Raw genomic sequence first — 115,343 nt, 5'->3', positions numbered from 1 at the left:
ATGATGTGTTGAACCATCCGAAGGTGCCGGCTGCGAAGAAAAAAGAGCTGATTCAAAATGCATTTGGCTCTTTGTCACAGCCCGTGCTTAATACGATTTTTCTTTTGATTGACCGCCATCGTGCCGCGATTGTGCCTGAGCTCACAGATGAGTTTATCAAACTCGCAAACGAGGCCCGTCAAACAGAAGACGCAATCGTATATTCAGTGAAACCGCTGACGGATGCGGAAATTTTACCATTATCACAAGTGTTTGCAAAAAAAGCCGGAGTCGCTTCGCTGAGAATCAGAAATGAAGTGCAGACGGATTTAATAGGCGGCATTAAAGTCCGCATTGGAAACCGGATTTATGACGGCAGCGTAAGCGGGAAGCTTCAGCGCATTGAACGTCAATTAGCCGGGGAAAATCGATAGAAGGGGTGAAACCTAAGTGAGCATCAAAGCTGAAGAGATTAGCACGCTGATAAAACAGCAAATACAAAATTATCAATCTGATATTGAAGTTCAAGACGTAGGTACAGTCATCCAAGTCGGTGACGGTATTGCACGTGTGCACGGCCTTGACAACTGTATGGCCGGTGAACTTGTCGAATTTTCAAACGGTGTTTTGGGTATGGCTCAAAACCTTGAAGAATCAAACGTAGGTATCGTCATCTTAGGACCTTTCAGTGAGATCCGTGAGGGAGACGAAGTAAAAAGAACAGGCCGCATCATGGAGGTTCCTGTTGGTGAAGAGTTAATCGGCCGTATTGTAAATCCGTTAGGCCAGCCGGTAGACGGACTTGGCCCGATCCTTACAAGCAAAACTCGCCCGATTGAAAGCCCTGCACCAGGCGTTATGGACCGTAAATCCGTTCATGAACCGCTTCAAACCGGTATCAAAGCAATTGATGCACTGATTCCAATCGGCCGCGGCCAGCGTGAGCTGATCATCGGTGACCGTCAAACAGGTAAAACATCTGTTGCGATCGATGCGATCCTGAACCAAAAAGACCAAGACATGATCTGCGTATATGTTGCGATCGGTCAAAAAGAATCAACAGTCCGCGGCGTAGTAGAAACATTGCGTAAACACGGCGCGCTTGATTATACAATTGTTGTAACGGCGTCTGCGTCACAGCCGGCACCGCTTCTGTACCTGGCACCGTATGCTGGGGTTACAATGGCAGAAGAATTTATGTACAGCGGCAAGCACGTTCTTGTTGTATACGATGATCTTTCTAAACAAGCGGCTGCTTACCGTGAGCTGTCCTTGCTTCTTCGCCGTCCGCCAGGCCGTGAAGCGTTCCCTGGGGATGTATTCTATCTTCATTCCCGTCTGCTTGAGCGTGCAGCAAAGCTTAGCGACGCGAAAGGCGCAGGATCAATTACAGCTCTGCCGTTCGTAGAAACACAAGCCGGAGATATCTCTGCTTATATTCCGACGAACGTCATTTCCATCACTGACGGACAGATCTTCCTGCAATCTGATTTGTTCTTCTCAGGCGTACGTCCAGCGATCAACGCCGGATTGTCTGTATCCCGTGTCGGCGGCTCAGCGCAAATCAAAGCGATGAAAAAAGTATCAGGTACTTTGCGTCTTGACCTTGCGTCATACCGTGAGCTGGAAGCATTCGCTCAATTCGGTTCTGACCTCGACCAAGCGACTCAGGCAAAACTGAACCGCGGTGCGCGTACAGTTGAAGTGCTGAAGCAGGATCTGAACAAGCCGCTTCCGGTTGAAAAGCAAGTAGCCATTCTTTATGCGCTGACAAAAGGATATCTCGATGATATTCCTGTGGCGGATATCAGACGTTTTGAAGAAGAGTACTACATGTACCTTGACCAAAACCATAAAGACCTGCTTGACGGAATTGCGAAAACAGGAAACCTTCCTGCTGATGAAGACTTCAAAGCTGCACTCGAAGGCTTCAAACGCACATTTGCACCAAGCAACTAACTCGAATGCTGATGAGAGAAAAAGGTTCTCTTTTTCTCTCTTTTTACGCAGATGAAGAGAAAAGGTGGTGAAATCTTTGGCCTCATTACGCGATATTAAGTCAAGGATCACGTCAACGAAAAAAACAAGTCAGATTACAAAAGCCATGCAGATGGTATCTGCGGCTAAGCTGAATCGTGCTGAAAACAATGCAAAATCATTTGTGCCATATATGGATAAAATCCAAGAGGTTGTGTCAAACGTCGGAAGAGTTTCCGGCAACGTGAAGCACCCGATGCTTCTCAGCAGAGAAGTGAAAAAAACGGCATACCTTGTCATTACGTCTGACCGCGGTCTTGCCGGCGCTTTTAACAGTTCGGTTTTACGGAGTGCTTATCAGGCCATGCAAGAACGCCATCAGTCTAAGGATGAGTATGCGGTGATTGCCATCGGAAGAGTGGGCCGTGATTTCTTTAAGAAACGTGAGATTCCCATCATTTCCGAGTTAACAGGACTTGGGGATGAAGTAACGTTTACAGAAATTAAAGATCTTGCCCGTCAAACGATCCAAATGTTTATAGACGGTGCGTTTGATGAATTGCACCTTGTTTATAACCATTTTGTCAGCGCCATAACTCAAGAAGTAACGGAGAAAAAACTTCTGCCGTTATCTGATTTGGGCAGCGGCGGCGGAAAAAGAACGGCGTCTTATGAATTTGAACCATCTGAAGAGGAGGTTCTGGAGGTTTTGCTTCCTCAATATGCAGAAAGCTTAATCTTCGGTGCGCTTCTTGACAGTAAAGCAAGCGAGCACGCTGCAAGAATGACGGCGATGAAAAATGCGACAGACAACGCGAAGGAACTTATCGATTCACTTTCGCTTTCTTACAACCGCGCTCGCCAAGCAGCCATCACACAAGAAATTACGGAAATTGTCGGCGGAGCAGCCGCTTTAGAATAGAAAGATTTTGTCAGGAGGGATAGCGATGAAGAAAGGACGCGTTAGCCAGGTATTAGGACCGGTCGTCGACGTGCGTTTTGAAGACGGTCACTTGCCTGAAATTTATAATGCGATTAAAATTTCACAGCCAGCTGCAAGTGAAAACGAAGTAGGTATTGATTTGACGCTTGAGGTCGCTCTTCATTTAGGTGATGATACAGTCCGTACAATCGCAATGGCATCTACGGATGGTGTTCAGCGCGGTATGGAAGCTGTAGATACAGGAGCGCCAATCTCAGTACCGGTTGGTGATGTAACACTTGGACGTGTATTTAACGTTCTCGGAGAAAATATTGATTTGAATGAGCCGGTTCCTGCGGATGCGAAAAAGGATCCGATTCACAGACAGGCGCCTTCATTCGATCAGCTTTCAACAGAAGTTGAAATTCTTGAAACAGGTATTAAAGTTGTTGATTTGCTTGCTCCTTACATTAAGGGCGGTAAAATCGGATTGTTCGGTGGTGCCGGTGTAGGTAAAACCGTATTGATCCAGGAATTAATCAACAACATCGCGCAAGAGCACGGCGGTATCTCTGTATTCGCCGGCGTAGGAGAGCGTACTCGTGAAGGGAACGACCTTTTCTACGAAATGAGTGACTCTGGTGTAATCAACAAAACAGCCATGGTATTCGGACAAATGAACGAGCCGCCGGGCGCACGTATGCGTGTTGCTTTGACAGGCCTTACAATGGCTGAGCACTTCCGTGATGTACAAGGACAGGACGTACTGTTCTTCATCGATAACATTTTCCGTTTCACACAAGCGGGTTCAGAGGTTTCAGCCCTTCTTGGCCGTATGCCTTCAGCGGTTGGTTATCAGCCGACGCTTGCAACTGAGATGGGTCAGCTCCAAGAGCGTATCACGTCTACGAACGTTGGATCAGTTACATCTATCCAGGCGATCTACGTGCCTGCCGATGACTACACTGACCCGGCGCCGGCGACAACGTTCGCTCACTTGGATGCGACAACAAACCTTGAGCGTAAATTAACTGAAATGGGTATTTACCCTGCGGTTGATCCGTTGGCATCTACATCACGCGCCCTTGCTCCTGAAATTGTCGGAGAAGAGCATTATGCGGTTGCACGTGAAGTACAGTCAACGCTTCAGCGTTACAAAGAGCTTCAAGATATCATTGCGATTCTCGGTATGGATGAATTAGGCGAGGAAGACAAACTTGTCGTTCACCGCGCACGCCGTATCCAGTTCTTCCTTTCTCAGAACTTCCACGTGGCTGAACAGTTCACTGGACAAAAAGGTTCTTACGTGCCTGTAAAAGAGACGGTACAAGGCTTCAAAGAAATCTTAGCCGGTAAATACGACCATCTTCCAGAAGATGCGTTCCGTCTTGTAGGCCGTATCGAAGAAGTTGTTGAGAAAGCAAAAGAAATGGGTGTAGAAGTTTAATCTGGTCCTAGGAGGGTAAAAGCATGAAGACCGTTAAAGTCAATATCGTTACTCCCGACGGCCCAGTATACGATGCGGATATCGAAATGGTGAGTGTGAGAGCCGAAAGCGGCGATCTCGGTATTTTGCCAGGCCATATTCCAACCGTGGCTCCTCTTAAAATCGGCGCTGTCCGTCTGAAAAAAGACGGGCAGACTGAAATGGTTGCCGTCAGCGGCGGATTTGTCGAAGTCCGTCCTGATCATGTCACCATCCTTGCCCAGGCTGCCGAGACAGCAGAAGGCATCGATAAAGAGCGCGCTGAAGCTGCACGCCAGCGGGCGCAGGAGCGTTTGAATACTCAATCAGATGATACTGACATTCGTCGGGCTGAGCTTGCGTTACAGCGGGCTTTGAACAGATTGGATGTAGCAGGGAAATAAGAAAAAATCCTTCTCTTTATGAGAAGGATTTTTTTTATGAACGCACAAGAGAATCAAACAGCGACAACAGCGGGCGATCCTCTTTTTGGCGCAGGTATAAACCATCACAGGTATTCATTGTATGCCACGATTTGCGATGTCTTCTAAAGCCAAGTGTATAAGCGCCGTCTTTATAGGGATAAGGTTTTACAACCCATTCAGCATCTTCATGGCGGGCAATCACGCAATCTATAAGATAAACACTGATCATTTTCTCGAATTCTTCAATAGGAAGATTCCAATCAGCAAGCAAAAGCTCTTGTATACTTTGAAAATAAAGGTTTTCAAGCTCTTCAAGGCTTTCTCTCGTATAGGTAAGAGAAATGTTAAAAAACTGACACAATTCATTCAGTTCTTCAATCTGTGACTGTCTATAATCATAATAGAATGCAATTGCTTCCCATTCCTGATCAAAAATTGGCAGGTCCTCACCATATTGCTTTTCAGGCTGAAAAAAAAGAATGATTCACATTTGCCAGCTCCTTTCCAATAAAGTATACCATGTAAAAGAATCGCACTTTAAGCGGGGATTAGCCCTAGATTTGGGTGATTATTCCGTTCTGTATAAAATGTATCATCTTTATCTGTGCTTCTTATATAATAAGAAAGGGTATGAACGCAGAGAAAGGAGTGTAATAGATGAGTGTATTGGGACAGCAGGCTGCAATCGGCATTGTCGTTCACCTGATTTTTATAGCAGTGACTTGGTGGGCGTTGCAAGCCGTCAATATAGATCCGTTAATCAAAAAAGGCAAAGTCGTGCAGGCAAGACTCCTGATGATTTTGCTGACAATTGCCATTGGAACGGCCGTTGCCAATTTCTTTTTAGATTATCTCAATTATTCACAGCAGCTTCCCTATCTATTTTAATAGGTTTTGAACATTATTATCATTAAATGGTTGGGAGAAGCGGGTTGAAGCGAATAGCTCGAGTTTTGACGAAGATTTTTACGTATGGCGCCTCTTGCCTCCGGTAAAACTGGGGATAAGGGGGAGAGATGAACATGAAGAAAAAACAAGTAAGCCACGCTATTATCATTTCCGTCATGTTAAGCTTCGTCATTGCTGTTTTCCATACCATTCATGCGAGTGAATTAACGCCGTTAGCACAAATGGCAGAGGGGATGGAACGCCAAGATGTGTCAATAGATAAGTGGACATTGCATGCAAAACAAAACATGTCACTGACCGAAAAAGAATTTTATCAAAAAGTGCAACGTTTAAAATCAGAGTATCGTCAATATGATTGGGTGATTGCACGGGAAGATAAAATGATAAAGGCAATTGGCACATATACTGACAAAAAAAATCGTACTTCTTTTAGACTGCAGCTTGTCACAACCCTCAAAAAACACAATCCAACTTCGTATTTATTATATGAGCAAATGAGTCTAGAGACACCGGATAGCTGGAATGATACATATGAACAGTTTGAACGGGAGACACTTGGGATATTCCAAGAAAAAGTAGTTATTTTTACTTGTCTAAATGGTCACTTAGATGATAATATGAATATTGTTTTGCAAAAAAAAGCAAATCAGTTATTAAATGAATTTCAAGCAAGATCAGTAGAACATGTAGTTGAGCCAAATTTCGTTTCTATTTCTGCGTTTACAGATGAGTGGGAAGAGTACATTATGACCTCGAAACATAAAATGAATTTGCAAATTGCACTTAGAAGTGCAGGAATGGGCGGAAAACATACCGTTACGGTTGGCACACCAATCGTTACGACTGAATATTAATATAGAGAATTTAGGGACGCGGAGGGGAATACCTTGGAAAAAATCATCGTCCGCGGCGGTCAGAAGTTAAACGGCACAGTCAAAGTTGAAGGCGCTAAAAATGCCGTTTTACCTGTTATCGCTGCATCTTTATTAGCAAGTGAAGAAAAAAGCGTAATTTGTGATGTACCTACGCTCTCCGATGTATATACAATTAACGAAGTGTTGCGTCATTTAGGAGCAGATGTGCATTTTGAAAATAATGAAGTGACTGTAAATGCTTCATACGCTTTGCAAACTGAAGCACCTTTTGAATATGTTCGTAAAATGCGTGCGTCTGTGCTTGTCATGGGGCCGCTTCTTGCGCGTACAGGTCATGCAAGAGTTGCACTTCCGGGCGGATGCGCAATTGGTTCCAGACCGATTGATCAGCATTTAAAAGGTTTTGAAGCAATGGGCGCAGAAATCAAAGTCGGTAATGGCTTCATTGAAGCTGAAGTAAAAGGCCGACTGCAAGGCGCAAAAATTTATCTGGACTTCCCAAGTGTAGGAGCTACAGAGAACCTGATTATGGCAGCCGCTCTAGCTGAAGGAACAACAACGCTGGAAAACGTGGCAAAAGAACCCGAAATCGTTGATTTAGCAAACTATATCAACGGCATGGGCGGAAAAATCCGCGGAGCTGGCACCGGCACCATCAAAATTGAAGGAGTCGAAAAGCTTCACGGCGTAAAACACCATATTATTCCTGATCGCATTGAAGCGGGCACATTTATGGTTGCTGCTGCAATCACTGAAGGAAACGTATTAGTAAAAGGAGCGGTTCCTGAACACCTCACCTCTTTAATTGCAAAAATGGAAGAGATGGGTGTAACGATTAAGGATGAAGGTGAAGGTCTGCGTGTCATCGGCCCGAAAGAACTTAAACCGATTGACATCAAAACAATGCCTCACCCGGGCTTCCCGACTGATATGCAATCACAAATGATGGCGCTTCTGCTTCGTGCAAGCGGCACAAGCATGATTACAGAAACCGTTTTTGAAAACCGTTTTATGCATGCGGAAGAATTCCGCCGTATGAATGGTGATATCAAGATTGAAGGACGTTCTGTCATCATTAACGGTCCTGTACAGCTTCAGGGAGCTGAAGTTGCAGCGACTGATTTGCGTGCAGGTGCAGCGCTGATTCTTGCGGGGTTAGTGGCTGAAGGTCACACACGTGTTACTGAATTGAAGCACTTAGACCGCGGTTACGTTGATTTCCATCAGAAGCTTGCAGCTCTGGGCGCAGACATCGAACGTGTAAATGATGAGTCTGCTTCTGAGCAAGAGAATAAAGAAGTCGTTTCTGACTTAAATGCATAAACTTACTTGAAAATCAGTATGTCACTCTGGCATACTGGTTTTTTATTTTTTGTGTATTATCATCATTATGCGCAAAATAGCAAAAAAGAATACGTAAATGACAAATAAAGTTTCTGTCCAAAACGAGAGTCATATTAGCTTGTCCCTGCCCATAGACTAGACTAGAGTCGAATCCCGAGCAGGAGGCAGCTGAATATGAAACAATTCGCAATCACACTATCCGTACTATGTGCATTGATTCTCTTGGTTCCCACACTCTTGGTTATACCATTCCAGCATAATAAGGAAGCGGGGGCCAGCGTAGAATCAGAAAAGACAGCAGTCAGCACGAAACCAGCATCGAAAGGAGCAGAAACATTGAAAGCATCACCTGTTTCTATTCCCGTCTATCGAACCGCAAATCAATCCGTAGAAGACATTCCGCTTGAAGAGTATGTGATTGGAGTCGTCGCCTCCGAAATGCCGGCAACCTTTGAATCTGAAGCACTGAAAGCCCAGGCCCTCGCCGCCAGAACATTTATTGTCAGACTGATGGTATCGAATTCAGCGGTTGAGGCTCCTAAAGGCTCATTGGTGGATGATACACAGATGTTCCAGGTGTATAAAAACAAAGCGGAGCTGAAAAAACAGTGGGGCACAAGCTATGAGACAAAACTGAAGAAAATCACAGCTGCGGTAGCCAGTACGCAAGGCAAAATCTTAACGTACAACAACCAGCCGATTGAAGCCTCCTTTTTCTCCACAAGCAACGGCTACACAGAGAATGCAGAAGCTTATTGGACAAGTGCTATCCCATATTTAAAAAGCGTCAAAAGCCCTTGGGATAAAAAGTCTCCGAAATATATGGCAACGAAAACCTTTACAGCGGCAGAATTTCAGCAAAAGCTTGGCGTCAAGCTGGATGGATCTAGCGCAGTAGGGAAGATTACCGGCGAGACACCGGGCCACCAGGTCGCAACTGCCGTCATTAACGGCAAGACGCTGAAAGGAAGAGACATACGTGAAAAGCTGGGTCTCAACTCCGCCGATTTTGAATGGAAGCGGAATGGAGACACAATTACAGTCACGACGAGAGGATTTGGCCACGGTGTGGGGATGAGCCAATACGGAGCGAATTTTATGGCCAAAGAAGGCAAAACGGTTGATGACATTGTAAAGTACTATTACCAAGGCACACAAATTTCTGAGGCAGATGCGTTTTTGAATAAATATATGGCGAAAAAGTAGAAAAAGACGCTCATTGGGCGTCTTTTTCTGTTCCTGAATATCTTTTATCTAAGAGCAGCTGAAACGGTTTAGAGGAGCTTCTGACCGTCTTTAAGGATCAGTCCTTTTTTCCTGATTTCAGGCTTTGAGATTGTGGTAAAGTCATCCACATTTGTCGACAGACTTCGACAGACTCATATAACGAAAGCCGAAAGGCGGACAATCTTCTCTTTTCATAGGGGCGTTAGGTGGAAATCACTAATAAAAACATAGGTTTCTATGCAAAAGTAAACAACAGCAATGGGGAAGCCCGCCCTATTTATTTCTCGGTTTTTGTTGATTACGATAGATTATGTTCAGCGTTGAACATCTGCACGCAGAAACAAATTGGTAAAGGGGTACGAACATGAAGAAAAGATTTTCACTGATCATGATGACAGGATTGCTTTTTGGATTAACTTCACCTGCTTTTGCAGCTGAAAAGACAGAAACGGAGGCTAAAGCGCCGGCGAACGTGGCGGTCTTGCTTGATGCCAGCGGAAGTATGGCGAAAAGAATAGACGGTGTATCTAAATTTAATTCAGCCAAAAAAGAAATTTCAAAGTTTGCGAGCTCACTGCCAGAAGGAACTCAGGTGAAAATGAGCGTGTTTGGCTCTGAAGGAAACAATAAAAATTCCGGAAAAGTTCAGTCATGTGAAGCCATTCGCAACGTATACGGCTTCCAAAGCTTTAACGAGCAAAGCTTCCTCAATTCTCTCAATACAATTGGGCCGACTGGCTGGACGCCAATTGCCAAAGCGCTGAACGAGGCGAAATCTTCTTTTGACCAGCTTGATGCAAAAGGGGAAAAAGTGGTGTATCTGTTGACAGACGGTGAGGAAACGTGCGGAGGAAACCCGATTAAAACAGCAAAGGAACTGCAAAAAGACAATATCACTGTTAATGTGATCGGCTTTGATTATAAAGAGGGATACAAAGGCCAGCTGAACGCAATTGCGAAAGTAGGCGGCGGTGAATACTTCCCGGCTTATACCCAAAAAGATGTTGAGAAAATTTTCACTCAGCAATCACTAATGTTATCTAAATAAGAAAAAAGAGGCTGGTGATGGTCAGCCTCTTTTTGTATGTAACAAAAACTTCAAAACTAATTAGCTGTCTGCCTGTAGCATAGTAGCAGATTTCCGTTTTTCTGTCATAATCAAGGCGAAAAAAGAATGAATGTTCACACAATCTGTTTATGCTTTCTGGGTGGAAATGGCTAAAAATGAACGGCATTTCAAGCGATTTTGGACAGATCGTGAAAGCAGCACAAAAGGCAGCATGTCCTATATCTTTTTGCATTTTCGTATTCTAGCATAAAGAAGAATCCAACATATAGTTGGAAAATATGAAAAAGAAAGGAAGTAATCATATGAAAAAGTTGCTGGCTGCCGGTATCATTGGATTGTTGACTGTTTCCATTGCCTCCCCGTCTTTTGCCGCTGAGAAACAGGCTGATACAAATGTAGCTGTTTTGTTTGACGGAAGCGGAAGCATGGTTCAAAAAACAGGAGGAGAGCGCAAAATAGACATTGCCAAAAAATCAGTAAAATCTTTTGCCGAACTTCTTCCGAAGGATACAAATCTTATGCTTCGCGTTTTCGGGCATGCAGGGAACAATAAACTGTCCGGTAAAGCCCTTTCGTGCAGTACGACGGAAACCATTTACGGCCTTCATCCATATGAAGGGTCTCTGTTTGACAATTCATTGAGTGAGCTCAAGCCGACTGGATGGACACCGATTGCCAAAGCACTTGCAGACACAAGAAAAGAATTTGAAGCATTTGACGCAGACGGGAAAAACGTGGTGTATTTAATCACTGACGGTGAAGAAACGTGCGGCGGAGACCCTGCGGCAGAAATCGAAAAGCTCCGTGCATCAAATGTGGATACGATTGTAAACATCATTGGCTTCAACTTTGATGTCAAGGGTAATGAAGAGATGAAACAAGCAGCTGTCGCTGGCGGCGGAGAATATATTTCAGCGAACAGTGCGGATGAGTTCGAACAGGCTTGGGAAAAAGAAGCACAAAAATTTACTGAGTAAGGAACCTAAAGATCAGGCGCTCCCCCAGGCGCCTTTTTTTATTGGTTTAAAAACAGTTTGGGCGGGAATGATACCCTAAAAAGGGGTTGAACATATGAAATTATTCGGAATGATTTTTCTTATAGCCACCGTTGCATTCATATTGCTTGGTGTTCTTCTAAAACTGGCAGCCTTCTTTTTTGTCAGCATTCTCACCTTGATCGCAGCTATTGTGCTGTTTACGGTTCTGAAAAAGAATCAGCATAATCAAACATAGAGTCCTTTATACAGAGGTGTCTCAGCGTGTCGACAAACCCCGCGTTCGTTGTCAATGCACATTGGTGCTCACGTGTTATAAAAGGAACGGCGGCTAAATGCTTAGGCGCCCTGCCTAAACACCGCCGTCATCACATCCTGTGAAAGCCCTTTATATAGAGGGCTCTTTTTGTGTCTCAGAATTCGACAAAATCCGAGGAGTGTGAAAAAATATAAAGGCAGGAACATTGCGGAGGGGAAGAGACATTGAACGATAAAGTAACTGCGGTCAGGGATGTATGGCGCTATGAACAAGGGGAAATAAGCAAAGTAGAAGACCGGATGGTGACGGAATTCCCTTTGACAGTGATACTGAATGGCAGTGAATTTGTGACGCTCGTTTGTACGCCTGAGCATATCGAAGAGCTTGTCATCGGATTTCTCGCATCAGAGGGTGTTATACGATTTCAAAAAGAAATTAAAAGGTTTACAATAGATGAAAGTCTCGGTTTTGTATATGTCGACCTCGTTCACCCTGAGACATTGGATCAAAAGGATTATACGAAACGGGTGATCGGCTCATGTTGCGGAAAGGGCCGTCATTTTTATTTTCAGCAGGATGTCAAAACAGCCAAGACGGCTGTCAGCCAAATCAAGATATCGCCTGAGGCATGTTTGGCGCTTATGAAAGACATGCAGCAAGGGAGCGGGACGTTTCAGGATACGGGAGGCGTCCATAATGCGGCGCTTTGCGACACAGAGAAGCTTCTGTTGATGCGCACAGATATCGGTCGGCACAACGCACTTGATAAACTATACGGACACTGCCTTCTAAACGGGATGTCCGTACGTGACAAACTGATTGTGTTCAGCGGCAGAATCTCATCAGAGGTCCTGTTAAAAGCGGCCAAAATCGGCGTGTCGATTGTCATTTCCAAATCGGCCCCGACGGAGCTTGCGGTTCAAATGGCTGAAGAATTGAATATCACAGCGATTGGATTTGTCAGAAACGGATCATTTAATGTATATACACACCCTGAGAGAATCAGGGGATAGGAAGGGGCTGTAGCTATGATTACAGAGTCGCGTCAGATGTTGGATAAAAGAAACAGACCGCTGAGAGACCTTCGCATTTCTGTTACAGACCGCTGCAACTTCCGATGCACGTACTGTATGCCCGCCGAATTATTCGGTCCGGATTATCCTTTTTTAAAGAAAGAGGAGCTGCTTTCATTTGAGGAGCTGGAACGGCTTGCGACATTGTTTGTCACAAGATTTGGCGTTGAAAAAATCCGCCTGACCGGCGGAGAGCCCCTCATGAGAAAGGATATGCCGGAGTTAATCAAAAAACTGGCCCGCATACCGGGTATTCGTGACATCGCGATGACGACAAACGGATCACTGCTGCCTGTTTATGCAAAGAGGCTCAAGGAGGCTGGGCTGAAAAGGGTTACGATCAGCCTTGATTCTTTAGAAGACGAGCGTTTTAAGAAGATAAACGGGCGCGGTGTTTCTGTCAGCAAGGTGCTGGAAGGCATTGAAGCGGCGAAGCAAGCGGGGCTCGGTGTTAAAATCAATATGGTCGTTCAAAAGGGCGTCAATGAAAAAGATATACTGCCTATGGCCCGTTATTTTAAAGAAAAAGGGCATATCCTGAGATTCATAGAATTTATGGACGTAGGCAACACCAACCAATGGGAAAAGAAAGACGTCATGACAAAGGCGGAAATCATAGATTTGATCAATGAACACATGCCGGTTGAGCCGATAGCGCCTAATTATATAGGCGAAGTGGCTTCCAGATTCCGCTACTTGGACGGCTCCGGAGAAATCGGCGTCATATCATCTGTATCTGATGCGTTCTGCGGATCTTGCAACAGAGCCCGTCTTTCTGCGAGAGGAGAGCTGTTTACCTGCTTATTCGCTTCAAGCGGATTTGACCTCAGAGCTCCGGTTCGCCAGGAATTAAGTGATGACGAACTATCAGAAATGATCGGGACAGTATGGAAAAATCGGATCGATCAGTATTCAGTCGATCGTACGCTATCAAAAGCATCTGGCAAAAAGAAAGTGGAAATGTCTTATATTGGCGGTTAATTTGAAGTCAAAAGCTTATCGGCACTGTCCGATAAGCTTTTTTTATTAGAATCCGAGTGCAAAAAATACGTATAAAAACCGAAATATATAAGGATAGGCATAAAGAAGGAATCATTGTAAGAAAATTTAATTCCAAAGCCATACATTATGATAAAATATAACCAATTAGAAAATAGAAAGGGTTGGAGGGGCATGGCCGCGTACGAGATCCCGTCATCTCAAGTAGGAGTGAAAATCAATAAGTGGTATAAGCACATTTTAGCATTTCAAGTGGCTGATGCCGTAAAGCTGAAAGAAGAAATTGATCTAGATATCGAACAGATGGAAGAGGATCAGCTGCTTCTCCTGTATTATCAGCTGATCAGCTACCGGCACCAAATTATGCTGGATTATGTAAAGCCTGACCTGCACGAGGAATCTCAGCTTCAATATCGTGAATTGATCAAAACGCTGGAAAGCAATCAGGACAGCATCTCCGGATTATCTGAGTATTATTTTCACTTGTTTAGAGGAATGTACGAATTTGAACAGAACAATTACATCTCGGCTATATCCTTTTATCGGAAAGCTGAGAAGATGCTTGCGTTTGTAGAAGATGAAATTGAAAGAGCGGAATTTCATTTTAAAGTGGCGGAAGTCTTTTATATTATGAAGCAGACGCACTTTTCCATGAACCACGCCGTACAGGCGCTGGAGACGTATAAGGCTAATGATTTTTACAGAGTCAGAAGAATTCAATGTCATTTTGTCATATCAGGAAACTACATTGACTACAGAAATTATGAAAAAGCGCTTGAACATTTAGATGACGCGTATCGCCTTGCTTTATTGGAAGGACAGCCCCGTTTGATCGGATCAGCCCTTTATAATATTGGGAATTGCTATGATGACAAGGGGGAGCTGGATCAGGCCGCCGAATCCTTTGAAAAAGCGCTTCCTGTCTTCGAGGATTATCAGCTGGAACAGCTTCCAAAAGCGCTCTTCAGCCTGACTCGCGTTCTTTTCAAAAAACAAGATAGCGAAGCCGCGATGCGGTACTATGAAAAAGGGATTGCCATTGCCCAAAAACGAAACGACTTCTTCAGTCTGGCAAAATATAAATTTCTGCAGGCTTTATATGTGGAATCTGTCAATTTGGATATGATTCAAGAAGTATTTAATTATATGGAAGAAAAGGGCCTGTACGTATATATTGAAGAATTTGCTTTAGATGCTGCCTCCTATTTCAGTCATCGCGAACAATATAAAGAAGCGGTGTATTTTTATGAAAAAGCGGTCAGCATGAGAGAGATGATTCAAAGGAACGATTGCTTATATGAAGTATGAGACAAAACCATCTGCTGGCAGATGGTTTTTTTTATGCAAAAAAAGGGGAGCATCGGAACGTTTATTTCCGGGGAGAACAGGAAAAATCGCTACAGCACTGTTTTTTGAACAAAAGCCGTTTTGGGATGCAGATCTGCACGTGAGGGGGAATTCAATGTTTGGTTTTAATGATATGGTGAAGTTTCTGTGGTCTTTCCTCATTGTTCTGCCGCTTGTACAGATTATACATGTTTCAGGGCACAGCTTTATGGCTTTTATTTTTGGCGGAAAAGGATCGTTGGATATAGGCATGGGAAAAACGCTGCTTAAAATTGGACCCATACGGTTCAGAACGATTTATTTTATCGATTCTTTTTGCCGGTACGGGGAGTTGAAAATTGACAATCGATTCTCACATGCACTCGTGTATGCAGGGGGCTGCTTGTTTAACCTCATCACGATTTTTGCAATCAATCTGCTGATTATACACAGTGTATTAAAGCCGAATGTGTTTTTCTATCAGTTTGTCTATTTTTCTACGTATTATGTGTTTTTTGCCCTGCTGCCGGTCCGATATTCGGAGAAAAAGTCATCAGACGGGCTGGCGATATACAAGGTGCTCCGTTACGGAGAGCGCTACGAAATCGATAAATAACATTAGAATGTTTATTGCCTCTCAGATCGGGAAGGTAACAAGTACACACATAATTGAGAGGGGAGAATTAACATGGGTAACGATAGTGTAAAAGACAAAATGAAGGGCGGCTTCAATAAAGCCAAAGGAGAAGTGAAGGATAAAGTCGGAGATATGGCTGACAGAACGGACATGCAGGCTGAAGGCAAAAAAGATAAGGCGAAAGGCGAAATCCAAAAGGATATCGGGAAAGCCAAGGATAAATTTTCAGATAAAGATTAATCGTACGGAAGAGGCAGGAAACGAAATGTTTCTTGTCTTTTTTTGTTCGCTTTTTCTGATGTGAATAAATATAACAAAAAAAGAAACTGATTTGGTCAAGGTAACTAAATTTTTTAAATATTCTTTGAATTAATAGGCCTCTTCTATATAATAATGACATAAGTTGTAAAGTTTTATAACATCATTTGGAGAAATCAAACAAAGGGGTTTTGATGACGGAATGTACTGCACCGAAGAAAGTGTCGGAAGCCAGCGGGAGTGCGAAAAAACAGTTAATATCGACACAAGCGGGATTCAGTGAAGGTCGGGATTCTTCACTCGTTAAGCCGAACGGTGGCGATCAGCGAAGTGACCGTCTATGCTGCGGAGTAAATGGCAATAGTCGGGTTCTCGGTATCGTGGAGGACGGCGCCTCAGACTGGCCTCCATGCCATGCTTCCGGTTGCGGAGCAAAACAACGGGCTGCCATCAGGAATGTAACGTCTGGTTATGATCAATCGATGGTTTAGCACAGCCTCAGCATGGAGGTTCACCCGGGGCAGATTGTCGCTGTATTAGGCCGAAATGGAGTCGGCCAATCCACTTCATAGGCCTGCTTCCGGCTAAACAGGGGGGCTATTTGTTTTAATCAAACGTTTGTTCAAAACGAAAAGGCGGTCAACAGCAGCAGCTTGCAATCGCCAGAGCGCTGATGGTAAATCCGAAAAATATTTTACTTGATTAACCATTGGAAGGAATTTAGATTTTAATTGTCGAACTAGTCAGACAAGTTATTATAGAAATTCCCAGAAAAAAAGACATTTCTGTTATCTTAGTCGAGCGCAGTCTGGAAAACACGTTAATCTGTGCTCACTATCTTTCCGTGATCGACAGGGGAACGGTTGTTGACCATGGCAAGGCTGATGAAGAAACGGCATGCCGCTTTGAAAGGCATCTTACCGTATGACCCCCATTCTCGAAGAAAGGGAGGTGATGTCCCGCCTGACTGTTCCGCAAATTCGTAGTAACCGCATCTGCTTTATATGACAAAAGAAGGAGGACTACAGATGAAACTGACACCGGTTGAACAAGAAAAATTGCTCATTTTTGCAGCGGGGGAATTAGCCAAACAGCGAAAGGCGCGGGGCGTTCTGCTGAACTATCCTGAGGCTGCTGCTTATATCACCTGCTTTATTATGGAAGGCGCACGTGATGGGAAGGGAGTAGCAGAGCTGATGGAAGCCGGCCGCCATGTATTAACGGAAAAAGATGTGATGGAGGGTGTGCCTGAGATGCTGGACAGCATTCAGGTGGAGGCCACATTTCCGGATGGAGTAAAGCTTGTTACGGTACATCAGCCAATTTCTGCGGAGGTGAAGTCATGAAGCCGGGAGCATTTCAAATTGCTGAGGGAACCATTACGATTAATGAAGGCCGTGAGATACGGGAGGTAACGGTAAAAAACACCGGATCACGCTCCATTCAAGTCGGCTCGCATTTTCATTTTGCGGAGGCCAACGGGGCTTTATTATTTGACCGTGAGCTGGCGATCGGCATGCGTCTTGATGTTCCATCAGGCACGTCGGTCCGTTTTGAGCCGGGTGAGCAGAAAACGGTCTCACTAGTGGAAATCAGAGGGCGCAAGACAATTAGAGGGCTGAACGGAATGGCCGACACGTTTATCGATGAACGCGGCAAAGAAAAAACGTTGGCCAACTTAAAACAAGCCGGCTGGATGGAGGGTGTAATCCGATGAAAATGTCACGGGAGGAATATGCGGAACTGTTTGGCCCGACAACGGGCGATAAAATCAGATTGGGCGACACGGATTTATGGATCGAAGTCGAAAAGGATTTCACAGTATATGGTGAAGAAATGATCTTTGGCGGCGGAAAAACAATCCGCGACGGCATGGGCCAAAACGGCAGAATCACAGGGAAGGACGGCGCTTTGGATTTGGTTATCACCAACGTCGTGCTATTGGATTACACAGGCATTGTCAAAGCGGATATCGGTGTGAAAGACGGCCGGATTGTCGGTGTCGGAAAAAGCGGAAATCCTGATATCATGGATGGAGTCGATCCGCACATGGTCATCGGAGCGGGGACAGAGGTGATTTCCGGTGAAGGCAAAATTTTAACAGCTGGGGGAGTGGACACGCACATTCATTTTATTTGTCCTCAGCAGATGGAAGTTGCGCTTTCTTCAGGTGTGACGACCCTTTTGGGAGGCGGAACAGGACCCGCTACAGGAAGCAAAGCGACAACATGTACGTCCGGGGCGTGGTATATGGCGAGGATGCTGGAAGCGGCCGAGGAGTTTCCGATCAATGTCGGCTTCTTAGGAAAAGGGAATGCATCCGATAAAGCGCCGCTGATCGAGCAGGTGGAAGCGGGCGCCATCGGCCTTAAGCTTCATGAAGACTGGGGCACGACGCCAAGCGCCATTAAAACGTGTATGGAAGTTGTGGACGAGGCTGATATTCAAGTTGCCATCCATACCGATACGATTAACGAAGCGGGCTTTTTGGAAAACACGCTCGACGCGATCGGGGACCGGGTCATTCATACTTATCACATAGAAGGGGCAGGCGGCGGCCATGCCCCGGATATTATGAAGCTCGCCTCTTACGCGAACATTCTGCCGTCATCTACAACGCCAACCATTCCTTATACCGTTAATACGATGGATGAGCATCTTGACATGATGATGGTCTGCCACCATTTAGATGCGAAAGTGCCTGAAGATGTGGCGTTCAGCCATTCCAGAATCAGGGCGGCGACGATTGCCGCGGAGGATATTCTCCATGATATCGGTGCGATCAGCATGACATCATCGGATTCCCAAGCGATGGGGCGGGTCGGAGAAGTGATCATCCGAACATGGCAGGTAGCCGATAAAATGAAAAAACAGCGCGGCGCTCTTGCCGGCGAAAACGGGAATGACAATGTGCGCGCAAAACGGTACATTGCCAAATACACGATTAATCCGGCAATTACGCACGGGCTCAGCCATGAGGTCGGCTCGGTGGAAAAAGGGAAGCTTGCTGATCTCGTTCTGTGGGACCCGGTATTTTTCGGCGTAAAACCGGAACTGGTCTTAAAGGGCGGCATGATTGCACGTGCGCAAATGGGAGATCCGAACGCGTCCATCCCGACTCCTGAACCGGTTTTCATGCGCCAAATGTATGCGTCTTACGGAAAAGCCAACCGCTCAACATCGATTACATTTATGTCTCAGGCAAGCATAGAGCGTGGTGTAGCGGAAAGCTTAGGGCTGGAAAAAAGGATTTCTCCAGTCAAAAATATCAGAAAGCTGAGCAAGCTGGATATGAAGCTGAACTCGGCTTTGCCGAAGATTGAGATTGATCCAAAAACCTATCAGGTCTTTGCTGACGGGGAGGAGTTGTCTTGCCAGCCTGTCGATTATGTCCCCCTTGGACAAAGATATTTCTTATTCTGATAAGACGCGGCCGGAGTGCATCCGGCCGATCTATTGACTAAAAACGGTGCACAAAACCCGTGTATTTAGTGTATATTAGATGTTGACAAACGAATCAAATGTAACTATTATAGTTACAACGGTGGTGAAAAAACATGATTAACAGCCGTCTTGCTGTTGCCATTCATATTTTATCCCTCATCTCGATGGATGAAAAAACATCTTCAGAAATCATTGCTGACAGTGTCAACACAAATCCGGTAGTTGTGCGAAGAATGATCAGCCTGCTGAAAAAAGCTGATATTCTCACATCACGCGCCGGGGTGCCGGGTGCAAGCCTCAAAAAAGATCCTGCTGATATTTCTCTTTTAGAAGTGTATCGGGCTGTCCAAAAGCAAGAAGAACTCTTTGCGGTTCATGAAAACCCGAATCCGAAATGTCCGGTAGGGAAAAAAATTCAGAACGCTCTGGATGAAACGTTTGAAAGTGTGCAAAGAGCGATGGAAAATGAACTGGCGAGCAAGTCATTAAAAGATGTTATGAATCATCTCTTTTAATCAAAAGGGATGACTTCTCACCGTTAACATGTAACTAAAATTGTTACAAATGAGGAGGAAATGAAAAATGAAAATTGGTATTATAGGCGCAAGCGGGAAAGCGGGAAACGAGATTTTGAAAGAAGCGAAAACAAGAGGCCATGAAGTGACAGCCATCGTCAGAAACGCTTCAAAAGTGCAGGAGCAGGACGTAGCGGTTTTGGAAAAAGATGTGTTTGAACTGACTGCGGAAGACATCAAGCCTTTCGACGCAGTCGTAAACGCTTTTGGAGCAGCACCCGGCCAAGAACATCTTCATGTTGAAGCAGGAAGAGCACTCATCAGCATCTTAAAGGACGCGAAGCACACAAGATTGCTTGTTGTTGGCGGAGCGGGAAGCCTGTTTGTTGATGAAGCCAAAACAACCCGTTTAATGGATACGCCGGAATTTCCAAAAGAATATTTGCCAACTGCATCAAATCAAGGCGAGAACCTGAAAGATTTGCAGCAGACAGACTCCATTTCCTGGACGTTCCTCAGTCCTGCGGCATTTTTTGATCCAGCAGGAAAACGGACTGGCTCTTACCAAAAAGGAAAAGACAATGTCATCGTAAATGCAAAAGGCGACAGCTATATCAGCTATGCAGATTATGCCATTGCCGTGTTGGATGAGCTTGAACATCCTGAACACAAAAATGAACGCTTCACAGTGGTAAGCGAAGCGGAATAATAAAAAACCCGGAGCCAGGGGACTGACCCCATAAGATGAAACAAATAAAAACACCTTCAAGTTTGAAAACGGATGATTGTTATCCGAAATTAGACTTGGAGGTGTTTTTTCTATGGGGACAAGAGTGAGTTATCCGGTTGAAGTTAAACAGAAGGCTGTAGAAATGAGATTGGCAGGCGTGCCTATGAAAGAGATCATGCAGAAATTGAATATTAAGAATAAGACACAGGTTCAGACATGGGTTAGATGGCATAAGGCTGGGGATACACATCGATTCGAACAGCCTGTTGGAAAGCAATACACTTACGGAAAAGGTCCGGAGTATTCTTCCGAATTAGAGAAACTGCAGGCAGAGAATCGTTATCTGAGACAACAGAATGAAGTTTTAAAAAAGTACAACGAATTGGAAAGGAAGTTGATAGCGAAACGTCAGTCGAACTTGTAGAAGTATTGCACAGCACAATGACCGTGCAGGATATCTGTGTTCATTTAGGTATCTCACGTGCGTCTTATTATCGTTGGAAGAAGAATCTGACGAAAGATCATCCCAAGCGCCATTTGGAAAAACAAATCGGCACGTTGTGCCGAGAGCACAAGTATCGATATGGATATCGGAAAATCACAGCCATATTAAAAAAGGGAATGTGTATCAACCATAAAACGGTTCAACGTATTATGCAGGAAAATCAGTGGCAGTGCCGAGTTAAGGTGAAAAAGCGTAAGAAGAATGGGCAGCCATATGCCGTAGTCGATAATATATTGGATCGGAACTTTCAGTCTGATCGCCCTCTTGAAAAACTAGTAACGGACATCACTTATTTGCCTTATGGACAGAAACAATTGTACCTTTCCAGTATATTGGATTTATACAATGGAGAAGTGATTGCTTTTACGATTGGAGATAAACAGGACACAGATTTTGTTCTAAATACACTTGATCAGCTGCCAACACTTCCCGAGAACTGCGTGTTACATAGTGACCAAGGATCTGTGTATACATCTTACGAGTATCAGAAAGCTGTTAAAACAATAGGCATTACCATGAGCATGTCCCGCAAAGGGACGCCCGCTGATAATGCCACCATCGAATCGTTTCATTCCTCATTAAAGTCTGAAACGTTCTATCTGAACAGCATTGATCGTACTACGACCGCCATCGTAGAACGCACTGTCACAGAATACATTCATTATTATAACAATATTCGTATTCAAACGAAACTAAACAACCAATCACCGATAAACTATCGGCAATTGGCTGTTTAAAAGGTGTTTTGATCCCTGTCTCAAAAACGGGGGTCAGTCCCCCAGCTCCGGGTTTTTCTCATTAATAAGTGCTGTACGTATCGCTGAAAAGGCCGTCAGCAATCCCAAGCATTAAAAAGATGAAGAAGGCGATAATCGCAAGAATGGATACAGCAATGCTTACGATCAAATAAATCCCTTGCATCTTTACGAATTTCGCGTAATTCTCCAGCATTAAGTCTTCAGACTGTCCGCTATTGTGTTCAGCCATTTGGCCTGCTTCCCTAGCTGACCTCATCAAAAAGATACCGGAAATAATTTGCAGTACGCCTGGCACGGCACCGATTAGAAAAATGAACGCGCCTGAAAGCGCGGTAATTGCGCCCATAATAATAAATAAAATGCCTGTAGCTTTTCCCCATTTCGAAATGCTGATGAGGGTTTTGTTCATTGTTTCAGGATTCATGTATACTGGCTCCCCTTTACAAAAAAATACTCACTTTTCTTTTATACACTATTTGTGAGAAGTTTTGTATATAGAAAATAACATTTTGGGGATTGACCCTAACGTTGCGTGATTGTTTACGATAAAAAAGAGGAGGTGTTATGTATGAAATATCAAGTTAAACAAGTGGCGGAGATATCAGGTGTCAGCATTCGGACGCTTCATCACTATGACAATATTGAGCTTCTGAATCCTTCAGCGCTTACTGATGCTGGGTATCGTTTGTACAGTGACGCAGACCTGGAAAGACTGCAGCAGATTTTATTTTTCAAGGAAATCGGGTTTCGTCTGGATGAGATTAAAGAGATGCTGGATCATCCGAATTTTGACCGGAAAGCGGCACTTCAGTCGCAAAAGGAGATATTGATGAAGAAAAAACAAAGAATGGATGAGATGATTCAAACAATTGACAGGACGCTTTTGTCCGTTGATGGAGGGGAAACGATGAATAAGAGGGATTTATTTGCCGGATTAAGCATGAAAGACATTGAAGAGCACCAGCAGACATACGCTGATGAAGTCAGAAAGCTGTATGGAAAGGAAATCGCAGAAGAAACAGAGAAAAGGACATCTGCATACTCGGCAGATGATTGGCGAACGATCATGGCTGAATTTGATTCGATTTACAGACGAATTGCGGCGCGAATGAAGCATGGGCCCGATGATGCAGAGGTTCAGGCCGCAGTGGGGGCATTTCGCGATCATATTTGCCAATATCATTACGATTGCACACTCGACATTTTCAGAGGACTCGGGGAAGTGTATATCACTGACGAGCGATTTACCGATTCAATCAATCAATATGGAGAAGGTCTTGCCGCTTTTTTGCGGGAGGCAATCATCATTTACTGTGACCATCAGGAAAACCCCCGGCCGTAAAGGCCGGGGGTTTTTGGCGCATCTTATAAGATCGGCGACAACAGCCGCGAGACGGATTCTTTTATTCGAATCCACAACGGGCGCTGCAGATACTCCTCATAGGTGAATTTTCTGGATACTAGCAAATCTTCTTTAAAAGTTGAAACCAGTTTTTTAGCAATGGTGATATCGTATATAAATGCATTAACCTCAAAATTCAGTCTGAAGCTTCGGACATCAATGTTCGCTGTGCCGACTGAAGCGATTTCGTCATCCACCACGATGGTTTTCGCGTGAATAAAGCCGTTATCGTAAATATAGACAGTGGCTCCGGCTTTCAGCAGATCGCCGATATACGAAAGTGTCGCCCAGTATACAAAGGCGTGATCGGGCTTGTTCGGAATCATAATGTTAACGTCAATGCCCGAAAGGCAAGCGATCCTTAAAGCATCCAGCAGGCTTGCATCTGGGATAAAATAAGGTGTTTGTATCAAAATGGAACGCTTGGCGTTTGAAATCATTTTGATGTAGCCATTTTTAATTTGTTCCCATTCCGAATCAGGGCCGCTTGTGACAATCTGCATCCCGACGTTGCCTTTTGGGCCGTAATCAGGAAAGTGATTTGGAATATATGTCAGCGTATGGTGATGAGAAGCTTGGTTCCAGTCAAGGATGAACCGTGTTTGGATGGCGTGCACGGCCGTTCCTTGCAGCCGGATATGCGTATCCCGCCAATAACCGAATTTCGGATTAAGCCCTAGATACTCATCTCCGACGTTAAAACCTCCGACATAACCGGTCATACCGTCTATGATCACAAGCTTTCGATGGTTCCGGTAATTCAGCCGCAGGTTAATCGGCCTGAGCTTTGACGGGAAAAAGACCTCCACATGCCCGCCAGCCTCGCGAAGCTCTTTAAAAAACTTTTTTCTCAGCGTTCTGGACCCGAGTTCATCATAAAGCACTCTGACCTGAACACCTTCTTTCGCCTTTTGGATGAGAGCGTCGCGCAATTTTTTGCCTAATTCATCGCCTTTATAAATATAATACTGTAAATGGATATGATCCTTAGCCTTTGAAATGTCACTCAGCAGCCGCTGAAATTTATCCCGTCCATCTGTAATGACGTCAACTGAATTATCCTCTGTAAACACAGCATGGTTATTCATAATCAGCATATAAATTAAATCTTTGTTATCAAAGGTTGCCCGGTTGTTAAACTGAAATTGCTTGGTTTCTAAATCTTCAAGCTGATGCTTCAGCAGCCTTTCAATTCCAATCTTTTTCCGGTCTTCCCATTGAAACAAATGCTTGCGTCTGAGATTATGGCCGAATAATAAGTATAAAATAAAGCCTAAAACGGGAATAAAGAAAAGAACAAGCAGCCACGCCCAAGATGCACTGGCATCGCGCCGTTCTTTGAAGATGACAATGATGGCCAAAAGAATATTTAAAATGAAAAAAAGTGATAAAAGGATGGAAGAAATACTCACTTTGTAACCCCGCTCATTCATATTTATCAAGAAGATTGCCATTAGTATTCCATGAATAACAGTGATCTGATTCCCATTACAAATTATAACACTCACATTTTAAAAGAATAAAGAGCGGCGATCCAGATTCTTCGTGAAAAATACGGGCAGATTTCTTTAAAACCAGCTTGCACCTGCGTTAAAATAAACACATATGATAACGTTCGTGAAGCTTGAAACATCAAATAAAGGGGGAGGATTATATGAACTTTTACAGAGTCGAACAAATGCCGGGGTTCATCAAAACAGAAATGCAAAAAATTCAAAAGGCCGTACAGCCTTTCATGAAAAAAACCGTCATTTACCGTTTTCTTGCTATTCCGCTTGCTGCATTCTCTCTCTTTAATTTAGCTGCTTTTCTATTTCATGCTTCAGCTGACAGGGAGTCCCTGATCAGCGCAGGCATATTCGCCCTTTTGGCGGCGCTCGGGCTCGCATTTTTTAAAGAGGCAGGCTATCAGCATAAACAAATCCAAAAAACGGTTCACATCTATATGCTGAACAGGATCAAAAAGAGCGAAATCCTTTCAGAAGAGCGGAAAAGCTCCTACGCACGACAAATAAAGGAAGAGCCTTTTGCGATGCGGAGTTTTGTTGAATTTTTGACTGAGGAAGACAGACGCAAAAAAATGTATTAAAGAAGATCTGCACCCGGATTGTTGAGATTTTTCAGACGATCCGGGTGTGTTTTTTTGTATGACTTGGGATACGGACACGAGTTGTTATTTATTTCAAGGTAACAGCGTTGCTTTGTTGATTTCCTCTACTAATGATGCCTGATCGATCCATTTAGTCGACACATCTTGATTGATCTTTGAAATGTGCCGATTTTCTGTTAAATAATCTCTTATCCGGCTGAAATAGAGCGGTTCGTTTTTGACATCCAGGTTTTGATATATTTGTTCAAACAATTCTAAGTCTTTAGGTTCATCTAGGGTTAATCGCCAAGATGGATAATGGAGTTCTTTCGGCAAGCTGACTTGATTGATGGTGAATAGGGAAGGATTGTTTACAAAATAAAAAGAAAGATATTCTGTATGGGTTAACGGTTTTGGCTGCTGTACAAGCCGCTGAAGAGCTTCAACAGTAATAATATTCCCGGAAATTCCTGCTGAACTTGAAAGTTCCTGAGTATAATCTGCTCCTTTTTGCAAGTGCTGTTCAATTAAATATTGAAGCACTTCAGGTGAAACCGCTGGGCAATCGCCGGTCACCCGGATAATGATATCGGCTTTTGTTAACGCCGCGGCTTCAAGCATTCTTTCTGCCACATTTTCGGGGGAACCCTTACGATTCTGACCTTTCCATTTAGAGTGAAAGCTTCAAGCGGATCGTCATCAGGAAGATTTGACGTTGCCAACACAACTTCGTCAACAGAAGGGACAGCCAGACAATTGATTAAACAGCGCTCGACAGATGGAATTCCATAAATCGGGAGCAACGCTTTTTTTGGCAAACGGGTCGATTTTAGCCGGCATATTACCGCAATCGTAATTCTTGGTTTTTTAATATCGTTGGGTGTAACAGGCTGGTTTAACGATAAATCAGCAGTTGCGACTTGAGGGAAAGCGTCTTCGGCTTGTAAAGGCATCAGTGCATTTTCATTTCCGCATCTTTTGTAACTTGTTTTTTCCAGCGTTATAATTTCTCCTTTTTTTATATCCCGGTTAGCAGTCACACGTAAAGAGGAATCGTGCAAATACTTTCTTTCAGATTCATTTACTTCAGTTGACCCCGCTGCAATTTGGGCCTGCTTAAGCTTTTCTGTCATTAGTTTGAATTCGTTTGGCTCTAGTGAAGAATAATAATCAAACCCTTTAGCTGCCCGGTTTAGGGTTATATGTTTTTCAATAACAGAGGCCCCTGAGAAAAACGCATAGACAGGAAGGTCGGCTGCAAGCGGATGCTCTGCGTCAATGTGATCCGCAAATCCAATTTGAACCTTGTATCTTTCCTTTAGATGTTGAACCCGTTTTAGGTTAATATCCTCTAATGTTGTGGGATATCCTTGGAATCCGTGCATGAGTATGAGCTGATTGTCCATATGTTGTTTTACAAGCGGCATCAACTGATCAATCTCTTCTTCATACCATCCCCCAACTCCGATGAGCACAGGCTTCTCAGTCATACCTATCGTTTTCATGATCTCCGTGGATTGAAGGATGGTTGTTGGAAGCTTAATGCCGTCAATGTCACGCTGAAGGTGCGAAAAAAGCTCTGCTCCCCATAAATCGAAAATATCCACCCATATTTCTAATCCAAGGCTTTTTCCATATGCGACACAATTTTTCCATACGTCTTCATTCAAAAACAGCTCGATATACGACTCATAAGCAAAAAAACAAGGTGTTGCAATACAGTCATATTTGAACCACTGAAATTTCACACCATCTGCTCCGCTTTCAGCTGCAGCCTTGATGAGTGCTCTGAGGTTCTCCTCTTTTCCTTGATGGGCGTTTGCGATTTCAGCTATCACTTTTACTTTTTCCGAAGGGCTGTTATTTTCCAAATGTCCCACTCCTTTATGTTTATTGAGACAAACCTGCTGATGCCGCTTTCGAGTTGAAAGACCGAGTCATTTTAATAGATTGTATGCTTGCTTCAAGACTTGGTGTTTATGCCAGCCTGCTTTGACTGATAATTTTACGGAAAATAGACAAATAAAAAAGGCATGGTTCCGTTTGATCCGGAACTCATGCCCTGTCCTGTTTCATCATTATTCAAACACCGGATCATCCTCATAATAATAAGAATCCGGTTCATCATACGAAGGCGTGTTCTCAAAAGCAGCAATGCCGATTACCACCAGCACGAAAATGGCTACAATAATCCCGATCAGGACAGTAACGATACTGGATGCTGCATAAAACAGCTGCATTTTTATAAATGTCCCGTAATTTTCAAGCATGCTTTCGCCAGCGCTGCCGGCTAGATTTCCTTCGGCTTCCGCGGCTGCTTTTGCTGAGCGCATCAAAAATACGCCTGATATAATGAGCAGTACGCCCGGGATGGCGCCAATCACTGTCATCAAGGCGGTCAGAGTGACAAGCGATCCCATAATGATTAACAAGATGCCAGAAATTTTGCCCCACTTGGCAATGTCGGATAGCGACTTGACAGCAGAGGCACTCAGCTGGCGGGTCTCCTCAACAGGTGCAGTCTCCTCTTCAACGAGGCTATTTTCTTCATTATGATTTTCAATTTCGTTTTCATCTTTATCCAGACTAATCATGAAAGCTCTCTCCCTAAAATTTTTAAATCGTATCTTTTCCCGTCCATTTCGGCGATGCCGGGGAATAGTCCCCATTCTGCAAACCCGTGCTTTTCAAACAGCTTCAGGCTTGGTTTATTATGCCCGAAAATGAAGGCCATAAGTGAGCGGATGCCAAGATTCGGGGCAATGCGGAGCGCTTCTTGAAGCAAATATGATCCAACACCTTTGCCGCGGCATGCTTCGTCAATGTATATGCTGACCTCCGCTGTTTTATTATAGGCTGGCCTTCCATAAAATGTTTCAAAGCTGATCCAGGCAGCGACGTTTCCATTTTCGTCCTCGGCCACATAGAGCGGACGTGCCTCTGTATGTCCTAAAAACCATTCCATCCGGTCTTCAGGAGTTACCGGTTCGGTATCGGCTGTTACCATTCGAGAAGCAATCGTTGAATTATAAATCGCAACAACAGCCTCCAGATCTTTATTTTCAGCAAGGCGCAATGTCATGTTCATACGTTTTTGGCACTCCTCTCAAAAAAAAATGACATATTTTCGTAACAGTCTGCGCAAACTACATCTAAAAAAGTTTTTTGGATAGGTGTATATATTTTCAGAAAAGTGTTCAGAATGTTGCTGAGGTGATGAAACAATGAGAGAGGAAGAAAAGAAAACTTCTCAAGTCAAAAAACTTCAGCAGTTTTTTCGTAAACGCTGGGTGTTCCCTGCAATTTACTTAGTCAGTGCGGCCGTCATTTTAACAGCTGTCCTTTGGTATCAATCAGTATCAAATGATGAGGTAAAGGATCAGTTGGCTGATAACGGCGGAAACGCCGCATATGACAACAACGACGATGCAGTTGAAGTAGGAAAGTCAATGGAAAATGTCGCAATGCCGGTTGTTGATTCTGAAAACGTTTCTGTTGTGAAAAAGTTCTATGAAACCGATGCCGCAAAAGAAGAGAAAGAAGCAGCACTCGTTACCTATAATAACACGTACAGCCTAAGCAAAGGAATTGACTTAGCTGAGAAAGACGGAAAAGATTTCGATGTCTCTGCTTCTCTGAGCGGTACGGTTGTTAAAGCTGAAAAAGATCCAGTGCTGGGATATGTTGTGGAAGTAGAACATGCCGACGGTTTATCGACTGTGTATCAATCTCTTTCCGAAGTAAGCGTTGAGCAAGGTGACAAAGTAAAACAAAATCAAGTGATCGGAAAATCTGGCAAGAACCTTTACAGTGAAGACAGCGGAAACCACGTGCACTTTGAAATCCGTAAAGATGGGGTCGCAATGAATCCGTTAAACTTTATGGACAAACCAGTTTCTTCTATTGAAAAAGCAGCAGCTGCTGAAGAAAAAGCTGCCACCCAAGAAACAGAAGAATCCATTCAGCAATCTTCCGAGAAAAAGGACGGATCAACTGAAAAAGGAACAGAAGAAAAATCCGGTGAGAAAAAGGATGATTCAACTGACAAATCTGGTTCCAAAGAAAGCAGCACAACAGAAGACACTGAACAGTCTTAATGAAGAAAACGTCTATCCTTGTGATGGGCGTTTTTTTCTGTTACTTTTTGCTTTGTTTTACCGTCTATGTAGTTACATGTAGGCACGTACGCTATAAAGGAGGTTATGTCATGAACCGCCTATTGCTAGCAGGCTGGATCTTTTTTATCCTGCTTTCTGTCTGTACGGAAAGCTTCAGCGGCATGGTCGTATCGCAAACGGTGGCTTTTCATTTTCAGCCGCACCCTGATCTGTCTCAATTTTTAGTTATGGATTTTACTGAGCTTACTGTACCTGAAGCGTTTATTCAAAAAATCGGACATGCGTTTTCCTTCTTTGTGCTGACATATTTGCTGTGGAAACAGCGGGGCAGCATAAGATCAGCTGCAGCCGGCTCATTCGCGTTTGCTTTTTTCACAGAAGTTCTTCAGCTCTTCTTCAGCAGGAATGGTTGTATCCGGGATGTGCTCATCGATGCTGTTGGAATTGGGTTGTTTTATGGTTTATATGTGTTGGCGAAGCGAAGAAAACAAGAGATGTATGAGAAATATTAAAGCCGGCTGTCTTGGTTAAAGACGCCGGCTTTTGTCTTTCTTAGAAATTTTGATCGGTTGGTTTTTTCGTCAGTTTATTGATAATGGCTTCATAGATCCTCACGACCAAATCGACGAACGGGCGAAGCAGATCTGAAAATCTAAAGAAAAGGAACCCGATAATGATGGCGACAACGAGGCTGCCCAATACATCTACCGGATAGTGATGTCCCACCCAAATTCTCGAAAAGCCTGTCAAAAGCCCAAAAATGACAAGCGGCCAGCCGATTTTGCGGTTTCTGAAAAGCATCGCAATAGAAATCGCTAATGCACCTGTCGTGTGGTCACTTGGAAATGAAGCATCCGCAGCATGCGGAATCAGTGTATGCACTGTATGCGCAACGAACGGGCGCGGTTCGAAATAAACAAGCGTAATCAAATAGTTGATCACAAGGCCTGCAATTCCTGTGATGCCTGCGTATAGCACATGTTTTCTGCTTTGTGTGTTCCCGAACAGCCAGATTGCCAATAGGATAAGGGCATAGGCGACAATGGCATATTCCGTGATGAAGACCATAATGGAATCGAGAACTGAATTGTGATGAGATAGTCCATGGATTGCTTTAAAAATTTCGTAGTTCAAATAATCACCTTTTACATTTTTATATTTAGTAGACTAATCTTACTCATGAAAAGTTTCAAATAAAAATAGAGATTGTCTGAAATAACGGCGCTTGAAGAGAATTCGAAGAGGAATCGCGGTTTCTGGGGGGATTCTGTGCACAAAAAAAGAGATCCGGAGTGTCCGAATCTCGTACCGATATTAAAGTGCTTCAGGTCCTTCTTCGCCTGTGCGGATGTTGATCGTATTGCTGATTTCATAGACAAATATTTTACCGTCACCCGGTGATCCCGTTTTCAGCACCCTTTTAGCGGTCTCAGTCACTTGATCAACAGGAACCTTGCTGACCACAATTTCTATTTTTAAACGCTCGTATACATTGCTTTCTATTTTTACCCCTCGATAGAGCTCCGTATGTGCTTTTTGAAGGCCGCAGCCGTGTACATTGGAGAAAGTCAGAGAGGTCACTCCGATTTTTCCGAGTTCCTGCTTCAGCTTTTCAAAATTTGCCGGACGCGTTACAATTTCTACCTTGAACATTTGACCGCTCATAGCGTCACTCCTCACATAGAATCTTGATATGCTTTTTCCCCGTGCATCGTTAAGTCAAGCCCAAGTGACTCTTCTTCTTCAGTTGCGCGAAGGGGAAGGAAGAGGCTTACAATTTTAATAATAACGAAAGTGACAATAAATACAAAAACATAAGTGGCGGCGATGGCGACGATTTGTTTCCAGATTAAGCTTGCATCACCGTAAAATAACCCATCTGCGCCCGCTGAGTTAACAGAGGTTGTTGCGAATAATCCTGTTGCGATTCCGCCCCATGTGCCTCCGATCCCGTGCAGGCCAAAGGCGTCAAGCGCGTCGTCGTATCCGAATTTCTTTTTAAGCGAGAATACTCCCCAGAAACAAACTGCCCCGCCGATGATGCCAATAATAATGGAAGCGAACGGTGTGACAAATCCGGCAGCCGGCGTAATGGCGACAAGCCCGGCGATTGCTCCAGATACCGCTCCAAGCATTGTCGGTTTTTTGTTAATGATCCATTCTACTAAGATCCAGCCGGCGATCCCGGCTGCAGCCGCGGTGTTTGTGTTGATGAAGGCGTACATGGCTACACCATCTAAGGTCAAAGCGCTGCCGACGTTAAAACCGAACCAGCCGAACCAAATCAAAGCTCCTCCTAAGAAGGTGTAAATGAGGTTATGCGGAGAAGACGCTGTGCCGTCTTTCCGTTTGCCAAGCACAATAGCAAGAACAAGTCCTGCCACACCGGAGGAAATATGAACAACATTGCCGCCAGCGAAATCGAGCGCTCCAAGCTGGCCGATCCAGCCGCCGCCCCATACCCAGTGCGCTACGGGTGTGTAAACCAAAGAGGCCCATAAAACCGAGAATAAAAGAAAAGCGCCGAATCGCATCCGCTCTGCGAAAGCCCCGGAAATAATCGCTGTAGTCAGAACGGCAAACGTCATTTGGAACATCATAAATAACGAGTGGGGGATGGTATCGCTGTAATCTCCCGGATCAAATCCGACCCCTTTGAGGCCGGCCCACTCCAGTCCGCCGATGATTGAATTGCCTGGTGCGAAGGCAAGTGTATATCCGAACAGCACCCAAACGATGGAAACGATGGCAATGGAAGAGAAACTGTGCATGGCAGTGCTCAGCACATTTTTGCTCTTTACCATTCCTCCATAAAATAACGCTAATCCCGGGGTCATCAGCCACACGAGTAAAGCGCAAAAGAACATAAAAACTGTATCGCCCATTTGCATGTCTCATTCCTCCGTATCTTTCAGAATAAAAAGCAATTATTATATTTCTTCATTATAGAGAAAAAAGAATGATAAAACATTTTCATGTAAGATTTCCTAACATGGTTTTTAAGGAGTGTTATCGAGGGATGGAAAGAAAGGAGAACTGCATTTTTTACGATATAAGACTTTATATCTATAAAAGAAGCTATTCATATGAGCGGAAAAGGGAATTGACATTAATTAGAATACTCTATACTGTATTAAGTGTACTATATCAAATGATACACTGAGGGGGATGTATGATGAATAAAGGCGGCAGGCTGAGGAAAGCGGTACGCAAGTCGATTCCCGCGACGTTCCGATTGTTTTTAGCCTTTAATTTTTTCGTGTACGGTCTGGCGAAAGTGGTGATTGGCCAGTTTGGCGAGGTGACGCCTGAAATCGAGGCGGCTGCCGGGAAGGGGTTTACGATCGCGTGGACATTTTTCGGTTATTCTCATGTCTATGAACTGTTTATAGGTTTTGGTGAAATCCTGGCAGCTGTTTTATTACTGATTCCGCGAACAGCTGCATTAGGGGCGGTTATTTTTATGCCCATTATTGTGAACATCGTCTTGATTAACTATTGTTTTGATATTGGCGTGCAGGATCTTAGCACGATATTAATGGTTATGTGTCTCATCCTGCTTTGGATGGACCGCCGCAAATTCATAGGCATTTTCAGGCAGGAACCGATAGACAGCAGGCAGGTGATGAAGCGATGACGCCCCTTATGATTACAGTGCTGGCCGGTTTGTTCGTATGCACAACCTGTTACTACTACATAAAAGAAAAATCATGAGAAAACGCTCCTTCTGAGAATTTCACAAGCATCATAAAAGAACCTAGGCAGTGTGAAGAGTAAAATATGCAATGTGAGAAACACTAACAGTATCAGGAGGAGACGTATGATGAATACACTCAACATTGATTTTCAAAAAACAGCATTGATTATCATTGATTTACAAAAGGGAATTGTACCGATTGATCAAAGCGGCCAGGTTGTCCCGAACGCGAAAAAGCTCGTAGATGAATTTCGGAAACATAACGGGTTCATCAGCTTTGTAAATGTAGCCTTTCATGATGGAGCGGACGCCCTGAAGCCGCAAACGGATGAGCCTGCGCAGAGAGGTTCAGGGGAAATGCCGGCGGACTGGGCCGAATTTGTTCCGGAAATCGGTGTGCAGGATGGCGATTATACTGTGACAAAACGGCAATGGGGTGCTTTTTTTGGCACAGATTTAGACTTGCAGCTGAGACGCCGCGGCATTGATACGATTGTATTGTGCGGCATCGCAACGAATATCGGGGTGGAAAGCACAGCACGGGAGGCATTTCAGCTTGGTTATCAGCAGATTTTTATTACAGATGCCATGTCCACATTTAGTGATGAAGAGCATGAAGCCACACTGCGCTTTATTTTCCCGAGAATCGGTAAATCGCGGACAACGGAAGAGTTTCTGGAACAAGTGAAATGATGTTATCGAAAAAAAGCCGGGCTGTTTTTTTAACAGCGGTGGCTTCGGGAACAATGCTGAATCCGCTGAACTCGTCTATGATCTCTCTTGCGCTCCATAGCATCCAGCATGAGTTTCACCTCTCGTTTACAACGGTTTCCTGGCTGATTTCCTCGTTTTACTTGGCGAGTGCCGTAGCGCAGCCCGTAACGGGAAAGCTCGGTGATTTGATTGGGCGGAAACGCTTGTTTTTATTCGGGCTTATTCTTGTTGCGGTTTCTGCCATCGGAGCGCCGTTTGCGCCGACGTTTATGACATTATTGGTCATGCGGCTGTTTCAATCGGTGGGAAGCAGTGCGATTTATCCGTCAGGTGTTGGCTTGATTCGGAATCATATTCATGAGCGCCAAGCTTCAGCCTTGGCTGTACTCTCTATTTTTGCGTCCGCCATGACGGCGCTGGGGCCGACAGTCGGCGGGTTTTTGATTGTATGGGGAGGCTGGCCGGCGATCTTTATCGTTAATTTGCCGTTTATTATCCTCAGCTTCTTATTGGGCCTGTATATGTTCCCGAAAGATCAGAAAAAAGGGGCAGGAATCAAAACCATTATTCGGCAGCTCGACATTCTTGGAATTGTTTTATTTGCCGGAGGAATCATTTTCCTTCTATCCTTTTTGCTGTCGTTCAGCACGTCGCCGCATGCGGTTGAAGGTGTGCTTGGCTTGCTTCTGCTCTGTGCGTTTGTCTGGCGCGAGCTGAAAACGGATAAGCCATTTATTGATGTCCGTCTGTTTAAAACACAACGTAACCTGTCAGCCGTGTATGTTCAGTTTATTTTATTGAATGTTTTCTTCTATTGTTTATTTTTTGGTCTGCCAAGTTACTTTCAGGATGAAATGCATCTTTCTGTTCAAACGAGCGGCCTGTTTATGCTGTTTATGTCTGGAATGAGCATCGTTGTGTCACCTTTAACTGGCAAATGGATCGACCGATCTGGTGTCGTCAAGCCGATCTTTGCGGGAGCACTTTTGATGACGGCTGGAGCCGTGCTCTTAACCATCTTTTTTATCAATGTCCAGACCATCGGTAAAGGCCTCATTCTGTCGCTCTTGGGTATAGGCTACGGACTGGGCAATGTCGCGCTTCAGGCAGCGATGCTGGAAACGAGTCCTTCCAACATGGTAGGAACGACTTCAGGCCTGTTTCAAACCTGCCGTTACCTAGGATCGATTTTGTCTTCGGTGATCCTTGGCGTTCTTTTTGGTAAAGAAATCACGGCAGCCCATTTTGATATGATGGGAATCATTATGATCATAGCGGGCGGAGCAAGCCTGTTAATGGCTGTTAGATTTGCTGCATTAATGAAAGCTGCAACTTGAGAAAGAGACAGACTCTGAGGTCTGTCTCTTTTTCTTGTTTAAGCTGTTCAAATACAAATGGGAAAATTGTATATCATAGCCAGTGTTATTGTCTGACTCTTCAGTTATATTAAGTGACATCTAATGTCAAAAAACATAACGTGTGACGACATATAGACAATATGGAAAGGGGAGCCGGCTATGAAATTAAAAGAGAGTCAGCAGCAATCCAACAGGCTGAGCAATGAAGATCTGGTGCCTTTGGGACAGGAAAAACGGACGTGGAAAGCAATGAACTTTGCCTCCATTTGGATGGGTTGTATACATAACATACCGACCTACGCGACGGTGGGAGGATTAATTGCGATCGGCCTTTCGCCTTGGCAGGTGCTGGCGATCATTATTACGGCATCGCTTATCCTATTTGGCGCTCTTGCCTTAAACGGCCATGCGGGGACAAAATACGGGCTGCCGTTTCCAGTGATCATTCGGGCTTCTTACGGGATATACGGTGCGAATATCCCCGCGCTTCTAAGGGCGTTTACAGCTATCATGTGGCTTGGCATCCAGACCTTTGCGGGTAGCACGGCATTGAACATTTTGCTTTTGAATATGTGGCCGGGCTGGGGAGAAATTGGCGGCGAGTGGAACATTCTCGGCATTCACTTATCTGGTTTGCTTTCCTTTGTATTCTTTTGGGCCATTCATTTACTCGTATTGCATCACGGCATGGAGTCGATTAAACGTTTTGAGGTGTGGGCAGGGCCTTTAGTGTATCTGGTATTTGGCGGCATGGTATGGTGGGCCGTTGATATTGCCGGAGGATTGGGCCCGATATACTCTCAACCAGGAAAGTTTCATACGTTTTCAGAAACATTCTGGCCGTTTGCTGCCGGAGTTACTGGCATCATCGGCATCTGGGCGACATTGATCTTAAATATACCTGATTTTACACGGTTTGCTGAAACACAAAAAGAGCAAATCAAAGGGCAATTTTACGGTTTGCCGGGAACATTTGCGCTGTTCGCCTTCGCAAGTATTACGGTGACCTCCGGCTCGCAGGTCGCGTTCGGAGAGCCGATTTGGGATGTTGTCGATATTTTGGCGCGGTTTGATAATCCTTATGTCATCGTCTTGTCCGTGATCACGCTCTGCATCGCCACGATCTCTGTAAATGTCGCGGCGAACATCGTATCGCCCGCTTATGATATAGCGAATGCCCTTCCGAAATATATCAATTTCAAACGTGGCAGCTTTATCACAGCGTTGCTCGCTTTATTTACGGTTCCATGGAAGCTGATGGAGAGCGCGACAAGCGTGTATGCGTTTCTTGGCTTAATAGGCGGCATGCTTGGACCGGTGGCAGGCGTGATGATGGCCGACTATTTTATCATTCGCAAACGTGAGCTCTCGGTAGAAGACCTGTATTCCGAAACAGGACGGTATGTGTATTGGAAGGGCTACAATTACCGTGCGTTTGCAGCCACAATGTTAGGAGCACTGATTTCGCTGATTGGCATGTATGTTCCTGTATTGAAGAGCTTATACGATATTTCTTGGTTTGTAGGTGTGCTGATTTCCTTTCTTTTCTATATTGTTCTGATGCGTGTTCACCCGCCTGCATCGTCGGCGATTGAAACGGTTGAACACGCGCAGGTCCGCCAGGCTGAATAAGGTATCTGCCGGTATATTTTCATATTTTTGAAATGGTTTTCCATAAATAGAGCATTTATAATGGTTTTAGAAATCTATTCTAAAACGAAATGGGAATCGAAAATGAGAAAATGGTATTTTATCCTTTTGGCAGGTATTGTAACGTTGGGCATCCTCGCTTGTGTTTTTGATAAGACAAAGGCAAATGAGGAAGGATGCGAAGACTGCTTATATGTTTCTCCAAATGGCAGTGATCAAAATGAAGGAACAAAAGAAAAACCGTTTCGTACATTGGCACACGCATCTGAGAAGGCTGCTGCCGGCACAACTGTCATGATTCGGGAGGGCACGTATCATGAAATCCTTGATGTAAATCACAGCGGTACGGACGGAAAGCCTATCACATTCCGAAACTATGAAAATGAAAACGTCGTGATTAGCGGTGAATCCCTTACGGACGCTGAATATGAAACACCTCTTATTCGTATTCACGATAAACATGACATTGCCATCAGCGGTTTAACAATTCAAGATCTTTCTGTTTCATCTGAGGAAGCAACTGCTATAGGGATTTATGTATCAGGGTCCAGCGGTCATATCGCCATTAAGGATAATCACATCCGGGGTATTAAGACAACAGCGGATGAAGGAAATGCTCACGGAATCGCAGTTTATGGGACTGGCAGCATGAAAGACATCCAAATCGAGGACAATACAGTTGAGAATCTGACGCTTGGAGCGAGTGAAGCAGTTGTGCTAAACGGTAATATCGACGGGTTCACTGTTGCAGGCAATCTGGTTCGCAACAATAACAACATCGGGATCGATCTTATTGGTTATGAGGGAACCGCGGATAAAAACGATTATGTGCGAAACGGAGTCGTAGAAAACAATACAGTTTATCAAAACTCGACTTACGGCAATCCTGCTTATGGAGATGAATACTCAGCGGGCGGGATTTATGTCGATGGAGGACACGATATCGAAATTAAGAACAACACAGTTTACGATAACGATATTGGGATTGAAGCAACGTCTGAACACAAAGGAAAGTATGCAAATGCCATTCAGATCACAGACAACAAAGTGTACAACAATGCTTACACCGGTATTTCAATCGGAGGATATGACAAAAAGCGGGGCGGCACCAGCAATTCTCTGATTGCCCGCAATATTATGTACCGGAATGACACAAAGGGACTGTACGGCGGACAGCTGCTGCTGCAGTACGATACGAAAAACAACATAATTGAAAAGAATATATTGACGGCCGGTGATTCCAGATTATTTATCGGAAATGATTTTACAGAAAATGAAGGAAATACGGTCAATCATAACGTGTACCACAAGGAAGCGGATCAAGACGGCATATGGATGTGGAAAAAGAAAGAATATGATTCATTTTCCTCGTATCGAAAAGCAACAAAAAACGATCAGCAATCCATTTATGCCGATCCGATGTTTCGTGATGAAGCGTCCTATGATTTTTCGTTAGATCCTGATTCACCTGCGCGGAAAGTCATTGAATAATATGCCATAAGCGGCGTTCTCTCGTTCAACCGAGAGGGACGCCGTTTTTTATATGTAAAAAAGACTGCCGGGATTTCCCGGCAGCCTGAAATTTATTCTGCAATAGACACTTTTCCTTCAGCCTCTGCAGGTTTTTTCTGGCTCCACGTGTAGAGAAGCAGGGCAATTAAAACGAACAGCCCCGCTGTTAAATAAATGGCAGAGAAGCCGGCAGATGCTACAAACAATCCGAATACATACGATCCTACAGCAATTCCGCTGTCAAAGAAGGTAAAGAACGTTGCCGTTGCAAAACCGGAGCGGTGAGCCGGAGATTTCTGAATCGCCAATGTTTGCATGCAAGGAACGATTGATCCGTAGCCAAGACCGATAACCGCCCCTGAAAGCAGAAGCATTAAGCCGCTATGTGTAAAGGACAGCATACAGAGTCCCACAGAGAAAATCAGGATTGATGGGTAAATGACAATGCCCGGTCCGACTTTGTCGAACAATTTCCCTGTGAACGGGCGTGCAATCATCATTGTCACCGCAAAGCAAACAAAGAAATATCCGCTGATATCCGAAAGGTCAACTGATTTGGCGAATACAGACAGATATGATGTGACGGTTGAATAACAGAAAGAAATAAACAAACCGACCGTCGCAATTTTGAGTGCGCCCTTTTCAAACATATCCGAGAACGCAAAACGGAATACAGTCGTGCCGCTGTCCTTACTTTGCGGCACTTTTATCAAGAACGAAACAAGTAAGCCCGCAACCATAAACAGCGCAAAGGCTGTAAAGAATACAGGAAAGCTTACCACTCTCATCAAATTCAGACCAAGGAAAGGCCCGATCGCCATAGCGAGGTTCATAGACATGGCAAAGTATCCAAGCCCTTCACCGCGCCGTTTGGCTGGAATAATATCAGCGGCAATTGCACCTGTAACAGTCGTTAAAATGCTGAACCAAATCCCTTGGAAGAACCGCAATCCGAGCAGCAGGGAAAAGTTATGAATCGGCATATACAGAAAAGATGATAGGGCGAAGAGCGCCATTGATACAATCGCCATTCTTTTCTTCCCGAAACGCTCAACGATGGCTCCGGAGAAAGGCCGTGTAATGATCGCAGACAGAAGGAACAGGCTGATTAAAAGCCCGCCTTGTGATTCTGTGCCGCCAAGCTCTTGCAGTGTATAAATCGGCAATACAGTTAAAAATGTATAAAAGAACACAAACACAAATAAATTGACAAGCAGAACCATAATAAAATCCTTGGTCCATATCGCATCCGCTTTTTTCAAATGTATGTCACTTCCTTATTTTCATTGTTGTAAAAACATGCGGAATAAATGAGAAAAAGCTTCTTTATCTTCATCTCGGAAATCTGCAAGCAGATCTTCCTCGAATTTCAGCATTTTCACATTGATTTCTTCGTATTTTTTCTCGGCTTCTTTTGTGAGGACAACAAGTTTTTCCCGTTTGTCTTCACCTTGCCGTCTCTGAACCCAGCCGTTCTCCTCCAGGCGTTTGATCGTCCGAGTCACAGTCGGCGCTTCCACATTTAAATAGGACCAAATCTCTTTTTGAGTCATTGGTCCGATCGTACGCAAACAATATAAAACTGACCATTGAGATGAATAAAGGCCGAATGGCTCTAGCTGTTCATTGGCTTTCTTGGCAATCAGGCGGGCGCTTTGGTTGATTTGATGAATGAGGTGTCTGTTGACGTAGGACATGTCGGTCTCCTTCTAAAAAACTTACCTAAGTAACTAATTGCTTATTTCATTTTACAGGAGCGATCAATAGTTGTAAAGATGAAAATTTAGTGACGCGAAATAGTTTGCTGAATCTGAAAAAGTTCGTTTCACCCCTTGTCCTTATTGAGTTTTTAGCATATTCCCAAAAGAATGCTAATACACTGTTACAAACCTAACAAAGAGAGTGTTTGAGGTGAGGGATCGTGGGCATATTTCACAAACTTACTTTTAAAACCATACAACGAAGAAGCGGCATAATGAACGACTCTTTACAGAATACGGATCTCATTTCACACTTCTCACATCCATTTTAGGGAGGTCGAGTGGTGTGCACGATTACATCAAAGAGCGAACAATCAAGATAGGGAAGTACATCGTGGAGACAAAGAAAACCGTTCGTGTCATTGCGAAGGAATTTGGTGTTTCCAAAAGTACAGTACACAAGGATTTAACAGAGCGTCTGCCTGAAATTAACCCCGACTTGGCAAACGAAGTGAAAGAAATACTCGATTATCATAAATCCATCAGGCATTTAAGAGGAGGAGAAGCGACAAAGCTCAAATATAAAAAAGATGAAATTCTCGAAGGAGAGCCTGTTCAGCAATCGTAATCACCTGGCATTGCCTTCTTGAAATCGTTCATAAAACATCCGCAAAAATTTGTAAAGAACTTATTGTGCTTCCAACTTTTTTTCTATATTTTATGATAATATATATAATTAGGGCACAATGTGGATATTTACTGTGAAACAGATTTTCAAGGAGGATATAAATAGATGTTTGCAAGGGATATTGGTATTGACCTCGGTACTGCAAATGTACTGATCCATGTTAAAGGTAAAGGAATTGTTCTGAATGAACCTTCCGTTGTTGCACTTGATAAAAACAGCGGCAAAGTGCTGGCGGTTGGCGAAGAGGCAAGACGAATGGTTGGACGTACACCTGGGAATATTGTTGCGATTCGCCCGCTGAAAGACGGAGTTATTGCTGACTTTGAAGTAACAGAAGCAATGCTGAAACATTTTATTAACAAGCTGAATGTAAAAGGCCTGTTCTCAAAGCCGCGCATGCTCATTTGCTGCCCGACGAATATTACATCCGTTGAGCAAAAAGCAATTAAAGAAGCTGCAGAAAAAAGCGGCGGGAAACATGTGTACCTTGAAGAAGAACCTAAAGTTGCCGCTATCGGCGCGGGTATGGAAATATTCCAGCCAAGCGGTAACATGGTTGTAGACATCGGAGGCGGGACGACGGATATCGCGGTTATTTCAATGGGCGATATTGTCACCTCCTCTTCTATTAAAATGGCTGGGGACAAGTTTGATATGGAAATCTTAAATTATATCAAACGCGAGTACAAGCTGCTGATCGGCGAACGTACTGCAGAGGATATTAAGATTAAAGTCGCAACTGTTTTCCCAGACGCACGTCACGAGGAAATTTCCATTCGCGGACGGGATATGGTTTCCGGTCTTCCAAGAACAATTACAGTCAACAGTAAAGAAGTTGAAGAAGCCCTTCGTGAATCTGTCGCTGTTATTGTTCAGGCTGCGAAACAAGTGCTCGAAAGAACACCGCCTGAACTTTCTGCTGATATTATTGACCGAGGCGTTATTATTACCGGCGGAGGCGCACTCTTAAACGGCCTTGACCAGCTGCTTGCCGAAGAGCTTAAGGTACCGGTCCTCGTTGCTGAAAATCCTATGGATTGCGTAGCCATCGGCACAGGTGTCATGCTTGATAATATGGACAAGCTTCCTAAACGCAAACTAAGCTGATTTCACAAACCTCATTCTGAAAAAGAATGAGGTTTTTTTATGAAAAAGCCTTCACGAAAAGATGTTAAATGACGATAATAGGATAAAATACTGAGTTTTTATTATAGAACGAACGTTCCTATATGACAACTGGAAAAAATGCCATTTTTAGAGGTGGGAAATTTGTTAAAAGGATTATATACAGCAACATCCGCAATGATTGCCCAGCAGCGAAGAACGGAAATGCTTTCAAATAATATTGCTAACGCAAATACATCAGGATATAAAGCTGATCAAGGCTCTATGCGCGCGTTCCCTGAGATGTTGCTCAGCAGAATAGAATCAAAATCTCCGGCCGGGACATCAAGGACGGAAATAGGTTCCGTGAATACCGGAGTATATATGCAGGAGCTCAAGCCTCTCTTTACACAGGGAAGCCTGAAGTCCACAGACCAGCCTACAGACATTGCATTGATCGAAAATCAAGTTCCGATGAATGCGGAAACCAATGAAAAAGCTGCTCTTTTTTATCCGGTTCAAACAGCGGATGGAATCCGTTATTCAAAAAGCAGCACATTTTCATTAAATGAGAACAATCAGCTGACGATCAACGGACGCCCTATTTTATCGACGGATCGCCAGCCAATCACTGTTGATAATGAGAATTTCACTGTGTCTGAAAACGGTACTGTGACAACGAACGGACGCACAGCCGGCCAGATTGATGTCAGAATGGCGGAAGATGTCCGCAATCTCAAGCGGGACGGAAATGATTTGTACAGCACGGCGGACGGGAATGATCTGCCAAGCGCAGCCGGAAATAATCAGGTATCCTATTCATTAAAACAAGGCGTCTCAGAGCTTTCAAACGTGGATGTGACAAGCGCCTATACAGAAATGACTGAAGCGTACAGATCGTTTGAGGCGAATCAGAAGGTTATTCAGGCTTACGATAAAAGTATGGATAAAGCAGCAAATGAAATTGGAAAAATTTAAGATAACGGAAGAAAAAAACGGGGGACATCAACTATGCTCAGGTCAATGCTAACGGCATCAACAACCTTAAACCAGCTGCAGCAGCAGATTGACACAATCAGCAGCAACCTTTCAAACAGCAACACAACCGGCTATAAGGCAAAAGATACGAATTTTTCTGAGCTAGTCAGACAGCAATTCGATCAGGTTGATGAAAAAAACGAGGAAGTGGCAAAAGCCCGAAAAACGCCGCCCGGCTTGCGCCTTGGCGTCGGAGCGATGATGAATTCACGCCTTGTCTCTGATCAAGGGAGCATTCAGAAGACGGATCGCGATCTGGACATCGCATTTACGTCTCCATACCAATATCTTCAGGTAAATGTAAATGGAAACCGCCAGTATACGAGGGACGGGGCGCTGTATGTAACGCCGTCCGCTGCGAATGCCAACCAGCTGCAACTCGTCACTGGAAATGGGTATCCCGTACTTGATGAGAACGGCAATACAGTGAACATCAACAGCTCAATGAAGAATATCACCATCAATAAGAACGGCACCTTAACCGCATCTGACGGAAACGCGGTTCAGCGGTTTAATCTTGGCGTTGTCCAAGTGAATAACCCTCAAGAGCTGAAATCCGAAGGGAATAACCTTTTCTCTATTGATAATGCGGCAGCTTTTGAAGAGCTGAACGGCGCTAATAGACAAAACATCGGCATGCAGCAGGGCTCACTTGAGATGTCCAATGTCGATATTTCAGAACAAATGACAGATTTGATCACGTCCCAGCGTTCATATCAGCTGAACAGCAGAACGATCACAATGGGAGATCAAATGCTCGGTTTAATCAATTCAGTCAGATAATAAGAAAATGGGCGTTTTTCAATCAGCCGCGCATGATAAAAAAAGCGGCTTTTTCGAAATCGTCCTTTTTTTTGTAGTATTCCGTAATATCTTCTAACAGCACTTCTAAATCCACCCACGCCTCGATTTTTTCTAATTCAAGCACATATTCGAGCAGCTGCTCATAGGGGTCTTCGGCTGATGTGTAGAGGGCTTCAAGCGTTTTTAATTTTAAATAAATGGTTTGAATGTCTACCTTTTCAGATAATTCTTTTCCTTTTTGAAGGACGGCTTTAGCTTCTGTGATGTTTCCTGTTTTAAAAAGCGCTCTGACAGACTCGTACACACAATGAAGATATGAGACTGGTGAATTCATTTCAAATTCTTGATTCTTTAATACTTTTCTAAAGTAAAGAAGCGCTTCCTGGTCTTTTTTCTCGGTCGCTTTTAAAAAGCCAAGGTTATAATAAGCGTGGCATAGCAGGTTTTCGTCATGTAGTTGCTGGGTTTTCTTAATGATTTCTTTGAAAAGCTGTTCAGCTTTTTCATAGCGTTCTTGATCAATATAATTCACGGCGAGCAAAAGCTTACAGGTGATTACCTTTTTGATATAGCCGAATTGGTGCAAATAGATGTGTAATGCTTTTTTGACGTATTGGATGGAAAGCGGCGGTGATTTCATCAAGTAATAGGCACCGGCGGTTTGATAATATAAATCAGCGGCTTCAAACGTATTTTGAATGGCGGCCAGGTACTGTTCAGCTTTTTTAAAATGATGTACTGCATGTTTCGGAGCTGTTTTTACCATCTCATATAACCCAGAGAAAAAATACAGATAATATTTCAATTCATCATCCATTTTGTCTTCCAGGCCATATAGGTCATCGAACAATGAATCGAGTCCGTTCTGGTTTTCAAAAAGCAGCTGATGGCGGGCCTGAAACAATTGATAACGCATCCAAAGTTTTGTGTTCTTTTTGATCTTCGGAAGGTGCTGATCAATTTTCTCTTTCAGTGTGCAAACGTGATTCATTTTGCGTTTGCTCATTGCGGAATACCACTCGTCTAACATGTTTAGCATTCTTTTTTCAATAAACTTCGAAATCATTTTCCTACCTCTTTGCTATTGGTAAAATCTATAATTATCATATCATAACTTTTGACGGCTCTCATTGACAGTTGGTTACATTTTAGCGCGGTTGAAAAAGAGATTAATTCATAATATACTTTTCAAATGTACAGATTGGATCTTTGATGATTGCTATACATACTAATGCAGATGAAGGAGATGTCAAGACAATGCTTGATACTCAGCAAATTAAAGAAATTATTCCTCACCGTTATCCGTTTTTACTTGTGGATCGGATTACGGAAGTTGAAGAGGGCAAACGGGCAAAAGGCTATAAAAATGTAACCGCTAATGAAGAGTTCTTTAACGGACATTTTCCTCAGTACCCGGTTATGCCCGGCGTATTAATCGTAGAAGCACTCGCTCAAGTCGGAGCTGTTGCGATGTTGATTAAAGAAGAAAACCGCGGCAGACTGGCTTTTTTTGCAGGAATTGATAACTGCCGCTTTAAAAAACAAGTCAAGCCTGGTGACCAGCTTCACCTTGAGGTTGAAATCATTCGTGCCCGCGGCACAATCGGGCGCGGAAAAGGCGTTGCCACAGTTGATGGCGAAGTCGTTTGCGAAGTAGAACTGACTTTTGCCCTCGGAGAATAATTGAAAAAAGGCAGATGGCCAGCGGCACATTTGTCTTTTTTTCTTTACAAATATAGAAAAGCAGGTGATTGTATGTGGAATGAATTTAAAGCCTTTGCCATGCGGGGGAATATCGTAGACCTTGCGATTGGTGTTGTGATAGGCGGCGCTTTCGGAAAGATCGTCACATCTCTAGTAAATGATATCATTATGCCTTTGGTCGGTTTGCTGCTGGGAGGGCTTGACTTTTCAGGCCTGTCGTTTACGTTTGGCGATGCTGTAGTGAAGTATGGCAGCTTTATACAGACGATTGTGAACTTCTTAATTATATCGTTCTCCATTTTTATCGTCATTCGGACTTTGAATGGGTTAAGGCGCAAAAAAGAAGCAGCAGAAGAAGAGGCTGCGGAGGAAGCGGTGGATGCGCAGGAGGAGCTGCTGAAAGAAATCAGAGACCTGCTGAAGCAGCAAGCAAAGTCGCCGGAATAAAAAAGATGCCGTTAGAAACGGCGTCTTTTTTTATCTCAATTTTCGTTTAAGTTCGTTCTATGTCCTTCAGTCCCGCGGGGCTTTCCGTTGTTTCAGCGAGATGAATGAGCATTGAGACAGAGGTGCCTGCATCCGGAGTGCTGCTGATCATCAACTCGCTGCCGCAAAAATGTTTCAGCCGCTGATTGATATTTTTCAATCCGACGCTGCGATCAAAATCCGTTGATAAGAGGTCTTTTTGTTTTTCCGGAGTCATCCCGGCACCGTTATCCTCTACTTTGATGTGATACTCATTTTTGCATTGTTTTTTAGCTGTCAGTTTGATCCATCCTCCGCCTCTTTTCTTGCTGACACCGTGAAGAACGGCATTTTCCACCAAGGGCTGAATCATTAAAGGCGGAAGGATAAAGTCAATATCTTCATCTATATCGAAAAGAACCTCAAGCCGATTACCGAATCGCGTCTTTTCTATAGAAAGATAGGAATTGATAATCGAAAGCTCATGTCTGAAGGAACTGATGGCTGATGTATTTTGAAAGTCAAAACTCATTCTTAAATAGTTGGTAAATTCCTCTGTTACCTCCCGGGCCTTTTCAATATCCAAATGAGTGAGAGAAATAATTGTGTTTAATACATTATAAAGAAAATGAGGCTTGATTTGCGACTGGAGAAATGCCATTTCCATTCTTGTGGCTTGATTTGCTGTATGTTTCATCATGATCAGATTTTGAATACGCGCCATAAATTCAGAGTAATGATAAGGTTTTTGCAAAATGTCATTCGCTCCGGCATGAAAAGCCTTGTATTTGTCATGGCCGATAATGGCAGCTGTAATGATCAGAACCGGAAGATCAACCATGCTGAATCGTTCGCGAATTTTCATACAGACTTCGAAACCAGTCATATCCGGCATCATCAAGTCCAAAATAACCAAATCAAGCTTCGTGCAAGAGATGATTTCTAATGCTTCCTTTCCGTTCTTCGCAGCAATCACATTGTAGGGCACACCTTCAAGCATATCGTTTAAAATTTTTAAACTGTCAATGTTATCATCGACAATCAGAATGGTTGGAGCGTCAATACTCTCAGAGTAATAAGGCGTGCTAAATGAGATATCTGATAGATCTCTCTCGGATTGTAATTCAGGAAGACGTTTCTTTGTTTCAGAGAGTGATTCATTTTGGGCGATCGGGAAGGTGAAATGGAATGCCGAACCTTTTCCTTCTTCTGATTCGACCCAAATATCTCCGTTTTGGAGCTGAACCAGCTGTTTGACAATGCTGAGGCCAAGACCGGCACCATCGTCTTTATTCTTTTCGGCTTGCTGAAAAGACTCAAAGATGGTTTGGCGATCGGCTTCTGAAATGCCGCTTCCTGTATCTGCTACTGTCACTTTGATCATGTTATCGTTCAGTCTTGAAGCAGAAAGTGTGATTTGGCCCTCTGTTGTATATTTGATTGCATTGTCTACTAAATTGGTTAATATTTGGCGGAAGCGGTTTTCATCTGTGAGCACCAAAGGAAGATCGTCTGGGATATGGTTCATGATATTTAAGTTTTTATGTCTCGATAAGAGGTTGTAGAAATTCATTTCCGAACAAACTAAAGTATAAATATCAACAGGAACCGGGTGGATTTGAAGCATGCCTTGCTTTATTTTTTCTAAATCCAGGATGTCATTTACCAGATTGGACAGCCTGTAGCCCATGCGGATGACGAGCTGCATATTTTCTTTCTCTTCTTCTATCGTTCTTTTTCCCTTGCCGGCCAGCAGGGTCTGGCATATATTAATGATGCTGTTCAGCGGTGTTTTAAATTCATGTGATGTTTTGGCAATAAATTCATCCTTTAGCCGGTCAATTCTGAGCAATTTCCACGACAGCACTTCATTTTCACGGAATGCTCCGGCAAATTGCTGCGCCATCAGCAGAACGATCGCCAGCAAAGCGATAACTGTTGGCAATGAATAAATCGAATTAAAAGAAAAGGCTGTTTTGCCGCTGTAAGCTGAAATGGTGGTTAAAATGACAAAAGCACTCATTGATATAGAGGCGATGGTCAGATACAGACTTCCTTCCATTTTGCGGATCGCAGCAATCGTAAAAATATATGTAATATAAACCAAGGTCGAGACGGCTAGCACAGAATGTAAGATGTACGAGGCATGGCCGATAAAACCGACAGTTAAAAAATCTGTGACTAAGACCAGCCCGGAAGAAACGGTGGCTATGCGAATAAAACGCTTTGAAACAATCTCTCTGTAAGCAAAATAGAGATAAAGAAAAACCGCAATGCTGACAAGCACTGTAGAGATGGCCCTCAATGAATTTAGCAATGAAAATGAAATTGACGGATAAAGGAGAAATATAATCCGCTCTTTTCCGATCATCAGAATAATGAACGAAAACAGAAGACACATAACAGAAAAAAACAACAAATGTTTATCTTTTTTTCTTTGCAGAAAAAAGCCCAGAAAATATAATCCGGTAATGAAAAAAGCTGTAATCATGATTGTATCATTAAGAAAGGAAATTTTGTTTTCCCGGACTATTTGCTCCTGGGTGCCAATAGTAATTGGCTTTGCGATTCCCCATCCCGGCGTTTTTCCGAAGTTCGAAAATTGTACGACAAGTTCATTGTCACCCTTGTGAAGCGTAAAAAAGCTCGTATATGGGCGGTTTTGTGCCGCAAAATCAGGTTTATCTGAAGGGCTGCCGCTTTGGCCAATGAATTGTCCATTAAAATAGATGCGATTGGCACTGTAAATAAACGACGTGCTGATCCCAAAAACCTGATTGTTTTGCTTTGATCTGATGGTCAGCTTGTACGTTCCGTAATCCACATTGATACCCTGCTTGGCTAGCTTCACATTGCTGGGGACATCAACGAAGAGAGAATCTTTTCCTTTTGCTGAAGCAATCTCTTTTGGTGACAGAATCTGATTTGGATACAATGTCCATTTTCCGTTCAGCTGTACATTCCCATCCTTCTGAAAATCCCAATTCTCCAAGTTCATGACCCCATGCCTTGCCGCAGGAAGCGTTGATCCGGAAAAATGGTCAATGGCTATGAAGCCCATAAAGAATGCAGCATAACCGAAAATAATCGAAGTGAAGATCAATTTCTCTTTCATATCATGGCTCCTTTATTCAAATAGGATCATTCTAAATTCCTACTTTTTTATAAATATTGTAAGTGTAAAATTTCAAAAACTACAATAGAAAGAAAAAGAATCCAGATAAAGGGGTTATTTGTCATGATATAATAGAAGTTATTTACTGATATCTCGATTTTACATATAGGGTGGGATGTTTTGTGAAAGCGTTAATTGTTGATGATGAGCACTTGGCATTGCTTCATTTTAAGAAAATGCTTGAACGAACAAACGCCTTTCAATCTATTATGGCGTATCAAGATCCGGTTGAGGCCTTAGAGCATCCTGAGACTCCTGCTGTAGATGCGGTGTTTCTTGATATTGAAATGCCGGGGGTAAACGGCATTGAGCTTGCTGAGGCGATTCAATCGATGAATGAAAACATCCAAGTCGTTTTCATCACGGCTTATAATGAGTTTGCTATCAAAGCGTTTGAGCTGAATGCCATTGATTATTTGCTGAAGCCTGTCATATACAAGCGGCTTGAGACAACTGTTGAACGAATCAAAACGAATAATATGCTCAGACAAAATGCAGAAAATACCGAGGCGCATTTTTCCATCCAATGTTTTGGGAGCTTGCAGTTTCATCAAACCTTAAAGGATGTCAAAACAAGCATTCCAGTCAAGTGGAGAACGTCGAAAGCACGTGAAATATACTTATTTTTGCTTCACAATCAAGGCCATGTGGTCAGTAAAGACATGCTAATCGATCTTTTTTGGCCTCATTACGATGTTTCAAAAGCAAGCACCCAACTTTACTCAACCATTTATCAAATACGAAAATTATTCAGCCAGATCCCTTTCAGCCAAACTATCGAGAAGACTGATACTGGATATATTCTTCGGCTTTCAGGCGCAAAAATCGATGTTGTCGAATGGGAAAAATCACTAAAAGGGGCGCCGCCGCTCAATACGGCTACATTACTTCTGCACATGGATATTTTCATGTCCTATCAAAATCATTACCTAATGGAGCACGGTTATCTTTGGGCAGAACCGGAAAAGACGCGTCTTTCCCAGCTTTGGCTTGGAAAGGCCTATGAACTGATCGATTATCATATTCATGAAATGAACGATCATCAAGCGATGGACATTTGCCTGCAAGCGGAGAAAATTGAGCCTTGCGATCATAAAATTATGCAATACAAGCTGCAGCTATTCAACAAAAACGGGAAGGTAGAAGAGGCGATAAAAGAATATCAGCGTTATAAACAAATGAAGGATCAAATTAATTAAAGAACTCCAAACCAGTATGTGTCGATTGCCTTTCGATGCACACTGGTTTTTTTGTGCACTTAAAGGGAAGGCCCTCGCCATATGTCTCCTGGGTGAAACTTCAACTCTCTCCAATTCACTTCAATCATACATGATTTCTGAGTTGTACAGAAATTGTATAGTTCCATTTCATACAATGTAGTTTGGTTCGGATGGCAAATCTTAGTTTTGAAACTCATTCGGTATTAGCAGTTCTTTTTGGGGGATGAGACATGATGTTATGGTCTCGCGGATCAATCGGCAAGTGAAAGATAGATAAGAAAGGGAGGAATGAAAAGTTGAGAACGAGGAGTTTTCCCTTAGGGCTGAAAAAAAGCGGGCGGATCGTTATGATCATAAGCCTTGCCATCTTTTTCTTCTTCAGCCAGATCGCCAGCTATACTCTTACAGCACAGGCTGTGGACGTAACGTCAAGTGACAGCCAATTCTTCGATTCGGTAACAGTTAAGGACGCCAAGGGCCAGATTGTTGACGGATCAAAAGGAAACAAACCGGCACTAACACCGGGGGACGAAGTGAAACTGACATATGAATGGTCATTGAAAAAAGACAAAAAAGCAGATAGCGAACAGGATATCAATGTGGAGATACCTAAAAGTTTTACATTTGATAAAGGTGCAGAAGGTGAGATCAAATCTGCTGATCAGGTCATCGGCAGCTATCAAGTGCCGGCGGGCAGCAGCACCATGAAGGTAAAATTAACAACTGCATCTGCGGATTCTCCTGATGCCAAGGGGACCATTACATTGTCAGCTAAATTTACTGCAGATGTAAAAGACGATGAACATACAGCAACAGCCCTTTTTCAGCTAGGGGGAGGCAAAACCCAGCAGGTGATCATCCCTGTTAAGAAAGAGGAGACACCAGATGCCGAGGCGGAAGATCCAAAAAATGACTCTTCTGATACTGCGGGTGATCAGGAAGGGACAGATGACAAACCTGCACCTTCAGTCAGCAAGGATCAAAAAGAGGAAGAACAGCAACCGTCAGACTCTAAGAGCGGCGAATCCTCTAAGAGTGATGATTCAAAAAAAGTGTCATCCTCAAGTCAATCAGCTTTCAAAAGCTTGCAAACTGAAGAAAAACAAATCACGCAAAACATTTTAACCGGCGTGACATTGACGGACGAAAACGGAAAGCCATATGACAAGGGCAATCGCGCCAATACGAATTCTCCGGTGAAAATTTCAATTGATTGGGCTATTCCTGACGATTTAGGAAAAACGATCAATGCCGGCGATAAATATGAATTTGATTTGCCTAAAGAATTTATTATGCATAATGACATTGTGAACCTGCCGTTAGGCGCCGGAGACACCACCTACGGGACATTTTCTATTAATACGAACGGACATGTGGTGATGACATTTAACGGCGAGGTAAAAGACAGTTCTAATGTCAAAGGCACATTGGTTATCAATACGCAGTTCAACGAGAAAAAAATAACGGGTTCGACAACACAAAAGATTCCATTCCCTGTAAATTCCGATACTCCTGAAACAACAGTTTATTTTAAACCCAATGTGAGTAAAACCATTGATAAATCAGGTGTGCTGGATAAAGGCATCAACCCTGGTAAAGTAACATGGACGGTCGATGTCAATAAAAAGTTGGATCAAGTCAAAAATGCCAAACTCACGGAAAGCCTTCCAGATGGCGTAATCTACCGTTCAGTTAAAGTGTATGAACTCAATGTGAACATTGATGGTTCTGTCAGCAGAGGAAATGAAGTTTCTTCCGGCTACAGTGTTGATTCAAAAGGAAATGTCACATTTGACGGGACAATTGATTCAGCCTACCGCCTTGTATACGAAACCGACATTGACAATAGTGCGAAGCCGAGTGAAGGCGGAAATATAACGCTGACGAATAAGGCGGCATTCAGCGGAGACAACCTGGAACCCATTTCTGCAGAAGCCACTGTTGCAGCCAAGTATGGAAAAATGATCGCGAAATCATCGACCGGCTATGATGGAGAATCTCAAACATTCAGCTGGGCTCTTGCATACAACTACGGTGAGAAACAGATCGACCAATCCAAGGCCAGTATTAAAGATTCTTTTGGAACTGGTGATTTGCATCTTGTGAAAGATTCTTTGAAGGTTATTCCTATTACCTTTGGTCAGAATGGCAGTGAGCAAGCGGGCACGCCTTTAAAGGAAGGCGAGGACTACACGCTCATCGATAATGGAAGCGGATTTGAAGTCAAATTTAATAAAAACGTAACGAGCGCTTACAAAATCATATATCAAACAAAGGTCAACAGCGGAGTGATCATTGATAAATCTACAACATACACCAATAGCGTTGTGACCGGAACAGGGGATTCGAAAGAGGCTTCTGGAATAGCCATTCAGCAGAATCTCATCAAAGGATATTCAAACGTTGATTATGAGAAGAAGACGGTTGATTGGACGATTACAGTTAATAAAAATAAATACTTGATGAACAATTGGACTTTAGATGACCAATTTGAAAGCGGCGGAATGGTTCTGCTTGATGAATCGTTCAAGCTTCAAGACACAACGAACAACAAAACATTACAGAAAGACAAAGACTACACGTTAACAAAAAAACCTGATCATAAAGGCTTTACTTTGGCATTGATCGGAGATTATGCAAAAACAGACAGTCAATTTAAGATCACTTATACGACAACATTCAATGCCGATTATTCTAACGAAAGCGTTAAGAATACAGCTCAGTCGACATGGACTGATCAAAACGGCACTGAGCGCACGAATAAGGTATCAAGCGGTTTTACGCCGAATCATCAGACTTCAAATAATGGTTTCAAAAACGGCTCATACAACGCGGTTTCAAAGGAAATCACGTGGAAAATCGGTGTCAACTATAACGGCGAGCCGACGAAAAACCCTTATATCAAAGATGCCATAACAGATCCTCAGCAATTTGTGCCAGGTTCCGTTGTCGTTAAGAGTTATACGATCAATAAAAACGGCTCGATCACAGAAGGAGACGCGCTTGATCCTTCCAAGTATGATGTCGAAGAGCCTTCTGCGAAAAATGAACGCACGCTGACGGTACACCTTAAAACAGGCGATTCTGTACCATATCTGATTGAGTTTAAGACATCATTCAAAGGACAGGTCATTGATCAGAATCAGTATACAAACAAGGCAACATACTATAATGACGGTTATGCAGACCGCACGTTGACAGGCTCTGTTTCAGTTACGAACGGAGGAAGCCTGGTTTTTAAAGGCGGCAAACAAAATGGAAGCTACATCGATTGGAACATCAATGTCAACTCCAGCCAATCAACGCTGGATGACGTAAAAGTTACTGATACGCCGGATGAAAATCAAATACTAGATGCAGATTCTTTTAAAGTATATCAAGCAAAGTATGATGAAAACGGAGTGGTCAAAGACAGCAGCGGAAATCTGACCGCGGGCGATCTCGAGCTTCAAAAAGACAAAGATTACACGTTAGACATCAAAACGGACAATACAACAGGTGAACAATCGTTTGTCCTGAGATTCATAGGCAGCTATAAGCAAATTGACCGCGCCTATGTAATCAAATACCGGTCTCTGATTAACATAGCCGGCACGAGCGGCCATGTTAAAAATAAGGTGTCCATTTCAGGAACAAATGTGAAGGAGCAGACTCAAGAAAACAGCAGCTCGATCTTTGTTGCCATTTCAAGCGGCGACGGTTCCGGATCCGGAGAAAAAGGAAGCCTGACGATTTTTAAGACTGGAGTGGACGATAAAGCTCTTGACGGAGCAGAATTCCAGTTATGGTCTGAGGACTCCAAACAGCTCCTCCGCACTGGTACGACGGATGCCAGCGGGAAGCTTACATTCGGAAATATTCGCTACGGTTCCTATGTATTAAAAGAAGTAAAAGCGCCTGACGGATATACCATCAGTGATGCTTATGCAAAAGGAGTCTCTGTAAAGATAGACAGCAACTCCTCCAAGCCAGGAGCGCTGTACAAAGTCGTAAATCAACAGAACAAGGTGACGCTTATCAAACAAGACGAACAAAACAATCCTTTGGCGGGTGCTGTTTTCAAGCTGGAGAAAAAGTCAAATGACGGCACCTATACTCTCATACGAACAGATATAAAATCTGATAAAGACGGAAAAGTAGAAATGAACGGTTTGCCGGCGGGCTACTATCGCTTGACAGAAACACAAGCTCCTGAAGGCTTTATCGTAAATACAAAAGCGATTCACTTCTCAATCGCAAAGAATGAAAAGAATCAAGTGTCTGACGTCAATTTGGGGGCAATGACCAATTATCAAGGAAAAGTCTCTCTGACGAAGGAAAATGCTGAAGGCCAGAAACTTGAAGGCGCAGTATTCAACATTGTCGATCAAGATGGAAAGATCGTTCAAGAGAAGCTGACTTCAGATAAAGACGGAAAAATTGAGGCTTCGGGCCTTGCACCGGGCCATTACGCCTTTGTGGAAACAAAGGCGCCAGCCGGCTATGTGCTGAATACAAAGAAAAAAGAATTTACCATCTCAGAATCAGCAGCAGGAAAGCCTGAAGCCGCAGATGCCGGAATCGCCGTTAACGATAAAGGCTCTGTTGAGCTGACGAAGGAAGATGCAGATGGCCAGAAGCTTGAAGGAGCCGTCTTTAAGATTATCGACAAGGAAGGTAATACGGTTCAAGAAGGACTGACCTCAGATAAAAACGGGAAAGTCACAGCTTCAGGCCTTGCACCGGGACAATACGCTTTTGTGGAAACAAAAGCGCCAGCCGGTTATGTGCTGAACACTGAGAAAATAGAGTTTGAGATTTCTGATTCCTCTGAAGGAAAGCCTGAAGCTACAGATGCCGGGATCGCCATTAATCATAAAGGCTCTGTTGAGTTGACGAAGGAAAATGCTGAAGGGCAGAAGCTTGAAGGTGCAGTATTCAACATTGTCGACGAGGAAGGAAATACGGTTCAAGAAGAGCTGACTTCCGATAAAGATGGAAAAGTAAAGGCTTCGGGCCTTGCGCCGGGACGTTACGCCTTTGTTGAAACGAAAGCGCCAGCCGGTTATGTGCTAAACACGGAGAAAAAAGAGTTTACCATTTCTGAATCAGCAGCAGGAAAGCCAAAATCCGCGGATGCCGGGATCGTCGTGAACTATCAAGGATCGGTTCAGCTGACGAAGGAAGATCAGGATGGAAAAGGCTTAGCAGGCGCGGTATTCAAAATAACGGACAGCAATGGGAAAACAGTGAGAGACGATCTAGTCTCAAAAGAAGGCGGCAAAATTGAAGTTGACGGGTTAGCGCCGGGAAGCTATCAATTTATCGAAAAACAGGCGCCAGCCGGATATCTATTATCCGCCATCCCTGTGCCATTCACCATTAAGGCAGAAAACGGCGGCAAACCTAAACAAGTTGAAGTAACAGCGGTTAATACGAAGAACCGGGTTGTCCTCACAAAAGTGGATCAGCATGATCAACATAAAGTTCTGCAAGGCGCAGAGTTCAATTTGACAGACGCCAACGGCAAAGTGCTGAAGTCCGGTTTGGTTACCGATGACAAAGGACAAATCACAGTGCATGGCCTCAAAGCTGGCGATTATCAGTTTGTCGAAACAAAAGCGCCTAAGGATTATGAGTTGGACCAAACTCCTATATCGTTCAAGATCACAAATACAGACACGAAACCAGTCGAAATCACTGCGGAAAACATATTGGCACCAGGTGACGTAAATGTGAAAAAAGTGGATCAAGACGATAAAAATACCGTTTTGGAGGGCGCTGAATTCAAGTTATTGGACGAAAGCGGCAAGCCTGTAAAAACTGACGGGTATGGAAAAGAGCTTTCTAAACTCTGGAAAACAGATCAAAATGGGCAGTTCACTGTAAAAGGCCTTGCGCCGGGAAGCTACCAGTTGATTGAAACGAAGGCACCCGAAGGTTACCAACTTGACGAAACACCGATTGAATTCACAATTGAAAAAGGACAGTCAAAAGCTGTTGAGATCGTTGTTTCTAATCAAAAAGTGAAAACACCAACGCCTGATAAGCATGATCATCCTGATAAACCTGCACCGGGTGGAAATGGAAAAGACGATGGAGATCATCCGAATACCAATGGTACAAATGGCAGCTCGGATGGTCAGTCGAACACAGACAAAACCCTCCCAAAAACCGGAGATACAGACAGCATGCTGACAGCAATGATCGGTATCCTGCTCCTTATGGCAGGCGGAGGCTTAGCTGTTGCCTCAAGAAAGAAACAAAGAAAAGGATAAAGTTGAAGGCACCTGATCATCGAAGAATCGATCAGGTGCTTTTTTGAAAAGTGACACGAAGCGTTTTTAGAAGGATGCATAAGAAAGGGTTTTTTGCATGTACAAGAAAATGATCATTACGGTGTTCATCCTTTTCGGACTGCTGCTGCTCTCTTCTCCTTATATCAAAGGTGGAATTATAGCTTATCTTAGCAAAAGCCAGAGTGAATCGGCCTTAACTGTGGAGCAGCTGAAAAAAAATAATGAGAGAGAAGCGGAATTTGAATTTGATTCAATCGAGCCGCCTGAGTTAATGGATGCTGTAAAGGCCGGCTTTGATCACGATCAAAAAGCGGTTATCGGTCGGATAACAATTAAAAGTGTCGATCTGGAGCTTCCGATCGTAAAAGGCACAACCAATGAAAATCTTTTGATAGGGGCGGCAACAATGCGCCCGGATCAAAAAATGGGCGAGGGAAATTATCCGTTGGCGGGCCATCATTTGAAGCAAAAGAGTCTTCTGTTCGGACCTCTGGAAAACATAAAAACAGGTGCCCAAATTGTCATCACGGATTTTAAAAAGGATTATATCTATTCTGTAACATCTAAAGACATCATATCGGAAATGGATGCAGATGTAATTGAGGAGACAAACAAAAAAGAGATTACGTTAATCACCTGTGACAAGGCTGTCAAAACTGAAGGGCGCCTTGTTGTGAAAGGGGAATTGGTTGATTCTTTTGGCCATACAAATTAAATATGCAAGAGTGAAAGCACGAAGAGAAAAGCTGCCGTTCAAAACGGCAGCTTTTTTCATGCAGAACATATCTATTCAAAATGTCTATTGTGATGTTCTTCGGTTCTGTGTCTGTTTTGGGGAACATGCCCCCTCATACTTATAATTTTTGCTTAAATGCCTCAATGAGTTTTGTTCCTGTATAGCCCTCTTTTACAAGGGACTCGAGAATGGTTTCAGTGCCCTGCTGTTTTCTTGTGACCATTTGTCCGTAGAGTAAAACCTGGATGCTTTCTTCCAGCTTGACGATATTTTTCACTGCTGCTGTCAGCTGGGCGGGGCGATTGCTTTTTTTCGTGATCGTTACAAATACTTTGGCTTCAGATTGGCTGTTTTGAAGCTGTTCAAAAAAAGACATATGTTCTTTCTGTACAAGCGCCTCAATCAGCCAGTGATTTTCACCGTCTTCTTTATTTATAATCAGTCCGTCAATAAGGGGAAACTGTTCAATTGATTGTTCTTCCTTGTCCACTCGTTCCACATTCAGGTCAACCAGTTTAAAGGTTTTCATTTCTTCTCACCCCGATTACTTCCAAAGTTTTCTTGCCTTCCATTATAACATAAACGTTTTCGAGGAAAAAATCCTGCAATGCTGGGGCTAAAGAATTTTGTATGAGCGAAACATTTAATAATTTCTATTTTTTCATTATACTGTAACTGACTATGGATTACGGAGAGATGTGGTATGAATCAATTTCGTTTAAAAGAAATTTATATTGACGGCGCTCCTTCTGAAAGCCATTTGATTCAAAAGGAAGTAACATACATGTTAAGCCGTAAAGAAGTGTTTGAGGTTCATCTAAACAAAAAAGGAAGAATAAGTTTTTTATACGAAACACAAGATGGCATGGAGCAGTATAAAATCAAGCTGTCAATGCCGGAAAAAAAATTGAGCTTTCAGTGGTTTGCGTGGGATGGCTCTTCCTATGTGCGCATGAATACGCAAAACTGGCTGACAAAGCAAATCTTTTTCCGTTTTTTAAAAAGTACATATTTCTTTAAAGGAAAAAAGCAAAAGATGTTTTTAGCTGAAGGAAAAATGAAAACGAAAGATAAAAACAGAGGCTGAAAGTCATTTTTAAGCGTTTTTCTTTTCTTGTTGCATCATTTACAATACATACAACCGCAAGGAGAGGAGGAATCGCATGTTCAATCAGGTCATGCTTGTCGGACGTCTTACAAAAGATCCTGATCTTCGCTACACTTCCGCCGGTGCGGCAGTTGCACATGTTACGCTCGCGGTGAACCGCAGTTTCAAGAATGCTTCAGGCGAAATCAAAGCTGATTACGTCAATTGCACACTTTGGAGAAAAACAGCTGAAAACACGGCGTTGTATTGCCAAAAAGGTTCTCTCATCGGCGTAAGCGGACGGATTCAGACAAGAAGCTATGAAAACGCGGAAGGCGTTAACGTGTATGTAACAGAAGTGTTGGCTGACACTGTTCGTTTTATGGACCCTAAACCCCGGGAAAAAGCTGCTGATTGACACCCCTTGCTCCTCCCGTTATCTATCCATTCACTATTATCCGGATCTTCGCATCATCCCCTCAAAATTGACCAGTCGACCAGACTGGTTCTTTCTTTTTGTCCACTTAGGAAAAATTGGTTCTCTCGACGCATTTTTACTTAAAATCACTTATTAATGTTGAATAAATTTAGATAAAAACTTATAATTGCTTATAAATGATTGCTGAGAAAAGGAATGAGGGCGTGTACCAAGAAGAAAGATTAGTAGCGATTTTGGATTTTTTAAAACAGCATAACCGAATTACAACGGAGCAGATCTGTACGCTCCTGCAAGTGTCAAGGGATACAGCGCGACGAGATCTTGTGAAACTTGAGGAACAGAATGCCATCATCCGCACAAGAGGCGGCGCCATTTTGCCGACTGTGCATCAGAAAATTCAAAGCTATTCCGGCCGCCTGAAAACAGTGTCTGAGGAAAAAAATAAAATCGGCAAGCTTGCAGCATCGCTTATTCATGATGGTGACCGGGTGATTTTAGACGCCTCTACAACTGTTCAGGCATGTGCAAAGCATTTGAATGCGGTTGATTGTACGGTAATCACCAATTCGATTAATCTTGCGGATGTGCTGTCCGATAAAGAGGGAATTGAAATTTATCTGCTGGGAGGCAAGCTGGAAAAGGAGCACCGCTTTCTGTACGGGTCCTCTGTGATTGAAAAACTCTCAAGCTACCATGTTGATAAAGCGCTGATTGGTGTGGTCGGTATTTCCGAACATGGCATTACAATTGCGCATGAAGAGGATGGCATGGTGAAGCGGAAAATGATACAGCAGGCAAAGCAGGTCATCGCGCTTGCAGACCATTCGAAGCTGGGCAGCACCAGTTTTTATCAGTATGCGGAACTGAATGAAATCGACCTCTTGATTACAGACAGGCTGCCGAATCAGGCATTTTGTGACTTGCTTGACCGAAACGGCGTTGAGCTTCTCGTGACAGAGCAGGATGAAGGAAAGGACTGACAAACGTGAAATTAATTGCGATTGACTTAGATGGAACCTTACTCAACAGCAAGCATCAGGTAAGCTTGGAAAATGAAAACGCACTGCGGCAGGCGCAGCGGGATGGCATTGAAGTGGTGGTGTCAACTGGGCGCGCTCATTTTGACGTCATGTCAATCTTTGAACCGCTGGGGATCAAAACATGGGTCATCAGTGCAAACGGCGCCGTCATTCACGATCCCGACGGCAGGCTTTATCATCACGAAACGATTGATAAGAAACGGGCGTATGATATTCTCTTATGGCTTGAGGCGGAAAACTATTATTATGAGGTATTCACAGGTTCAGCGATTTATACACCGCAAAACGGCAGAGAACTTCTTGATGTTGAGCTGGACAGATTCAGAAGCGCAAATCCGGAAGCGGATCTTTCTGTCCTTAAGCAGGCGGCCGAGGTGCAATACAGCCAATCGGGCTTTGCTTACATTAACTCCTTTCAAGAGCTGTTTGAAGCCGATCAGCCAATCGATTTTTATAATATTCTCGGCTTTTCTTTCTTTAAAGAAAAGCTTGAGGCAGGCTGGAAAAGATATGAGCATGCCGAAGATTTGACGCTTGTCAGTTCGGCTGAGCACAACTTTGAGCTTTCTTCCCGCAAAGCTTCCAAGGGGCAGGCGCTGAAGAGGCTTGCAAAACAGCTGAATATTCCGCTCGAGGAAACCGCTGCTGTAGGTGATAGTTTAAATGACAAATCGATGCTGGAGGCTGCGGGAAAAGGTGTAGCGATGGGCAATGCCCGGGAAGACATCAAATCGATAGCCGATGCTGTCACCTTAACCAATGACGAACATGGTGTCGCACATATGATGAAACATTTGTTGTAAGTATATGTGCTGCCACAAAAGCGCATCCTGTTGATAACCGGCGTAACGGATTTTTTGGAAGTTCGGCGTGACGGCTATGTACGGAAAAAAGCTGGCTCTTTTAGAGCCAGCTTTTTTAGTCATGATTATTGCGCTGTAGCGCTTAATGTAAACAGTTCTTCGAGCTCCTGTGTGGAAAGCTCGGTAATCCAGTTTTCACTTTGGATAATTTGATCGTTCAGGGTTTGCTTAGATTCAAGCATGACATCAATTTTTTCTTCGATTGTTCCCGTCGTAATCATTTTATGAACGTGGACAAAGCGCTCCTGGCCTATGCGGTATGCACGGTCAGTCGCTTGATTTTCAACCGCCGGGTTCCACCATCTGTCATAATGGATGACGTGATTGGCGGCGGTCAAATTAAGTCCGGTGCCTCCAGCTTTGAGTGAGAGAATCAGTGTCGGATATTCTTTCCTTTGAAATTTCTCAACGAGTGTATCCCGCTCTTGCTTGGAGAGACTCCCATTTAAAAATTGCACAGGTTCCCCGAACGTTTTTTCAAGCAGCCGCTTCATCATGTTCCCCATCTGAATGTATTGCGTGAAAATTAGGCAGCTTTCGTTTTGGGCGCGGATCGCTGTCATCAGTTCCAGCAATTTTTCGAGCTTGACTGATCTGCCGGCAAGCAGCTCGGTTTGCTCTTCCTTTAAATAAAGCGCGGGATGATCGCATATTTGCTTGAGCCGTCCAAGCATGCTGAGGATCAGCGCTTTTCGCTGCATGCCGGTCAGGGATGTCATATGGTCAAAAGTGTCTTTAACGAGCTGCTCATAAAGGGATGCCTGTTCGGCTGACAGCGGGATAAATTCTTTTTCTTCCAGCTTCTCAGGAAGATTAAGCGCGACCTCTTCATCCCGTTTCGTCCGGCGGAGAAGGAATGGCCGGATTAATTGCTGAAGCTGTCCGATTCTCTTTTCGTCCCGGTCTTTTTCGATCGGCAGCACATAGCGTTTATGGAAGCCGGTCAAACTGCCGAGGTAGCCTTTATTCATAAAGTCAAAAATGGACCACAGCTCAGTCAGTCGGTTTTCCATCGGCGTGCCGCTCAGCGCGATATGGTGAAGCCCCTTCAGCTTCCTGATTGCGCGTGATTGCTTCGTATGCGCGTTTTTAATATTTTGCGCTTCATCAAGGCAGATCGTGTTCCATGTCACAGAAGAAAGCTCTTCAGTATCGGCATGTGACAGTCCATATGAAGTGAGCACCACGTCTGCGTTTTCATAATGCGCGGCGAAATCATCACCCTTTGGCCGGCGCGGCCCATAATGGAGCGCGACAGACAGATCAGGGGCAAAGGTTTGAAGCTCCCGCTGCCAGTTGCCAAGTACGGATGTCGGCGCAATAATCAAATGAGGCGTTTTTTGCCGGCCGCTTTCCTTCACGTGAAGGAAATAGGCGATCATTTGAATCGTTTTCCCAAGCCCCATATCGTCAGCCAGACAGGCGCCAAAACCGCTTTCCCGCAGAAACAACAGCCAGTTCATGCCGTATTTCTGATAAGGGCGGAGCGTTCCTTTGAAAGAAGGACTGACTTCGTGTTCCGGCAGGTTTTCCGCGGCAGTGAGCTTTCGAATCAGTGACCTGAGCTGTTTAGACAGATCAAACTGAATGCCGGCGAAAGCGGATGTATCAATCAGATCCGAATCCTCAAGTCCGCCCTCTTGCTGATCCATTAGCTCGCGCGCCAGAATATCAGACATGTGGAGTCCCTCTGATTCTGCTTTTTCCATCAGGCGTTTCATCTGTTTGATAAACTGCGGATCGATTTTAACCCATTGCCCGCGGATATTAACAAGGCGCCTGTTGCTGGCGACAAGCTCATTAAATTCAGCCTCAGTCAGTTCAATTCCATTTGTCGCAAACCGCCAGTTGAAATCAAGCAGTGCATTCATGCCGACAAATGACTCGCCGCGCGGGGAGGAAGACACCTTTGCTTTCAGCATCATGTTGCTGTCTCTGACAATCTGCCACCAGGACGGCAGGAGGATTTCTACCCCCATATCGACAAGCGTCTCACTTGCTTCTGACAGGAAGATCCAGGCTTCTTCCTCCGAGATCAGCGTTGTCCCAGAATCAAACGACAGCCACGGAACCGTTCTGTGAAAGCGGTCCTGCTCACGCGCGATTTTATCGCTGTACGCCTGCCACGATTTTTTGAGGCTTTTCAGTCCGTCAAAGAATTCTACAGCGCCGCTCTTTTTATCGCGTAAAAACATCTCGATCTTCCATTCGTCTCCGTCAAAGTCTGGTTCATTTAAGCGCAAGCCGACAGTAAATGGAGATTGGTCGTCAATCCAGCCAATGCCTTCCAGAAAATCCTCTTCATCAAGAAAATGGCCGCGGAATGACGTAACCGCAGGCGATTTCTCCTTGATATGTTCCCATTTCTCCCGCAGGTCATCGTCGTATTGGATGTAATCCTGTACGGCAGCGGAAAACCATTCCGCAGTAAAGCCTTCCAGTATATTATCGCGGTCCTTCCAGCGAAAAACACCGTTTGTCCATGCGTCATAGTCAGGCAGAAAATCGCCGTCCGCGATAAATTCATAGATGGTCGATGCCGCCTCGATCAGCGGCTCCGTTTCTTCTGTAAGCTGCACGGAGCTGAATGAGTTGAACGAGTTTTTGCCGAGAAGCTCTACAGTCATCCATGGAGATAGCAGGACAGCAGTCGTCCCGATGAAGCTGACATCCTCTAGAAAGGTTCCGTAAAATGAGGATTCATGCCATTGGAACAAATGCTTTTTCATATGGCTGTAGGGAAGAGGCTGCTCATTTTCATCAAAGGCTGAGAGCGTAAATGACCCATCTTCCATTTGTTCGACGTGGATGAGAATTTCTTTAAGACTCGCCATCAATCAACTTTCCTTTCTGCAGTTCTTCTTGAAGCGCACGCAGGCGCTTGTAATGCGAGCTCAGCAGCTGAATATACCGCTCCCACACCTTCTGCTTTTTCGCTTTTTTGTACAGGGTGCGCAATTTTTTCAAATACCGGGCGGCTTCCTTGTACGAGCTGCGGTTCTTCTGATCAATGAAAAAAGCCACTTCTCTATGGTAAGCCGGTATAAGCGCCTCAGGGTCGCTCGCTGCAATTTCCTTGAGCATCATTTTATCCATTTCATTGATGGAAAAGCCGACAAGGCTATGAATTTCAATCCACTCGGCATAGCGTTTTTTTTCATATAAATGATGGCTGTATTCTGTGAACGTATACGGCAGACAGCCCGCGGCAAAGCGCTCAAACAGCGCTTGATCATTGGTTTGCTTCACATAGGCATTCAACAGAAGGAACAGCTCGCCGATCACATCGCGAATCTCTTTAAACGGCTTATCCAGCTTCGTATAACCCATCGCAATTGGCTCAATTTGCTGGTACCATGTTTTAAGCCGTTTCCAGTCCTTCTTGGCAGTCATTTCACTCAGCCATTGGAATGTATAAGGGAGCGCTTCTGGCGGGAATTGATCTGCTTCCGCAAAAATAACGTCATCATTCTTTTGCAGGAATTCCAAATGCAGGCGGCCGAATTGTAATTCAGGAGAAAAACGCCGTCCGGCTTCTTTTTTCAAAATCTCCTGTTCGCGCGCCACCCATTTTGGTCGTGGCAGAAGTGCACTCCAAATTTCACCGAAGATGCGGATGCGTTCATATTGAAAAATTTCTTCTTTCAACAGCAAGTTTCGGATAACATCCGGTGTTTTATCCAAAAACGGATCAAGCGCAAAAGACAGCGCGTATGTTTTTAATTTATCAATAGAGCTGTAGATTGTATCCATCAGCTGTTCAACGTACGGATTGAGGGAATAAAAATCTTGTTCGGGGTTCAGCTTGCCCGCTTCAATCAATGTGAACATGCGAAGCCAAACCGCAATCGCGGAATGAATCTGGTATAGGCTTTTCAGCTCCGGCTTGTTCGGCGCATGTTTTTTTAATGCGGACAGGTAGCCGTAATAGAGGCCCTGCATGTTTTGGCTGCCTTCTGGCGTACGTGCCTGCCAGAGAGAAAACTCTGAATCAAAAAAAGCAAGCCAGCTTGAAAGCGATTCTTCATTAGGCAGCACCTTTTCCTGAAACTGGCGGCGGACGAGCTCTTTGCTTTCCTCAAGCTTTTCCCTCTCCAGCCAATACTCTGTAAAAGTACCCACTCGCTCGAACATTGCATATACATATAAAAACACAGCCAGCATATGGCGGCAGATTCTTCCGGACGGACATGAACAGCCGCTTTTGACTATGACAAACAAGTTCAATGTGACCCGCACAGGCACAACATCCTGCACGTAAGCCGTAACTTCCGTCGGACTCACTGCTTGTAAACGATAGACTGAATCCTGCCGATATAAAATAAGGGCTTTTTTGATCAGCTGAACATTTTCCTCATTGTAAGGAAGAAGTTCTTTTAGCTGTTCAGCAGACGCCAGCACATCGTCTTTGGAAATCATATTCTGAAGCATGATTATCGCTCCTAACCGAGTCACGTAATAAAAAGATCCAATTTCTCTATTATATCGCAACACATCGGCCTTAAAAAGTTTTTCCTAAAAAAGGACATAAAAAATGGAATGTGTCGAATGATGTATTAGAGATTGCAAATTGATAACCAGCATCATATAATAATCGTGTTTTCAACTTAATGGAAGCTGAAAGGAAAAAAAAGATGAGTGAAAAGAAATTGAATCAAGAAGAATTTCTGAAAATTTTGATGCATGCACATGAAATTGGTGAGCAGTCATCTGAGATGACGACGAAGGAAATGCTTGAAAATTTGATTTCTCATATTAAAAATGGATATGCAACATAAAAATCCCGCACGCCTTTAGCGGGATTTTTTTATGCGAGATTACGTGACTGCACGAATAAGAGAAAAAGAGACAGCGCTGTCAACACAGTGAATATAGCGCTTACATAAAAAGTACTAACATAACGCATTGTAAAAAAATGTCGAATTATGTCACGTGAAAAGCTGGAGAAATGCGGTTTCAACGTTGTATAATCATAAATGGAAAAGGATGTTATAAGAGATTTGGAGGTATCATGGGAGAATCTACTAGCTTAAAAGAGATATTATCAACGTTAACAAAACGCATACTTTTGATTATGATTGTAACCGCAGCTGCCACTGCTGCCGGCGGACTCATTAGTTTCTTCGCACTTACACCCATCTATGAAAATTCAACTCAGATTCTGGTCAACCAATCGAAAAATGAACGAAAAGAAGTCCAATTTAACGATGTCCAAACCAATCTTCAGTTAATCAATACGTACAATGTCATCATTAAGAGCCCTGCCATCTTAGATGAAGTCATTAAAGAAATGGGCCTGTCGATGACATCCCAAGAACTGAATGACAAAATTACCGTATCCAGCGAACAGGACTCCCAAGTGGTCAACATATCAGTCAGGGATGAAAACGCGGAAACAGCGGCTCATATTGCCAATACTATAGCATCTGTTTTTCAAAACAAAATCACATCCATTATGAATGTTGACAATGTCAGCATTCTGTCAAAAGCCGAGGTTTCAGAACATCCGTCCCCTGTATCGCCAAAGCCGCTTCTAAACATTGCCATCGCGTTTGCAGCCGGATTGGCGGGAAGCATCGGACTGGCCTTCCTGCTTGAGCATTTGGATAATACGATCAAATCGGAAGAGCAGCTCGAATCCTTGCTGGACATACCTGTTTTAGGGACAGTTTCCACCATTGCGAATGAGCAGAAAACAACAAAGACCTTACAGGGTTTCCAATCTGAAAAAACGGGGAGTGGACATTTTGGCGCTTAGAAAAAGCAGAGACTCGTGGATGCGGAGAAATGTCATTGCAATGACAGAGCCGAAATCCTTGAACTCTGAACAATATCGGACGATTCGCACGAATATAGAATTTGCTTCAGTGGACCGGCAAATGAAATCAGTCATGATTACATCGGCTTGTCCGGGGGAAGGAAAATCGACAACGGCCGCCAACCTGGCTGTCGTATTCGCCCAACAGGGAAAAAAAGTGCTCCTGATTGATGCTGATTTGCGAAAACCAACAGTACATACGGCCTTTTTTCTTGAAAACACGGTTGGCTTAACATCTGTTTTATTAAAGAAAAGCTCTATGGAGCAGGCTGTACAAGCATCGAATGAAAAACATCTTGACGTGCTGACGAGCGGCCCGATCCCGCCAAACCCGGCCGAGCTTCTCTCCTCGAAGTGGATGAAGGAGCTTGCATACGAAGCGTGTGCGGCATATGATATGGTCATTTTTGATACGCCGCCTATTCTTGCCGTAGCAGATGCACAGATTTTAGGCAACGTGGCAGACGGTTCTGTTCTGGTTATTTCAAGCGGGAAAACAGAAAAAGAACAAGCCGCAAAAGCGAAAGAGGCGCTTGAAACGTGCAAAAGCAAGCTCCTTGGGGCGATTATGAACGGTAAAAAGCTTTCGAAGCACTCTGAATACGGATATTACGGAAACAAGGACAATTTCATGCAAAATAAATAACGTGCATCGTGCCCGTTATTTATTTTTGCGAAAAAAGGGGGGCTAGGACATGATCGATATTCACTGTCACATTCTTCCTGCAATGGATGACGGGGCAGGTGATTCGGCCGACAGCATAGAAATGGCAAGAGCCGCTGTTCGTCAGGGAATCCGGACGATCATTGCGACACCTCATCATAACAACGGTGTGTATAAAAACGAGCCAGCCGCAGTCAGAGAAGCAGCAGATCAGTTAAACAAACGTTTAATCAAAGAAGACATTCCTTTACATGTGCTTCCGGGACAGGAAATCAGAATCTACGGCGAGGTGGAACAAGACCTTGCCAAACAGCAGCTGCTTTCGCTGAATGATACAAAATACATCTTGATTGAGTTTCCGTTTGATCACGTTCCCCGATATGCGGAGCAGCTTTTTTATGATTTGCAGCTGAAAGGATATATTCCGGTTATCGCCCATCCTGAACGCAACAGGGAAATTCGCGAAAACCCGTCCTTGCTGTATCATCTTGTGGAAAAAGGAGCAGCATCTCAGATTACTTCAGGAAGTCTTGCGGGGCACCTTCGGCAAGCAGCTGAAAGCATTTTCTCTCCGGCTGGTTGAAGCCAATTTGATCCATTTCGTAGCCTCAGATGCCCATAATGTGAAAACGAGAAATTTTCACACTCAAGAGGCTCTTTATGTTCTAGAGAAAGAATTCGGCTCGGAACTTCCTTATATGCTGACGGAAAATGCAGAGCATCTCCTGCGGAATCAGACCATCTTCAGACAGCCTCCGCAACCGGTCAAAAGAAGAAAATTGTTTGGTCTTTTTTAACAGCCGATTCTCATTTCACCACTTTCTTTTTGAGAGCGATATAATAGTGTATTGTATGGTTGAATCACATTTCAGAAATCTGTACAGGCTGTACCCGACAGGCTATGCGGGAGATCATTCGCATTCATGATAGGATGTTCTCATACGATATTACGGAAGCTGCAAAGCAGCAATTTAACTGTTGGAGGGAAACAATGAATATAACAGTCATCGGAACAGGCTATGTCGGTCTTGTGACAGGTGTTTCTCTTTCTGAGATTGGACATCATGTAACCTGCATTGATATTGACGCTCACAAGATTGATGAAATGAGAAAGGGCATTTCCCCCATATTTGAACCAGGTCTTGAAGAGCTGATGAGAAAAAATACAGCTGATGGACGGCTGAACTTTGAAACGAGCTATGAGAAAGGCTTGGCACAGGCAGACATCATTTTTATAGCGGTCGGCACACCGCAGAAAAGCGACGGGCACGCCAATCTGGAGCAAATTACAGATGCGGCCAAACGCATCGCAAAGCATGTCAAACGAGATACAGTCGTGGTAACGAAAAGCACAGTGCCCGTTGGGACAAACGATTTGATTAATGGACTGATCACTGAACATCTAGCGGAGCCTGTCAGTATTTCGGTCGCATCCAATCCGGAATTTTTGCGTGAGGGGTCGGCGATCTATGATACCTTTCATGGTGACAGGATCGTGATCGGGACGGCCGATGAGAAAACAGCAAATACGCTGGAGGAGCTTTTCCGTCCGTTTCAAATCCCGATATACCAAACGGATATCAGAAGCGCCGAGATGATCAAATATGCCTCAAATGCTTTTCTGGCCACTAAGATCAGTTTTATAAACGAAATTTCGAATATATGTGAAAAGGTCGGCGCCGATATTGAAGCAGTCGCGTACGGGATGGGACAGGATAAGCGGATCGGGAGCCAGTTTTTGAAAGCGGGCATAGGCTACGGCGGCTCTTGTTTTCCAAAGGACACAAACGCCCTCGTGCAAATTGCCGGCAATGTCGAGCATGATTTTGAACTGCTGAAATCGGTTATCAAAGTCAACAACAATCAGCAGGCGATGCTGGTTGATAAAGCGCTGAACAGGCTCGGCGGGGTGACGGGAAAAACGATTGCCCTTTTAGGCCTGTCATTTAAACCGAATACCGACGATATGAGAGAAGCGCCGTCAATTGTTATTGCAGACCGTCTCGCTGCGCTCGACGCCCGTATCAGAGCCTACGATCCCATTGCAGTTAGCCATGCAAAGCATGTTCTCCCGCAAGCTGTTGAATATAAAGAGACGATCGAGGAAGCTGTCAAAGGGTCTGACGCCGTCATGATTTTAACCGACTGGGCTGACATTAAACAATTTCCGTTAGGGGCTTATCAGGATTTGATGGAAACGCCGCTCATATTTGACGGCAGAAACTGCTACACATTGGATGAGGCTTTGGCTGCAGGAGTGGAGTATTATTCTGTCGGTCGGAAGGCGGTTGTTCCGTCAGGTGCAATTCAATAGTTGAAAAAGAAAGGCTGGTTGCGCACCAGTCTTTTTTTCATCTATTGCGGGGTGCTGAATACATTTGCTACTATTTAACTATTGTTTGGAAAATTATACAGAAGTAGGGCTTCCGTAAACAATAGCTTGAGAAAGTGGAAAAAAACATTAAAGAACAAAAGAAAAACTAGAGAACAAGATCTGCCAAATTCAATTGGAGATGCCGGAAAAGGAGAGAATCTGATGAATCATCTGCCCGAAAAAATGAGACCGTACCGCGACTTGCTGGAGAAATCAGCGAAAGAATACGTGAAATTGAATGTCCGAACAGGGAAAACAGGACGATATGACAGCAAAATTGCGGGTGATCCCTATTTTCCCAAGCATGAAACATATCCGACTGACGAAAATGGACAGCCGATGAAGCTTCTGGCGCAGATTAATTTCTCGCAAATTCCCCAGCTTGACGGCTACCCTTCTTCAGGTATCCTGCAGTTCTACATTTCTCTTCATGATGACGTCTATGGACTGAATTTTGACGATCGATGTGAACAAAAGAATTTTAGAGTGATCTATTTTGAAAATATCATAGAAAACGAAGACGACCTTGTTTCTGATTTTTCATTTATTGGCACAGGCGAATGTGATTTTCCGATTTTATCAGAAGCGGCAGTCGAGCCTGTGAAATCTTCGGAATGGGTGCTGCCTACAGATTTTCAATTTGAGCAGTATACGGGCATGGAAACAATGGAGTTCTTTGGTCAGTTCGGCGAGGATGAAGAAGACATTTATAATGAACTGGCTGAAAACGGATTTGGCCATAAAATCGGCGGATACGCTTCTTTTACCCAGCATGATCCACGGGAATACGCATATAAAGAACACACCATCATGCTTTTACAAATTGATTCAGACGATGATATCGATTCAATGTGGGGAGACGTCGGCATCGCCAATTTTTTCATCACACCTGAAGATCTAAGGAAAAAAGATTTTTCAAACGTTCTGTACAACTGGGACTGCAGCTAATACAAGCTTTTGATCCAAAGGGTCACACCTGATGCCAATAGGGTCAGAAGCGGAAATGAAATGCCACACAACAAAATCAGGCGTTGCCGAGTCAATGCAGAACATAAACATAACCAATAAGCCCAGCACCGTAAGAGGTATTGACTTATTAAATAGCAATGTGGCTGCAATACCGAAAACAAAGAAGGACAGAAAAGGAATGACAACAAAAAAATCATCGGTCTGAAAGAACTCACTATCATCACCCTATACCATTTTACAGCAATTACCACAAAATAAGAAGAGACAGATCAACAGCATCTGTCTCTTTCAAGTGTCTTTTTAACTATGACTTTAGGTGATTTTATTTTATAAAACGTTTTCATTAACTGTATAACGAACAAAAACAAGATCAAATACCTACATTTCAAGAGCGTTATATGCCTAAATTAAGCCATTTACCCTATTTAAGCCGCCTTCTGGCTATTTTAAAATATAATATATGGAAATAAAGTATGGAAAAGTCTATCTTCATCAGCCCCTCCATACGACTTTTTGAGTATTAAGAGGTGATTCAGATGGGTTATGAAAGTATGCTAGCGGATATCAAAAGTTCGCTCAACGGAAAAATTTCCGACGTGGAAGACAAGATCGAAAAGCTGAAAAAAGCAAAAAAGGACATAGACACACTGCAAGAAGAGGCAATCACTGAAATCAAAGAAATTGTGAAACCGGAATTGGGCAAGCATTGGACGGGAACAAAAGCCGATGATTTCGACAAGGGAAGAGAAGAGGCGAAATCGGAAGCATCTAAGATTGTGAATGATAAATATAACGAGTATATGGCTTCGATTCAGATGGAGATTATTCAGTTGGAATCTATGAAATTTTTCTATGACAAAGAATTAAAGCTAGCGAATTTTGCTGGCCATACTCTTGCTAAGGGTGAAGAATTCTTGGAGGATGCTGTTAATCAAATTAAATCTATTAAATTGTGGTGATCTTTTTTATGTCAGAAATTAAATTGAAATACGATGCTGTAATCAAAACATTAGAGTCTGTCAAAGATGCGCTTGCTGACGTATCAATCGGCGCCGCGGGGTCCAATGGAAAAAATAAACTCGATTATACGAAAAAATATCATGAGCGTGAGGAGAACATCAAAACCATGCTCGGAGATTACAAAAAAGCGGTACAGAAAAATATCGAGGATACAAAGGATAACGTAGATTCACTCAAAGAGCAGGACGAGGCGATAGCTGTAAAATAGAACAGAAAGGGCAGTGCGATGAGCAAAGTATTTGAATCACAGTCGTTAATCAATGAAGCGAAGAGCAGAAAAAAGCAATATGAGACGCTTGAGGAGCAGCTGAATACGCTGAAAAAAGCGTTTCAGGGAGTTGCCGATTTAGGCGATAATTTTAAAGGCAAAGGCGCGGACAATATTAAAGATTTCTTTCAGGGGCAGGCGGAAATCGTAGACAGCTGGCTGACGCTTGTCTCTGCTCAAATTGCGTTTTTAAACGGCATTTCAGGAGATATTAAAGATCAAGAACTGAATGATTCATATGTAGAAACTTCTTTTTTAGATCATGAGCTGCCCAATGGAGACCTGAAAGCCTCAGAGATAGTCTCCGCCCATAAAGAAGAAATCGATTCTATTTTGTCAGGCATCAGTGATATTATTGACCTCGACATGTATACGCTTGACGACTATGCAGATAAGATGGGCGATGCCCAAAAAATCAGACGTGACACGATTACGGCAGTCGATAAGCTTGATGAATCCCTGACAACTGAATATCAAAATTTAGAATCTCTGGACAACGCAGTGCTCACCAAATATTCCGTTCTCATGCAGGCCACCAGCAACGGGAAGAGCGCTTCTCCTATGTACTATGACAAAAAAGCCTTCCACAGCAATGAAGTCTACAAAAGCGTCATTGAAGTAGAAAATCAAGGAACAACCTATATCGATGCAAAAACCCAGCAAGCAGAAGCAAGACGGCTCCAGGAAAAAGCCGAGGAAGAAGCAAACAAACCGTGGTACGAAAAAACATGGGATGGAGTTTGCAACTTTACTGGAGAAGTCACTGGCTATTATGATTATAAAAGAGCAACCGAAGGCGTTGATCCGGTTACCGGAGAAAAACTCTCCACCGCAGAACGTGTGACAGCAGGAGCTATGGCCGCAGCCGGATTTATACCAGTCGTCGGCTGGGCAGGCCGTGCTTTCAAAGGCGGAAAAGCCATCTACAAAACCGGAAAAGCAGCTATCGCTGCTAAACACGCATTAGACGCCTACAAAACAGGCAAATCCTTAGACATTCTCAAAATGACAGAAATGGGCGCATACGGCCTTGTTACGTCAAATGGATTCACAGAAGCCGTCACGGGACGGGATATGTTTGGAAACAAAGTGTCTGAGGAGAAGCGGAAGCAAGGGGCGCTGGAAGCTGTGCTGAGTTTGGTTGGAGCCGGTGCACTGGCGAAACATATTGATAAAGGCATCCCGCTTGCAACCCATTCAAAAGTTCAAACAGCTAACAAGACATTAGAAAAAGTAAAACAATTCAAAGTCCCAACAAACGTCCGCGTGTACGCAGAACGCCCTGTAACTCCGGATGGCTTCACATTCGGAATCCCGACAGTACGTGTCGATGTGGAAAAGACGGCTGTTAAGGATCTTGGGATTGTGAAGATGGTTAGTAGCCAGTCAAAAAAACCTAAATGGTTGGAAAAACCTGAGGGGATGACTCAAAATGATTACGTTGCTCATAATGGTACTAACTACAGTAAGAAGAAACGGACTGAAGAATACAATGCTGCGATAGCTGACAGAGAGAAGATAGTTGGAGACAATTCCAATGGATATCGTTTAAAGGAACCAACTAAGTGGATGGAAGATAGAGGCATGGTACAAATAAAAGAGAGGTTAAAAAGAAAGTCTTGGACAGATAAAGATGGATTTAATTGGCAATGGGATTCCCAGCATGGCAAATTAGAAAAGTGGAACCGCAGAAGAACAGAGCATTTAGGAGAGTTTGATCCTGTAACTGGTAAGCAGACGAAAAAAGGCGAGCCTTCAAGAAGATGGGATGGTTAAAAAATATGGAACATGGAATCAGATTTATTAATGAATACCCTGAAATCGGTGAATTGCTTCATCGTCTATTTGTGAAAAGGGAATTAGACGAATGGTACAAGAGCAAATGCGCAGAGAAAATAAAAGTACCTGATGAATTTAATCAAATAAAAGGTTTGAAAAAAATTGAAGTTAGAGATTTAAACAATCCTTCTGGAGAAATCAATATCCACATGCAAGATCTTTCTGGGGAAAATGAATTTCATCTAGAACAGCAAATCAATATGAAAGTATCTAAATTGGTTCCTGTTTATGTATTAGATTATAGTTATTCCCTAAGACACGATTTAATCGATGGCGTTTATGATATTGTAGGAACCGCTGAATCTTTAGAATTTATTCAGGGAACGAACTATATTAATAAAATAATGCAAGAGAAAGGGTTTATTGAACTCAGTTATTTGTATGATTACTACGATACTGTGTATGAGTGGAGTGAATTGCCGCATATACAGCCTTTCAACAGGAGATTAACATTAGGAGATGCCTTGTTTACTGATGTATTAGAATTGCTATAGTTAAAAACTTGCCGTGTTGTCATCGGCAAGTTTTTTTATAGATAGTATAACAATGTGGAGTGCAAGGAGAAGCGGGATGGAAAGAGACCATATTTCTCAACTGCAGCCATTAAAAATCTGTAATGGCTGGTCTGTAGTACTGAACAATTTATGTTCAGAAAAAAGAATGCAAGAAAAATGTGAATTACTAATACTACAAAATGAAAAACGTAAGGCCTTTATTAAGGTAAGTTATGAAAATAATCAATACCATATCAAAGTAGCTGGTTTACATACAGATAAGATTTATGAAGATGAATCTTTTGATGAGATAGAACAATTATTAGAAGAGTTAGAATATCAAATCTGGAGTGTGGGAAGCGGGGTTTTAGAGGGTTTGCAGCCACTAAGCCAACAGATTCCCAATTTTTTAAGGCTAAAGATACCAGCTGGTTGGACTGTTGATTATATTACATTAAAAGATACTGATCCTAAGACGCTAGAGGCAAATGATGATGCTTGGTTATTTGACTTTAATCAAGATCTCCTGCAGATTTCTCATAAGACAAAAAATTTGCTGCTTGACGTAGGGTGGTACCCAGAAGGTGATCCAGCCGGAAGCTATGGGGTTGAACTGATAAAAAACGAAGATTGGGAAAATCCTTTAGAGGATATTATGTGTACTGAACTTAAAGAATTAATTAAACAATTGGATTATATTTTTATGAAAGAAATGAAAAATGAATAGTAATAAAAAAGCAGATTATACTATCTGCTTTTTTCAATGATATAATTTGGTGTCATTGCTAGAATCGACATGCAGGACAATTGAGCGCGAAGAGAGGGAAACAAGTAAAATGGAAATACATCAAATTCACGATTTTCATCTAAAAGATGAATCGGATTTTGTTCAAATACAACAATCCCTTAGAAATCGTATCAACCTAACCCCCACGATCCATCCAGACTCCATCAACACCTGCGCAGGCGTCGACCTGGCCTATTGGGAGCAGGATGGAGAACCGTACGGGGTGTGCAGTATTATCGTGATTGATGCTGATACAAAAGAAGTCATTGAAAAAGTGCACAGCATGGGGAGAATCAGCGTGCCGTATGTTTCGGGTTTTCTTGCGTTTCGCGAGCTGCCTTTGATCATCGAGGCGGCGAAAAAGCTGGAGACGGAGCCGGATGTCTTCTTGTTTGATGGCAACGGATATCTGCATTACAACCATATGGGCGTTGCCACCCATGCGGCTTTTTTTCTCAATAAGCCGACGATTGGGATAGCGAAAACCTATCTCAAAATCAAAGGCTGCGATTTCGTGACGCCTGAAAATGAAATAGGTGCATACACTGATATTATCATTGACGGCGAGGTATATGGACGGGCGCTGCGAACGCGGCGGGATGTGAAGCCTATTTTCTTGTCTTGCGGAAATAACATTGATTTAGAAAGCAGTTATCAAATTACGTTGAGCCTGCTTAATCAAGAAAGCAGACTGCCGATTCCTGTCCGCCTGGCTGACCTTGAAACACATGTTTTGCGAACGTTTTATCAGAAAAATCACGTGTAAAACTTGCAGGCCGGAATCTGCAAGTTTTTTTAATGATTCCTATATACAGGACAATCTGTGAATGAGAGGAACCATATATCAAACGACATTTCTGGACCAAAATAAAAAAGCACCTGTCCAGGTGCTTTTTTCTATAAATGAGGGATCACAAGGCCCCCATATAAAAACGCCGCGATAATCAAAAATGCCGGATGCATTTTGAATTTTGTCATGACAAGGAGCGAAATTCCCGCAATCACGATCGATTGGACCCAGCCAATCGCTTTGATGCCGTCTGCGCCGATTTGCCAGGTAAGAATGAGCATCATGACCGCGATGACAGGCTGGACGGACAGCGTCATGCCTTTGATGACAGGTGATTGGCGGAAGCGCTGGATGATGCGCAGCAGGACGATCAATGCGAGCGCCGACGGTACGACGGTTGCGATCAGGGCAATTAGGAAGCCGGGCCACCCGCCTGCGCTGTAGCCGACATACGCAGCGATTTTCGTGGCGATCGGGCCCGGCAAAGCGTTCGCAAGTGCTAGCATATTTGAGAATTGATCGTTTGAGAGCCAGCTGTATCTGTTTACGACTTCTTCAAACATTAGCGGAATAGACGCAGGTCCGCCGCCATATCCCAGTAGGTTTGCGATAAAAAACGCCATAAATAAATAGATCGATATCATGAGGCTGACATTCCTTTATCTTTTGAATGTTTATTTGTGATTTTGTCTTTCAGTTTAAAATGAAACGCCCCGTACGCTAAGAAAATGATAATGACAAGGCCGGGATTAATCTGTAAAGTTTGCAGGCCGATAAAAGCGATGATAAAAAACAGGATGCCGGTGACCCAGCCGAAACCTTTTAGCGCTTTTTGGCCAAACTCGTACGCCATGATTCCGAGCATTACCGCAATTACCGGCGTGACGGCACCAATCATGCCTGCAACAATTGCTGAATGGCTTAACACATTTACAGCCGCAAACAAGCCCACCATCGCAAGACATGTAGGCAGAATGTGGGCGAGGGTCGCCACAATTGCACCTAATGTGCCTTTTAGCTTAAAGCCCAGATAAGCAGCCATTTTGGTGGCAATCGGTCCGGGAAGCGCATTAGCGATTGCTAATATTTCTCCGAATTCATCATCGTCAATCCATTTATACTTATTGACCGCTTCATGGCGGATCAGCGGAATCACGGAAGGTCCGCCGCCGAACCCTAATATGCCGGTGCGAACCATTGCGGCCGTCATATCCCGATAAGGATGGTTTTTCATTCGTTTCTCTCCTTTACAGCTTCATTCCCATACGGCTTTTGTATCGTTTGATCAGCATCTGGCAATCAACACTGACGACGCCTCGCAATGGATACAGCCGTTTTGTTAAAAATTCTTCCATTTCTTGATCGTTGGCAAAGATCCCATGCATATGCAGCTTGCTCGGGCCTGTCATGTGATAAAGGCTGGTGACCGCAGGCTCTTCCTCAAGCTTAAGAGCGACGTCTTCTAAAAATTGCGGTTCTACCTCGACATTGAAAAACACGGAAACATGAATGCCGATTTTAGCGGGATTGATGACAGCGGTGAATTTTTCAATAACACCGGCTTCAATTAATTGGTTGATACGGGCCTGGACGGCGACCCGTGACAAATCGACTCTTTTGCCAAGATCCGTATAAGAAATTCTGCCTTCTTCATGCAAAATCGTGAGAATTTGTTTATCAGTCTCATCAAGTACAAGGTTGGGGATTTGATATTCATGACTCAATTGCTCCACCTGCTTTCGTAGCCTTTTAGACATCATTTTACCATAAAAATTACGTTTCGAAATTATAATTTTTCATTTGTTTTCGAAATGAATGTCAAAACATCTTATTATTTGCGAAAGGAAGAAAGTTCGTCAGTTTTTCTGCCGGATCAGTAGATGTGAAAAATCAGGCTTCCTATACTGAAGAAAATTTCTTAAAAAAGGGGACTTGTGATGAACAATTCTGTCATCGGTACAAAGCAAATGGTCGTCAGTCCGCATTACCTCGCTTCTCAAGCCGGAAACCGCATACTGGATAAGGGAGGCAACGCGTTTGACGCCGCTGTTGCGGTGAGTGCTTGTCTTGCGGTTGTGTACCCGCATATGACCGGACTTGGCGGGGATTCCTTTTGGCTGACTTTTCACCAGGAAACAAAGGCAGTAAAAGTCTACAATGGCAGCGGCCGTTCAGGAAAAAACGTAACGAGAGATGTATATAAGGGAAAAAGCGCGATTCCGCTGCGGGGAATTGACAGTGCCATTACCGTGCCGGGAATGGTTGATAGCTGGGATGCGGTCCTGAAGGAGTACGGGCGTCTGTCTCTTGCAGATGTATTGGAGCCCGCACGCGATTATGCCCAAAATGGGTTTCCTGTATCAGCTGATCAGTGTCGTCACACAGAAAAGAATATTGAATTGCTGGCCTCCACGCCTTACACGGCTGACATCTTCACGAGAAGGGGCAAAGCACCTGTCCCGGGAGAGCGGTTTGTGCAAAAAGAGCTTGCAGACAGTCTGAACTTGATTGCTAAAAAAGGAAGAAGCGCATTTTATGAAGGAGATCTCGCTCAGCGGATTGTCTCACATTTACAGAATAACGGCAGTTACATGACAATCGATGATTTTAAAGCGCATCGGGGTGAGTGGGCAGCGCCTGTATCAAGTGATTATCGAGGATACAGTGTGTATCAGGCGCCGCCGAATTCTCAGGGATTTACCGGTTTATTAACACTGAACATTTTGGAAAACTATGATTTCACCCAAATCGAACACGGTTCATTTGAGTATTATCATGTGCTTGTGGAGGCATTGAAAAAGAGTTTTCTAGATCGGGATGCCGTCCTGACTGATCCGGCGTTTGCAGACATTCCGCTTGAAAGGCTTTTGGACAAACGTTATGCAAAACAATTGGCAGAAGAAATCGGCTATCTCGCAGTACCGGCAGAAAGCAGGCCGGTGGGAAGTGATACGGCATATGCGGCCGTAATCGATGCGGATGGCAACGCAGTGTCATTCATCCAAAGCCTGTACTTTGAATTTGGCTCGGCAATCACTGCCGGTGATACAGGCATATTACTGCAAAACCGCGGATCATTTTTCTCACTGGATGAAAATCATGTCAACATGCTTGAACCGAGAAAGCGTACCTTCCATACGCTGATGCCGGCTATGGTCTGTAAAGGCGGAAAGCCGAAAATTCTGTACGGTACACAAGGCGGCGAAGGCCAGCCGCAGACCCAGACGGCCATCATTACCCGAATGCTGGACTACGGAATGCATCCACAGCAGGCAATTAGCGAACCGCGCTGGGTATGGGGCAGAACGTGGGGAGAAGAATACGAAGGTCTCAGAGTTGAGGGCAGATTCACAGACAAAACAATCCAAAAACTGAAAGACAGCGGACATCTCGTGGAGGTTGTCGGTGACTATGATCCGCTGATGGGACACGCGGCTGCAATCAAAGTTGATGAAGAAGGCTTTCTCCAAGGCGGAGCCGATCCTCGGGGAGACGGAGCGGCTGTGGGGATTTAAATAACTAGAGGATACAAATATAAATCAAAAGCGCAAACATTAGGGAGACCTCTACAATGTGGTACATATACTGTTTATCTTCAGGTCTATAATGCCACTCCATAAAAATTCGTATTGAGTCAATCACAATAAAAAATAAAAGAAGCAAATATTCAACTGGAAAAAATGAGAGTGAAAACACAAACAAAATAAGTAAAGTGATTTCGATCCATTTGTGTGTATTGCTGACATGCTTATATCGCCAGCAGGATTTATCAATACCGTATTTTTTCTTTATGAAAAATTGAGAGGCGAGACTGATGGTAATAGTGATCAGCATTAAAATCCAAAAGTTTGTCATTCCAATTCCCCCTAATCTACCTTTATACGAAGAAAAAGGAAAAACGTTTCATAAAAGAACACCCCGAGCTTACTCTGGGTGTTCTTTTTTTTGATATTTTTTCAGTTTTTTACAGGCGATATTTTGTAATCATAAGGTCTTTTTGACTAGTTTCTTCTATTTAAATAGTCCTTCTCTTCAGCTGGGACGAATCAGTGTGAATTCTTCCCCGAGCTTGGCATAGTGATTTCCCGCCAATCGTGAGGCAGGCTTTAATTCATCCGTTAAAATATATCCCTTTTCTGCATCATACACCTTTTCATCTAGGTGGAAGCAGACAACTCTTCCGATGAGCAGATCTGCTGTAGTGACGCCTTGATCATTGTCAAAGGTAATATGCCGCTCTAATTTGCACTCAAAGCGAACGCGGGCTTCCTTAATGCCGGGAACTGAAACAGCTTTGCTTTCAACAGGATGAAGCGAGGTGCGTGTAAGCTCGCTTTCATCCGGCCTTAAGCTTGCAGCTGTTTCATTGATATCTTCAATGATGGCTTCATCACTGACATGAACAACAAATTCTCCGTTCTCCACTGCGTTTCGCGCTGTATCTTTTTGGCGTCCTTCCGTCCTGTTAACAGAAATGCTGAGAAGCGGAGGATCTGAGCTGACGACGTTATAAAAACTGAAAGGCGCGGCATTGACCGCTCCTCCTGAAGAAAGTGTTGTCACAAATGCAATGGGACGGGGAATAACGGTACCTGACAATAGCTTGTATGTGTCTTTGGCACTAAGCTGATCAGCTTGAAATATGTACATAGCAACAACCGCCTTTATCGTTAGGATACCTTGATTATAACGAAATGGTTTAAAGGAAACCAAATGATGCGGGTTGCATATGTTATGTCATGACATATATCTAATACAGGGCAAATAAAAAAATAGGCTTCCGTACCTCCGCCGGCAGCCTATTGAAACAATGAAAACTTAGATTATTTGTATTTCTTTTTGACTACCCAGCAATTGCCGTCTTTCCAGTATTCTTTTTTGCTGTCATAATCATCGTGTTTTTTGTAGTCGTCGCAGTGGTGGTGCGGTTTTTTGTAGTACTTCTTATGGGAACGATAAGATTTTTTGTGTGTGCGGCATGACTTCTTATAGCTGCGAGATTTTTTCTTGTGAGAACAGTATGACTTTTTGTAGCTGCGAGATTTTTTGTAAGAACGGCAAGATTTTTTATAGCTGCGAGATTTTTTGTAGGAACGGCAAGATTTTTTATAGCTGCGAGATTTTTTGTGAGAACGGTACGATTTTTTGTGGCTGCGAGATTTCTTGTGAGAGCAGTATGATTTTTTGTGGCTGCGAGATTTTTTGTGAGAACAGAATGATTTTTTGTGGCTGCGAGATCTTTTGTGAGAACAGAATGATTTTTTGTGGCTGCGAGATTTTTTGTGAGTGCGGTGCGACTTTTTATGACTGCGTTTTTTTCCATGAGGCTCTTGGTATAAATAATCCTTTAAACCTTCTTTTTTTGCGGATTTCACCGCTTCTTTGATGTCAGAATGGGAATAGTGGCCCAATTTGAAATCCTCCTTTTAAAAATGATGTTAAGGATGAAGATCCTTACTACCCTCATAGTACGCGCGGTTTTAAAAAGTGTATAAGTGTTCCGCTGAGATCTTATAAAAAATAAAAGCCTAAAATTTGTAAGGAGGATTATGGATGAAGAATCAATCCAATTTACCGCTTTATCAGCTGTTTGTTCATCCAAAAGATTTGCGTGAATTAAAAAAGGATATATGGGACGATGATCCGGTGCCAGCTGTGATGAAGGTAAATCAAAAAAGGCTGGATATTGATATCGCTTATCGGGGATCACATATCAGAGACTTCAAAAAGAAGTCATACCATATTTCCTTTTATCAGCCGAAAACATTCCGCGGCGCGCGAGAGATTCACTTAAATGCGGAGTACAAAGACCCTTCCTTGATGAGAAACAAATTGTCTCTGGATTTTTTCTCGGAGCTAGGGACACTGTCTCCAAAAGCAGAGTTTGTGTTTGTAAAGGTGAATGGGAAGAATGAAGGGGTTTATCTTGAACTTGAATCCGTTGATGAATATTATTTGGCGAAAAGGAAGCTGGCTGATGGCGCGATTTTTTACGCGGTGGATGATGATGCTAACTTTTCTCTGATGAGCGATTTGGAAAAGGAAACGAAGACGTCGCTGGAGCTTGGATATGAAAAGAAGACAGGGACTGTGGAAGATGATTTTTATTTACAGGATATGATTTTTAAAATTAATACTGTCCCTAAAGCTCAGTTTAAGTCAGAAGTGACAAAACACGTAGATGTCGATAAGTATTTGTGCTGGCTTGCCGGTATTGTATTCACCTCGAACTATGACGGGTTTGTGCACAACTACGCATTATACAGAAGCGGGGAAACCGGATTATTTGAGGTGATTCCTTGGGATTATGATGCGACCTGGGGCAGGGATATCCATGGAGAGCGGATGGCTGCCGATTATGTAAGAATTCAAGGATTTAATACACTAACCGCCCGGATATTGGATGAATCCGAGTTTCGCAAGTCCTACAAGCGCCTGTTAGAAAAAACGCTTCAATCTCTTTTTACGATAGAATATATGGAACCGAAAATAATGGCGATGTATGAGCGGATTAGGCCTTTTATCCTGATGGACCCATATAAAAAGAATGATGTTGAGAGTTTTGACCGTGAGCCGGATGTGATTTGTGAATATATTAAAAACCGTTCACAATACCTCAAAAATAATTTAAGTATTTTATGAATGTGTGAAAATAGGTATTCTGCTGAAAAAGCGACAATTAGGCTATTGAATTAGTTCAACAAATAATCGTGACACGTATATATGCAATATGTTTATCATCTATGTATAAGTGACTAGGAGGAACTTGAATGAGCAAGAGGAGAATGAAGTATCATTCAAATGATGAAATATCTTATTATAACTTTTTGCATTCAATGAAAGATAAAATTGTTACTGTATATCGTGGAGGTCCGGAATCTAAAAAAGGGAAATTAACTGCTGTAAAATCAGATTATATTGCTTTACAAGCTGAAAAAAAAATAATTTATTATCAGTTGGATCATGTGAAAAGTATTACTGAGGATACCAATAATAGCACCACAGCAATTGAGACTGAGGAAATGCCCGACGCTGACGATTTTCATAGCTTAATCGGACAATTAATGAACCAATCAGTTCAATTTAATCAGGGGGGGCCGGAATCTAAAAAAGGAAGATTGGTCTGGCTGGGAGATGATTACGCTGCGTTAAACACAAATGAGGATGGGGTAGTGTATTTTAATATCCATCACATCAAGAGTATAAGTAAACTTGAGCCCGATTTGAAAATAGAAGGACAGACGCCAGCGGGTGTCTTGGAAGCTGATTATTTAAGCGAGGTTTTTAAGAGTCTGACTCATAAATGGGTTTCAATTAATCGTGGAGGTCCGGAAGCCATTGAGGGTATCCTTGTAGATAATGCCGACGGCCATTATACTATAGTGAAAAATCAAGAGGTGCTTCGCATCTATCCTTTTCACATAAAAAGCATCAGCTTAGGCCCAAAAGGGTCGTACAAAAAAGAGGATCAAAAAAATGAACAAAGCCAGGAAGACAATAATGATAAGGACAGCAATTCATTCATTTCTTCAAAATCATATAGCTCATCAAAATCATCTAAACGATCACTAAAATCTTCAGATTATCAATCATCCAAATCTGGTCGTTCGTCACGTTCAAAAAGTTCATCAAAATCATCTAAACGATCATCAAAATCTTCAGATCATCAATCATCAAAATCTTACAGCTCATCAGGTTCAAAGAGTTCATCAAAAACATCTAAACGATCACCAAGATCTTCAGATTATCAATCATCAAGATCACCAGGTTATTCAAGTTCCTTAAAAAGTTCAGGAAAACAAAAGGAAGATTATAGCTATGAAACGATTGTCAGAACGATAGACTATCACTGGAAACGTAAATTTTAATAGATAATGGAGGAGCATCAGATTAAGTGATGCCCTTTTTCAGTTAAAGGAGGAGAATCGTGAAAGGTTTGAATCAATTCCTTAACACAGATGTTGAGGTTGTCATTTCAGGAGATACAAGGTTTGTCGGCACCCTCATAGATATCGGACAGGATATTTTTGTTATTTTTGATGGCTGCAATTATCTTTATATTCCCTTGTTGCATCTTCATCAAATGAACAAGGCGAAAATAATGACCAGTACTGAGAAGCCATTTTTGATCAATCCGGAAGATCCAATGATAGAGGCAGAAACTCAAGCTTTTTCATATAGAAATACATTAAACAAGGTCAAAGGCCAGTTTATTGAAGTTTATGTAACTGGGGGTCGATCGATCCATGGGTATGTTACAAATGTTTTAAACGATTATATTGTATTTTTCTCACCCGTATTTAAAATCCTTTTTATATCTATGCATCATTTAAAATGGTTTACCCCTTATTCAACTGAACAAACACCGTATACTCTTGACAACTCACAATTGCCTGTCGTGCCTTCCAAAGTTCCTCTTGTACGTAATTTTGAGGAGCAGATCAAAAAAAATATTGGTGAATTGGTCATATTTGATATGGGAGAGGTGCCAGAAAAAGTTGGTCTATTAAAGGATGTCTCTAATAATATAATTGAGCTTATTAACGCAAGTGGAGAGCCAGTCATTTGGAAGTTAAATCATCTAAAGACAATGCATCTTCCCTAGTGTATACAAAACTGCCCTCTTGAATAGCAGAAGGCAGTTTTTCGTTTCATACTGTACTAAAGAAATAACCAACTGATCCAAAAATATAAACATGTTAACGTAAAAAGAACAGTCAGCGGAATGATGATAATGGTCGTTTTTATATATTCGCCCCATGAAATACTTTCATCATGCTGTTTTAATATATGCATCCAAATAAGCGTTGCTAAGGTTCCCATAGGTAATAATAATGAACCGATATCACTGCCGATAATATTTGCCAAGTAGATGATTTTTGTGGTTGAAGGATTCAGGGTCATTTCAGTTAAGGTAAAAGTACTGATCATTAACGCTGGATGATTGTTAAAGAGATTAGAAAAAACAGAAGTAGAGATACCTGATGCGAAAGTTGCATGGGCGAGGCTTCCAGAAACCACGGGTTCAAAATAATTCACAAGTAACTCAGTGAATCCAATATTATGCAAACCATAAATTAAGACATACATAGTAAAAGCGAATATAAAAATGTGCCAAGGCGATTTATATAACAAGTCTCTTGGGGAGGTTTTGAAATAAATCCATCTCCAGCTCAACAGGATAAAAGATCCGATGACAGCGACTAGAGGAACAGAAATACCGGTATATGATGCTGCAAATAGACTCATTCTGACGAGAAAAACAAATGCAAGCACAAACAACATGATTTTTGTTTGATTTTGTTCTGGTAAAGGAGCTGATGGCGAATGAAGAGGATGGTACCTTCTATGCCGCAGAGACTGAAAATGGCTCGGTATATCTGGCAGGTTCTTGGGAAGACGTTTATAAAAGAACATAAACAGTAGACAAGTCATAAAAATGAGTCCCATCATACTAGGGACAAACATCATGGCAGTGTGAAGATATAGATCCATTCCAATTATTTTGAGAGAAATTAAATTAACAATATTACTTACGCCAATCGGTGCGCTAGAGGCTGTGGCTATTAAAACACCGCTTAATAAATATGGGGCTTTTTGATGTTTTTTTAAACCTAAATATTTTAGTACAAGCAAAAGGATTGGAGTTGTGATCAAAATGCTCCCATCATTATTCAGGAAAATGGTCATGAGAAAGCAGAGCAAATTGGTTAGCCAAAAAAGCTTGATGCCTGAACCCTTGGATTGTTGGAGCAGTTTTGCAGCCACCCAATAAAAGAAACCAAAGCTTTCTAGTGCAATGGCCATAATCATAGTGGCAAGGATTGTAACCGATGCACCCGTGACTTTTGTTCCGATTTCCCCTAAGTCTGCCAATGACACACTTCCGCACAATAAAACCATTAAAGCGCCAAATGTGGCGGGGATAGCTTCATTTAGTCCTTTTGGTCTCCAGAAAATAAAAATCATTGTTACGAAAAAAACGAGCAATGTGAATATGCCGGTGAACTCAATAATTTACTTCACCTCTCTATCTTTCATTTTTAAAATCAAACTAATGTCCTGCGCTTACTAATGTCCTTGCCAACTATTTGTACTGTATGTATACGTATACTGATATAAAGTTGTACTAAGCGATTATATTAAATTAATAAAATTTCCATAAGAAACCCAAAAGAAAAAAGAGATTGCAAGTATCGTTCATGTACCTGCATCACTCTCTTTAGTTCTTGTCTGCTGACAATTTGAAATATGAATAAAATGCTTTATAAGCGGATTATGATTGTCTTTGCGGTAAGCAATAACCCATTCTGCATTAAGCTGTATTTGGTCCATTTTTCGATAAGTAACATCCAAATTAAATAATTTTTTGGCTGAGGAAGGAACAAATGTCATACCAATTCCGGCACTGACTAAACCAATCACCATTTGATATTCTGTGGCTTCCTGGACAATGTTGGGTCTGAAGCCCGCTTGTTCACAGAACTGAATAAAATCCATGTATAGAGTAGGCCATGCTTCTTTAGCAACAGTAATAATTGGTTCATCTCTTAAATCCTCAATCGTAATTGATTCCTTAGAAGTCAATGGGTGTTGCTTAGGCAAAGCTAAAACACAAGGGCTGCTTTGGGCGGTTTCGATATGTAAAGCTGTATGCTGTAAGGGAGGATGAAGTATACCAATATCAATGTTGCCCTTTAGTAGCTCCTCCTGCTGCCTAGACGAGGATATTTCACGCAGTTCTATTTTCACAGATGGGAATTTTTTACGATATTCCCGGACAATCGGCGGCAGAAATTCATATGTAGCTGATCCGACAAAACCGATTACGAGAAGGCCTTGCTCGCCGCGGGCCGTCCGCTGTGCCAGTTCAATTCCTTGTCCGATTTGCATCAATGCCATCCGGCAATGATTTAAAAAGATTTCTCCTGCTGCGGTAAGCTCGACAAATCGTTTTGTCCTTTTCAGAAGCGTAACTCCGACTTCTTCCTCCAGCTGTTTGATCTGCTGGCTGAGAGGAGGCTGCGTCATGTTCAGCCGCCGGGCAGCCTTTCCGAAATGAAGCTCTTCGGCTACTGCGATAAAGTATTGAAGATGGCGAAGCTCCATTCAATATGCATTCCTTTCCATAGGTTAATAATTCGTATTACATATTAATCATAAGGCGAATCGATATTGGAGGTCAATTTCCAAAGAGTGTATAGTGAAACTTATCACAAGATATTTAAAATTTTACGTTTAAAATGCATAATAAGGAGTGAGGGTGTTGACAAAAGCAACAAAAGAACAAAAATCCCTTGTGAAAAACAGAGGGGCGGAGCTTGTTGTTGATTGCTTGGTGGAGCAAGGTGTCACACATGTATTTGGCATTCCAGGTGCAAAAATTGATGCGGTATTTGACGCTTTACAAGATAAAGGACCTGAAATTATCGTTGCCCGGCACGAACAAAACGCAGCATTCATGGCCCAAGCAGTCGGCCGTTTAACTGGAAAACCGGGAGTCGTGTTAGTCACATCAGGACCGGGTGCCTCGAACTTGGCAACAGGTCTGCTGACAGCGAACACTGAAGGAGACCCTGTCGTTGCGCTTGCTGGAAACGTGATCCGTGCAGATCGTTTAAAACGGACACATCAATCTTTGGATAATGCGGCGCTATTCCAGCCGATTACAAAATACAGTGTAGAAGTTCAAGATGTAAAAAATATACCGGAAGCTGTTACAAATGCATTTAGGATAGCGTCAGCAGGGCAGGCTGGGGCCGCTTTTGTGAGCTTTCCGCAAGATGTTGTGAATGAAGTCACAAATACGAAAAACGTGCGTGCTGTTGCAGCGCCAAAACTCGGTCCTGCAGCAGATGATGCAATCAGTGCGGCCATTGCAAAGATCCAAACAGCAAAACTTCCTGTCGTTTTGGTCGGCATGAAAGGCGGAAGACCGGAAGCAATTAAAGCGGTTCGCAAGCTTTTGAAAAAGGTTCAGCTTCCATTTGTTGAAACATATCAAGCTGCCGGTACCCTTTCGAGAGATTTAGAGGATCAGTATTTTGGCCGTATCGGTTTGTTCCGCAACCAGCCTGGCGATTTGCTGCTTGAGCAGGCGGATGTCGTTCTGACGATCGGCTATGACCCAATTGAATATGATCCGAAATTCTGGAATGTCAATGGAGCCCGGACAATTATCCATTTAGACGAAATTATCGCTGACATTGATCATGCTTACCAGCCTGATCTTGAATTGATCGGTGACATTCCGTCCACGATCAATCATATCGAACACGATGCTGTAAAAGTGGAATTTGCAGAGCGTGAGCAGAAAATCCTTTCTGATTTAAAACAATATATGCATGAAGGTGAGCAGGTGCCTGCAGATTGGAAATCAGACAGAGCGCACCCTCTTGAAATCGTTAAAGAGTTGCGTAATGTAGTCGATGATCATATTACAGTAACTTGCGATATCGGTTCGCACGCCATTTGGATGTCACGTTATTTCCGCAGCTACGAGCCGTTAACATTAATGATCAGTAACGGTATGCAAACACTCGGCGTTGCGCTTCCTTGGGCAATCGGCGCTTCATTGGTGAAACCGGGAGAAAAAGTGGTTTCTGTCTCTGGTGACGGCGGTTTCTTATTCTCAGCAATGGAATTAGAGACAGCGGTTCGACTAAAAGCACCAATTGTACACATTGTATGGAACGACAGCACATATGACATGGTTGCATTCCAGCAATTGAAAAAATATAACCGTACATCTGCGGTCGATTTCGGAAATATCGATATCGTGAAATATGCGGAAAGCTTCGGAGCAACTGGCTTGCGCGTAGAATCACCAGACCAGCTGGCAGATGTTCTGCGTCAAGGCATGAACGCTGAAGGTCCTGTCATCATTGATGTCCCGGTTGACTACAGTGATAACATTAATTTAGCAAGTGACAGGCTTCCGAAAGAATTCGGTGAACTCATGAAAACGAAAGCTCTCTAGCACTCTGCGCATCACGACACTGTTTTATGAACAGCACTAAATAAAAGGAGTGAAGGGAATATGAAACGAGAAAGCAACATTCAAGTGCTCAGCCGCGGTCAAAAAGATCAGCCTGTGAGCCAGATTTATCAAGTATCAACAATGACTTCTCTATTAGACGGAGTATATGACGGGGATTTTGAACTGTCAGAGATTCCGAAATATGGAGACTTCGGTATCGGAACCTTTAACAAGCTTGACGGAGAGCTGATTGGGTTTGACGGAGAATTTTACCGTCTCCGTTCAGACGGAACTGCGACACCAGTCCAAAACGGGGATCGTTCTCCGTTCTGTTCATTTACGTTCTTTACACCGGACATGACGCACAAAATTGATGCGAAAATGACACGCGAAGACTTTGAAAAAGAGATCAACAGCATGCTGCCAAGCAGAAACTTGTTTTATGCAATTCGTATTGACGGATTGTTTAAAAAGGTGCAGACAAGAACGGTAGAACTTCAAGAAAAACCTTACGTGCCAATGGTTGAAGCGGTCAAAACACAGCCGATTTTCAACTTCGACAACGTGAGAGGAACGATCGTAGGTTTCTTGACACCAGCTTATGCAAACGGAATCGCCGTTTCTGGCTATCACCTGCACTTCATTGACGAAGGACGCAATTCAGGCGGACACGTTTTTGACTATGTGCTTGAGGATTGCACGGTTACGATTTCTCAAAAAATGAACATGAATCTCAGACTTCCGAACACAGCGGATTTCTTTAATGCGAATCTGGATAACCCTGATTTTGCGAAAGATATCGAAACAACTGAAGGAAGCCCTGAATAAAAGAAAAAAAGAAAGCCCCTTTTAGCAGGGCTTTCTTTTTATTTGGCTCTTTTCCTGATTTTAGATAAAATAACATCAAAACAGTAAAGGTGTGGTCTGATGAAAATATTGGTTTTGGCAGTGCATCCTCATATGGAGACCTCAGTTGTTAATAAGGCGTGGGCTGATGAATTGAGTAAACATGACAATATCACAGTACGGGATCTTTATAAGGAATACCCGGATGAAGAAATAGATGTTGCGAAGGAACAGCAGCTGTGCGAGGAATACGATCGGATTGTCTTTCAATTCCCGCTATATTGGTACAGCTCTCCGCCGCTCTTGAAAAAATGGCAGGATCTTGTGCTGACTTACGGCTGGGCTTTTGGTTCAGAAGGAAATGCCTTGCATGGCAAGGAGCTGATGCTGGCTGTATCAACAGGGAGCGAAGCGGAAAAATATCAAGCGGGCGGAGCAAATCATTACTCGATCAGTGAGCTATTGAAACCATTTCAGGCTACAAGTAATCTGATCGGCATGAAGTATCTGCCTCCATATGTGTTCTATGGCGTGAATTATGCAGCTGCAGAGGATATTTCTCTCAGTGCAAAACGGTTAGCCGAATACATCCAGCAGCCTTTTGTTTAAAATACAGCCCTGTCGAACATACGGCAGGGCTGTATTTGCTTAAAAATCCGGCAGCTCAGACAGGTTATTTTCCTTAATGCCGTCCGGTTCACTTCGCAAAATGTCACGCCCGTATTTATGGAAGACATCAACATGAGCGAGTTTTCCTGCTTTTGCTTCTGACAGCGCGGTAGGGTAGTCGAGCTCTCTTCCTGTATTGGTTTTCACTGCGATAATATTGTCTTCCTCATTTCTTCTAACCGCAATAATTTCTTCTTTTCCAGATGGAACATTTTCTTGATCGACAGTTGTTTGCCGGGCTTTATACGATTCATATGCTGCTTCAAATTGATCCATATTTACACCTCCGCTTTTTAGCGTGAACAAAAATGTCGATGATCATGTAAGGTTTCGACACAGCATACGACAATATTTCCTGAGAAATATCTTGGGAATGTGACAAATCCATTCATAATAAAAGGGATTCCGCATAGATACGGAATCCCTCTCAGTTATTTTGTCATGTGTAAATCCTTTGTTTTCATATAACCTGTCGCACCGCCGTAATCAACGAATACCCAATCAAAATCAAAACCGCCTTTATTCGTTTTACTCCAGCCTAAAAAAGAAACGCTTGTGTCTGCTGGAAGAGTCTTAATGCTCTTTCCATCAGCGGATGTATATACTTTTGTTTTTGTTTTGGTTTTTACCGTTGTCGCTGCTTTTACAATGTAATGAGTGGATACAAATCCTATCTTTCCGTTTTTATACTGAACCTTTGCCCAGTCAGCATTTGAGAAGGAAATCAGCTTTAGGCTATCTCCTAAGTGCAGCGTATCGGCTTTCTGGCTTGATGCGGAAGGCTTCGTTCTGACATTTAGAGCCTCTGCTGATACCAAATAAGAATCAATCGGATAACTGTATAAATCATCAATGCTTACCGTTGTTTCTGGCTGTTGGGCATGGATCGTTCCAGCGCCCCCTGCAGTAGCCGCAGTCATTCCAGCCGCAAGTGCTAATGTTGAAAATATTTTTGTTGGTTTGTTCATGCCGTTCCTCTCCTCACGTAAGAGAAATAATTCATTCTATATCCCTATTCACGTTATCGCAGGTTCCTAAACATGAAAAAGGATCAGATAAAAATCTGATCCCGTGACAATTATTTTTGTGTTTCTAGTTTGAGAGGCGCGGATATTGTTTTTTTTACTTTTTTTCCGTGCAAAATATCATCTGCTGCTTCTGTAGCCAGTTTACCGATTAACTCAGGCTGCTGAGCGACGGTGGCCGACAGCTTTCCATCTTTAATGGAAGCGAGCGCGTCTTTATTGCCGTCAAAGCCGATCACCAATATGTCTTTTCCCGAGCTGTTAATTGCCTCGAGAGCACCGAGCGCCATTTCATCGTTGTGAGCAAAAACAGCTTGGATATCAGGATGTCCCTGCAGCAGGTTTTCCATGACAGTCAGGCCTTTCGTGCGGTCAAAGTCAGCTGATTGTTTTGTGACAACTTGGAGCTTTTGGTCTGCGATGTTATGGAATCCTGAGCCGCGTTCCCGTGTGGCAGATGCGCCGGGGACGCCTTCAAGCTCTGCCACCTTTGCTCCTTTTCCAAGTTTGTCGGCAATAAACGCCGCGGCCATCTCACCGCCCTTTACATTATCGGAAGCAACGAGGGTTTCAACTTTTCCTTGTTCGGCAGATCGATCGATTGTTACGACGGGCACACCGACTGCGTTTGCAGATTCTACTGCCGTTGAGATCGCCGAAGAATCAGTCGGGTTGATTAATAATGCATCAACACCTTGCTGAATTAAATCTTCCACGTCACTCGTCTGTTTCGATGAATCATTTTGTGCATCAACAATGATGACTTTCATTCCCCGTTTTTTAGCTTCTTTTTCGATACCCTTTTTTAATGAGACAAAAAAAGGATTATTAAGCGTTGAGACGGACAAGCCAATGGTGAATTCCTTTTTGTTCCCCGAGTTTGACGGCTTTGCCCATTGGGGAGGCTCAAGCGAACAGGCGGTTAACAAAAATAATGATAACGTTAAAATGACGGATACAGCCTTTTTCATGTGAAACCCTCCTAAGCTGACTTCTTGCGGTCTAATAATACCGCAATTAAGATAACAATCCCTTTGACAACCAGCTGATAAAATGATGAGACGCCAAGCAGATTAAGTCCGTTATTAAGTGTGCCGATGATCAGCACCCCGATTAACGTGCCGACAATGCGTCCTCGGCCGCCGGAAAGACTTGTCCCGCCTAAGACGACTGCCGCGATAGCATCAAGTTCGTACGATTCCCCCGCAGTCGGCTGGGCCGAATGCAGGCGGGAAGTCAATATGGCACCTGCAAGAGCGGATAAAAGCCCGGCTAAAGAATAGATCATCACTTTCACGCGCGTCACTTTGATGCCTGAAATGAGCGCGGCTTTTTCGTTGCCGCCGATAGCGTACGTTCGGCGTCCGAATGGTGTTTTATGAAGAAGCACCCAAAGGATGACAAAGGCAAGAACCATCGTAATCGCCGGTACAGGAATGCCTAAAAAGTAACCGCGTCCGAACATCTGAAAAGCGTAGTTTGTGCCAAGTCCTGTAATCGGATTTCCATCTGTATACACTAGCGTCAGTCCGCGAAACACAGTCATGGTCGCAAGCGTGGCGATAAAGGGCGCCATTTTTCCTTTAGTAATCAATAATCCGTTGATCATGCCTAGTACGGCACCAATGATACAGCCAAGGATGATCGCGAGAACCGGATCGACACCGGACACAATCATCCCCGCAACTAAAGCACTGGAAAGGGCAAGAATAGCGCCGACAGAAAGATCAATGCCGCCTGTCAAAATGACAAAGGTCATCCCGAACGCGATTAATCCGTTAATGGCGACCTGGCGAAGCAGGTTTAAAATATTCAGCGGTTCAAGAAAGCTGGGATTTAAAATAGATACAATGATAACGAGAATAAATAAACCAAGAAACGGGCCGAGTTTTTGCATGACTCCGTCGAAGTGAATCCGTTTTTGTTCTGTTTGCAGTTGTTCCGTTTTCATATTACCGCCCTCCCGTGGCAAGTGTCATAATTCGTTCTTGTGTTGCTTCTCGTGCATGGATCTCTCCGCTGATTCTGCCTTCATGGACAACGATAATCCGATCGCTCATTCCCAGAATTTCAGGCAGCTCTGATGACACCATGATGATAGCGACGCCGCGTTCAGTCAGCTCATTCATCAGCGTATAAATCTCTCGTTTGGCGCCAACATCCACACCTCTGGTTGGCTCATCCAAGATAAGCACTTTCGGTCCGATGCCGATCCACTTGGCTATCACCACTTTTTGCTGGTTTCCTCCTGATAAATGGCGTGCGTGCGTTTCCGGTGATGCTGTTTTGATAGTGAGGCGTTTGATTAACAGATCGACAAATTCAGCCTCCCGCTTGAAATCAATGAGACCCTTTGGTGAGAAGCTGGACAGATTGGGCAGGGCAATATTTTCGCGGATCGAGGTGTCGAGCAGGAGCCCTTCATCCTTGCGATTCTCTGTAATAAAGCCGAGACCTTTTTTCACGGCTTCCTGCGGGTTCTTAATAGCCGTTTTTTTCCCAGCGATCCATATCTCACCCGTGTCCAGCCTGTCAACGCCGAACAGCGCTCTCATCATTTCTGTCCGGCCAGCTCCCATCAATCCTGAAACACCGACGATCTCACCGGAACGAACATAAAAGCTGACATCTTCAAAACTCCCTTTTACGGAGGCATTTTTCACCTCGAATACTTTGTCACCGAGAGAAGGAGTGCGTTTTGGATATCGTTCAGTCAGCTCCCGTCCGACCATTTTTTTGACGACTTCATCAAAATCAGTTTCTGAGATGTTTGTTGTATCTACCGTTTTTCCGTCACGCATGATGGTAATTCTGTCGCAAATCGCAAAAATTTCTTCCATGCGGTGCGAAATATAGACAATGGAGACGCCGTTCTTTTTTAACGCTGTAATGACCTCAAAAAGCTTGCTGATTTCGCGTTCAGTCAACGCTGCGGTCGGTTCATCCATAATGATTACCTCGGCATTTGTCATAAGCGCTTTTGCGATTTCGATCATTTGCTGCTGTCCGACGGAACATTCGCCGGCTTCTTGATCAAGAGAAAGAGAGACGGAGAGTTTGTCAAATTGCTCTTTTGCTAGCGCTTTCATTTTTCTTGTTTGTAAAACGCCCAGCTTGGAGGATATCTCTTTACCGATAAATAGATTCTCAAGAACGGTCATTTCCGGCCAGATATTCAATTCCTGATGGATAAAGGCTATTCCATGCTGTTCCGCTTCTTTTGGATTGGAAAAATACGTTTCGTTTCCGTTTATGCTGATTTGACCTTTATCTGCTTTGTGCAGGCCTGTCAAAATGTTCATAAGCGTGGACTTGCCGGCGCCGTTTTCTCCCATCAAAGCATGTACCTCGCCAGGCACGAGCTGAAAGGAAACGCCTGACAGCACCTGGTTTTTTCCGAATGCTTTATGAATGTCTTTCATTTCAATCTGCATGTTTCATCCTCCTTTCTAGAAAAGCACACCCGCCTGCAGGATGCAGTTGGCATATGGTGTGAATTCTCCTGTTCTTATGACTGCCTTTGCTTCATTTGTCAGCAGCTTAAACTCCTCATGAGAAAGGTATTCAATCTCTTGTTCAGAGAAAAGATTTTCTAGAAATCTCGCATTGTCCTGATTGGATGCTTTTATTTCAGCTGCAGCAATGACTTTTTCGACCGCCATTTCCTCAGCCAGTACTGCCGTTGTATCTTGGAAAGCCGGAAGGCCCGGCTTCAGTGAAAGATCAATTTTCAAAACACCGTCGGGAACAGGCAGTCCGGCATCCGCGATGACAATTTTATCAGTGTGGCCAAGGTCGGCTAAAATCTTGGCAAGATGGCTGTTCAGCATACCGTGTTTTTTCATGACAGCAGCTCCTCTACTTCATTTCTTGTCGGCATTCCGCCTTGGGCACCGAAGGAACAGACAGAAAGGGAAGCGGCACGGTTGGCAAACCGCAATGCGGCTTCAATGTCTTTTCCCTCAGCCAGGGCCACGGCAAATGCTGCGTTAAACGTATCACCGGCTCCGGTTGTATCAACGGGCTCAACAGGAAAGGACGGGATGAGCACTTCTTTGCTGCCAGCCGAATAGCGGACGCCTTGTTTTCCTTCTGTAATAAAGAGCTTTGCCGGATAAAGCGCCAGAGCTTCAGAAATGGTAAGCTCAGGGAATAAAATCGATGCCTCGTGTTCATTCGGCGTCAGATAGGTGGCGTGATCAATTGTTTCCTGCTTGAGCGGGCGGGCCGGTGCCGGGTTTAGCATGATCGGGATATCGTGAGAATGGCAGTATTTGCACACCTCATCAACCGTTTCTTCTGGGATTTCCTGCTGAATCAGCACCATATCGACCTTTTCAATCTGTTCGAGCGCGTTTAACGCATACGCTGGGGTGATGTCATCGTTCGCGCCTTTGACAACGACAATGCTGTTATCACCTTCAGCAAGCACAATATGAGCGGTTCCGCTTTCCGTATGTGTAACCGGTTCCATATAGTCAGTGCGAACGCCGTTAGCTTTGAGATTATTCAAAATAGCTGTTCCATAATGATCGTCTCCAACCTTGCCGACCATAAACACTTGAGCCCCAAGTCTGGCTGCGGCAACGGCCTGATTTGCTCCTTTGCCGCCCGGCACAGTCTGAAAGGACGTGCCAAGAACCGTTTCACCGGCTTTTGGGCGTTTATCCGAGGTGACTACTAAATCCATAGAACAGCTACCAACCACACAAATATTACGCATCTTAATCTTCCTTTCTTGTCGTCTTTCTTCCTATATAGGTGACAGGCATTTGAATTGCCGTTTCTGCCAGCGGCCGTTTTTTGATGATACCCAAAAGCAGTTTGGCAGCTTCTTTCCCCATATCATATGCAGGCTGTCTAATTGTAGAAAGTGGCGGGAACAGAAGTCCGCTTTGCGGAATGTCATCATAGCCGATAATTTGAATGTCCTCCGGCACGTTTTTTCCGCGCCGCAATGCTTCATGTAAAACGGCAGCGGCTTGAATATCATTACTCGCGATCACACCATCTGTCGCTGGATAAGCGGCAAACAGCTCCTTCGCCATCGATTGTGCATCTTTAATTGAAAATGAAGCCGTCTCAATGACCTGAAACTCAACTTCAGCCTGCTTTAAGATTTCCAAAGCGCCGTTAAAGCGGTCTTGAGCGGTCGGCAGGTGAGCGGGTCCTCTCAAGAGTGTAATGCGCTGGCTTTTTCCGTGAATGATAGCCTTGGCGGCTAACTTTCCTCCTTTATAACCGTCACTGGACACAGAAGGGGCTCCTTCTAGTGTTCTGTCCAGAAAAACAACTGGATAATTCATGCCGCTGTATTCCTCGAGATCCGGGTAATTCGTTGCGGCAATAATGCCTGCGACATGATTTTGTTTAAAGGTTTGAAGGTATTCAAGTTCTTTTTTCAATTCCTCGTCACTGTTGCCGAAAATAAGGCGATAGCCTTCCCGGTTCAATTCATCCTCCGCACCGCGGGCAAGCTGGGGGAAGAAAGGGTTTGTGATATCCGGGAGCAAAAGTCCGATCAGTCGGGATTCTCTTTTATATAGAGATCTGGCGACTTCGTTCGGGTAATAGTTCAGCTTCGCCATCGCCGCTATGACACGCGTTCGCGTTTCTTCGTGTACATAGCCGTTATCATTCAGGACGCGGGAAACCGTCGCAACTGAAACGCCCGCCGCTCCGGCGACATCTTTAATTGTAGCCAAAACAGCTCCTCCTTGTTTATGTAACCGTTTACATAGATAGATTATCATGAACAATCCGAAGTTGGCAATAAAAATATCAAAAGAAATCTACTTGTAAATTGTATATATAATTGAAAAATTTAAGGTTTTCACTCTTTTTTTGACAAAGTCTTCACAAATATGGATGAAGATTTCATGAACAAATATTAAGTTTTATTAAAATTGTTTCAAAGTCATGCGTTTAGACCTGTAAATGGTGAGAAACAGAAAAGACTATCATCCCAGAAAATGTTTAATTATGTTAGAGAATTCGGACTCGTATGTTTAGCGTTTTCATCTGGAACCTCCTTAGTCATTTTGGAATGGGCCTAATATTGCTTATTCCATGCAGAAAGGATGACATTATGACCTTGTCCTTAAGAAACAGGATAAAACTATTTTGTGTTCATAAGAACCGGAAACACGCATGATAGCAGGAGATGCTTGATAACACAGGCTGAAAAAAAGATTGATTTGAAATGCATATTAAATACAAACAGCAGGATGTGACTATACGTCCAGAAGGATATCAGGAGAAAAATGAAAGCGCATTCTCTTCGATTTTTTAAAAAAGTGATAAGGTATAAGTCCTGCTGTTTTCCAAAAATAGAAAACAGTTTGTAGGTATAAAATCTCTTTCAAACGAGAAGTTTGGCTTAGTCGATTAGGGAAGATTATGTTACATAATGCCGATTGAGAATTCATAGTGATTCTATATACTGATGAATGAATTTACAACAATATAGAAGGAGATGTCGAAAAGCAATGTGGTTACTCATTATAGCCTGTGCTGTCATACTGGTCATCGGAATATTAGAAAAACGACGACATCAGAAAAACATTGATGCCCTCCCTGTTCGGGTGAATATTAACGGCATCCGAGGAAAATCGACTGTGACAAGGCTGACAACCGGAATATTAATAGAAGCCGGTTACAAGACTGTTGGAAAAACAACAGGAACAGATGCAAGAATGATTTACTGGGACACACCGGAGGAAAAGCCGATTAAACGGAAACCTCAGGGGCCGAATATCGGAGAGCAAAAAGAAGTCATGAGAGAAACAGTAGATAGAGGGGCTAACGCGATTGTCAGCGAATGCATGGCTGTTAACCCAGATTATCAAATCATCTTTCAGGAAGAACTTCTGCAGGCCAATATCGGCGTCATTGTGAATGTTTTAGAAGACCATATGGATGTCATGGGGCCGACGCTTGATGAAATTGCAGAAGCGTTTACCGCTACAATTCCTTATAATGGCCATCTTGTCATTACAGATAGTGAATATACCGAGTTCTTTAAACAAAAAGCAAAAGAACGAAACACAAAAGTCATCATTGCTGATAACTCAAAAATTACAGATGAGTATTTACGTAAATTTGAATACATGGTATTCCCTGATAACGCTTCTCTGGCGCTGGGTGTGGCTCAAGCACTCGGCATTGACGAAGAAACAGCATTTAAGGGAATGCTGAATGCGCCGCCAGATCCGGGAGCAATGAGAATTCTTCCGCTGATCAGTCCGAGCGAGCCTGGGCACTTTGTTAATGGGTTTGCCGCAAACGACGCTTCTTCTACTTTGAATATATGGAAACGTGTAAAAGAAATCGGTTACCCGACCGATGATCCGATCATCATCATGAACTGCCGCGCAGACCGTGTCGATCGGACACAGCAATTCGCAAATGACGTATTGCCTTATATTGAAGCAAGTGAACTGATCTTAATCGGTGAAACAACAGAACCGATCGTAAAAGCCTACGAAGAAGGCAAAATTCCTGCAGACAAACTGCATGATCTAGAGTATAAGTCAACAGATGAAATTATGGAATTGTTAAAGAAAAGAATGCACAACCGTGTCATATATGGCGTCGGCAATATTCATGGTGCCGCAGAGCCTTTAATTGAAAAAATCCACGAATACAAGGTTAAGCAGCTCGTAAGCTAGGGGGAAATGCAGACATGTTCGGATCAGATTTATACATCGCACTAATTTTAGGTGTACTACTCAGTTTAATTTTTGCGGAAAAAACAGGGATCGTGCCGGCAGGACTTGTTGTACCGGGATATTTAGGACTTGTGTTTAATCAGCCGGTCTTTATTTTACTTGTTTTGCTAGTGAGCTTGCTCACTTATGTTATTGTGAAATACGGTTTATCGAAATTTATGATTTTGTACGGACGCAGAAAATTCGCTGCCATGCTGATAACAGGGATCGTCCTAAAAATCGCGTTTGATTTTCTATACCCGATTGTACCATTTGAAATCGCAGAATTTCGAGGAATCGGCATCATCGTGCCAGGTTTAATTGCCAATACCATTCAGAAACAAGGTTTAACCATTACGTTCGGAAGCACGCTGCTATTGAGCGGAGCGACCTTTGCTATCATGTTTGTTTACTACTTAATTTAATGTAAGGTGTGTCAAACGATGAAAAAAGAACTGAGCTTTCATGAAAAGCTGCTAAAGCTGACAAAACAGCAAAAAAAGAAAACCAATAAGCACGTATTTATTGCCATTCCGATCGTTTTTGTCCTGATGTTCGCTTTCATGTGGGCGGGAAAAGCGGAAACGCCGAAGGTCAAAACGTATTCTGACGACGTACTCTCAGCCTCATTTGTAGGCGATATTATGATGGGACGCTATGTTGAAAAAGTAACGGAGCAAAAAGGGGCAGACAGTATTTTTCAATATGTTGAACCGATCTTTAGAGCCTCGGATTATGTAGCAGGAAACTTTGAAAACCCGGTAACCTATCAAAAGAATTATAAACAAGCAGATAAAGAGATTCATCTGCAGACGAATAAGGAATCAGTGAAAGTCTTGAAGGATATGAATTTCACGGTTCTCAACAGCGCAAACAACCACGCAATGGATTACGGCGTTCAGGGCATGAAAGATACGCTTGGAGAATTTGCGAAGCAAAACCTTGATATCGTTGGAGCGGGATACAGCTTAAGTGATGCGAAAAAGAAAATTTCGTATCAGAAAGTCAACGGGGTAACGATTGCGACGCTTGGCTTTACCGATGTGTCCGGGAAAGGTTTCGCGGCTAAAAAGAATACGCCGGGCGTGCTGCCCGCAGATCCTGAAATCTTCATCCCTATGATTTCAGAAGCGAAAAAACATGCGGACATCGTTGTTGTGCAGTCACACTGGGGCCAAGAGTATGACAATGATCCAAACGACCGCCAGCGCCAGCTTGCAAGAGCCATGTCTGATGCGGGAGCTGACATCATCGTCGGCCATCACCCGCACGTCTTAGAGCCGATTGAAGTATATAACGGAACCGTCATTTTCTACAGCCTCGGCAACTTTGTCTTTGACCAAGGCTGGACGAGAACAAGAGACAGTGCACTGGTTCAGTATCACCTGAAGAAAAATGGAACAGGCCGCTTTGAAGTGACACCGATCGACATCCATGAAGCGACACCTGCACCTGTAAAAAAAGACAGCCTTAAACAGAAAACCATTATTCGCGAACTGACGAAAGACTCTAATTTCGCTTGGAAAGTAGAAGACGGAAAACTGACGTTTGATATTGATCATAGTGACAAACTAAAATCTAAATAAACGGAGTGATAAAGATGAAATTTGTCAAAGCCATCTGGCCGTTTGTTGCCGTAGCCATCGTGTTCATGTTTATGTCAGCTTTTAAATTCAATGATCAGCTGACAGATCAGGAAAAACAGAAGATTGATATGGAAATGAATAAAATCCAACAGCAGGAAGAACCGGTAAACGCCAATAAATAATTCAAAAAAGAGAGTGTCTGATGAGACACTCTCTTTTTATTTGCCCAGCATATTCATTCTGTAAAAATATTAAAAAGTCTCTTAACATATTCAAAAAAATACCGATGTTAAAACTGCAAAAAGAGGAGGAGATAGTAAAAGTGAACACACTGGCAAACTGGAAGAAGTTTTTGCTTGTGGCGGTTATCATTTGTTTTTTGGTTCCAATTATGACAAAAGCGGAGATTGCGGAAGCTGATACATCATCAGAATTGATTGTCAGTGAAGCAAAAAAACTGCTTGGATATCAGTATAAATATGGCGGGGAAACGCCGAAAGCGGGTTTCGATCCATCAGGATTGATACAATATGTGTTCAGTAAGGCTGATATTCATCTGCCGAGATCTGTAAACGACCAGTATAAAATCGGAACAGCTGTAAAACCGGAAAACCTGAAGCCGGGTGATATTTTGTTTTTCAAGAAAGAGGGAAGCACCGGCACTGTTCCGACACATGACGCCCTTTATATCGGAGACGGCCAAATGGTTCACAGTACACAGTCAAAAGGGGTTATCATCACCAATTACAAAAAAAGCAGCTATTGGAACGGAACTTATATCGGGGCGAGACGAATCGCTGCCGATCCGGCAACGGCTGATGTTCCTGTCGTTCAGGAGGCCGAAAAATATATCGGTGTCCCATATGTGTTTGGCGGAAGCACGCCGTCAGAGGGCTTTGATTGCTCGGGGCTTGTGCAATATGTGTTTCAACAGGCACTCGGCATTTATCTGCCGCGATCAGCCGAACAGCAGTGGGCAGTGGGCGAGAAGGTAGCCCCTCAGAACATAAAGCCTGGTGATGTCGTCTATTTCAGCAATACGTATAAAACGGGAATTTCACATGCAGGCATTTATGCGGGCGCAGGCAGGTTCATTCAGGCGAGCCGGTCAGAAAAAGTAACCATTTCCTATTTGTCAGAAGATTACTGGAAATCGAAGATGACGGGTATTCGACGATTTGACAACCTGACAATCCCGAAAGAAAATCCGATTGTTTCCGAAGCGACGCTTTATGTCGGTGAAGTACCTTACAAACAGGGCGGAGTAACACCTGAGACAGGATTTGATACAGCTGGATTTGTCCAATATGTATACCAGAAAGCAGCCGGTATTTCCCTGCCTCGATACGCAACAAGCCAGTACAATGCCGGAACTAAGATTGAGAAGGCGGATCTGAAGCCGGGAGACATTGTGTTCTTTCAATCAACAAGTTTAAATCCCTCCATCTATATCGGAAACGGACAAGTTGTTCATGTCACATTATCAAACGGCGTGACCATTACCAATATGAACACGAGCACATATTGGAAGGATAAATACGCAGGAAGTATACGGGTGCAATAAAAGAAAAAGACTCCAATCTCTGGAGTCTTTTCTTTATGCATATTGCCCTGAAAGAAGCTGGTCTATAAAGTAGGCCACACCATTTTCGTCATTGCTTTTTGTGACAAAGGTGCTTTTTTCTTTTAATTCATCAATCGCATTTTCCATGGCGATACGGTGTCCGGCGACTTCAAACATGGACAAATCGTTTGGACTATCGCCGATCGCATAGATATCCTGTGTTTCAATTCCGTATATGTCAGCCAGCTTTGTTAACGCGCGTCCTTTTCCTGAAGAGGCCGGCAGGATTTCGATAATATGTTTTCCGGAAGAGGTTTGCGCCAGTTTTTTATGATGCTTCAGTTCTTCCTTCGCTTGTTTCAGCTTGTCCATATCAAAGGAGAAGCAAAGAAGCTTATAAATGTTTTCACCGCCGTCAAAAACCGATTCGATATGAGGGATTGGTTTAATGCCAAACTGTTTGAATTGAGTCATGGCTCCTTGCCACAATTCATCCGTCTGCTCGTTTGGGTTTGCGCTCTTTAGAATGTCAAGTTCCGCGTGCAGCTTAGCTTCGCCGTCAAAAGGAGAAAGCAGATGGTCATCTGTATATACCTCAAAGTAAATGTTTTTTGAAAGTAAGTAATCAGCAATCGCTTTACCGGCTTCCTGATCCATTAATGTCCGGCTGATCAAACGGTAACCCGTGTCATGGATCGTACCGCCATTAGCTGCAATGATAGGGATGTCCAAGTCATCCAGCAGCGCTTTTACATCAAATGTCGCTCTTCCCGTGCAAATGGTGACGAGGATGCCGGCATCAACGGCCCGCTTGATCGCCTCTCTGTTTTCCGCAGAAATGACGCTTTCTTTATTCAGTAATGTTCCGTCTAGATCAATCGCAATACATTTCATATGTAGGGGAACCTCCTTAAAAATGAAGCTGCTTCGTGTAGTATGTTCAGCTTGCCTGTGAAACATAATCCATATAAATCAAGGCTAAACGTTACTTTGATAATTTTCAACAAGGAAATATGTAAAACGGGATGGCGTAATCGCCATCCCGTTCATTATACACCTAAATCGTTTTGGAGCTCTTCTTTAACTTCCTGCAGCTTTTGCTGATTCAATTTGAAATAATAGACTCCGGCAGGTTCATAATCATAACCCGTCAGCTGAATAGACTCAACTGATTTCAATGAAGTGATGAACGGGAACAGGCCGATGGCATCTTTAAGAGATAAGTTCATTTTTAAATTTTGCCCCATCGTATCCACAATATCATCATAAGCCGGAATTGAGCTCAATGATTTTGATTTATCTATAATGGCGCTCAGCACTTCCATTTGTCTTTGCCCGCGTAAAAGGTCACTGTCCGCTTTACGTGTTCTTACGTAAGCGAGCGCTTCTTCCCCATCAAGCGTATGTGTTCCTTTTTGAAGGACGACTTTACCTTTTGTATCTTTTTTGATTTGCTGAATGACTTTATCGCTTTTTACTGTTACTTTGACGCCATTTAACTCGTTTACGACGTCTTCAAAAGCCGTGAAATTGCTTTCTACGACATAATCGACGGGAATATCCAGCATTTCTTCAACTGTTTTCACAGTCAAGTCAACGCCGCCGTAAGCGTGAGCATGTGTGAATTTATCATACCCGTGGCCTGGGATGTTTACATAGGCGTCACGCGGAATGCTCAGCATTTTAGCTGTTTTTTCTTTCCGATTAAATGTAACCAGCACATTCGCGTCACTTCTTGCCTGATCGACGGTCTCGCCGTTTTTCTCCCTGGCATCAATTCCTAAGAGCAATACAGAAAAAGAATCTTTTCCAGGATCAAATTCTTTGATCCGTTTTACAGATTGTTCTCCGCGTGCAAGGCTGACATGAGCTTCTTTAGAAGCATTGTTCAGCTTTACAAAAGCATAGGCGCCGACAGAGCCTGCCGCAATGATTAAAAAAGCCATTAATCCGGCAACGACTTTCACCCATTTTTTTAGTTTTCTTTTTTTCTTTCTGCGCTGTGATCGTTCTTCCATATATCAATACCTCACGTTTCTTTAATATTTGAAGCGTACCATTCTATTTGCCATGGGGCAACTCCCCGAAAGACATTTTTCGATAAATATTCCTATATTTATAAGTTCTTGTTTTTGAAAATTGATAACGATGATGTGCTGAATCACCTTATATTGGACGCCACAGCAGGTAAAATGTTTCGGCGACATTGAAAAAAATACAAGTAAATGATTGGAAAATTTATGATCAGCAAAATAAAAAGGTTTAATGGCCGGAAAAAGAGGCTAAAAGATTTCTAAAAAAATCCCACAGACAATGTCATTGCAGCTGATGGAGAAAGGGAGTCATCTTTATGAAAAAGCAGTCAAATATATGGCTTTATTTTTTCGGAGCTCTTGGAGGCGCGTTATATGGCTATGATACCGGAGTGATTTCCGGAGCTATTTTATTTATGAAAAAGGAGTTGGGCTTAAACGCGTTTACAGAAGGTCTTGTTGTCAGCTCCTTACTGGTTGGGGCGATATTAGGCTCAGGAGCGGCTGGCAAGCTGACTGACCGTTTCGGAAGAAAAAAAGCAATTATGGCGGCCGCGCTGCTGTTTTGTATAGGCGGTCTTGGTGTGGCACTGGCCCCAAATACGGGAGTCATGGTGCTGTTTCGCATCATTTTGGGACTTGCAGTCGGAACATCGACGACAATCGTGCCGCTTTATTTATCTGAACTGGCGCCAAAACATAAACGCGGGGCGCTGTCATCACTGAATCAGCTGATGATCACGGTCGGCATCCTTCTTTCTTACATTGTCAATTACATATTTGCCGATGCCGAAGCGTGGCGCTGGATGCTTGGATTGGCAGCTGTGCCGTCATTGCTCTTGCTCATTGGCATTTTGTTTATGCCAGAGAGCCCGCGCTGGCTGTTCACGAATGGCGAAGAAAGCAAAGCGAAGAAAATTCTTGAGAAATTGCGTGGCACAAAAGATATTGATCAGGAAATACATGATATAAAAGAAGCGGAAAAGCAGGATGAAGGCGGCCTGAAGGAGTTGATCGATCCATGGGTGCGCCCAGCACTTATTGCAGGTTTGGGATTGGCATTTTTGCAGCAATTTATCGGAACGAATACGATCATCTACTATGCGCCAAAGACCTTTACAAACGTCGGATTCGGAAACTCCGCTTCGATTTTAGGCACGGTCGGAATCGGCACAGTCAATGTTGTCATGACATTAGTAGCGATTAAAATCATCGACAAGATTGGAAGAAAGCCATTACTGCTATTCGGGAATGCGGGCATGGTGATCAGCTTGATCGTTCTCGCTTTAGTAAATCTCTTTTTCGATAACACTCCGGCTGCCTCATGGACGACCGTCATTTGTTTAGGCGTGTTTATCGTTGTCTTTGCGGTCAGCTGGGGACCGGTTGTGTGGGTGATGCTTCCTGAATTGTTCCCGCTTCACGTCAGAGGAATCGGGACCGGTGTTTCGACCTTAATGTTGCATGTTGGGACACTGATTGTTTCACTAACCTATCCAATATTAATGGAAGCGATCGGAATCAGTTATTTATTCCTGATTTATGCCGCGATCGGTATCATGGCGTTCTTATTTGTCCGATTTAAAGTGACAGAGACAAAGGGAAAAAGCCTTGAAGAAATTGAACAGGATTTACGGGACAAAAACGGACAGGGAGTATCGGACGGAAAACAGCAGACTGTTGGAACATAAAAAAAGGTGCGCGATCATGCGCACCCTTTTGATTGCTTACTTTCCCACCGTGCCAAAGTTAATGATTTTAAAAGAAATATCGTACTTAAAATCAGCCTCAGAAAATATTTCATCCCAATGTCCTTTTACTTTATTCCAGTAGTCAGGGTGTTGAATCCTTATGTGGTCTGATAAAAAGACCGGATCGGTTTTATACTCGTGCTGCAGTTTATCCATCACCTGCTTTACATCTCGTTCAAGCTTTTTCTCAAAAATGTTCTCCAGCCTGTGCAAATATCTTTTGCTAAAGGAGTTTTCATGCGGGTTTTGGTCTTCTGTCAGGATGCCCTTCGTTTTAACAGAAATCTGAAAGACAGGCTTTCCGTTTTCAATGATCGGCTTAATTTTCGTTTTTGACTTTTTGAGTTCAAACGTAATCGGATGTCCTTTATCTGTCGTTGGCATGACACCGCCTTGGATCGTCCCCATGACCCATGTCAGTGTCTGGGTTTCATCAGCTGAAAGAAACCCAACAAGTTTATTGCTGCCTCTTTTGATAACGCCTGCACCGTCATACTTGGCTTTTCCCTTTTGGTTTTTCACGGCTTGAATAAGATAACTGTACCCGTTCTGAGAGTATATAGATGCTCTGCCGATGCGCAGCGGTATCATAATCTTACCGTTATATCCGCTGTGAGTTGTCAAATCAATCAGTTTTTCTGAGGGCATCGGCTGCTGCTGATTGGGGTTTCCTTTTGTGAAAACATCAGCTGCATTCCCTCTGGCTGCCATCAAATAGCTGCTTCGCCGCAGCTCATCATCCCGGATAAAGTGGTTGAAGACTTGGTCTACATTTTGATTCTTCATCAGTTTTTCTCCCAAAAGAATCACTTTTAAATGATCGCTATAAACAGGAGGGTCCTTGATGGATACATCACTGACTGCTTCCAGGATCGTTTTCCCGTAGGACGTCACATTGACAAATTCGGGTTTTCCGGATGCTTGGCTGTCTTCGGTTTGGGGAAGAAGGTTTTGATACGTCAGTTTGTACTGGTGATCATCTGTCTCATCGATCGCCAGCCCTCTGGCGAAGGATAGTTTCTCAATATTTTTGACATCCCAGCACCCGCAGAGAACCTGCAGCATAAGAAACATGACTGCGAGTTTTGTTGCTGTTTTCATTGCAGCTGACTCCTCCCAAGTTTTTTCTGTACCCAGCTTAAAAGCCAGACGAAGAATGGAATTGCAATCACAATTAAGAAAGCATATCCAAGAAGCGTCCCGTAATAAAACACGTCATTCAAGTCCTTGGGATACATCGTTATGAAAAACGTCGCAACCAGCATTGCAGTCAGCAGCCAAGCATTGTTTTTATTTTTTAGATGAAAGATTTCCGTTAACCCGATATGGGCGCCTTTGAAGGATCCGAGCATACAGGTAAATTGCTGAGCTGTCCAGGTCAGCTGTAAAAACAGATCAAATCGTTCAATAAAAATACCCGGAACCTCTAATGCGTGGATGAGGGAAATGGTCGGCCATGTCACCGTTTTTGCCTCAGCCACAGTCATACAGCCAATCACAATGAACAAAGTAATGCTGTAGAACACTGTAGAAGTCCCGATCCCAAAAGCAACAGCCTTTTTCGCTTGCTTCGGATCTCTCATAAATGGGACGAGATAAAAGATGATTTCAAATCCTGAGAAATATAATAGTGTTTTTGGGAATAAAGAGAAAAAACTTTGATAGCCTCCTTCAAAAACAGGCCGGATAAAATCGAACTGGAACAAGCGAAAGCTGAACATCAGAAGCATCATAAAAATAATAAGGGTTATAGGAAAAATATAAGCGTATACTTTTGCAATTGAATAAACGCCTCCGCCCACATGATAGATGGCAACTGCAAGAAATATAAACACAACAACTGCCATTGGCGTGTTTTTCAACAAAAAGAATCCGACAACCTCTCCCAAAATCCGAGCTTGAAAACAAACAATCCCAATGAAATATAGACAGATATATAAATTCAATAGAAAGCCGATGAATTTTCCAGCTACCATGCTGTTGAGCTTAAAAAGAGTTTTTTCGCTGTTTTTTTGAAGGAAAGGCAAAAAAAGCAGAACAATGATAATAAAAATAACGCCCTGCAGCAGTATCATAAGCCATCCGCTCGGACTGCCGGTTTCGGCAGCTGAGCGGGGAAGGGTTAAGACCCGGCACCGATCAGTGTGCTGCTGATCATAATGAGCGTCTGCATAAATGTCAGTTTATGCTCTGATTTCCTCATAGCCATCACCTTTGTCTGATGTTATCTTCAGGATCGTTTCGTGTCGGTCTTCTTTTTAAAAATATAGTAGGAATGCGGATCACCGTGTCTTTTAAATCCTGTCCAGGGATTGCCAACATTGGAATAATATAATCCTGTCCAAAGCTTTTCAGGCGCATGAGATGGCCAATCACAAACAGATAAACCATTATAACGCCATACATGCCAAGCGCTGTTGCACTTATCATAACCCCGATCCGAATGATCCGCAGCGGAAAGTTATAGGCGTATGAAGGAACGGTAAAGGATGCCAGTGCTGTGACAGAAACGACAATGACCATAAGCGCACTGACAATTTGTGCCTGAACAGCTGCCTGTCCGATGACGACCCCGCCGATAAGGCCAATTGTCTGTCCAATCGGCTTAGGCAGCCTTAACCCGGCTTCTCGAATCAATTCGATCGTAAAGATCATGATAAAGGCCTCTATAAAAGGCGGGAACGGTACGTTAAGCCTGCTGCCTGCAATGGAAATGGCCATTCTAGTCGGCAATAGCCCGGTGTGAAAAGAAACGAGAGAAATATACAGACCGGGCAAATAAATGGTGATCAGGATGCTGGAATAACGAAGAAGGCGTACAAGTGACATTGGGATCCAGCGCTGGCTGTAATCATCGGGCGAATGAATAAATTCGTCAACCGTAGCCGGTACAATCAAAGCAAACGGCGTACCATCCACTAATATGGACACTCGTCCTTCTAACAGTGCAGCCTCTACACGATCTGGTCGTTCTGTGCTTAATATTGTGGGGAAAATTGAAAATGGTTCGTCTTCAATCAGCTGTTCAAGCGTCCCCGATTCCGGCAAATTATCTATATTGACTGATTTCAGCCTTTTAAACACTTCTTTGACGACATAATCGGGGGCGATATCCTGAATATAAGCGACAGCGATTTTCTTTTTCGTCCTTTTTCCGAGTGTCATTTCTTTGATGACGAGATTAGGATCACTCGTCCGTTCACGCAAAAGCGCCGTGTTTGTCCGCAGTTTTTCAATAAATCCTATTTTAGGACCGCGTTCCACGACTTCGGAGGAGGGTTCATCAAGACTGCGTGTTGTGACTGACTTTGTGTCGAAAGCTAATCCTCCGCGATAGCCATCAGCGAGCAAAATGGCTTGCCCTGAAAAAACGAGCTGCTCTATTTCTTTCATTGTAGAAACAACGCTGTGGTGAAAGCCGAAAAAAAAGGCGGATAAGTCTTCAATCGAGCATTCCTTATGGGCTAACGCCTCTTTTTGTAAAGGAGAAATGACGTATTGCGCCAGCATTTTATTCTCTGTCAGACCGTCAATATACAGTAAACACGCCTTTTGTCTGCTATCTCCGAAAGCAAATGTATAAAACATCATATCGTCGTTTTGTCCCAATGTTTTTTTCAGTGTGTCTAAATTGTTCTGGAGATCAGAGTCGATTTGCATAGTTTTTCTCCTTCGTAAACAGATTGACGGTTTTATTAATTTGTATCAAAAAAGGAGAATTATTCTTATCGAGGAAAAGGCTGAAACAAAGCTTCTTTTCGACGTGATATAATAGATAGGAAGCGTTTTCTTTGAAGGGGTAATGAAAAGATGATGCTTTGTACATATGTTGTCATCGGAAAAAAGACAGCTTATACGGGCGTTTGTAAGAGGGGCGCACCGGGAAAATGATGATCAGTTATTTACAGGGGAGGGGTACGGATCATGACGCAATCACCGATTTTTCTAACGCCTGTGTTTAAAGAAAAAATCTGGGGCGGAACCGCTTTACGAGATAGATTTGGATACAGTATTCCTTCAGAATCAACGGGGGAATGCTGGGCCATTTCCGCTCATCCAAAAGGACCGAGCACTGTTGCAAATGGCCCGTATAAAGGAAAGACATTGATCGAGCTTTGGAAAGAGCACCGTGAAGTATTCGGCGGCGTAGAGGGGGATCGGTTCCCGCTTCTGACAAAGCTGCTGGATGTGAAGGAAGATACGTCAATTAAAGTTCACCCTGATGATTACTATGCCGGAGAAAACGAAGAGGGAGAACTCGGCAAGACGGAATGCTGGTACATTATCGACTGTAAGGACAACGCAGAAATCATTTACGGGCATACGGCCCGCTCAAAAACCGAACTTGTCACAATGATCAACAGCGGTGACTGGGAGGGTCTGCTGCGAAGAATCAAAATTAAACCGGGTGATTTCTATTATGTGCCGAGCGGAACACTGCACGCATTGTGCAAGGGGGCCCTTGTTTTAGAGACTCAGCAAAATTCAGATGCCACATACCGGGTGTACGATTATGACCGTCTTGATAGCAACGGAAGTCCGAGAGAGCTTCATTTTGCCAAAGCGGTCAATGCCGCCACGGTTCCCCATGTGGACGGGTATATAGATGAATCGACAGAATCAAGAAAAGGCATAACCATTAAAACATTTGTCCAAGGGGAATATTTTTCGGTGTATAAATGGGACATCAATGGCGAAGCTGAAATGGCTCAGGATGAATCCTTTCTGATTTGCAGCGTGATAGAAGGGAGCGGTTTGCTCATGTATGAGGACAAAACATGTCCGCTCAAAAAAGGCGATCACTTTATTTTGCCGGCTCAAATGCCCGATTTTACGATAAAAGGGACTTGTACCCTTATCGTGTCTCATATTTAAACTTAATCTCACTTCGAGATTAAGTTTTTTTTATTAGAAAATGGAAGTGATTCACCTATAAATGAAGCATGCGCGTGCCGATAAATAAACTAGTTTTATATACTCATAGAATAAGAAAGAGGAGAAGGAATGAAAAAGAGACTAATCGCACCTATGCTTCTATCCGCCGCGTCCCTTGCCTTTTTTGCCATATCTGGTTCTGCCCAGGCAGCCGCGTATACCGACTACTCACTATATAAAGTAGAGCCGTCGAATACGTTCAGTACAGAAAGCCAAGCCTCACAAGCTGTCGCCAAACTGGAAAAAGATACTGGCTGGGATGCATCCTATCAGGCTTCAGGCACAACAACGACCTACCAAATTTCCGCCTCAGGCATTCATAGCGAATCAGAAGCGAAAGCAATACTGAGCGGACTCGCCAAACAGACATCGATTACAGGAACGTCAAGTCCTGTTGGAAGCAAACAGCCATATGTCACCATCTCGTCAGGTGCCATCTCCGGAGAAAAACAGGCCAACACTATCCTAGCAAAGCTGAAACAGGAGACGGGAGTGGCTGGCGCTGTAAAAGCTTACGGAGCAGCTCAGCCCTATATGAACGTCATGACATCAGACATTGCTGATGAGACAAAGGTCAAGGCGCTTATCCAGAGCCTGGCTAAGCAAACGGGGATTAAAAGCTCGTATCAGCCCATCACACACACGGTGTCTGTCACAACCATTCAGTCTGGCACAATCGTGGGAGACAGCAGAGCTGCGCAGATCAAAAACGCCTTTCAAAAGGAATCGGGGCTGCAGGCATCATTAAAGGAAACCGTGAAAGGACAAGCCTATTATACGTTCACAACTGCCTCCATTTCAGGTGAAGCGAATGCCAAAACTCTATTGCAGCAGCTGAAACAGAGCACTGGCATCACAGGCAGCTACAAGTCCATCAATCAAAAAACAACCGTTGAATCATACAATGTCCAATCAGCTTATTTCAAAGGGCTGAGTACAGTAAAGGACGCCATCAGCCAAATCAAGAAAAACACCGGCGTATCCGGCAGTTATCAACAGGTTGGAAAAAGCACATCATATACCGTGAATATGAAGGGTATAACAAAACAGCAGCTTCAAAAAGTAAACACTTTCTTTAAAAAGAAAAAATGGCATTACACGTCATCCAGCGTCAAAAAAACGGCAACTTCTGCCGCTTATCAAATCACGACGGCAAAGATTTTAGGCGAGCAGCAAGCAAACAAAGCAGCAGCCTTCTTTGCTCAGAAAAAAGTAAAAGCTGCAAAAATAGCAGCTGGTTCAACAGCAGAAAATCAATATCAGCTTATCTCAGAAGAAACATCAGATCAAGCAAAAGTCACAAAGGGTTTGAACATATTAAAGAAAAATCAGCTGAGTGCTTCTGCGAAATCCGTCAAAAAACAAATAGCTGACACGTTTAAAATCACAACCGAATCTCTGCTTGATCAAACGAAAGTCAATCAGGCACTCACGTTTTTCAAATCAAATCATATATCAGCAGCAAGCCAGAAAACCGGTCAGACAGCTGCGAGCAGCTATCAAATCACAACTGAAGCTATCATCAGCCAAGAAGAGATTGACGGCGTTTTAACATTTTTTAAACAAAATAAAATCGCAGTCACAACATCAAAAACAGGCCAGACTGCATATACACAATACAAAATCGTGACAACACAGCTCAGCAGCAAAACAGCATTGAACAATGGGTTAACCTATCTTAAATCAAAAAGTGTAACCCCCAGCTACACAACGAAAAGCAATACGCTTTATAAAATCAACGTAAATGAGCAGTTCACAGGCAATGATACAGCTGCTGCGGCATCAACGAAGCTAAAACAATTATACGGATGGACATCATCTATCGTGAAGATCAAAAACGGTCCGCAAATCATGAAAACAAACTACAATCTCTCGCTTCGTGATATGGTCCAAAAACAAATGACAGTAAGTCCGCAAACAGACGGAGCGGCTTACGTATCGCTCACGTACATTAATACAGCAACATCAACCGTTACGGCTGATGTACTAAATATCCGGTCAACGCCGGAAGTCAGCCCGACAAACGTGATCGGCCAATTTAAAAAAGGCGATAAAGTGAAAATCATCGGACAGATAAACGGCTGGGCTAAGATCAATTTGGGCTGGCGAAACGCAAGCAGTGGTGAAGTAGTTCAATACGTGGATCCGAATAACTTTTCCAGAGACAGCAAATACTACTTCCAATTTCTCAAGCTGTCACAGACAGCGGGCCTCAGCGTTACTGAGGTCAATCAGAAAGTGCTTGCGGGTAAAGGCATCCTGACAGGGAGAGCAAAGGCATTTATCGATGCCGCCAATCAATATAGCATCAACGAACTGTATTTAATCTCACACGCTCTTCTTGAAACAGGAAACGGGACATCTGCCTTAGCCAATGGATTAACCTATAACGGAAAAACCGTATACAACATGTATGGAATTGGAGCATACGACAGCAATCCGAATTACTACGGAGCCAAATATGCGTACGAGCAGGGCTGGTTCACACCAGAAGCGGCCATTATCGGAGGAGCTAAATTCATAGGCTCATCGTATATCCACAACACAGCTTACAATCAGGACACACTGTACAAAATGAGATGGTCAGCTACAGCGACACACCAATACGCAACAGACATCGGCTGGGCGTACAAACAAGTAAACCGCATGTACAGCCTGTATTCATTGCTGGACGGTTATACACTTTACTTTGATGTTCCGGAATATCAATAAAAAAAACACCTTTTGCGGCTGCAAAAGGTGTTTTTGATTTATCTTTTAAGAACTTTATCCTCGGATGGCTCTTCTTCCTGAGGGAAAACAATTTGATCGACGACTCGCTCACTTGCTTTTCCATCAAGATCATCGAAGAAATAATGAACAAATGAATCAATTTGCTCAAAGTTATACTTCTCTTCTTTAATGATCGAAATCATTTGCTCAGACGTTTTCGCAAGAGGGCCAGGAATAAAGTCAAAGTAATCGTAATAGAAATCACGTTTGCGAATATAATCATCTACATCATAGCTGAAGAAGATCATTGGTTTATTTAATAAAGCATACTCAAAGCAAACAGAAGAGTAATCCGTTATCAGAATATCTGTTACGAGCAATAGCTCGTTAATTTCCCTGAACGAAGAGAAATCATAAAAGAAATCGCTGTACTGATAAGGAATATTGGCATCGTTTCGTACGAATGGATGAATTTTGAATAAGAAGATATATTCATCCTTTAACTCACGATACAGACGGTCAAAATCAAGCACTTCAAAAGGATAATGAGCTGATTGCTGACCGTTTCCGCGGAAGGTTGGAGCAAAAAGAATGACCTTTTTGTCCTTTAGAAACGGATATTCCGTATAAAGGCGTTCTTTTACAAATGCCTTCTTCGCTTCATCAAAGAAAAAGTCTGTCCGCGGTACGCCCGTAGCAATGACGTTTTCAATGTCTACGCCAAAGCCCTCTGCGTAGTGCTTCCGTATATTTTCAGAGCTGACAATAACCTTCGTGTAGTTTCTATGGTTTTTCGAATGCGGTGACGGTCCTCCCGGCAGACCGATTCGGCTGTAGCCGAATGTCTTAAAGGCACCGACAGCATGCCACAGCTGGACAAGGTCCGCATTTTTACGGATTTTTAACGGATAAATAATCGGATAAAAATCATCTATAAAAATGATTTTGCTTGTCGCAAAATGATAAGCCATAGACATCAGTTCAGACAGGCTTTTTCTATCTCGAATGCTGCTCTTTAAGAAAAATTTGAAATCAAAATTTTCTTCACGTTTCAGCAGCTCTTCATAAACAAATTCGAAGTTTCCTGTCATATCAAGCCGGCTGTCAGAAGCAAAGACAATTTTATTAGACTTAATTGGAAGCAGGCGGAATACATCATAAGCAAAATGGAATAAGCTTGTATTCAGCTTGCGCAAAAAGCGGTTTGCCTCTTTTCCAGTATCCAGCTCCAAAAGGCTTGGATCAATTTCCTGCAGTTTGTTGCAAGACAAATTAATCGTCTTTTCGCCCTCATCATAATTAACGATTAAATTGAACTTCATCAGCTTTTTAGCAGAATGAAATTCCATTTTTGTGGCATACACATCATTAGAGAGGAAATTACTAACATTTCCGACTGTATGCACTTCCTGATGTTTTACATTTTGGTCATCTACAGCTTCAATCTCGAGAAACAGCTTATACTCGCCCTGCGGAAGAGGCTTGTCATTCATCAGCTTAGAAAAGTTAATCTGCTGTGAAAATCCTGCCCACTTATAGGCTCCAGGCACATTTGAAGTATCAATTGACAGCTTATCTACCGGAACATCCCGCAGTGAAACAGCTGTAAATAAAATACCATTGTTCACCAATAATAAACGTTTTCGAACCTGATCCTCTTTTTGAAGCGGCAGGCCCTTGATATACATATAACCCGCAATTTTTAAAATTGACCCATTCCAAGAAAACTCAGAAATCTTTCTGACAGGGACTTGCTGGTTTTCTTCAATTCGCTTCGTTTTATCAAAAAGAGAAAAAACCCTGTTATCAGCTGGATGGACAATGACAGCTGCATTTTCTTTTTGCGTTTTCTTTTTTGATCTGAAAAGTCTGTTCTTGATCTTTCTTGCCAGCTTCACTTTGTACCTCACTTTCTCCTAATCGGCACCAGATGTTAAAA

General features: G+C 43.3%; 109 protein-coding genes and 7 pseudogenes (2 of these 116 only partly in view). 76 read left to right on the top strand and 40 right to left on the bottom strand.

Translation table 11 applies throughout. The annotated features are described in order from the left end of the window. The 5 genes from AC0OMA_RS18815 to AC0OMA_RS18795 form a co-directional block, all read left to right on the top strand. Positions 1–413, top strand: partial view of a F0F1 ATP synthase subunit delta gene (locus tag AC0OMA_RS18815; RefSeq protein ID WP_015384896.1) — the 3' portion only. The gene continues 133 nt to the left of window position 1, outside the view; 413 of the gene's 546 nt are visible here — the last part of the coding sequence; its start codon lies beyond the left edge, outside the window; the stop codon is at positions 411–413. Between the two features lie 16 nt (positions 414–429). Beyond that, entirely contained in the window at positions 430–1,938 is a 1,509-nt protein-coding gene (gene atpA, locus AC0OMA_RS18810; protein ID WP_015384895.1) for a F0F1 ATP synthase subunit alpha, read from the top strand. A gap of 76 nt (positions 1,939–2,014) precedes the next feature. Then, positions 2,015–2,878, top strand: a complete 864-nt coding sequence (gene atpG / locus AC0OMA_RS18805; protein WP_003244388.1) for an ATP synthase F1 subunit gamma — start codon at positions 2,015–2,017, stop codon at positions 2,876–2,878. A gap of 25 nt (positions 2,879–2,903) precedes the next feature. Beyond that, entirely contained in the window at positions 2,904–4,325 is a 1,422-nt protein-coding gene (gene atpD / locus AC0OMA_RS18800; protein WP_003227686.1) for a F0F1 ATP synthase subunit beta, read from the top strand. Between the two features lie 23 nt (positions 4,326–4,348). Beyond that, on the top strand, positions 4,349–4,747 hold the full coding sequence (locus AC0OMA_RS18795; protein ID WP_015483819.1) for a F0F1 ATP synthase subunit epsilon: 399 nt from the start codon (positions 4,349–4,351) through the stop codon (positions 4,745–4,747). A 34-nt stretch (positions 4,748–4,781) separates the two neighbouring features. Here the strand turns inward: AC0OMA_RS18795 and AC0OMA_RS18790 are convergent. Beyond that, positions 4,782–5,256: pseudogene (locus AC0OMA_RS18790) on the bottom strand (hypothetical protein). Between the two features lie 169 nt (positions 5,257–5,425). Between AC0OMA_RS18790 and AC0OMA_RS18785 the strand changes: the two are divergent. From AC0OMA_RS18785 to AC0OMA_RS18685, 21 genes and pseudogenes are all read left to right on the top strand, one after another. Beyond that, the gene (locus AC0OMA_RS18785) at positions 5,426–5,656 is read left to right on the top strand and encodes a DUF1146 family protein (RefSeq protein ID WP_003227691.1); all 231 of its coding nucleotides are present in this window, start codon (positions 5,426–5,428) and stop codon (positions 5,654–5,656) included. Positions 5,657–5,790: 134 nt separating this feature from the next. Then, positions 5,791–6,531, top strand: coding sequence for a YwmB family TATA-box binding protein (locus tag AC0OMA_RS18780; protein ID WP_015483817.1), 741 nt, complete (start codon positions 5,791–5,793; stop codon positions 6,529–6,531). 33 nt (positions 6,532–6,564) lie between these two features. Next, complete coding sequence (gene murA, locus AC0OMA_RS18775; protein ID WP_003227695.1) at positions 6,565–7,875, top strand: UDP-N-acetylglucosamine 1-carboxyvinyltransferase; 1,311 nt, start codon at positions 6,565–6,567, stop codon at positions 7,873–7,875. Positions 7,876–8,070: 195 nt separating this feature from the next. Then, positions 8,071–9,102, top strand: coding sequence for a stage II sporulation protein D (gene spoIID / locus AC0OMA_RS18770; protein ID WP_015384888.1), 1,032 nt, complete (start codon positions 8,071–8,073; stop codon positions 9,100–9,102). 385 nt (positions 9,103–9,487) lie between these two features. Further along, on the top strand, positions 9,488–10,171 hold the full coding sequence (locus tag AC0OMA_RS18765; RefSeq protein WP_003227700.1) for a vWA domain-containing protein: 684 nt from the start codon (positions 9,488–9,490) through the stop codon (positions 10,169–10,171). Positions 10,172–10,301: 130 nt separating this feature from the next. After that, positions 10,302–10,442: a hypothetical protein gene (locus AC0OMA_RS18760; RefSeq protein WP_181220254.1), complete on the top strand. Its 141-nt coding sequence runs from the start codon at positions 10,302–10,304 to the stop codon at positions 10,440–10,442. 52 nt (positions 10,443–10,494) lie between these two features. Next, positions 10,495–11,169: a vWA domain-containing protein gene (locus tag AC0OMA_RS18755; protein ID WP_003243553.1), complete on the top strand. Its 675-nt coding sequence runs from the start codon at positions 10,495–10,497 to the stop codon at positions 11,167–11,169. 94 nt (positions 11,170–11,263) lie between these two features. Continuing rightward, positions 11,264–11,425: a hypothetical protein gene (locus tag AC0OMA_RS18750; RefSeq protein WP_003227706.1), complete on the top strand. Its 162-nt coding sequence runs from the start codon at positions 11,264–11,266 to the stop codon at positions 11,423–11,425. Positions 11,426–11,670: 245 nt separating this feature from the next. Further along, positions 11,671–12,459 (top strand): formate dehydrogenase accessory sulfurtransferase FdhD, encoded by a 789-nt coding sequence (gene fdhD / locus AC0OMA_RS18745; protein WP_047183330.1) that lies wholly within the window; start codon positions 11,671–11,673, stop codon positions 12,457–12,459. 15 nt (positions 12,460–12,474) lie between these two features. Next, on the top strand, positions 12,475–13,500 hold the full coding sequence (gene moaA, locus AC0OMA_RS18740; RefSeq protein ID WP_015483814.1) for a GTP 3',8-cyclase MoaA: 1,026 nt from the start codon (positions 12,475–12,477) through the stop codon (positions 13,498–13,500). Positions 13,501–13,692: 192 nt separating this feature from the next. Then, positions 13,693–14,826: a response regulator aspartate phosphatase RapB gene (gene rapB / locus AC0OMA_RS18735; RefSeq protein WP_047183329.1), complete on the top strand. Its 1,134-nt coding sequence runs from the start codon at positions 13,693–13,695 to the stop codon at positions 14,824–14,826. A gap of 154 nt (positions 14,827–14,980) precedes the next feature. Beyond that, positions 14,981–15,460: a hypothetical protein gene (locus tag AC0OMA_RS18730; protein WP_026113664.1), complete on the top strand. Its 480-nt coding sequence runs from the start codon at positions 14,981–14,983 to the stop codon at positions 15,458–15,460. A 72-nt stretch (positions 15,461–15,532) separates the two neighbouring features. Continuing rightward, positions 15,533–15,721 carry a stress response protein CsbD gene (gene csbD / locus AC0OMA_RS18725; RefSeq protein ID WP_003227718.1) on the top strand — a complete coding sequence of 63 codons (189 nt, stop codon included), beginning with the start codon at positions 15,533–15,535 and terminating at the stop codon, positions 15,719–15,721. 212 nt (positions 15,722–15,933) lie between these two features. Next, positions 15,934–16,146: pseudogene (locus tag AC0OMA_RS18720) on the top strand (urea ABC transporter substrate-binding protein); the annotation flags it as partial. A 302-nt stretch (positions 16,147–16,448) separates the two neighbouring features. After that, positions 16,449–16,609: pseudogene (locus AC0OMA_RS18715) on the top strand (hypothetical protein). 158 nt (positions 16,610–16,767) lie between these two features. Next, positions 16,768–17,085, top strand: coding sequence for an urease subunit gamma (gene ureA / locus AC0OMA_RS18710; RefSeq protein WP_003227724.1), 318 nt, complete (start codon positions 16,768–16,770; stop codon positions 17,083–17,085). Then, entirely contained in the window at positions 17,082–17,456 is a 375-nt protein-coding gene (gene ureB / locus AC0OMA_RS18705; RefSeq protein WP_003227726.1) for an urease subunit beta, read from the top strand. The genes ureA and ureB overlap by 4 nt, the downstream gene beginning before the upstream one ends. Further along, positions 17,453–19,162, top strand: coding sequence for an urease subunit alpha (gene ureC / locus AC0OMA_RS18700; protein ID WP_047183328.1), 1,710 nt, complete (start codon positions 17,453–17,455; stop codon positions 19,160–19,162). Before ureB ends, ureC begins: the two co-directional genes overlap by 4 nt. Positions 19,163–19,296: 134 nt before the next feature. Further along, positions 19,297–19,698 carry an Rrf2 family transcriptional regulator gene (locus AC0OMA_RS18695; RefSeq protein ID WP_003227734.1) on the top strand — a complete coding sequence of 134 codons (402 nt, stop codon included), beginning with the start codon at positions 19,297–19,299 and terminating at the stop codon, positions 19,696–19,698. Between the two features lie 67 nt (positions 19,699–19,765). Beyond that, positions 19,766–20,407, top strand: coding sequence for an NAD(P)-dependent oxidoreductase (locus tag AC0OMA_RS18690; RefSeq protein WP_015714860.1), 642 nt, complete (start codon positions 19,766–19,768; stop codon positions 20,405–20,407). Between the two features lie 112 nt (positions 20,408–20,519). Further along, a protein-coding gene (locus AC0OMA_RS18685) for an IS3 family transposase (protein ID WP_181220398.1) occupies positions 20,520–21,670 on the top strand; the annotation gives its coding sequence in 2 pieces (ribosomal slippage) (positions 20,520–20,793 and positions 20,793–21,670; 1,152 coding nt in all). Positions 21,671–21,731: 61 nt separating this feature from the next. Here AC0OMA_RS18685 and AC0OMA_RS18680 read toward each other — a convergent pair. Then, the gene (locus tag AC0OMA_RS18680) at positions 21,732–22,115 is read right to left on the bottom strand and encodes a DUF5362 family protein (protein WP_014478231.1); all 384 of its coding nucleotides are present in this window, start codon (positions 22,113–22,115) and stop codon (positions 21,732–21,734) included. 144 nt (positions 22,116–22,259) lie between these two features. Between AC0OMA_RS18680 and mta the strand changes: the two genes are divergently transcribed. Then, complete coding sequence (gene mta / locus AC0OMA_RS18675) at positions 22,260–23,033, top strand: transcriptional activator Mta (protein WP_015483809.1); 774 nt, start codon at positions 22,260–22,262, stop codon at positions 23,031–23,033. A gap of 23 nt (positions 23,034–23,056) precedes the next feature. Here mta and cls read toward each other — a convergent pair whose 3' ends face one another. Beyond that, complete coding sequence (gene cls, locus AC0OMA_RS18670) at positions 23,057–24,505, bottom strand: cardiolipin synthase (protein ID WP_003243311.1); 1,449 nt, start codon at positions 24,503–24,505, stop codon at positions 23,057–23,059. Between the two features lie 242 nt (positions 24,506–24,747). On the opposite strand from cls, the gene AC0OMA_RS18665 reads away from it, so the two are divergent. After that, entirely contained in the window at positions 24,748–25,182 is a 435-nt protein-coding gene (locus tag AC0OMA_RS18665; protein ID WP_003244359.1) for a DUF5392 family protein, read from the top strand. 93 nt (positions 25,183–25,275) lie between these two features. Here the strand turns inward: AC0OMA_RS18665 and AC0OMA_RS18660 are convergent. The 3 genes and pseudogenes from AC0OMA_RS18660 to AC0OMA_RS18650 all read right to left on the bottom strand — a co-directional run bounded on the left by AC0OMA_RS18660 (position 25,276) and on the right by AC0OMA_RS18650 (position 28,264). Further along, positions 25,276–27,053, bottom strand: a pseudogene (locus tag AC0OMA_RS18660) (N-acetylneuraminate synthase family protein). A gap of 207 nt (positions 27,054–27,260) precedes the next feature. Further along, on the bottom strand, positions 27,261–27,776 hold the full coding sequence (locus tag AC0OMA_RS18655; RefSeq protein WP_474222342.1) for a DUF5362 family protein: 516 nt from the start codon (positions 27,774–27,776) through the stop codon (positions 27,261–27,263). Further along, positions 27,773–28,264, bottom strand: coding sequence for a GNAT family N-acetyltransferase (locus AC0OMA_RS18650; RefSeq protein ID WP_080030753.1), 492 nt, complete (start codon positions 28,262–28,264; stop codon positions 27,773–27,775). The genes AC0OMA_RS18655 and AC0OMA_RS18650 overlap by 4 nt, the downstream gene beginning before the upstream one ends. A 142-nt stretch (positions 28,265–28,406) precedes the next feature. Between AC0OMA_RS18650 and spoIIQ the strand changes: the two genes are divergently transcribed. Beyond that, entirely contained in the window at positions 28,407–29,279 is an 873-nt protein-coding gene (gene spoIIQ / locus AC0OMA_RS18645) for a stage II sporulation protein spoIIQ (protein WP_047183325.1), read from the top strand. Positions 29,280–29,389: 110 nt separating this feature from the next. Then, the gene (locus tag AC0OMA_RS18640; protein ID WP_003227753.1) at positions 29,390–29,812 is read left to right on the top strand and encodes a VanZ family protein; all 423 of its coding nucleotides are present in this window, start codon (positions 29,390–29,392) and stop codon (positions 29,810–29,812) included. A 40-nt stretch (positions 29,813–29,852) separates the two neighbouring features. On the opposite strand, the gene bcrC is transcribed toward AC0OMA_RS18640, so the two are convergent. From bcrC to amtB, 3 genes are all read right to left on the bottom strand, one after another. Beyond that, positions 29,853–30,434, bottom strand: a complete 582-nt coding sequence (bcrC, locus tag AC0OMA_RS18635) for an undecaprenyl-diphosphate phosphatase BcrC (RefSeq protein WP_003243362.1) — start codon at positions 30,432–30,434, stop codon at positions 29,853–29,855. A 180-nt stretch (positions 30,435–30,614) separates the two neighbouring features. Next, positions 30,615–30,965, bottom strand: a complete 351-nt coding sequence (locus AC0OMA_RS18630) for a P-II family nitrogen regulator (RefSeq protein ID WP_003221829.1) — start codon at positions 30,963–30,965, stop codon at positions 30,615–30,617. Positions 30,966–30,976: 11 nt separating this feature from the next. Further along, a complete protein-coding gene (gene amtB, locus AC0OMA_RS18625) occupies positions 30,977–32,191 on the bottom strand; it encodes an ammonium transporter AmtB (RefSeq protein ID WP_003227757.1) in 1,215 nt (404 codons plus the stop codon). Between the two features lie 281 nt (positions 32,192–32,472). On the opposite strand from amtB, the gene AC0OMA_RS18620 reads away from it, so the two are divergent. The 5 genes from AC0OMA_RS18620 (at position 32,473) to AC0OMA_RS18600 (ending at position 38,210) form a co-directional block, all read left to right on the top strand. Next, a complete protein-coding gene (locus AC0OMA_RS18620; protein WP_082090417.1) occupies positions 32,473–32,937 on the top strand; it encodes a hypothetical protein in 465 nt (154 codons plus the stop codon). A gap of 183 nt (positions 32,938–33,120) precedes the next feature. Next, positions 33,121–33,690 carry an isochorismatase family protein gene (locus tag AC0OMA_RS18615; RefSeq protein ID WP_174616662.1) on the top strand — a complete coding sequence of 190 codons (570 nt, stop codon included), beginning with the start codon at positions 33,121–33,123 and terminating at the stop codon, positions 33,688–33,690. Then, complete coding sequence (locus tag AC0OMA_RS18610) at positions 33,690–35,048, top strand: MFS transporter (RefSeq protein ID WP_181220391.1); 1,359 nt, start codon at positions 33,690–33,692, stop codon at positions 35,046–35,048. Before AC0OMA_RS18615 ends, AC0OMA_RS18610 begins: the two co-directional genes overlap by 1 nt. 180 nt (positions 35,049–35,228) lie before the next feature. Then, a complete protein-coding gene (gene pucI, locus AC0OMA_RS18605) occupies positions 35,229–36,701 on the top strand; it encodes an allantoin permease (protein WP_367147474.1) in 1,473 nt (490 codons plus the stop codon). 102 nt (positions 36,702–36,803) lie between these two features. Next, positions 36,804–38,210, top strand: coding sequence for a right-handed parallel beta-helix repeat-containing protein (locus AC0OMA_RS18600; protein WP_474222452.1), 1,407 nt, complete (start codon positions 36,804–36,806; stop codon positions 38,208–38,210). A gap of 92 nt (positions 38,211–38,302) precedes the next feature. On the opposite strand, the gene AC0OMA_RS18595 is transcribed toward AC0OMA_RS18600, so the two are convergent. Together AC0OMA_RS18595 and AC0OMA_RS18590 are read right to left on the bottom strand one after the other, a co-directional pair. Beyond that, the gene (locus tag AC0OMA_RS18595; RefSeq protein WP_003227769.1) at positions 38,303–39,493 is read right to left on the bottom strand and encodes an MFS transporter; all 1,191 of its coding nucleotides are present in this window, start codon (positions 39,491–39,493) and stop codon (positions 38,303–38,305) included. Between the two features lie 21 nt (positions 39,494–39,514). Beyond that, on the bottom strand, positions 39,515–39,928 hold the full coding sequence (locus tag AC0OMA_RS18590) for a MarR family winged helix-turn-helix transcriptional regulator (protein ID WP_474222339.1): 414 nt from the start codon (positions 39,926–39,928) through the stop codon (positions 39,515–39,517). 224 nt (positions 39,929–40,152) lie between these two features. On the opposite strand from AC0OMA_RS18590, the gene AC0OMA_RS18585 reads away from it, so the two are divergent. The 5 genes from AC0OMA_RS18585 to flhP all read left to right on the top strand — a co-directional run bounded on the left by AC0OMA_RS18585 (position 40,153) and on the right by flhP (position 43,544). Beyond that, positions 40,153–40,263, top strand: a complete 111-nt coding sequence (locus AC0OMA_RS18585) for a protein usd (protein WP_010886628.1) — start codon at positions 40,153–40,155, stop codon at positions 40,261–40,263. Positions 40,264–40,277: 14 nt separating this feature from the next. Continuing rightward, positions 40,278–40,559: a sporulation transcriptional regulator SpoIIID gene (spoIIID, locus tag AC0OMA_RS18580; RefSeq protein ID WP_003221804.1), complete on the top strand. Its 282-nt coding sequence runs from the start codon at positions 40,278–40,280 to the stop codon at positions 40,557–40,559. A 165-nt stretch (positions 40,560–40,724) separates the two neighbouring features. Beyond that, positions 40,725–41,726 (top strand): cell shape-determining protein Mbl, encoded by a 1,002-nt coding sequence (mbl, locus tag AC0OMA_RS18575; RefSeq protein WP_003227776.1) that lies wholly within the window; start codon positions 40,725–40,727, stop codon positions 41,724–41,726. 162 nt (positions 41,727–41,888) lie between these two features. Beyond that, entirely contained in the window at positions 41,889–42,701 is an 813-nt protein-coding gene (gene flhO / locus AC0OMA_RS18570) for a flagellar hook-basal body complex protein FlhO (protein ID WP_015251036.1), read from the top strand. A gap of 33 nt (positions 42,702–42,734) precedes the next feature. Further along, positions 42,735–43,544 (top strand): flagellar hook-basal body complex protein FlhP, encoded by an 810-nt coding sequence (flhP, locus tag AC0OMA_RS18565; protein WP_047183322.1) that lies wholly within the window; start codon positions 42,735–42,737, stop codon positions 43,542–43,544. Positions 43,545–43,566: 22 nt separating this feature from the next. Here the strand turns inward: flhP and rapD are convergent, their stop codons facing one another. Then, positions 43,567–44,631: an aspartate phosphatase RapD gene (gene rapD, locus AC0OMA_RS18560; RefSeq protein ID WP_014478211.1), complete on the bottom strand. Its 1,065-nt coding sequence runs from the start codon at positions 44,629–44,631 to the stop codon at positions 43,567–43,569. A gap of 191 nt (positions 44,632–44,822) precedes the next feature. Between rapD and fabZ the strand changes: the two genes are divergently transcribed. Both fabZ and mscL read left to right on the top strand, forming a co-directional pair. Further along, the gene (gene fabZ / locus AC0OMA_RS18555; RefSeq protein WP_003221796.1) at positions 44,823–45,248 is read left to right on the top strand and encodes a 3-hydroxyacyl-ACP dehydratase FabZ; all 426 of its coding nucleotides are present in this window, start codon (positions 44,823–44,825) and stop codon (positions 45,246–45,248) included. A 72-nt stretch (positions 45,249–45,320) separates the two neighbouring features. Beyond that, positions 45,321–45,716: a large conductance mechanosensitive channel protein MscL gene (gene mscL / locus AC0OMA_RS18550; RefSeq protein ID WP_021445844.1), complete on the top strand. Its 396-nt coding sequence runs from the start codon at positions 45,321–45,323 to the stop codon at positions 45,714–45,716. A 46-nt stretch (positions 45,717–45,762) separates the two neighbouring features. On the opposite strand, the gene AC0OMA_RS18545 is transcribed toward mscL, so the two are convergent. Both AC0OMA_RS18545 and AC0OMA_RS18540 read right to left on the bottom strand, forming a co-directional pair. Beyond that, positions 45,763–46,734 carry a histidine kinase gene (locus AC0OMA_RS18545; protein ID WP_236822454.1) on the bottom strand — a complete coding sequence of 324 codons (972 nt, stop codon included), beginning with the start codon at positions 46,732–46,734 and terminating at the stop codon, positions 45,763–45,765. A 177-nt stretch (positions 46,735–46,911) separates the two neighbouring features. After that, positions 46,912–48,225 (bottom strand): annotated as a pseudogene (locus AC0OMA_RS18540) (sensor histidine kinase); the annotation flags it as partial. An 806-nt stretch (positions 48,226–49,031) separates the two neighbouring features. On the opposite strand from AC0OMA_RS18540, the gene AC0OMA_RS18535 reads away from it, so the two are divergent. The 3 genes from AC0OMA_RS18535 to AC0OMA_RS18525 all read left to right on the top strand — a co-directional run bounded on the left by AC0OMA_RS18535 (position 49,032) and on the right by AC0OMA_RS18525 (position 57,122). Next, the gene (locus AC0OMA_RS18535; protein ID WP_047183320.1) at positions 49,032–50,108 is read left to right on the top strand and encodes a response regulator; all 1,077 of its coding nucleotides are present in this window, start codon (positions 49,032–49,034) and stop codon (positions 50,106–50,108) included. 317 nt (positions 50,109–50,425) lie between these two features. Continuing rightward, positions 50,426–56,386 carry a SpaA isopeptide-forming pilin-related protein gene (locus AC0OMA_RS18530; RefSeq protein ID WP_251217760.1) on the top strand — a complete coding sequence of 1,987 codons (5,961 nt, stop codon included), beginning with the start codon at positions 50,426–50,428 and terminating at the stop codon, positions 56,384–56,386. 97 nt (positions 56,387–56,483) lie between these two features. After that, a complete protein-coding gene (locus AC0OMA_RS18525) occupies positions 56,484–57,122 on the top strand; it encodes a class A sortase (protein ID WP_015483797.1) in 639 nt (212 codons plus the stop codon). A 139-nt stretch (positions 57,123–57,261) separates the two neighbouring features. Here the strand turns inward: AC0OMA_RS18525 and AC0OMA_RS18520 are convergent, their stop codons facing one another. Beyond that, positions 57,262–57,672, bottom strand: coding sequence for a YwpF-like family protein (locus AC0OMA_RS18520; protein WP_015251046.1), 411 nt, complete (start codon positions 57,670–57,672; stop codon positions 57,262–57,264). 174 nt (positions 57,673–57,846) lie between these two features. On the opposite strand from AC0OMA_RS18520, the gene ywpG reads away from it, so the two are divergent. From ywpG to ywpJ, 4 genes are all read left to right on the top strand, one after another. Further along, a complete protein-coding gene (ywpG, locus tag AC0OMA_RS18515) occupies positions 57,847–58,230 on the top strand; it encodes a DynA interaction protein YwpG (RefSeq protein WP_014478204.1) in 384 nt (127 codons plus the stop codon). A 76-nt stretch (positions 58,231–58,306) separates the two neighbouring features. After that, a complete protein-coding gene (gene ssbB, locus AC0OMA_RS18510; RefSeq protein WP_063334791.1) occupies positions 58,307–58,648 on the top strand; it encodes a single-stranded DNA-binding protein SsbB in 342 nt (113 codons plus the stop codon). A gap of 224 nt (positions 58,649–58,872) precedes the next feature. Then, positions 58,873–59,649, top strand: coding sequence for a transcriptional regulator GlcR (glcR, locus tag AC0OMA_RS18505; protein ID WP_282627138.1), 777 nt, complete (start codon positions 58,873–58,875; stop codon positions 59,647–59,649). A 5-nt stretch (positions 59,650–59,654) separates the two neighbouring features. Beyond that, entirely contained in the window at positions 59,655–60,512 is an 858-nt protein-coding gene (gene ywpJ / locus AC0OMA_RS18500; RefSeq protein WP_474222338.1) for a phosphatase YwpJ, read from the top strand. Between the two features lie 125 nt (positions 60,513–60,637). Here the strand turns inward: ywpJ and AC0OMA_RS18495 are convergent, their stop codons facing one another. Beyond that, positions 60,638–63,406 carry a DEAD/DEAH box helicase gene (locus AC0OMA_RS18495; protein ID WP_063334789.1) on the bottom strand — a complete coding sequence of 923 codons (2,769 nt, stop codon included), beginning with the start codon at positions 63,404–63,406 and terminating at the stop codon, positions 60,638–60,640. Next, complete coding sequence (locus AC0OMA_RS18490; RefSeq protein ID WP_123373678.1) at positions 63,393–65,003, bottom strand: SWIM zinc finger family protein; 1,611 nt, start codon at positions 65,001–65,003, stop codon at positions 63,393–63,395. The genes AC0OMA_RS18495 and AC0OMA_RS18490 overlap by 14 nt, the downstream gene beginning before the upstream one ends. Positions 65,004–65,206: 203 nt before the next feature. Between AC0OMA_RS18490 and AC0OMA_RS18485 the strand changes: the two genes are divergently transcribed. The 12 genes and pseudogenes from AC0OMA_RS18485 to AC0OMA_RS18430 all read left to right on the top strand — a co-directional run bounded on the left by AC0OMA_RS18485 (position 65,207) and on the right by AC0OMA_RS18430 (position 75,571). After that, on the top strand, positions 65,207–65,350 hold the full coding sequence (locus AC0OMA_RS18485) for a YwzD family small protein (RefSeq protein ID WP_003242876.1): 144 nt from the start codon (positions 65,207–65,209) through the stop codon (positions 65,348–65,350). Between the two features lie 233 nt (positions 65,351–65,583). Beyond that, on the top strand, positions 65,584–66,330 hold the full coding sequence (gene tkmA / locus AC0OMA_RS18480) for a protein-tyrosine kinase activator TkmA (protein WP_474222337.1): 747 nt from the start codon (positions 65,584–65,586) through the stop codon (positions 66,328–66,330). Further along, positions 66,320–67,036: a tyrosine-protein kinase PtkA gene (gene ptkA / locus AC0OMA_RS18475; protein ID WP_042975530.1), complete on the top strand. Its 717-nt coding sequence runs from the start codon at positions 66,320–66,322 to the stop codon at positions 67,034–67,036. The genes tkmA and ptkA overlap by 11 nt, the downstream gene beginning before the upstream one ends. A gap of 49 nt (positions 67,037–67,085) precedes the next feature. Further along, positions 67,086–67,851 (top strand): annotated as a pseudogene (locus AC0OMA_RS18470) (tyrosine-protein phosphatase). A gap of 194 nt (positions 67,852–68,045) precedes the next feature. After that, complete coding sequence (uglF, locus tag AC0OMA_RS18465; protein WP_474222336.1) at positions 68,046–69,368, top strand: UDP-glucose 6-dehydrogenase UglF; 1,323 nt, start codon at positions 68,046–68,048, stop codon at positions 69,366–69,368. A gap of 222 nt (positions 69,369–69,590) precedes the next feature. Beyond that, on the top strand, positions 69,591–70,376 hold the full coding sequence (locus tag AC0OMA_RS18460) for a YwqG family protein (RefSeq protein WP_474222335.1): 786 nt from the start codon (positions 69,591–69,593) through the stop codon (positions 70,374–70,376). Positions 70,377–70,933: 557 nt separating this feature from the next. Next, complete coding sequence (locus tag AC0OMA_RS18455) at positions 70,934–71,356, top strand: YwqH-like family protein (protein WP_024572844.1); 423 nt, start codon at positions 70,934–70,936, stop codon at positions 71,354–71,356. Between the two features lie 8 nt (positions 71,357–71,364). Further along, complete coding sequence (locus AC0OMA_RS18450; protein WP_024572843.1) at positions 71,365–71,625, top strand: YwqI/YxiC family protein; 261 nt, start codon at positions 71,365–71,367, stop codon at positions 71,623–71,625. Between the two features lie 18 nt (positions 71,626–71,643). Further along, positions 71,644–73,461, top strand: coding sequence for a T7SS effector LXG polymorphic toxin (locus AC0OMA_RS18445; RefSeq protein ID WP_474222334.1), 1,818 nt, complete (start codon positions 71,644–71,646; stop codon positions 73,459–73,461). A gap of 5 nt (positions 73,462–73,466) precedes the next feature. After that, on the top strand, positions 73,467–74,018 hold the full coding sequence (locus AC0OMA_RS18440) for a hypothetical protein (protein WP_322839803.1): 552 nt from the start codon (positions 73,467–73,469) through the stop codon (positions 74,016–74,018). 76 nt (positions 74,019–74,094) lie between these two features. Continuing rightward, positions 74,095–74,745: a hypothetical protein gene (locus AC0OMA_RS18435; RefSeq protein WP_327830299.1), complete on the top strand. Its 651-nt coding sequence runs from the start codon at positions 74,095–74,097 to the stop codon at positions 74,743–74,745. Between the two features lie 109 nt (positions 74,746–74,854). After that, positions 74,855–75,571, top strand: a complete 717-nt coding sequence (locus tag AC0OMA_RS18430; RefSeq protein WP_474222333.1) for an endonuclease V — start codon at positions 74,855–74,857, stop codon at positions 75,569–75,571. Positions 75,572–75,702: 131 nt separating this feature from the next. On the opposite strand, the gene chrA is transcribed toward AC0OMA_RS18430, so the two are convergent. Genes chrA through chrS form a run of 3 tightly spaced genes read right to left on the bottom strand, consistent with a single transcriptional unit; the run spans position 75,703 to position 77,319 of the window. Beyond that, positions 75,703–76,239, bottom strand: a complete 537-nt coding sequence (gene chrA, locus AC0OMA_RS18425; protein WP_474222332.1) for a chromate resistance efflux protein ChrA — start codon at positions 76,237–76,239, stop codon at positions 75,703–75,705. Continuing rightward, positions 76,236–76,829: a chromate efflux transporter subunit ChrB gene (gene chrB, locus AC0OMA_RS18420; protein ID WP_047183308.1), complete on the bottom strand. Its 594-nt coding sequence runs from the start codon at positions 76,827–76,829 to the stop codon at positions 76,236–76,238. Before chrB ends, chrA begins: the two co-directional genes overlap by 4 nt. Positions 76,830–76,842: 13 nt before the next feature. Next, complete coding sequence (gene chrS, locus AC0OMA_RS18415; RefSeq protein ID WP_047183307.1) at positions 76,843–77,319, bottom strand: chromate efflux transcriptional regulator ChrS; 477 nt, start codon at positions 77,317–77,319, stop codon at positions 76,843–76,845. 213 nt (positions 77,320–77,532) lie between these two features. Between chrS and ggt the strand changes: the two genes are divergently transcribed. Further along, positions 77,533–79,110 carry a gamma-glutamyltransferase gene (gene ggt / locus AC0OMA_RS18410; protein WP_474222331.1) on the top strand — a complete coding sequence of 526 codons (1,578 nt, stop codon included), beginning with the start codon at positions 77,533–77,535 and terminating at the stop codon, positions 79,108–79,110. 4 nt (positions 79,111–79,114) lie between these two features. On the opposite strand, the gene AC0OMA_RS18405 is transcribed toward ggt, so the two are convergent. The 3 genes from AC0OMA_RS18405 to AC0OMA_RS18395 all read right to left on the bottom strand — a co-directional run bounded on the left by AC0OMA_RS18405 (position 79,115) and on the right by AC0OMA_RS18395 (position 81,006). Further along, positions 79,115–79,450 carry a DUF4181 domain-containing protein gene (locus tag AC0OMA_RS18405; RefSeq protein WP_474222329.1) on the bottom strand — a complete coding sequence of 112 codons (336 nt, stop codon included), beginning with the start codon at positions 79,448–79,450 and terminating at the stop codon, positions 79,115–79,117. Positions 79,451–79,627: 177 nt separating this feature from the next. Beyond that, positions 79,628–80,245, bottom strand: a complete 618-nt coding sequence (locus tag AC0OMA_RS18400; protein ID WP_015714833.1) for a flavin reductase family protein — start codon at positions 80,243–80,245, stop codon at positions 79,628–79,630. A gap of 173 nt (positions 80,246–80,418) precedes the next feature. Beyond that, positions 80,419–81,006, bottom strand: a complete 588-nt coding sequence (locus tag AC0OMA_RS18395) for a CotG/ExsB N-terminal domain-containing protein (protein ID WP_181220231.1) — start codon at positions 81,004–81,006, stop codon at positions 80,419–80,421. Between the two features lie 142 nt (positions 81,007–81,148). On the opposite strand from AC0OMA_RS18395, the gene cotH reads away from it, so the two are divergent. From cotH to AC0OMA_RS18380, 3 genes are all read left to right on the top strand, one after another. Beyond that, the gene (cotH, locus tag AC0OMA_RS18390) at positions 81,149–82,237 is read left to right on the top strand and encodes a spore coat protein CotH (protein ID WP_474222327.1); all 1,089 of its coding nucleotides are present in this window, start codon (positions 81,149–81,151) and stop codon (positions 82,235–82,237) included. Between the two features lie 128 nt (positions 82,238–82,365). Beyond that, entirely contained in the window at positions 82,366–83,463 is a 1,098-nt protein-coding gene (locus tag AC0OMA_RS18385) for a spore coat protein CotH (RefSeq protein WP_474222326.1), read from the top strand. Positions 83,464–83,522: 59 nt separating this feature from the next. Beyond that, complete coding sequence (locus AC0OMA_RS18380; protein ID WP_003227857.1) at positions 83,523–84,200, top strand: DUF2642 domain-containing protein; 678 nt, start codon at positions 83,523–83,525, stop codon at positions 84,198–84,200. A 56-nt stretch (positions 84,201–84,256) separates the two neighbouring features. On the opposite strand, the gene AC0OMA_RS18375 is transcribed toward AC0OMA_RS18380, so the two are convergent. Beyond that, a complete protein-coding gene (locus AC0OMA_RS18375; RefSeq protein WP_080109047.1) occupies positions 84,257–85,585 on the bottom strand; it encodes an arsenic transporter in 1,329 nt (442 codons plus the stop codon). A 210-nt stretch (positions 85,586–85,795) separates the two neighbouring features. Further along, positions 85,796–86,704, bottom strand: coding sequence for an acetoin biosynthesis transcriptional regulator AlsR (alsR, locus tag AC0OMA_RS18370; RefSeq protein WP_003227859.1), 909 nt, complete (start codon positions 86,702–86,704; stop codon positions 85,796–85,798). 157 nt (positions 86,705–86,861) lie between these two features. On the opposite strand from alsR, the gene alsS reads away from it, so the two are divergent. The 3 genes from alsS (at position 86,862) to AC0OMA_RS18355 (ending at position 90,029) form a co-directional block, all read left to right on the top strand. Beyond that, positions 86,862–88,574: an acetolactate synthase AlsS gene (gene alsS, locus AC0OMA_RS18365; RefSeq protein WP_474222324.1), complete on the top strand. Its 1,713-nt coding sequence runs from the start codon at positions 86,862–86,864 to the stop codon at positions 88,572–88,574. Between the two features lie 60 nt (positions 88,575–88,634). Next, positions 88,635–89,402 carry an acetolactate decarboxylase gene (budA, locus tag AC0OMA_RS18360; RefSeq protein WP_003244457.1) on the top strand — a complete coding sequence of 256 codons (768 nt, stop codon included), beginning with the start codon at positions 88,635–88,637 and terminating at the stop codon, positions 89,400–89,402. Positions 89,403–89,501: 99 nt separating this feature from the next. After that, positions 89,502–90,029, top strand: coding sequence for an NAD(P)H-dependent oxidoreductase (locus AC0OMA_RS18355; protein WP_015384832.1), 528 nt, complete (start codon positions 89,502–89,504; stop codon positions 90,027–90,029). A gap of 39 nt (positions 90,030–90,068) precedes the next feature. Here AC0OMA_RS18355 and AC0OMA_RS18350 read toward each other — a convergent pair whose 3' ends face one another. The 8 genes from AC0OMA_RS18350 to AC0OMA_RS18315 form a co-directional block, all read right to left on the bottom strand. Next, positions 90,069–90,365: a DUF3892 domain-containing protein gene (locus AC0OMA_RS18350; RefSeq protein WP_015384831.1), complete on the bottom strand. Its 297-nt coding sequence runs from the start codon at positions 90,363–90,365 to the stop codon at positions 90,069–90,071. Between the two features lie 155 nt (positions 90,366–90,520). Next, positions 90,521–91,057: an SH3 domain-containing protein gene (locus AC0OMA_RS18345; protein ID WP_015384830.1), complete on the bottom strand. Its 537-nt coding sequence runs from the start codon at positions 91,055–91,057 to the stop codon at positions 90,521–90,523. Between the two features lie 110 nt (positions 91,058–91,167). Beyond that, positions 91,168–92,085: a ribose ABC transporter substrate-binding protein RbsB gene (gene rbsB / locus AC0OMA_RS18340; RefSeq protein ID WP_015384829.1), complete on the bottom strand. Its 918-nt coding sequence runs from the start codon at positions 92,083–92,085 to the stop codon at positions 91,168–91,170. 11 nt (positions 92,086–92,096) lie between these two features. Further along, positions 92,097–93,065 (bottom strand): ribose ABC transporter permease RbsC, encoded by a 969-nt coding sequence (rbsC, locus tag AC0OMA_RS18335; RefSeq protein WP_003227873.1) that lies wholly within the window; start codon positions 93,063–93,065, stop codon positions 92,097–92,099. 1 nt (position 93,066) lies between these two features. Continuing rightward, a complete protein-coding gene (rbsA, locus tag AC0OMA_RS18330; protein ID WP_181220223.1) occupies positions 93,067–94,548 on the bottom strand; it encodes a ribose ABC transporter ATP-binding protein RbsA in 1,482 nt (493 codons plus the stop codon). Between the two features lie 15 nt (positions 94,549–94,563). Further along, positions 94,564–94,959, bottom strand: a complete 396-nt coding sequence (gene rbsD / locus AC0OMA_RS18325; protein ID WP_181220222.1) for a D-ribose pyranase — start codon at positions 94,957–94,959, stop codon at positions 94,564–94,566. Further along, positions 94,956–95,837 (bottom strand): ribokinase, encoded by an 882-nt coding sequence (rbsK, locus tag AC0OMA_RS18320; RefSeq protein WP_047183295.1) that lies wholly within the window; start codon positions 95,835–95,837, stop codon positions 94,956–94,958. The genes rbsD and rbsK overlap by 4 nt, the downstream gene beginning before the upstream one ends. Before the next feature lies 1 nt (position 95,838). Then, positions 95,839–96,819 (bottom strand): LacI family DNA-binding transcriptional regulator, encoded by a 981-nt coding sequence (locus tag AC0OMA_RS18315; RefSeq protein ID WP_047183294.1) that lies wholly within the window; start codon positions 96,817–96,819, stop codon positions 95,839–95,841. A 783-nt stretch (positions 96,820–97,602) separates the two neighbouring features. On the opposite strand from AC0OMA_RS18315, the gene pgsB reads away from it, so the two are divergent. From pgsB to pgdS, 5 genes are all read left to right on the top strand, one after another. Beyond that, positions 97,603–98,784: a poly-gamma-glutamate synthase PgsB gene (pgsB, locus tag AC0OMA_RS18310; protein ID WP_014478160.1), complete on the top strand. Its 1,182-nt coding sequence runs from the start codon at positions 97,603–97,605 to the stop codon at positions 98,782–98,784. 14 nt (positions 98,785–98,798) lie between these two features. Next, positions 98,799–99,248 (top strand): poly-gamma-glutamate biosynthesis protein PgsC, encoded by a 450-nt coding sequence (gene pgsC, locus AC0OMA_RS18305; RefSeq protein WP_003227889.1) that lies wholly within the window; start codon positions 98,799–98,801, stop codon positions 99,246–99,248. A gap of 18 nt (positions 99,249–99,266) precedes the next feature. After that, positions 99,267–100,409 carry a capsular polyglutamate synthetase PgsA gene (pgsA, locus tag AC0OMA_RS18300; protein WP_003243306.1) on the top strand — a complete coding sequence of 381 codons (1,143 nt, stop codon included), beginning with the start codon at positions 99,267–99,269 and terminating at the stop codon, positions 100,407–100,409. Between the two features lie 14 nt (positions 100,410–100,423). Then, positions 100,424–100,591, top strand: a complete 168-nt coding sequence (gene edmS, locus AC0OMA_RS18295) for an extrachromosomal elements maintenance protein EdmS (protein WP_003227896.1) — start codon at positions 100,424–100,426, stop codon at positions 100,589–100,591. A gap of 140 nt (positions 100,592–100,731) precedes the next feature. Further along, positions 100,732–101,973 (top strand): gamma-DL-glutamyl hydrolase, encoded by a 1,242-nt coding sequence (pgdS, locus tag AC0OMA_RS18290; RefSeq protein ID WP_322839810.1) that lies wholly within the window; start codon positions 100,732–100,734, stop codon positions 101,971–101,973. 33 nt (positions 101,974–102,006) lie between these two features. Here pgdS and ywtE read toward each other — a convergent pair whose 3' ends face one another. Next, positions 102,007–102,867: a 5-amino-6-(5-phospho-D-ribitylamino)uracil phosphatase YwtE gene (ywtE, locus tag AC0OMA_RS18285; RefSeq protein ID WP_063334770.1), complete on the bottom strand. Its 861-nt coding sequence runs from the start codon at positions 102,865–102,867 to the stop codon at positions 102,007–102,009. Between the two features lie 155 nt (positions 102,868–103,022). Then, positions 103,023–103,991: a polyisoprenyl-teichoic acid--peptidoglycan teichoic acid transferase TagT gene (gene tagT, locus AC0OMA_RS18280; RefSeq protein WP_015251079.1), complete on the bottom strand. Its 969-nt coding sequence runs from the start codon at positions 103,989–103,991 to the stop codon at positions 103,023–103,025. A 332-nt stretch (positions 103,992–104,323) separates the two neighbouring features. Between tagT and AC0OMA_RS18275 the strand changes: the two genes are divergently transcribed. Beyond that, positions 104,324–105,697 (top strand): sugar porter family MFS transporter, encoded by a 1,374-nt coding sequence (locus AC0OMA_RS18275; protein WP_251217477.1) that lies wholly within the window; start codon positions 104,324–104,326, stop codon positions 105,695–105,697. A 36-nt stretch (positions 105,698–105,733) separates the two neighbouring features. Here the strand turns inward: AC0OMA_RS18275 and AC0OMA_RS18270 are convergent, their stop codons facing one another. The 3 genes and pseudogenes from AC0OMA_RS18270 to gerBA all read right to left on the bottom strand — a co-directional run bounded on the left by AC0OMA_RS18270 (position 105,734) and on the right by gerBA (position 109,417). Next, positions 105,734–106,858, bottom strand: a complete 1,125-nt coding sequence (locus AC0OMA_RS18270; protein WP_063334768.1) for a Ger(x)C family spore germination protein — start codon at positions 106,856–106,858, stop codon at positions 105,734–105,736. After that, a pseudogene (gene gerBB / locus AC0OMA_RS18265) lies at positions 106,855–107,960 on the bottom strand (spore germination protein GerBB). The gene AC0OMA_RS18270 and the pseudogene gerBB overlap by 4 nt, the downstream one beginning before the upstream one ends. 5 nt (positions 107,961–107,965) lie before the next feature. Further along, on the bottom strand, positions 107,966–109,417 hold the full coding sequence (gerBA, locus tag AC0OMA_RS18260; RefSeq protein WP_327844879.1) for a spore germination protein GerBA: 1,452 nt from the start codon (positions 109,415–109,417) through the stop codon (positions 107,966–107,968). Positions 109,418–109,681: 264 nt separating this feature from the next. On the opposite strand from gerBA, the gene manA reads away from it, so the two are divergent. Next, entirely contained in the window at positions 109,682–110,632 is a 951-nt protein-coding gene (gene manA, locus AC0OMA_RS18255) for a mannose-6-phosphate isomerase, class I (protein WP_251217479.1), read from the top strand. Between the two features lie 129 nt (positions 110,633–110,761). Next, positions 110,762–113,404, top strand: coding sequence for a beta-N-acetylglucosaminidase LytD (gene lytD / locus AC0OMA_RS18250; protein ID WP_474222323.1), 2,643 nt, complete (start codon positions 110,762–110,764; stop codon positions 113,402–113,404). A gap of 38 nt (positions 113,405–113,442) precedes the next feature. Here the strand turns inward: lytD and AC0OMA_RS18245 are convergent, their stop codons facing one another. Beyond that, on the bottom strand, positions 113,443–115,302 hold the full coding sequence (locus AC0OMA_RS18245) for a CDP-glycerol glycerophosphotransferase family protein (RefSeq protein ID WP_181220390.1): 1,860 nt from the start codon (positions 115,300–115,302) through the stop codon (positions 113,443–113,445). Between the two features lie 18 nt (positions 115,303–115,320). After that, positions 115,321–115,343: the 3' portion of a CDP-glycerol glycerophosphotransferase family protein gene (locus AC0OMA_RS18240; protein WP_181220216.1), read on the bottom strand. 1,147 nt of this gene lie beyond the right edge of the window; the window shows 23 of its 1,170 coding nt (coding positions 1,148–1,170); the start codon falls outside the window, past its right edge — the gene reads right to left on this strand; it ends in the stop codon at positions 115,321–115,323.

The sequence above is a fragment of the Bacillus sp. AMCV2 genome, from assembly GCF_056033925.1.
This window is presented reverse-complemented; position numbering and strand designations above follow the sequence as displayed.

What these genes read in the sequence shown, in the direction of transcription:
- atpD (WP_003227686.1), top strand. Translation starts at nt 2,904, where the DNA reads ATGAAGAAAGGACGCGTTAGCCAGGTATTAGGACCGGTCGTCGACGTG.
- AC0OMA_RS18795 (WP_015483819.1), top strand. Translation starts at nt 4,349, where the DNA reads ATGAAGACCGTTAAAGTCAATATCGTTACTCCCGACGGCCCAGTATAC.
- AC0OMA_RS18785 (WP_003227691.1), top strand. Translation starts at nt 5,426, where the DNA reads ATGAGTGTATTGGGACAGCAGGCTGCAATCGGCATTGTCGTTCACCTG.
- AC0OMA_RS18780 (WP_015483817.1), top strand. Translation starts at nt 5,791, where the DNA reads ATGAAGAAAAAACAAGTAAGCCACGCTATTATCATTTCCGTCATGTTA.
- spoIID (WP_015384888.1), top strand. Translation starts at nt 8,071, where the DNA reads ATGAAACAATTCGCAATCACACTATCCGTACTATGTGCATTGATTCTC.
- AC0OMA_RS18765 (WP_003227700.1), top strand. Translation starts at nt 9,488, where the DNA reads ATGAAGAAAAGATTTTCACTGATCATGATGACAGGATTGCTTTTTGGA.
- AC0OMA_RS18760 (WP_181220254.1), top strand. Translation starts at nt 10,302, where the DNA reads ATGTTCACACAATCTGTTTATGCTTTCTGGGTGGAAATGGCTAAAAAT.
- AC0OMA_RS18755 (WP_003243553.1), top strand. Translation starts at nt 10,495, where the DNA reads ATGAAAAAGTTGCTGGCTGCCGGTATCATTGGATTGTTGACTGTTTCC.
- AC0OMA_RS18750 (WP_003227706.1), top strand. Translation starts at nt 11,264, where the DNA reads ATGAAATTATTCGGAATGATTTTTCTTATAGCCACCGTTGCATTCATA.
- moaA (WP_015483814.1), top strand. Translation starts at nt 12,475, where the DNA reads ATGATTACAGAGTCGCGTCAGATGTTGGATAAAAGAAACAGACCGCTG.
- rapB (WP_047183329.1), top strand. Translation starts at nt 13,693, where the DNA reads ATGGCCGCGTACGAGATCCCGTCATCTCAAGTAGGAGTGAAAATCAAT.
- AC0OMA_RS18730 (WP_026113664.1), top strand. Translation starts at nt 14,981, where the DNA reads ATGTTTGGTTTTAATGATATGGTGAAGTTTCTGTGGTCTTTCCTCATT.
- csbD (WP_003227718.1), top strand. Translation starts at nt 15,533, where the DNA reads ATGGGTAACGATAGTGTAAAAGACAAAATGAAGGGCGGCTTCAATAAA.
- ureA (WP_003227724.1), top strand. Translation starts at nt 16,768, where the DNA reads ATGAAACTGACACCGGTTGAACAAGAAAAATTGCTCATTTTTGCAGCG.
- ureB (WP_003227726.1), top strand. Translation starts at nt 17,082, where the DNA reads ATGAAGCCGGGAGCATTTCAAATTGCTGAGGGAACCATTACGATTAAT.
- ureC (WP_047183328.1), top strand. Translation starts at nt 17,453, where the DNA reads ATGAAAATGTCACGGGAGGAATATGCGGAACTGTTTGGCCCGACAACG.
- AC0OMA_RS18695 (WP_003227734.1), top strand. Translation starts at nt 19,297, where the DNA reads ATGATTAACAGCCGTCTTGCTGTTGCCATTCATATTTTATCCCTCATC.
- AC0OMA_RS18690 (WP_015714860.1), top strand. Translation starts at nt 19,766, where the DNA reads ATGAAAATTGGTATTATAGGCGCAAGCGGGAAAGCGGGAAACGAGATT.
- AC0OMA_RS18680 (WP_014478231.1), bottom strand. Translation starts at nt 22,115, where the DNA reads ATGAATCCTGAAACAATGAACAAAACCCTCATCAGCATTTCGAAATGG.
- mta (WP_015483809.1), top strand. Translation starts at nt 22,260, where the DNA reads ATGAAATATCAAGTTAAACAAGTGGCGGAGATATCAGGTGTCAGCATT.
- AC0OMA_RS18665 (WP_003244359.1), top strand. Translation starts at nt 24,748, where the DNA reads ATGAACTTTTACAGAGTCGAACAAATGCCGGGGTTCATCAAAACAGAA.
- AC0OMA_RS18655 (WP_474222342.1), bottom strand. Translation starts at nt 27,776, where the DNA reads ATGATTAGTCTGGATAAAGATGAAAACGAAATTGAAAATCATAATGAA.
- AC0OMA_RS18650 (WP_080030753.1), bottom strand. Translation starts at nt 28,264, where the DNA reads ATGACATTGCGCCTTGCTGAAAATAAAGATCTGGAGGCTGTTGTTGCG.
- spoIIQ (WP_047183325.1), top strand. Translation starts at nt 28,407, where the DNA reads ATGAGAGAGGAAGAAAAGAAAACTTCTCAAGTCAAAAAACTTCAGCAG.
- AC0OMA_RS18640 (WP_003227753.1), top strand. Translation starts at nt 29,390, where the DNA reads ATGAACCGCCTATTGCTAGCAGGCTGGATCTTTTTTATCCTGCTTTCT.
- AC0OMA_RS18630 (WP_003221829.1), bottom strand. Translation starts at nt 30,965, where the DNA reads ATGAGCGGTCAAATGTTCAAGGTAGAAATTGTAACGCGTCCGGCAAAT.
- amtB (WP_003227757.1), bottom strand. Translation starts at nt 32,191, where the DNA reads ATGCAAATGGGCGATACAGTTTTTATGTTCTTTTGCGCTTTACTCGTG.
- AC0OMA_RS18620 (WP_082090417.1), top strand. Translation starts at nt 32,473, where the DNA reads ATGATGAATAAAGGCGGCAGGCTGAGGAAAGCGGTACGCAAGTCGATT.
- AC0OMA_RS18615 (WP_174616662.1), top strand. Translation starts at nt 33,121, where the DNA reads ATGATGAATACACTCAACATTGATTTTCAAAAAACAGCATTGATTATC.
- AC0OMA_RS18610 (WP_181220391.1), top strand. Translation starts at nt 33,690, where the DNA reads ATGTTATCGAAAAAAAGCCGGGCTGTTTTTTTAACAGCGGTGGCTTCG.
- pucI (WP_367147474.1), top strand. Translation starts at nt 35,229, where the DNA reads ATGAAATTAAAAGAGAGTCAGCAGCAATCCAACAGGCTGAGCAATGAA.
- AC0OMA_RS18600 (WP_474222452.1), top strand. Translation starts at nt 36,804, where the DNA reads ATGAGAAAATGGTATTTTATCCTTTTGGCAGGTATTGTAACGTTGGGC.
- AC0OMA_RS18590 (WP_474222339.1), bottom strand. Translation starts at nt 39,928, where the DNA reads ATGTCCTACGTCAACAGACACCTCATTCATCAAATCAACCAAAGCGCC.
- mbl (WP_003227776.1), top strand. Translation starts at nt 40,725, where the DNA reads ATGTTTGCAAGGGATATTGGTATTGACCTCGGTACTGCAAATGTACTG.
- flhP (WP_047183322.1), top strand. Translation starts at nt 42,735, where the DNA reads ATGCTCAGGTCAATGCTAACGGCATCAACAACCTTAAACCAGCTGCAG.
- rapD (WP_014478211.1), bottom strand. Translation starts at nt 44,631, where the DNA reads ATGATTTCGAAGTTTATTGAAAAAAGAATGCTAAACATGTTAGACGAG.
- fabZ (WP_003221796.1), top strand. Translation starts at nt 44,823, where the DNA reads ATGCTTGATACTCAGCAAATTAAAGAAATTATTCCTCACCGTTATCCG.
- mscL (WP_021445844.1), top strand. Translation starts at nt 45,321, where the DNA reads ATGTGGAATGAATTTAAAGCCTTTGCCATGCGGGGGAATATCGTAGAC.
- AC0OMA_RS18545 (WP_236822454.1), bottom strand. Translation starts at nt 46,734, where the DNA reads ATGCTTGAAGGTGTGCCCTACAATGTGATTGCTGCGAAGAACGGAAAG.
- AC0OMA_RS18525 (WP_015483797.1), top strand. Translation starts at nt 56,484, where the DNA reads ATGTACAAGAAAATGATCATTACGGTGTTCATCCTTTTCGGACTGCTG.
- AC0OMA_RS18520 (WP_015251046.1), bottom strand. Translation starts at nt 57,672, where the DNA reads ATGAAAACCTTTAAACTGGTTGACCTGAATGTGGAACGAGTGGACAAG.
- ywpG (WP_014478204.1), top strand. Translation starts at nt 57,847, where the DNA reads ATGAATCAATTTCGTTTAAAAGAAATTTATATTGACGGCGCTCCTTCT.
- ssbB (WP_063334791.1), top strand. Translation starts at nt 58,307, where the DNA reads ATGTTCAATCAGGTCATGCTTGTCGGACGTCTTACAAAAGATCCTGAT.
- AC0OMA_RS18495 (WP_063334789.1), bottom strand. Translation starts at nt 63,406, where the DNA reads ATGGCGAGTCTTAAAGAAATTCTCATCCACGTCGAACAAATGGAAGAT.
- AC0OMA_RS18490 (WP_123373678.1), bottom strand. Translation starts at nt 65,003, where the DNA reads ATGCTTCAGAATATGATTTCCAAAGACGATGTGCTGGCGTCTGCTGAA.
- AC0OMA_RS18485 (WP_003242876.1), top strand. Translation starts at nt 65,207, where the DNA reads ATGAGTGAAAAGAAATTGAATCAAGAAGAATTTCTGAAAATTTTGATG.
- tkmA (WP_474222337.1), top strand. Translation starts at nt 65,584, where the DNA reads ATGGGAGAATCTACTAGCTTAAAAGAGATATTATCAACGTTAACAAAA.
- uglF (WP_474222336.1), top strand. Translation starts at nt 68,046, where the DNA reads ATGAATATAACAGTCATCGGAACAGGCTATGTCGGTCTTGTGACAGGT.
- AC0OMA_RS18460 (WP_474222335.1), top strand. Translation starts at nt 69,591, where the DNA reads ATGAATCATCTGCCCGAAAAAATGAGACCGTACCGCGACTTGCTGGAG.
- AC0OMA_RS18455 (WP_024572844.1), top strand. Translation starts at nt 70,934, where the DNA reads ATGGGTTATGAAAGTATGCTAGCGGATATCAAAAGTTCGCTCAACGGA.
- AC0OMA_RS18450 (WP_024572843.1), top strand. Translation starts at nt 71,365, where the DNA reads ATGTCAGAAATTAAATTGAAATACGATGCTGTAATCAAAACATTAGAG.
- AC0OMA_RS18445 (WP_474222334.1), top strand. Translation starts at nt 71,644, where the DNA reads ATGAGCAAAGTATTTGAATCACAGTCGTTAATCAATGAAGCGAAGAGC.
- AC0OMA_RS18440 (WP_322839803.1), top strand. Translation starts at nt 73,467, where the DNA reads ATGGAACATGGAATCAGATTTATTAATGAATACCCTGAAATCGGTGAA.
- AC0OMA_RS18435 (WP_327830299.1), top strand. Translation starts at nt 74,095, where the DNA reads ATGGAAAGAGACCATATTTCTCAACTGCAGCCATTAAAAATCTGTAAT.
- AC0OMA_RS18430 (WP_474222333.1), top strand. Translation starts at nt 74,855, where the DNA reads ATGGAAATACATCAAATTCACGATTTTCATCTAAAAGATGAATCGGAT.
- chrA (WP_474222332.1), bottom strand. Translation starts at nt 76,239, where the DNA reads ATGATATCGATCTATTTATTTATGGCGTTTTTTATCGCAAACCTACTG.
- chrB (WP_047183308.1), bottom strand. Translation starts at nt 76,829, where the DNA reads ATGAAAAACCATCCTTATCGGGATATGACGGCCGCAATGGTTCGCACC.
- ggt (WP_474222331.1), top strand. Translation starts at nt 77,533, where the DNA reads ATGAACAATTCTGTCATCGGTACAAAGCAAATGGTCGTCAGTCCGCAT.
- AC0OMA_RS18405 (WP_474222329.1), bottom strand. Translation starts at nt 79,450, where the DNA reads ATGACAAACTTTTGGATTTTAATGCTGATCACTATTACCATCAGTCTC.
- AC0OMA_RS18400 (WP_015714833.1), bottom strand. Translation starts at nt 80,245, where the DNA reads ATGTACATATTTCAAGCTGATCAGCTTAGTGCCAAAGACACATACAAG.
- cotH (WP_474222327.1), top strand. Translation starts at nt 81,149, where the DNA reads ATGAAGAATCAATCCAATTTACCGCTTTATCAGCTGTTTGTTCATCCA.
- AC0OMA_RS18385 (WP_474222326.1), top strand. Translation starts at nt 82,366, where the DNA reads ATGAGCAAGAGGAGAATGAAGTATCATTCAAATGATGAAATATCTTAT.
- alsR (WP_003227859.1), bottom strand. Translation starts at nt 86,704, where the DNA reads ATGGAGCTTCGCCATCTTCAATACTTTATCGCAGTAGCCGAAGAGCTT.
- budA (WP_003244457.1), top strand. Translation starts at nt 88,635, where the DNA reads ATGAAACGAGAAAGCAACATTCAAGTGCTCAGCCGCGGTCAAAAAGAT.
- AC0OMA_RS18355 (WP_015384832.1), top strand. Translation starts at nt 89,502, where the DNA reads ATGAAAATATTGGTTTTGGCAGTGCATCCTCATATGGAGACCTCAGTT.
- AC0OMA_RS18350 (WP_015384831.1), bottom strand. Translation starts at nt 90,365, where the DNA reads ATGGATCAATTTGAAGCAGCATATGAATCGTATAAAGCCCGGCAAACA.
- AC0OMA_RS18345 (WP_015384830.1), bottom strand. Translation starts at nt 91,057, where the DNA reads ATGAACAAACCAACAAAAATATTTTCAACATTAGCACTTGCGGCTGGA.
- rbsB (WP_015384829.1), bottom strand. Translation starts at nt 92,085, where the DNA reads ATGAAAAAGGCTGTATCCGTCATTTTAACGTTATCATTATTTTTGTTA.
- rbsC (WP_003227873.1), bottom strand. Translation starts at nt 93,065, where the DNA reads ATGAAAACGGAACAACTGCAAACAGAACAAAAACGGATTCACTTCGAC.
- rbsA (WP_181220223.1), bottom strand. Translation starts at nt 94,548, where the DNA reads ATGCAGATTGAAATGAAAGACATTCATAAAGCATTCGGAAAAAACCAG.
- rbsD (WP_181220222.1), bottom strand. Translation starts at nt 94,959, where the DNA reads ATGAAAAAACACGGTATGCTGAACAGCCATCTTGCCAAGATTTTAGCC.
- rbsK (WP_047183295.1), bottom strand. Translation starts at nt 95,837, where the DNA reads ATGCGTAATATTTGTGTGGTTGGTAGCTGTTCTATGGATTTAGTAGTC.
- pgsB (WP_014478160.1), top strand. Translation starts at nt 97,603, where the DNA reads ATGTGGTTACTCATTATAGCCTGTGCTGTCATACTGGTCATCGGAATA.
- pgsC (WP_003227889.1), top strand. Translation starts at nt 98,799, where the DNA reads ATGTTCGGATCAGATTTATACATCGCACTAATTTTAGGTGTACTACTC.
- pgsA (WP_003243306.1), top strand. Translation starts at nt 99,267, where the DNA reads ATGAAAAAAGAACTGAGCTTTCATGAAAAGCTGCTAAAGCTGACAAAA.
- edmS (WP_003227896.1), top strand. Translation starts at nt 100,424, where the DNA reads ATGAAATTTGTCAAAGCCATCTGGCCGTTTGTTGCCGTAGCCATCGTG.
- ywtE (WP_063334770.1), bottom strand. Translation starts at nt 102,867, where the DNA reads ATGAAATGTATTGCGATTGATCTAGACGGAACATTACTGAATAAAGAA.
- tagT (WP_015251079.1), bottom strand. Translation starts at nt 103,991, where the DNA reads ATGGAAGAACGATCACAGCGCAGAAAGAAAAAAAGAAAACTAAAAAAA.
- AC0OMA_RS18275 (WP_251217477.1), top strand. Translation starts at nt 104,324, where the DNA reads ATGAAAAAGCAGTCAAATATATGGCTTTATTTTTTCGGAGCTCTTGGA.
- AC0OMA_RS18270 (WP_063334768.1), bottom strand. Translation starts at nt 106,858, where the DNA reads ATGAAAACAGCAACAAAACTCGCAGTCATGTTTCTTATGCTGCAGGTT.
- gerBA (WP_327844879.1), bottom strand. Translation starts at nt 109,417, where the DNA reads ATGCAAATCGACTCTGATCTCCAGAACAATTTAGACACACTGAAAAAA.
- manA (WP_251217479.1), top strand. Translation starts at nt 109,682, where the DNA reads ATGACGCAATCACCGATTTTTCTAACGCCTGTGTTTAAAGAAAAAATC.
- lytD (WP_474222323.1), top strand. Translation starts at nt 110,762, where the DNA reads ATGAAAAAGAGACTAATCGCACCTATGCTTCTATCCGCCGCGTCCCTT.